Origin of the sequence: Pseudoalteromonas rubra (assembly GCF_000238295.3) — a bacterium.
GTDB classification, from domain to species: domain Bacteria; phylum Pseudomonadota; class Gammaproteobacteria; order Enterobacterales; family Alteromonadaceae; genus Pseudoalteromonas; species Pseudoalteromonas rubra.
In genome coordinates, this window is sequence record NZ_AHCD03000034.1 from 288,356 (window position 1) to 372,190 (window position 83,835).

90 protein-coding genes and 1 pseudogene (1 of these 91 running past the window's edge) are annotated in these 83,835 nt (G+C 47.2%); 52 read left to right on the forward strand and 39 right to left on the reverse strand.

Going from position 1 to position 83,835, the window contains the following annotated elements; translation table 11 throughout:
- The 25 genes from PRUB_RS10565 to PRUB_RS10685 all read left to right on the forward strand — a co-directional run.
- Positions 1–18, forward strand: partial view of an SIS domain-containing protein gene (locus PRUB_RS10565; protein ID WP_010385655.1) — the 3' end only. The gene continues 594 nt to the left of window position 1, outside the view; only the last 18 of its 612 coding nucleotides appear in the window; its start codon lies off the left edge, out of view; its stop codon occupies positions 16–18.
- A complete protein-coding gene (locus PRUB_RS10570; protein WP_010385652.1) occupies positions 11–1,000 on the forward strand; it encodes a GDP-mannose 4,6-dehydratase in 990 nt (329 codons plus the stop codon). Before PRUB_RS10565 ends, PRUB_RS10570 begins: the two co-directional genes overlap by 8 nt.
- Positions 978–1,670, forward strand: coding sequence for a class I SAM-dependent methyltransferase (locus PRUB_RS10575; RefSeq protein WP_242065235.1), 693 nt, complete (start codon positions 978–980; stop codon positions 1,668–1,670). The genes PRUB_RS10570 and PRUB_RS10575 overlap by 23 nt, the downstream gene beginning before the upstream one ends.
- Positions 1,671–1,722: 52 nt before the next feature.
- Entirely contained in the window at positions 1,723–2,724 is a 1,002-nt protein-coding gene (locus PRUB_RS10580; RefSeq protein WP_010385649.1) for a TylF/MycF/NovP-related O-methyltransferase, read from the forward strand.
- A 248-nt stretch (positions 2,725–2,972) separates the two neighbouring features.
- Positions 2,973–3,773: a transketolase gene (locus PRUB_RS10585; protein ID WP_052026477.1), complete on the forward strand. Its 801-nt coding sequence runs from the start codon at positions 2,973–2,975 to the stop codon at positions 3,771–3,773.
- Positions 3,770–4,690 carry a transketolase family protein gene (locus PRUB_RS10590; protein ID WP_010385647.1) on the forward strand — a complete coding sequence of 307 codons (921 nt, stop codon included), beginning with the start codon at positions 3,770–3,772 and terminating at the stop codon, positions 4,688–4,690. Before PRUB_RS10585 ends, PRUB_RS10590 begins: the two co-directional genes overlap by 4 nt.
- Complete coding sequence (locus tag PRUB_RS10595) at positions 4,687–5,295, forward strand: HAD family hydrolase (protein ID WP_010385646.1); 609 nt, start codon at positions 4,687–4,689, stop codon at positions 5,293–5,295. Before PRUB_RS10590 ends, PRUB_RS10595 begins: the two co-directional genes overlap by 4 nt.
- Positions 5,277–6,281: a phosphotransferase gene (locus tag PRUB_RS10600; RefSeq protein ID WP_010385645.1), complete on the forward strand. Its 1,005-nt coding sequence runs from the start codon at positions 5,277–5,279 to the stop codon at positions 6,279–6,281. Before PRUB_RS10595 ends, PRUB_RS10600 begins: the two co-directional genes overlap by 19 nt.
- On the forward strand, positions 6,282–7,319 hold the full coding sequence (locus PRUB_RS10605; protein ID WP_010385644.1) for a zinc-binding dehydrogenase: 1,038 nt from the start codon (positions 6,282–6,284) through the stop codon (positions 7,317–7,319).
- A gap of 17 nt (positions 7,320–7,336) precedes the next feature.
- Positions 7,337–8,302, forward strand: coding sequence for a radical SAM/SPASM domain-containing protein (locus PRUB_RS10610; protein WP_010385642.1), 966 nt, complete (start codon positions 7,337–7,339; stop codon positions 8,300–8,302).
- A 4-nt stretch (positions 8,303–8,306) separates the two neighbouring features.
- Positions 8,307–9,458 carry an FkbM family methyltransferase gene (locus PRUB_RS10615; RefSeq protein ID WP_010385641.1) on the forward strand — a complete coding sequence of 384 codons (1,152 nt, stop codon included), beginning with the start codon at positions 8,307–8,309 and terminating at the stop codon, positions 9,456–9,458.
- A gap of 3 nt (positions 9,459–9,461) precedes the next feature.
- Complete coding sequence (locus PRUB_RS10620) at positions 9,462–10,364, forward strand: class I SAM-dependent methyltransferase (protein WP_010385640.1); 903 nt, start codon at positions 9,462–9,464, stop codon at positions 10,362–10,364.
- Between the two features lie 4 nt (positions 10,365–10,368).
- Positions 10,369–11,646 (forward strand): hypothetical protein, encoded by a 1,278-nt coding sequence (locus PRUB_RS10625; RefSeq protein WP_010385639.1) that lies wholly within the window; start codon positions 10,369–10,371, stop codon positions 11,644–11,646.
- The gene (locus tag PRUB_RS10630; protein WP_010385638.1) at positions 11,646–12,425 is read left to right on the forward strand and encodes an AAC(3) family N-acetyltransferase; all 780 of its coding nucleotides are present in this window, start codon (positions 11,646–11,648) and stop codon (positions 12,423–12,425) included. The genes PRUB_RS10625 and PRUB_RS10630 overlap by 1 nt, the downstream gene beginning before the upstream one ends.
- Complete coding sequence (locus PRUB_RS10635; protein ID WP_010385637.1) at positions 12,422–12,955, forward strand: WbuC family cupin fold metalloprotein; 534 nt, start codon at positions 12,422–12,424, stop codon at positions 12,953–12,955. Before PRUB_RS10630 ends, PRUB_RS10635 begins: the two co-directional genes overlap by 4 nt.
- Positions 12,945–14,174 (forward strand): DegT/DnrJ/EryC1/StrS family aminotransferase, encoded by a 1,230-nt coding sequence (locus PRUB_RS10640; protein ID WP_010385636.1) that lies wholly within the window; start codon positions 12,945–12,947, stop codon positions 14,172–14,174. Before PRUB_RS10635 ends, PRUB_RS10640 begins: the two co-directional genes overlap by 11 nt.
- Before the next feature lie 11 nt (positions 14,175–14,185).
- On the forward strand, positions 14,186–14,740 hold the full coding sequence (locus tag PRUB_RS10645) for a class I SAM-dependent methyltransferase (RefSeq protein ID WP_242065236.1): 555 nt from the start codon (positions 14,186–14,188) through the stop codon (positions 14,738–14,740).
- A 4-nt stretch (positions 14,741–14,744) separates the two neighbouring features.
- A complete protein-coding gene (locus tag PRUB_RS10650) occupies positions 14,745–15,311 on the forward strand; it encodes a DegT/DnrJ/EryC1/StrS family aminotransferase (protein WP_242065237.1) in 567 nt (188 codons plus the stop codon).
- 11 nt (positions 15,312–15,322) lie between these two features.
- Complete coding sequence (locus tag PRUB_RS10655) at positions 15,323–16,609, forward strand: class I SAM-dependent methyltransferase (protein ID WP_010385635.1); 1,287 nt, start codon at positions 15,323–15,325, stop codon at positions 16,607–16,609.
- Positions 16,590–17,651, forward strand: coding sequence for a Gfo/Idh/MocA family protein (locus PRUB_RS10660; protein WP_010385633.1), 1,062 nt, complete (start codon positions 16,590–16,592; stop codon positions 17,649–17,651). Before PRUB_RS10655 ends, PRUB_RS10660 begins: the two co-directional genes overlap by 20 nt.
- Positions 17,630–18,514 carry an SDR family oxidoreductase gene (locus PRUB_RS10665; protein ID WP_010385632.1) on the forward strand — a complete coding sequence of 295 codons (885 nt, stop codon included), beginning with the start codon at positions 17,630–17,632 and terminating at the stop codon, positions 18,512–18,514. The genes PRUB_RS10660 and PRUB_RS10665 overlap by 22 nt, the downstream gene beginning before the upstream one ends.
- The gene (locus PRUB_RS10670) at positions 18,502–19,965 is read left to right on the forward strand and encodes a PfkB family carbohydrate kinase (protein ID WP_010385631.1); all 1,464 of its coding nucleotides are present in this window, start codon (positions 18,502–18,504) and stop codon (positions 19,963–19,965) included. The genes PRUB_RS10665 and PRUB_RS10670 overlap by 13 nt, the downstream gene beginning before the upstream one ends.
- A gap of 1 nt (position 19,966) precedes the next feature.
- Positions 19,967–20,710, forward strand: coding sequence for a nucleotidyltransferase family protein (locus PRUB_RS10675; protein ID WP_010385630.1), 744 nt, complete (start codon positions 19,967–19,969; stop codon positions 20,708–20,710).
- 31 nt (positions 20,711–20,741) lie between these two features.
- Positions 20,742–21,419 (forward strand): class I SAM-dependent methyltransferase, encoded by a 678-nt coding sequence (locus PRUB_RS10680; RefSeq protein ID WP_010385629.1) that lies wholly within the window; start codon positions 20,742–20,744, stop codon positions 21,417–21,419.
- A complete protein-coding gene (locus PRUB_RS10685) occupies positions 21,409–22,398 on the forward strand; it encodes a GNAT family N-acetyltransferase (protein WP_010385628.1) in 990 nt (329 codons plus the stop codon). Before PRUB_RS10680 ends, PRUB_RS10685 begins: the two co-directional genes overlap by 11 nt.
- Here the strand turns inward: PRUB_RS10685 and PRUB_RS10690 are convergent.
- From PRUB_RS10690 to PRUB_RS10870, 37 genes and pseudogenes are all read right to left on the reverse strand, one after another.
- A complete protein-coding gene (locus PRUB_RS10690) occupies positions 22,395–23,771 on the reverse strand; it encodes an FAD-dependent oxidoreductase (protein ID WP_010385627.1) in 1,377 nt (458 codons plus the stop codon). The two genes, PRUB_RS10685 and PRUB_RS10690, sit on opposite strands and share 4 nt — an antisense overlap.
- Before the next feature lie 2 nt (positions 23,772–23,773).
- A complete protein-coding gene (locus PRUB_RS10695) occupies positions 23,774–25,102 on the reverse strand; it encodes a DUF4910 domain-containing protein (protein ID WP_010385625.1) in 1,329 nt (442 codons plus the stop codon).
- Positions 25,103–25,107: 5 nt separating this feature from the next.
- Positions 25,108–27,189: a motility associated factor glycosyltransferase family protein gene (locus PRUB_RS10700; RefSeq protein ID WP_010385623.1), complete on the reverse strand. Its 2,082-nt coding sequence runs from the start codon at positions 27,187–27,189 to the stop codon at positions 25,108–25,110.
- Positions 27,190–27,207: 18 nt separating this feature from the next.
- Entirely contained in the window at positions 27,208–27,525 is a 318-nt protein-coding gene (locus PRUB_RS10705; protein WP_021032941.1) for a hypothetical protein, read from the reverse strand.
- Complete coding sequence (gene fliS, locus PRUB_RS10710; protein ID WP_010385621.1) at positions 27,494–27,922, reverse strand: flagellar export chaperone FliS; 429 nt, start codon at positions 27,920–27,922, stop codon at positions 27,494–27,496. The genes PRUB_RS10705 and fliS (PRUB_RS10710) overlap by 32 nt, the downstream gene beginning before the upstream one ends.
- A 9-nt stretch (positions 27,923–27,931) precedes the next feature.
- Positions 27,932–28,906, reverse strand: a pseudogene (fliD, locus tag PRUB_RS10715) (flagellar filament capping protein FliD); the annotation flags it as partial.
- A gap of 13 nt (positions 28,907–28,919) precedes the next feature.
- Positions 28,920–29,348, reverse strand: coding sequence for a flagellar export chaperone FliS (gene fliS / locus PRUB_RS10720; protein ID WP_010385621.1), 429 nt, complete (start codon positions 29,346–29,348; stop codon positions 28,920–28,922).
- A 9-nt stretch (positions 29,349–29,357) separates the two neighbouring features.
- Complete coding sequence (fliD, locus tag PRUB_RS10725) at positions 29,358–30,764, reverse strand: flagellar filament capping protein FliD (RefSeq protein ID WP_010385620.1); 1,407 nt, start codon at positions 30,762–30,764, stop codon at positions 29,358–29,360.
- Between the two features lie 24 nt (positions 30,765–30,788).
- Positions 30,789–31,220, reverse strand: coding sequence for a flagellar protein FlaG (locus PRUB_RS10730; RefSeq protein WP_010385619.1), 432 nt, complete (start codon positions 31,218–31,220; stop codon positions 30,789–30,791).
- 82 nt (positions 31,221–31,302) lie between these two features.
- Positions 31,303–32,265: a flagellin N-terminal helical domain-containing protein gene (locus PRUB_RS10735; protein WP_010385618.1), complete on the reverse strand. Its 963-nt coding sequence runs from the start codon at positions 32,263–32,265 to the stop codon at positions 31,303–31,305.
- A gap of 163 nt (positions 32,266–32,428) precedes the next feature.
- On the reverse strand, positions 32,429–33,394 hold the full coding sequence (locus PRUB_RS10740) for a flagellin N-terminal helical domain-containing protein (RefSeq protein WP_010385617.1): 966 nt from the start codon (positions 33,392–33,394) through the stop codon (positions 32,429–32,431).
- A 530-nt stretch (positions 33,395–33,924) separates the two neighbouring features.
- Positions 33,925–34,887: a flagellin N-terminal helical domain-containing protein gene (locus tag PRUB_RS10745; protein ID WP_010385616.1), complete on the reverse strand. Its 963-nt coding sequence runs from the start codon at positions 34,885–34,887 to the stop codon at positions 33,925–33,927.
- A gap of 379 nt (positions 34,888–35,266) precedes the next feature.
- Positions 35,267–36,502 (reverse strand): flagellar hook-associated protein FlgL, encoded by a 1,236-nt coding sequence (flgL, locus tag PRUB_RS10750; protein WP_010385614.1) that lies wholly within the window; start codon positions 36,500–36,502, stop codon positions 35,267–35,269.
- A 2-nt stretch (positions 36,503–36,504) separates the two neighbouring features.
- A complete protein-coding gene (gene flgK, locus PRUB_RS10755) occupies positions 36,505–38,517 on the reverse strand; it encodes a flagellar hook-associated protein FlgK (protein ID WP_010385612.1) in 2,013 nt (670 codons plus the stop codon).
- 1 nt (position 38,518) lies between these two features.
- The gene (flgJ, locus tag PRUB_RS10760) at positions 38,519–39,484 is read right to left on the reverse strand and encodes a flagellar assembly peptidoglycan hydrolase FlgJ (protein WP_010385610.1); all 966 of its coding nucleotides are present in this window, start codon (positions 39,482–39,484) and stop codon (positions 38,519–38,521) included.
- Between the two features lie 102 nt (positions 39,485–39,586).
- Complete coding sequence (locus PRUB_RS10765) at positions 39,587–40,681, reverse strand: flagellar basal body P-ring protein FlgI (RefSeq protein WP_010385608.1); 1,095 nt, start codon at positions 40,679–40,681, stop codon at positions 39,587–39,589.
- A gap of 11 nt (positions 40,682–40,692) precedes the next feature.
- Positions 40,693–41,382, reverse strand: a complete 690-nt coding sequence (gene flgH, locus PRUB_RS10770; protein ID WP_010385607.1) for a flagellar basal body L-ring protein FlgH — start codon at positions 41,380–41,382, stop codon at positions 40,693–40,695.
- Positions 41,383–41,397: 15 nt separating this feature from the next.
- Entirely contained in the window at positions 41,398–42,186 is a 789-nt protein-coding gene (gene flgG / locus PRUB_RS10775; protein WP_010385605.1) for a flagellar basal-body rod protein FlgG, read from the reverse strand.
- An 18-nt stretch (positions 42,187–42,204) separates the two neighbouring features.
- Entirely contained in the window at positions 42,205–42,969 is a 765-nt protein-coding gene (locus tag PRUB_RS10780) for a flagellar basal body rod protein FlgF (protein ID WP_010385603.1), read from the reverse strand.
- 116 nt (positions 42,970–43,085) lie between these two features.
- Positions 43,086–44,438 carry a flagellar hook protein FlgE gene (gene flgE / locus PRUB_RS10785; protein ID WP_021032942.1) on the reverse strand — a complete coding sequence of 451 codons (1,353 nt, stop codon included), beginning with the start codon at positions 44,436–44,438 and terminating at the stop codon, positions 43,086–43,088.
- A 37-nt stretch (positions 44,439–44,475) separates the two neighbouring features.
- Positions 44,476–45,153, reverse strand: a complete 678-nt coding sequence (locus PRUB_RS10790) for a flagellar hook assembly protein FlgD (protein ID WP_010385599.1) — start codon at positions 45,151–45,153, stop codon at positions 44,476–44,478.
- A 15-nt stretch (positions 45,154–45,168) separates the two neighbouring features.
- Positions 45,169–45,600: a flagellar basal body rod protein FlgC gene (flgC, locus tag PRUB_RS10795; RefSeq protein WP_010385597.1), complete on the reverse strand. Its 432-nt coding sequence runs from the start codon at positions 45,598–45,600 to the stop codon at positions 45,169–45,171.
- A gap of 2 nt (positions 45,601–45,602) precedes the next feature.
- Positions 45,603–46,013 (reverse strand): flagellar basal body rod protein FlgB, encoded by a 411-nt coding sequence (flgB, locus tag PRUB_RS10800; RefSeq protein ID WP_010385596.1) that lies wholly within the window; start codon positions 46,011–46,013, stop codon positions 45,603–45,605.
- Positions 46,014–47,743: 1,730 nt separating this feature from the next.
- Positions 47,744–47,947: a hypothetical protein gene (locus PRUB_RS10805; protein ID WP_010385594.1), complete on the reverse strand. Its 204-nt coding sequence runs from the start codon at positions 47,945–47,947 to the stop codon at positions 47,744–47,746.
- The gene (locus PRUB_RS10810) at positions 47,940–48,338 is read right to left on the reverse strand and encodes a Mor transcription activator family protein (protein WP_010385593.1); all 399 of its coding nucleotides are present in this window, start codon (positions 48,336–48,338) and stop codon (positions 47,940–47,942) included. Before PRUB_RS10810 ends, PRUB_RS10805 begins: the two co-directional genes overlap by 8 nt.
- Positions 48,331–48,975 carry a gp16 family protein gene (locus PRUB_RS10815; protein ID WP_010385592.1) on the reverse strand — a complete coding sequence of 215 codons (645 nt, stop codon included), beginning with the start codon at positions 48,973–48,975 and terminating at the stop codon, positions 48,331–48,333. The genes PRUB_RS10810 and PRUB_RS10815 overlap by 8 nt, the downstream gene beginning before the upstream one ends.
- Positions 48,976–48,983: 8 nt before the next feature.
- Positions 48,984–49,619, reverse strand: coding sequence for a DUF3164 family protein (locus PRUB_RS10820; RefSeq protein WP_010385591.1), 636 nt, complete (start codon positions 49,617–49,619; stop codon positions 48,984–48,986).
- Positions 49,612–49,830, reverse strand: coding sequence for a hypothetical protein (locus PRUB_RS10825; protein WP_010385590.1), 219 nt, complete (start codon positions 49,828–49,830; stop codon positions 49,612–49,614). Before PRUB_RS10825 ends, PRUB_RS10820 begins: the two co-directional genes overlap by 8 nt.
- 2 nt (positions 49,831–49,832) lie before the next feature.
- Positions 49,833–50,975 carry an ExeA family protein gene (locus PRUB_RS10830; protein WP_155946422.1) on the reverse strand — a complete coding sequence of 381 codons (1,143 nt, stop codon included), beginning with the start codon at positions 50,973–50,975 and terminating at the stop codon, positions 49,833–49,835.
- A gap of 4 nt (positions 50,976–50,979) precedes the next feature.
- On the reverse strand, positions 50,980–52,764 hold the full coding sequence (locus tag PRUB_RS10835) for a DDE-type integrase/transposase/recombinase (RefSeq protein ID WP_010385586.1): 1,785 nt from the start codon (positions 52,762–52,764) through the stop codon (positions 50,980–50,982).
- The gene (locus PRUB_RS10840) at positions 52,761–53,684 is read right to left on the reverse strand and encodes a hypothetical protein (protein ID WP_010385584.1); all 924 of its coding nucleotides are present in this window, start codon (positions 53,682–53,684) and stop codon (positions 52,761–52,763) included. The genes PRUB_RS10835 and PRUB_RS10840 overlap by 4 nt, the downstream gene beginning before the upstream one ends.
- A 5-nt stretch (positions 53,685–53,689) precedes the next feature.
- On the reverse strand, positions 53,690–53,998 hold the full coding sequence (locus PRUB_RS10845; RefSeq protein WP_010385582.1) for a MarR family transcriptional regulator: 309 nt from the start codon (positions 53,996–53,998) through the stop codon (positions 53,690–53,692).
- Positions 53,995–54,255 (reverse strand): hypothetical protein, encoded by a 261-nt coding sequence (locus PRUB_RS10850; protein WP_010385580.1) that lies wholly within the window; start codon positions 54,253–54,255, stop codon positions 53,995–53,997. The genes PRUB_RS10845 and PRUB_RS10850 overlap by 4 nt, the downstream gene beginning before the upstream one ends.
- Positions 54,252–54,425 (reverse strand): hypothetical protein, encoded by a 174-nt coding sequence (locus tag PRUB_RS10855; RefSeq protein ID WP_155946423.1) that lies wholly within the window; start codon positions 54,423–54,425, stop codon positions 54,252–54,254. Before PRUB_RS10855 ends, PRUB_RS10850 begins: the two co-directional genes overlap by 4 nt.
- Positions 54,426–54,434: 9 nt before the next feature.
- On the reverse strand, positions 54,435–54,920 hold the full coding sequence (locus PRUB_RS10860; RefSeq protein ID WP_010385578.1) for a hypothetical protein: 486 nt from the start codon (positions 54,918–54,920) through the stop codon (positions 54,435–54,437).
- Complete coding sequence (locus PRUB_RS10865; RefSeq protein ID WP_010385576.1) at positions 54,913–55,287, reverse strand: hypothetical protein; 375 nt, start codon at positions 55,285–55,287, stop codon at positions 54,913–54,915. Before PRUB_RS10865 ends, PRUB_RS10860 begins: the two co-directional genes overlap by 8 nt.
- A 56-nt stretch (positions 55,288–55,343) precedes the next feature.
- A complete protein-coding gene (locus tag PRUB_RS10870) occupies positions 55,344–55,631 on the reverse strand; it encodes a helix-turn-helix domain-containing protein (protein ID WP_010385574.1) in 288 nt (95 codons plus the stop codon).
- A gap of 131 nt (positions 55,632–55,762) precedes the next feature.
- Here PRUB_RS10870 and PRUB_RS10875 point away from each other — a divergent pair, with 131 nt between their 5' ends.
- Positions 55,763–56,161: a helix-turn-helix domain-containing protein gene (locus tag PRUB_RS10875; RefSeq protein ID WP_081694385.1), complete on the forward strand. Its 399-nt coding sequence runs from the start codon at positions 55,763–55,765 to the stop codon at positions 56,159–56,161.
- Between the two features lie 303 nt (positions 56,162–56,464).
- Here PRUB_RS10875 and PRUB_RS10880 read toward each other — a convergent pair whose 3' ends face one another.
- Positions 56,465–56,917, reverse strand: a complete 453-nt coding sequence (locus PRUB_RS10880) for a hypothetical protein (protein WP_242065238.1) — start codon at positions 56,915–56,917, stop codon at positions 56,465–56,467.
- Positions 56,918–56,998: 81 nt separating this feature from the next.
- Positions 56,999–57,277: a hypothetical protein gene (locus PRUB_RS10885; RefSeq protein ID WP_155946425.1), complete on the reverse strand. Its 279-nt coding sequence runs from the start codon at positions 57,275–57,277 to the stop codon at positions 56,999–57,001.
- A 461-nt stretch (positions 57,278–57,738) separates the two neighbouring features.
- Here PRUB_RS10885 and PRUB_RS10890 point away from each other — a divergent pair, with 461 nt between their 5' ends.
- The 26 genes from PRUB_RS10890 to PRUB_RS11015 all read left to right on the forward strand — a co-directional run bounded on the left by PRUB_RS10890 (position 57,739) and on the right by PRUB_RS11015 (position 83,171).
- Entirely contained in the window at positions 57,739–58,785 is a 1,047-nt protein-coding gene (locus PRUB_RS10890; RefSeq protein WP_010385568.1) for a nucleoid-associated protein, read from the forward strand.
- Positions 58,785–59,981 (forward strand): hypothetical protein, encoded by a 1,197-nt coding sequence (locus PRUB_RS10895; protein WP_010385567.1) that lies wholly within the window; start codon positions 58,785–58,787, stop codon positions 59,979–59,981. Before PRUB_RS10890 ends, PRUB_RS10895 begins: the two co-directional genes overlap by 1 nt.
- Positions 59,982–60,061: 80 nt before the next feature.
- Entirely contained in the window at positions 60,062–60,703 is a 642-nt protein-coding gene (locus tag PRUB_RS10900) for a glycoside hydrolase family 108 protein (protein ID WP_010385566.1), read from the forward strand.
- On the forward strand, positions 60,690–60,914 hold the full coding sequence (locus tag PRUB_RS10905) for a TraR/DksA C4-type zinc finger protein (RefSeq protein ID WP_010385565.1): 225 nt from the start codon (positions 60,690–60,692) through the stop codon (positions 60,912–60,914). The genes PRUB_RS10900 and PRUB_RS10905 overlap by 14 nt, the downstream gene beginning before the upstream one ends.
- Positions 60,914–61,225: a DUF2730 family protein gene (locus PRUB_RS10910; RefSeq protein ID WP_010385564.1), complete on the forward strand. Its 312-nt coding sequence runs from the start codon at positions 60,914–60,916 to the stop codon at positions 61,223–61,225. Before PRUB_RS10905 ends, PRUB_RS10910 begins: the two co-directional genes overlap by 1 nt.
- Positions 61,215–61,487 (forward strand): hypothetical protein, encoded by a 273-nt coding sequence (locus PRUB_RS10915; protein WP_010385563.1) that lies wholly within the window; start codon positions 61,215–61,217, stop codon positions 61,485–61,487. Before PRUB_RS10910 ends, PRUB_RS10915 begins: the two co-directional genes overlap by 11 nt.
- A gap of 4 nt (positions 61,488–61,491) precedes the next feature.
- Complete coding sequence (locus PRUB_RS10920) at positions 61,492–61,797, forward strand: VpaChn25_0724 family phage protein (protein ID WP_010385561.1); 306 nt, start codon at positions 61,492–61,494, stop codon at positions 61,795–61,797.
- The gene (locus PRUB_RS10925; protein ID WP_010385560.1) at positions 61,794–62,375 is read left to right on the forward strand and encodes a DUF3486 family protein; all 582 of its coding nucleotides are present in this window, start codon (positions 61,794–61,796) and stop codon (positions 62,373–62,375) included. The genes PRUB_RS10920 and PRUB_RS10925 overlap by 4 nt, the downstream gene beginning before the upstream one ends.
- Positions 62,376–62,377: 2 nt before the next feature.
- Positions 62,378–63,934 carry a terminase large subunit domain-containing protein gene (locus PRUB_RS10930; RefSeq protein ID WP_010385558.1) on the forward strand — a complete coding sequence of 519 codons (1,557 nt, stop codon included), beginning with the start codon at positions 62,378–62,380 and terminating at the stop codon, positions 63,932–63,934.
- An 8-nt stretch (positions 63,935–63,942) separates the two neighbouring features.
- A complete protein-coding gene (locus PRUB_RS10935; RefSeq protein ID WP_010385557.1) occupies positions 63,943–65,505 on the forward strand; it encodes a DUF935 domain-containing protein in 1,563 nt (520 codons plus the stop codon).
- The gene (locus tag PRUB_RS10940) at positions 65,498–66,838 is read left to right on the forward strand and encodes a phage head morphogenesis protein (protein ID WP_010385556.1); all 1,341 of its coding nucleotides are present in this window, start codon (positions 65,498–65,500) and stop codon (positions 66,836–66,838) included. The genes PRUB_RS10935 and PRUB_RS10940 overlap by 8 nt, the downstream gene beginning before the upstream one ends.
- 170 nt (positions 66,839–67,008) lie before the next feature.
- Entirely contained in the window at positions 67,009–67,464 is a 456-nt protein-coding gene (locus PRUB_RS10945; protein ID WP_010385555.1) for a phage virion morphogenesis protein, read from the forward strand.
- Positions 67,465–67,660: 196 nt separating this feature from the next.
- Entirely contained in the window at positions 67,661–68,548 is an 888-nt protein-coding gene (locus PRUB_RS10950) for a hypothetical protein (RefSeq protein WP_010385554.1), read from the forward strand.
- A gap of 24 nt (positions 68,549–68,572) precedes the next feature.
- The gene (locus tag PRUB_RS10955; protein WP_010385553.1) at positions 68,573–69,520 is read left to right on the forward strand and encodes a hypothetical protein; all 948 of its coding nucleotides are present in this window, start codon (positions 68,573–68,575) and stop codon (positions 69,518–69,520) included.
- 83 nt (positions 69,521–69,603) lie between these two features.
- Positions 69,604–70,722 carry a phage protease gene (locus tag PRUB_RS10960; protein WP_010385552.1) on the forward strand — a complete coding sequence of 373 codons (1,119 nt, stop codon included), beginning with the start codon at positions 69,604–69,606 and terminating at the stop codon, positions 70,720–70,722.
- The gene (locus tag PRUB_RS10965) at positions 70,722–71,630 is read left to right on the forward strand and encodes a Mu-like prophage major head subunit gpT family protein (protein ID WP_010385551.1); all 909 of its coding nucleotides are present in this window, start codon (positions 70,722–70,724) and stop codon (positions 71,628–71,630) included. The genes PRUB_RS10960 and PRUB_RS10965 overlap by 1 nt, the downstream gene beginning before the upstream one ends.
- 47 nt (positions 71,631–71,677) lie before the next feature.
- Complete coding sequence (locus PRUB_RS10970) at positions 71,678–72,100, forward strand: HI1506-related protein (RefSeq protein ID WP_010385550.1); 423 nt, start codon at positions 71,678–71,680, stop codon at positions 72,098–72,100.
- A 5-nt stretch (positions 72,101–72,105) separates the two neighbouring features.
- Positions 72,106–72,531 (forward strand): gp436 family protein, encoded by a 426-nt coding sequence (locus PRUB_RS10975; protein ID WP_010385548.1) that lies wholly within the window; start codon positions 72,106–72,108, stop codon positions 72,529–72,531.
- The gene (locus PRUB_RS10980) at positions 72,531–72,947 is read left to right on the forward strand and encodes a phage tail terminator protein (protein WP_010385547.1); all 417 of its coding nucleotides are present in this window, start codon (positions 72,531–72,533) and stop codon (positions 72,945–72,947) included. Before PRUB_RS10975 ends, PRUB_RS10980 begins: the two co-directional genes overlap by 1 nt.
- Positions 72,947–73,693, forward strand: a complete 747-nt coding sequence (locus PRUB_RS10985) for a phage tail tube protein (RefSeq protein ID WP_010385546.1) — start codon at positions 72,947–72,949, stop codon at positions 73,691–73,693. Before PRUB_RS10980 ends, PRUB_RS10985 begins: the two co-directional genes overlap by 1 nt.
- Before the next feature lie 64 nt (positions 73,694–73,757).
- Positions 73,758–77,399: a tape measure protein gene (locus tag PRUB_RS10990; protein WP_010385545.1), complete on the forward strand. Its 3,642-nt coding sequence runs from the start codon at positions 73,758–73,760 to the stop codon at positions 77,397–77,399.
- Positions 77,396–77,758 carry a hypothetical protein gene (locus tag PRUB_RS10995; RefSeq protein ID WP_010385544.1) on the forward strand — a complete coding sequence of 121 codons (363 nt, stop codon included), beginning with the start codon at positions 77,396–77,398 and terminating at the stop codon, positions 77,756–77,758. Before PRUB_RS10990 ends, PRUB_RS10995 begins: the two co-directional genes overlap by 4 nt.
- 2 nt (positions 77,759–77,760) lie before the next feature.
- Positions 77,761–79,836, forward strand: a complete 2,076-nt coding sequence (locus PRUB_RS11000) for a hypothetical protein (RefSeq protein ID WP_010385543.1) — start codon at positions 77,761–77,763, stop codon at positions 79,834–79,836.
- Positions 79,836–80,807, forward strand: a complete 972-nt coding sequence (locus PRUB_RS11005; RefSeq protein ID WP_010385542.1) for a hypothetical protein — start codon at positions 79,836–79,838, stop codon at positions 80,805–80,807. Before PRUB_RS11000 ends, PRUB_RS11005 begins: the two co-directional genes overlap by 1 nt.
- Positions 80,800–81,465, forward strand: coding sequence for a hypothetical protein (locus tag PRUB_RS11010; RefSeq protein WP_010385541.1), 666 nt, complete (start codon positions 80,800–80,802; stop codon positions 81,463–81,465). Before PRUB_RS11005 ends, PRUB_RS11010 begins: the two co-directional genes overlap by 8 nt.
- A gap of 728 nt (positions 81,466–82,193) precedes the next feature.
- Positions 82,194–83,171 carry a hypothetical protein gene (locus tag PRUB_RS11015; protein WP_155946426.1) on the forward strand — a complete coding sequence of 326 codons (978 nt, stop codon included), beginning with the start codon at positions 82,194–82,196 and terminating at the stop codon, positions 83,169–83,171.
- Positions 83,172–83,835 lie beyond the last annotated feature (664 nt).

The window sequence follows — 83,835 nt, forward strand, 5'->3', positions numbered from 1 at the left end:
GAGCTCAATCATGGCTAATGCGCCAATCCTTGTACTCGGTAGTAACTCCTTTTCGGGCGCATCGTTTTGCGCCCATTTACTAAAACAAGAACAGTCAGTGCTGGCTGTCAGCCGCTCAGCAGAACCCCATAACGCGCTGTTGCCCTACAAATGGCAGGCAAACCAGCCAGACTTTCATCAGCTCGACCTGAACCACCAGCAGGACGACATCATGGCGCTCATCAAACGCCATAAAGTCAGTACAGTCTATAACTTTGCAGCACAGAGCATGGTGGGACAAAGCTGGCAATATCCGGAACACTGGTTTATGACCAATGCAGTCTCGACCATCAAACTGCATAACCAACTCAAGGATCTGGATCACCTGGACAAGTACGTGCATATCTCTACGCCAGAAGTCTACGGTAGCTGCGAAGGCCTGGTGCAAGAGCACCGTAACTACCAACCCAGCACCCCTTATGCGGTGTCGCGTGCTGCGGCAGACATGAGCTTGCATACGTTTTTTGATGTCTACAAGTTCCCGGTATTATTTACCCGCGCAGCGAATGTGTATGGTGAAGGACAGCAACTCTATCGCATCATCCCAAGAACCATTTTGTTTGCCTTGTTAGGTAAGGTATTACCCCTGCACGGCGGCGGTCACTCTACCCGTTCATTTATTCATATCGATGATGTGTCAGATGCCACACTGAAAATAGGCAGTCACGGCACACTGGGCGAGACCTATCATATTTCGACCGAACGCATAATCACCATCCGCGCATTGGTTGAGCTTATCTGCGATATGCTGCAAGTCCCCTTTGAACAGGTCTGCGCTGTGACAGAAGACCGTCTCGGCAAAGATGCAGCTTACCTGCTCGACAGCAACAAGGTTCGCTCAGAACTCAACTGGCAGGATCAAGTCTCGCTGGAAAACGGCCTGGAGCGCACCATCGCCTGGGTGAAACAGTACCAGAGCGAACTTGGCACATTACCCCATGACTACATTCATAAAGCGTGAGATCCCCATGTCCGGACAAGAAATCGATTTATTAAGAAATTACCCTAAATCTAAGCGCGATACCAAAGGTCGCGCCAACGTGATCACCGAAGCGGACCGTGAAATTGCCAGACAATATGGCAAGGACTTCTTTGATGGCGATCGTACCTATGGTTATGGTGGCTTTAGTTACTTCCCCCGTTTCTGGCAACCCGTGGTACCGGATCTCAAAGCACACTTCGGCCTCGATGCAGGCTCCAGCTTGCTAGACGTGGGATGTGCAAAAGGCTTTATGCTGTACGACCTGCAACAGTTGATCCCAGGTATGACATTGCGCGGACTGGATATTTCAGAATACGCATTGGAACATGCCAAAGAAGAAGTCAAAGATCTGCTGACGCAAGGCAACGCCAAAGCGCTGCCCTACGAAGACGATAGCTTTGATGTGGTGATGTCAATCAACACAATTCACAACCTGGAAGAAAATGAATGTGCCATGGCACTGCGTGAAATTGAACGCGTCAGCCGTGGCAAGTCTTTCATTACCGTTGATGCTTATCGCAACGACGAAGAAAAAGAGCGCATGATGGAATGGGCTCTGACCGCCAAAACAATAATGCATGTGGATGACTGGAAGCAGTTCTTCCGCGACAACGGATATACTGGCGATTTTTATTGGTTTATTCCTTAACCGGAGCAAACCAAACTTGTGTGAATTACCCAATAAGCTGTAAGGACAAAAAATGGAAGTAGTAATATTTGGAGCAGGAAAAGGCGGAAGCAATACATATCAACTCTTAAAAACCCAGAGTGATATAAACGTAGTTGCTTTTTCCGATAACAATGAGTCTATTTGGTATACCGAGATGTTTGGTGTTGAGATTATGGCACCAGAGCAACTCCTAGGGCTGGACTTTGATAAAATAATCATTGCCAGTCAGTATAGAAAACAAATAAGACCACAGTTAGAGTCACTCGGTATTTCACCTGACAAAATTGAAGTTGCCCATCAAAACCTGATGGACGGAACCAGTGTAAACGATAATATTTTCCACGTTTACTCAGACCATAAAGAGCCAGATTACAAACCTTATGTGTCGCTCAGAGAAGAAACCTTTAGAACGCTTGCGAAATATACCGAACTGGTTATTTCGATTGGTATCAAAGGCGACATTGCAGAGTTTGGATGTGGTACCGGCCAGTCTAGTTACATGCTCAGCAAAACAATGCGCGACTGTAATAATTACTACGAAACAAATAGCAAACTGCATTTGTTCGATAGTTTTGAAGGACTGCCCGTTTCTAAAAGTGAAGTTGATTTGGAGTCTCCGCTAGTACAAGCGGGTGTATGGGGTGAATGTGCTTGTGCTTCAATCAGTGCGGACAAGCTGAGCGATACAATACGCTCACAGCTTGATTTTAACAACTTTCAAACTTACGAAGGTTGGTTTAACGAAACGCTACCTACCATTGCCGCTGGCACGCAATTTAGCTTAGTACACTTAGATTGTGATTTGTATGAGTCCACAATGCAAGTACTTGAGCACTTATTGGCCAACAATATGCTGTCAGCCGGTGCGGTATTAATGTTTGATGATTGGAGCTGTAACAACAATTCACCTTTGTATGGACAACAAAAAGCATGGACTGATATTTGTGATAAATACCAGATAGTGTTTAACGACAGAGAATACTATGGATTTGGTTCTCATGTGAAAGTGATTCACTCATACCAACCTAAGTAATCTCACTAAATTAGTGACGTTTTTCTTGAAGAGGAGAAGCAGTATGCAAACTGTATTATCTGACACAATGCCAACCAACGGGTACTTTGCGTTAGTATGGCCCGATTATCTGCGGATTAACAATCCAGATAAACGAGTCATGGCATTTTCCAGCTGCTTCGCCTCCTGTAAAAGACAAAGCGCTCACGATACGCCCAAGCCGACTTTGCAGTACTTTGAGCAATTAATAAGTAAGAAAGTAAATTAATATGACCCATTTAATTTCAGCTCAAATTCGCCATACTTTGTGCGATGTTTCAAACAAAACAAAAACCCCTCACCTGGGTAGCTGCCTGTCATGTGTAGATATTCTCACAGCCTTATATTGGAACGTGATGAACATATACCCTGATCAGCCAATGCATCCGGAGCGAGACTATTTTTTACTTGGTAAAGGCCATGCCGCCAGTGCTTTATATACAAGCTTGGCCTACCGTGGGTTCTTTCCTATTGAAGATTTATATCAGCACGGCAGCACAGGCAGTCGATTTGAGGAGCACCCGGGGATCCATGCCCCCGATGGTGTAGAAACAGTCTCAGGATCTCTGGGCCATGCGCTGTCTCTGGCAACAGGTATGGCACTCAGTAAACAGCTCCAGGGGGCCAATAACCATTTTTATGTGCTCATGGGCGACGGCGAAATCAATGAAGGTACGGTCTGGGAGGCGGCGATGTTTGCGGCCGGCAAGCGCTTAAGTAACCTGGTTGCCATTGTCGATTTTAACAAGTTACAAGGTACTGGTGAAAGTACCGACATCATGCACCTGGAGCCATTGGAAGAGAAATGGCGTGCATTCGGCTGGCATACAATGCGTGTCGACGGTCATGATCTCAGTGCGCTGGTACAGGCTTTGGAAGCCGCGAAATCCATCCAACAACCTGTATGCATTGTCGCGGATACTGTAAAAGGCAAAGGTGTGTCATTTATGGAAAACGACAATAACTGGCATTATCGTATTCCAACAGAAGAAGAAGTTGCGCACGCGAAACAGGAGCTGGGATTATCATGAGAAACGCATTTGCACGAGTCCTGACTGAGCTTGCCAAAGATGACAACAGCCTGCTGCTTTATTATGCAGATATCGGCAATCGGTTATTTAACCCGTTAAAAGAGTTTGCAGAAGACCGCACCATCAATGCCGGGATCGCCGAAGCCAATATGGCTTCTATGGCCGCAGGCAGCGCAATGATGGGCCACAAACCCTTTATTTATACTATCACCCCGTTTACCACGTCACGGAACTTTGAGCAGATCAAGATTGATATCGCCTATCAGAATCAACCTGTGATCATCGTCGGTACCGGCTCTGGCTTATCGTATGCCAACCTGGGCCCGACTCATCACTCGTTCGAAGACATTGCTTTGATGCGTGCCTTGCCAAATATGCACGTGATCTGCCCGGCTGATGCCTATGAACTAGAGCAACTGATGCCACAGCTAATCAAGCTCAATGCGCCCTGTTACTTCAGGATCGGTAAAAAGAACGAGCCAGCGGTACACGAGAGTAAACCTGCTCTTACCTTTGGCAAGGTGCATGTGATGTGCCCCGGTGAGCGTATTGCCGTACTCAGTAGCGGCACCATTATGCCACTGGCACAGGAATTAGTGCGCACCTTAAACGAACGTGGTGTGTCACCTGAGCTGGTGAGCTTCCACACCGTTAAGCCACTGGACCAGGATTACCTCAACGACGCAATGACACGTTTTGACCACGTGATCACACTCGAAGAGCACAATGTCAATGGTGGCTTCGGTAGTGCGGTTTTGGAATACTTTAGCGAACAGGCAAACTGGCCACGGGTACACCGTTTCGGAATCCCCGACCGCTTTATCGATCAGGTGCACTCTACCGCGGATGCCAGAGCGAAAGCAGGCCTGACTGTGACTGATATTATGAATACCTTATCAGAGCGAGGTGTAGTGTGATCATCGGTATTGATTTTGATAACACCATTGCCGACTACACCGGCGTGTTTTATCGCGTCGGCTGTGCGCTTGGTTGGTTACCTGAGTCGGTTGGCCAAAGTAAGAATGAGGTCAAACAATACTTTATCAGCCAGGATAACGAAGCCAGATGGACTGAGTTACAAGGCATCGTCTACGGCAAAGAAATTACTCAGGCACGGCCGTATCCAGGCGCATTCGATGCGATGCAGCGCTTGCAAGCTCAGGGTCACCAACTGGCCATAGTATCACATAAAACGAAATACCCGATTATCGGAGAACGGGTCGACTTTCATGAAGCGGCGACCCAGTGGCTCATCAGCCATAAGTTTATCGGTTCAATTGATGCACCTGTTTGTTCTGATGCTGTCTTCTTCAATGAGACCAAAGAGCAAAAGATCGCGCGAATTGCACAACTTGACTGCGCCGTATTTATCGATGATTTGCCCAGCATTCTGACTCACAGCGATTTTCCCGCCCAATGCCAGGGCGTTTTGTTTGCGCCAGACAAACACCCGAACTACGACGGCGCACATATCAACCAATGGCAAGCTCTGGATGCCTGGCTATGTTCTCAGTCGAACTAACACACTTTATTAGCCGCACTTTGGGTCGGGAAGACTGGCACTGCTCAGACTTGCCCCAGGGTGCAAATAATCAGGGCTACAAACTTAGTGCGGGCGGCAAAGCATATTTCCTGAAGCGCTTTGCACCAGGCGCACGAGCACTTAACAAACTTCACAATGAATATCAGTTTAGCTGTCAGTTGTCTGCAGCAGGTATCACTCAGATCGCTCGTCCCCTGAACTATTGCCCGGCAACACTTTCTGCCATTTATGAATTTATTGATGGCCAGGCTGTTGAACAAATCACACAGCATGACATCAGCGCTGCCTATGATTTTATTCAGGCCATTAATGGGCCAAATATTGCCCGTGCTGCACTGAATGAAGCGACAGACAGCCCAGCCCTTTTGGCAGACTTTGTTCATCTGATCACGAACCGTCTAACCCGATTTGAAGCGCACAGAGGCAATCAGGACCTGGATGCACTGCTGACACAGATAGAAACCCGCACCCAGCTCATTAGCGCGACACCTGGCATCGATTGGCAACAAGCATGCCCTAAAGATGTGGTTTCGCCTTCCGATTTTGGCTTTCACAACGCACTTAAAAGTGCAGGCCAAATGTACTTTATTGACTTTGAGTATGCGGGCACAGACAGCAGCTGGAAATTGCTTTGCGACTTCTTTGCTCAGCCAGCATTGCCTGTTGCACTCTCCTATTTGCCACAATTTTTGCAGTCGCCATTATTTAAGACGCAAGCATCAGAGCCTGCCACACTCAAAGCCATCTATGAGCTCACTTTGCTCAAGTGGTGCCTAATCATGCTCAATGAATTTTTACCCGATGTACAAATGCGCAGAGCGTTTTCCTGGAACATTTCTTGCTTAAAAGAAAAGGAAGCAAAACTGCAGCAAATGCAGTTACAGCAACTCAATAAGAGCAAACGCTATTTTGAACAAATTGACCATAAAATACATCAATTACAGAACCTACTTAGAGACAGTTAAATGAAAGCAGCTATATTATTCGAAACAGGTCAGCCCTTAAAAATTGTTGATGGCATTGCGCTTCCGGAATTAACCACAGGTCAGGTTCAGGTCAAAATCCTATACAGCGGCTTGTGTCATTCACAATTAATGGAAGTCAGCGGCGGCCGGGGTGAAGACAAGTACCTTCCTCATCTGCTCGGTCATGAGGGCGTAGGCATTGTCGAAAGCGTCGGAGAGGGAGTGTCTAAAGTACAACCCGGAGATAAAGTCGTAATAGGCTGGCTCAAAGGCGATGGCCTTGATGCACCTGGCGGAAAATACCCGCATGATGGTTACCTCATCAATTCAGGCAGCGCCACGACCCTGAGTGAAAAAAGCATCGTTGCCGAAAACCGAGTGGTGAAACTTCCTGCTGACTTTCCGGAAAAAATCGCGATCCTGTTTGGCTGTGCACTCCCTACAGGCATGGGTATTGTCTTTAACGAATTAAAGCCTGAATCAGAAAAACACATCGCCATTTTTGGCATGGGTGGGATCGGCATGAGTGCGTTACTTGCAGCAAAGCTCTTTTCTCCTACGAAGTTGATTGCCGTGGACGTCAGCCCGCAAAAACTTGAGATAGCCAAACAGCTTGGTGCCACACACACCATAGATGCCAGCAGCTGCGATCCGGTCTCTGAAATCATTAAACTGACAAACAACATCGGTGTTGATTACAGTATTGAAGCAGGTGGTACCACACGCACCATAGAGCAAGCTTTTGAGTCTGTGAAGGACAATGGAGGCCAGTGTATATTCGCCTCACACCCTCGTGCTGAAGAAAAGATAGCACTGGAACCACATGCATTCCACAGAGGTAAATCGATCCGAGGTAGCTGGGGTGGCGGCTCCAAGCCAGATGTTGATATTCCTAAGTTTATCAAACTATACCAGAATAATGAGGTCGACCTGGAAGCCTTGCTTAGTCGAGTGTATCGATTGGATGAAGTAAATGAAGCCCTGGAAGATCTGAAAAACAAAAAAATTATCCGGGCCGTGATCGAAATTGCCAGCTGATTACCGGGGAGGTCATTATGAGTACCAATAAACCGAAGCTAACCAAGTATCCGAAACGTGTTCTGATGGATCTGAGCTCGGACTGCAATCTGAAATGCCCGATGTGTGTCGTTCATGGTGATACCGATAATCCCAAAGTTAATGCCATCATAAAAAAACAAATGAAGGCAACGGACGCGAAGCAAATACTTGATGAGATAGTTGGTCATACAACCACCATCGGACCTGGATTGTGGAGTGAACCACTTATGGGTCGGGACATCATGATGCACCTGAGAAGTATGAAACGTCGCGGCTTTACGCTGTCTATGAATACCAATGCACTGCTGCTCAACAAAAAGACCGCAACCAATTTAGTGGAAATCGGCGTTGACAGCATTACCATCAGTATTGACTCGACAACGAACGAAACGTTGAGCAAAATTCGTGGCGTCGAAAAGCTTGAAAAGATCCAGGACCACGTCTTGCAATTACTAGCCATACGTGGCGACTCAGCAGTACCAAGAATAGGCGTCTCTTTCACAAAACAACCAGAAAATCAGCATGAAGAACAAGAATTCATAGAAAAGTGGACCGAAATAGCGGATTTTGTTCGGGTGGGTGAGATTTTCGAAAACGGTAAATTCCCCAATATTAAAATTAACCCTGAAGATAGAATTCCATGCGCAGAGTTGTATGAGACGATGACAATACACACCAATGGTGATGTCTCAATTTGTTGTCTGGACGGATTTAAAGACGTGGTGGTGGGTAATGCCGTGGAAGAAGGCGTTCAAAACGTATGGCAAGGCGACAAGTTAAACGAAATCCGCAAACACCATGAAAATGGTGACTGGAATAAAGTACCTTTTTGTGAAAACTGTGACCGCTGGGCTTCAAACAGCTTCACAGAGAGACAAGAAGGAAACTTACTCATTCGCCAATCCGCAGAATTCACTTTTTACAACCGAATCGACAGGCTAAACACTTGGAAAAGCAGGTAATTTGATGCAAGACTATTTAAACTTGGCACAATTCAGCCAATACCTGAAAAACAATGACATTGAGGCTATCAGAGCTGAACAAAGAAAAAACTGTGTCACTCTTAAACAACTACAGTCAGAACCCGTAGTAATTTTAGGTGCCGCAGACGAAGGCGTGAGATTATTAGAGATTTTAGACGCTATGGGGGCATCTGACTTAACCATAGTTGATATGAATCCAGCCAAAAAAGGACAATGCCTGTTGGATAAGTATCTGGTTCAGCCCTTTTCGGACCCAATCGTTTGCAATGCACACGTCATTCTCGCCACTCACAGAACGCTGAATGCCTATAAGCTTTGTCAGGAGTCAAAAGCACGCTCCGTTACCCCATTTTTGCATTTGCAAACGCTTTACCCTGACACCTTTGAACCCCATTTCTTTCATAAAAACATGCTGGAAATCCTCAAATCAGGTGTGGATGATATCACGCAGCTTGCTGATACCCTGGTTGATGAGACCTCAGTGCAGGTTTTAGAAGCCTGTTTAAACTATCGTATCTTTGGTGTACCAACCGTTTTCGACCCCATTGTCGATTGGCAATTATATGAGCCAAGAGCAATCGATCTCACGCCCTTTGCCGAAGTATACGTCGACTGCGGCTCTTATGATGGCGACAGTGTCTTGCTGCATTTGTCCAGATACACAGAGCGTGTTAAACAAGTGTTCGCTTTTGAACCGGATCCCTCGACATTCGAAAGACTGGTTGCTAACACCTCGGAGTCAGGCAAAGTCACATGTATCAACAAAGGCGTTGGTGACAAAGTCAGCACCTTGTATTTCTCTGCGAACAAAGAGCGGGCATCGCTGTTTACCGATGCAGGAGAAGTCGCCGTGGATATTACCAATTTAGATACAGAGCTCGCTAATGCAACCCCGACGCTAATCAAAATGAACATTGAAGCATTTGAGCCTCTTGCTCTGGCAGGCGCAGAAACGCTCATTGCAAAAGAGACGCCTGCGCTGGCAATTTCAGCGTACCACCAGCCCGAGCACATTTTCTCTTTGCAACAACAGGTTGAAGCGATTGCGCCGGGTGTCTACCAGTTTTATTTACGGCAGCACGATGGTGGGCTCGTAGAAACAGTGCTCTATGCACTTCCAAAAATTAAGGCATAAATTATGGGTATAAATCGACAAACTTTTCAACTAATGCTGTTGGAAAACCAGTTCAAAGAACTTGCGGGTGATTTTCTGTGTATTGGAAAACAAACGGTTAATGTTGAGTTGAATGATATTGTGCAGTTGATGGAAGACCATCAACTAGACACCAGCAAGGTAAAGTCTCTGATCTCTGATGAAAAATTTGATTCCGCTACACGTCATGGCAATCAATCACTGTATGATCACGACTTGCTCAGTGCCCTGTCGCCAAACCTCAACTACCATTGCCTGGATCGCTCTGATTATGAAGGGGCTGATATCATTCAAGATATGAATGAGCCGTTGAGCGCCGAGTTAGTGGGTAAATTTGATGCCATATACAACGGCAGCTGTATGGATAATATCTTTAACCCCGTCTCCTTTTTACAAAATACCACCCATTTGCTCAAGCCTGGTGGCAGGATCATACACATAGAGTGTGCCAGCTCGGTTGCCGGTGCTTACCTGATGTATTCGCCCGAATGGTTCTTCAGTTACTACTCAATCAATGAATTCCGCGATTGCAAGGTTTACGTGACAGTTGCAAGAGATGCATCTGATAGCGTCTATAAGTTTAAAACTGACTTATACGAATGGAAGCCTGATTTCACCAGAGGGGGAGCTTACAATTACATTGATGCCTGTAAATCTATCGATGGGTTAATGCATGTTATTGTTGTTGCTGAAAAAGGTGAAAACTCAACAGCAAATAAGAGCCCGATCCAAATGCAATACCTTGATGAAAATGCCGTGGATTGGCGTGTCAACTATCAAAAATTTGTACAATCCGCCAGACCTAAACTAAAGGCACCTATTCAAAAAGAGCAAGCCAGACTGCCGCTGGATAGTGATCACTTTATCTACTTAGGGAGTGGTTTCTAACAATATGGGTAAACAAAATGTCATTCTGTACGGCGTTAACAGTATTACAGAACAGCTGTTGGGGACTTTCCCCAACGCGACGCTTGTTACGACGCGAGGCGGTGAATTATCACAAAACAGAATGGCTGTCAGTATCAAGCAAATCCAGGCGTCAGGCATTGCGTCTTTTGACAAAGTGATTATCTGTTCGATGTTTGTTGACGATATTGCCAACACTTTGCTGGATGCGGGATTTCCGCTGGAAAAACTGTTCTTCTACAACATCGCAAGCTGTCAGATAGAAAGCTGTATTGACGCGGTATCTCCCCAAATCAATACGGATAGCACATTGTATGTTGTTTACGATACCAAACTGAACCTCCCCTGCTATGATGCGCTAAGCTTTACCGCAGTCGCTGAGGCAGAGCGCAAGCGCCTCGGCCTCAAGCACATACATTTTGTGATCATCCCAAAATATAGCACTGACGATAAACTGGCATTTTGCAGTAACTACCCGCTACAAGAACATACGTGGCGGATCAGAAATATTGTCAAACCAATATTTGAAAGCCTGGGGTCAGTAGTTGGGGTCACTGAGCTTACCTCGCGTCAGGAATCAAAACATATACTCGGCGATAAAAAATTCATTTTCCCGGATGATTTTCTGGCAACCGACACAGGTATTGCTTTTGGCCTGGCTAAACTGCAGCAGTACGACAACATTGAAACTAACATGCCAGAACTCAGTATCAGTGCGTTTGCCAAACAGCTAGTGAACAACCTGATACAAAGTTACGGTGCCGAGAACAAGAAGCTGCTGACCTTCACGTTTCGCAATACCCAGACTCATCCAGAGAGAAACTCAGATACTGCACCATGGCAAACGTTCATAGAAGAATTAGATTTCGACAAATACCTGCCAGTGGTGATGCGAGATACGATTGAATGTACTTCAAAGCCAATGTTTTCGGATAAAGTGATTGAGCTACCTGCCGCTTCAATCAATTTTGCGTTAAGGCTCGCGTTTTACGATGCAGCCTACATTAACTTTAGCGCCTCATCCGGGCCCAGTTTTGCTTACTACTTCATTCCTGGATGTTCTTCTATTCGATTCACGCCCGTGAGTGAAAGCCATTTTGCCACCAGCAAATCCAATGTGGAAAAAACCGGGATCAGCACCAGTAAGCGCGAGCAGTTTTTTGCACACAATGGCCTTCATCAGGTTATTTTGGAGCAGGAGACCTATGAGTCTATCTCCACTGCTTTTGACACTCAAATTAGCCGTTTGGAAGGAAGTAACTAGTGCAATTTTATGACTTTCTTACCCGGGCATTGCGCACTGGGGGAGTGACACAAAACGCTACTTTAATCGTGCATAGTGCTTTTAGGCCCCTGGCCCAACATCAGGTTGCCCCTGCTGCATTGTGTGAAACCCTGGTGGAACACTGCAAAACCGGCAACGTCATCATGCCAACCATGAGCTGGCGCACTGTCACACCGCAAAATCCGGTATTTGACTGGCACAAGACACGCTCACATACCGGTGTTATGACTGAGTTATTTCGTACTCAATTCGCCACTCACCGTAGCCTTCACCCTACCCATTCGGTAGCGGCAATAGGACGAGATGCCCACGAGATAACAGCCGCCCACCACCTGGATCCTGGCCCATGCTCTGTGCATAGTCCATACGGCATAATAGAAAACTCAGCGCTGCGCGAACAGTGCTACATATTGCACCTGGGTGTAGCTTTGGAGAGCTGCACCTATATCCACCATTTCGAAGAAATATTTGCGCCTGAAATCTATCTGACACAAAACCTGGAAAACTATACCCTGGTGGATAAATCAGGCAACCCGGTTGAGTATCGGCTACACAGACATACCAAGCGAGTGCGTGATTTTCATCAGTTTGGTTCACGGCTACAACGCTCTGATGGCATACATGTTTTCCACTTTGGTCAGTATGATGTCACGCTGGTAAATGTCAGTGTGTTGTCACACGTCGTCAAGCAGGCATTTGCATCCTCTTTGCACGCAACCCTTGCGCCATACTCATATATGGAGCGGTCAACAATATGAGTCACCTCGCTGAATTCAATACATCGCCTCACTTAGCGATTGACCAGGAAAAAATTAAAGAACTATTGCTTAAGGCGCAATCATCGGGCAGCAATCACTATCGACTTTGTCTGCATCAGGATACTAACAGCCTCATTCAGGAAATGATCATTGTGGTATTGAAAGGTGCATTATTTCCGGTGCATAAACATCCACCCGGCAAGAGTGAGTCGATCCATTTAATTGACGGTGAGCTTAGCACTTTCCTGTTTGATGATGATGGCACCGTAATCGACATCATGCATCTTAGCTCTAACAGTAAAAATCCAAACCGATCACTGATCCAGCGTATCAATGGAGATATTTGGCATCTGCCACTTTGCACAAGTCAGTACGCCATCTACCATGAAATATATGCTGGCCCTTATGACAAAGAGCAAGATGTGGCGATTCCACCATGGTCACCTCAACCACAAGAGCCGGCTGCTTTGAAGCAATTCTATCAAGCATTGCAAGATACCTATTTAGAAAATAAGAACGATGAAACGTAATAAACAAATACTAGCCATTCATGGGGGTGAGAAACTGATCACCCAGGGAATGCCAAAGCGTGTCGCTTTTGGTGAGGCAGAGGTGAGCGCGTTAAATGAAGCGGTCAGCTATTACTCTAACTCCGATGTTGACCCGGGCTACTTTGGCCCATTTGAAAATAGCTACTGTGAAAAATTCAGCGAGTATATGGGCGGTGGCTTTACGGCTGCTGTAGCAACGGGTACAGGCGCCTTATTCGTGGCACTTGCTGCATTAGAGCTGCCTGAAGGTAGCCATATCGTCATGTCGCCAATTACAGATCCCGGCTCCTTGAATGCGGCAATTTTGAACGGCTATAAGGTATCTCTGGCAGACACTGAACCAGGCAGTTTGAATACCTCATGGGCTCAGATTGAACAAGTCATCACACCCGAAACAAGCGCCATTTTGCTCGTCCATTGCGCAGGCATTGCCGCAGATATCGAACTGATTGCTGAACAAGCAAAAGCAAGGGGTATCAAGTTACTGGAGGATTGCTCACAATCTCCCGGCGCACACTGCAAAGGGAAAAAACTCGGCACATTTGGCGATATTGCAGCACTGTCAACCATGTACAGAAAAAGTCTGGCTTCCGGGGGAAGTGGCGGGCTTATTTATACCCAAGATAAAAGCTTGTACTATAAAGTCCTTGCCCACGGCGACAGAGGGAAAGATTTTGCCAGTGAAGATTATCAGGAACGCAATGCAGAAACGTACATGTTCCCCGCCCTTAACTGGAACACCAACGAGCTCTCTTGTGCCATCGGCATCGCCTCATTGATGAGGTTAGATGACACCATCAAAAAAAGAGCGCTATTCTGCTCACGGATGATAGAGCTCATCAATTCCACGCAACTGTGCACAGCGGAGGCGTTTATCGATGGCACCTCGCCTTTTTTCCTGACGGTGTATTTAAACACAGATGATCATACTCTGGACAAAGACGCATTCTGTAATGCGCTGCTCGGGGAAGGGGTTGAGCTGAACCCACACTACCGTTTTGTGGTATCCCAGTGGCCCTGGGCGAAAAAACACCTGGTATCGGACAAAAAAACACCTAACGCTATTGCAGCAAGAGATGCCTCTTTTAATCTCTATCTAAATGAAAATTATACAATCGAAACAGCGCAAATCATTTATGAAGCGTTCCTAAAAGTAGAAGCCTACTTTTTAGATTCAATGAAAGCTGATTTAAAATAATGAGAACCCTTATGAACCAAAGTCAGAGTGAATTGGCAAAGCAGTATTTTCATCACAGAAATGACTGTCGATTATGCCTCAGCGAAAACGTGGTCAAAGCTATCCCTTTCAAGCCAACACCGATTGCTGAAAAGTACAGTGACTCACAACAAAAAGACACCTGCCCACTGTTCCCTGTTGATCTCTATATCTGTCAGGATTGCGGCCATGTGCAAATATTAGATGTGATTGCACCTGAGTACCTGTGGGCTGATTACACTTACCATTCAGGTCAGACTCAGGGGATCATCGATCACTTTAAAGACGTTTCAGAGCTGATCCTCGACAAATATGGCCCGCTTCCTCAGCCCTTCGTGCTGGATGTAGGCAGCAATGACGGGACCTTCTTAAAGTGCTTTAAAGAAAAAGGCTTCAAAGTACTAGGCATCGATCCGGCCAGCGATATTGCAGCCCAGGCTACCCGCAATGGGATTGAAACAATTGCGGACTTAATGACTGCCGAAAACGGCCAAAAAATTGTTGCTCAGCACGGTCAGGCTTCTTTAGTAACCGCTTTTAACGTGTAAAAGCTTGTACTATAAAGTCCTTGCCCACGGCGACAGAGGGAAAGATTTTGCCAGTGAAGATTATCAGGAACGCAATGCAGAAACGTACATGTTCCCCGCCCTTAACTGGAACACCAACGAGCTCTCTTGTGCCATCGGCATCGCCTCATTGATGAGGTTAGATGACACCATCAAAAAAAGAGCGCTATTCTGCTCACGGATGATAGAGCTCATCAATTCCACGCAACTGTGCACAGCGGAGGCGTTTATCGATGGCACCTCGCCTTTTTTCCTGACGGTGTATTTAAACACAGATGATCATACTCTGGACAAAGACGCATTCTGTAATGCGCTGCTCGGGGAAGGGGTTGAGCTGAACCCACACTACCGTTTTGTGGTATCCCAGTGGCCCTGGGCGAAAAAACACCTGGTATCGGACAAAAAAACACCTAACGCTATTGCAGCAAGAGATGCCTCTTTTAATCTCTATCTAAATGAAAATTATACAATCGAAACAGCGCAAATCATTTATGAAGCGTTCCTAAAAGTAGAAGCCTACTTTTTAGATTCAATGAAAGCTGATTTAAAATAATGAGAACCCTTATGAACCAAAGTCAGAGTGAATTGGCAAAGCAGTATTTTCATCACAGAAATGACTGTCGATTATGCCTCAGCGAAAACGTGGTCAAAGCTATCCCTTTCAAGCCAACACCGATTGCTGAAAAGTACAGTGACTCACAACAAAAAGACACCTGCCCACTGTTCCCTGTTGATCTCTATATCTGTCAGGATTGCGGCCATGTGCAAATATTAGATGTGATTGCACCTGAGTACCTGTGGGCTGATTACACTTACCATTCAGGTCAGACTCAGGGGATCATCGATCACTTTAAAGACGTTTCAGAGCTGATCCTCGACAAATATGGCCCGCTTCCTCAGCCCTTCGTGCTGGATGTAGGCAGCAATGACGGGACCTTCTTAAAGTGCTTTAAAGAAAAAGGCTTCAAAGTACTAGGCATCGATCCGGCCAGCGATATTGCAGCCCAGGCTACCCGCAATGGGATTGAAACAATTGCGGACTTAATGACTGCCGAAAACGGCCAAAAAATTGTTGCTCAGCACGGTCAGGCTTCTTTAGTAACCGCTTTTAACGTGTTTGCACATGCGGACGAAATGCGTGACCTGCTCAAAGGAATTGCAACAACCCTGGCAGCCGATGGGTTATTTGTGTTTGAAGTATCCTATCTCAAAGACATCATAGATAAGATGCTTATTGGTACCATCTTCCATGAACATTTATGCAACCATTCTCTTAAACCTATGATCAACTTTCTTGCCGCAGAAGGGCTGGAAGTGATCCATGTTGAGCATGTGTCGATCCAGGGTGGTTCCATTATCGGATTCGCTCAGCATAAATCAGGCCCTCGCCCAACTCAGCCTTCTGTTGCTGAGATGGTCAAACAAGAGGACGCCAGTGACTTGCACAGCATGACCACAATGAATGCATTCGTTGCGCGCTTTGACACCATGAAAGAGCAAGCCAAGGCCCTGATTGCCAAGCACCAACCTGGTGTCATCGCAGCTTATGGTGCGGCACGCAGTGGCCCTATGCTGTTAACTCAATATGACATTGGTGCTGACATCACAGAAATTTATGATGACCACGCACAAAAAGTTGGACGCTACTCACCCGGCGACAGTATTCTCGTTGAGCCAACCGCAAAGCTCATGGACACAATGCCAAAATTAACCGTGATACTGGCCTGGATCCATGCCAAAGCCATTGTCAGAAAGCACCTGGATTATCTCGAACAAGGCGGTGCATTTTTAACCTTAACACCCCAGGTCGTACTCATCACGAAAGAGAACTATGCAGACTTCATCCGCTAAAATAAAACTGGGCTTCATTGGCGCCGGTTTCATCGGCCAGGTTGCGCATATTGAGAACTATGCTCAGCTGACTGACTGTGAACTACACGGAATAGCGGATCTGCGCCCAGAATTGCTGGTACAAGTTGCCAGCAAGTTTGGTTTTAATCACACCTATGCCGATCACCATGCGCTGCTTGAGGACGATGACATTGATGCCGTTGTGGTCGTAACAGCACGTGCTCACACCGTAGAAGTGGTCAGAGATTGTCTGCTCGCCGGGAAACATGTGTTCAGTGAAAAGCCCATGGCTGGTAACAGTAAAGATGCCAGCGCATTGGTCGAACTGGCCAAAGCCCGAGGGCTCGTTTACTGCGTGGGTTACATGAAACGCTTTGATGGCGGTGTAATAAAAGCAAAAGCCGTTTTTTCACAGCTGATCGACACTAAAGAATTAGGCGAATTACTGCAGGTCAACGCCCACTGCTACATGGGTGATAGCTATTGCAAAGCTGGTGGCTATATTCACTCTCAGCAGCCACGACCGCAAATGCCTGATGAGGCCGACTTTGCACCTGACTGGCTCACTAAAGAACATCGTCCGCTGTTCGCGCGCTATGTCAACGTACACTCACACTTGTTGAATTTACTCAGGTATTTTCTAGACTGTGACTTGGGCGTCGAGTACTTTAACTTTGTATCGGCAAAAGCCCATGTGTGTGTTATGCGGACTGACCGCCAGCTCGTGACTTTGCATACGGGTGAAGTAGACCAAAAAGACTGGCAGGAACAGTGCACATTTGTGTTTGAACATGGTCAGTTGCAGCTTACTTTGCCACCCGCTCTGCTACGTAATGTCCCTGCCCGGGTCGAATTGCAGCGCAACGGTGAGATCAGCGAAAAAACCCAGTATCAGGTTCCCTGGTCCTGGGCATTTAAAGAGCAAGCTCAGGCGTTTCTTGATGCATTGCAACAGCATAACCTTAGCAGCCCAATCGCTGCTAGTGAGGCACTATCCGACATTCAACTTGCAGAGGCAATATGGCAAAAGATCAACAATTAACGCCAATTATATTTGGTGCCAGCGGGTTACTGGGCAGCCACTTGTTTAGCCACTTCATAAAGACACGGCCGAATTCAATTGGCACCTATGCCCGTAATCCACAACCAGGCATGCAACAGTTTCAGCTTCAGGAAAACACGCTGGCTGATCTGACACTGAGTTCGTCGTGTCACTATATAGCCATCATTTGCGCTTCACTCACCAACATTGGCGCAATTAACGCGGATCCCCAAAAAGCAGCCAAAGTGAATGTTGACGCAACACTTGCCCTGATCAACGAACTCCATGAACAGCAGATCCCGATTATCTTTGTCTCTTCTGACAATGTTTTTACCGGTGATCAGGGAGGCTATACCGATGATAGCTTAGCCCCTGCCGTTTCTGAGTATGGCAAGCAAAAACGCCGTGTAGAGACAGCTTTGATGTCACTCACTGAAGGTCAGGCCACTGTCATACGGCTGGCAAAAATCATTGGCAGCCCAGGCGCTGACGGAACGATCCTCAATGATATCGCAGGCCAGATAAACTCAGGGGATCCGGTCAAAGCCGCCACGGATTTGATTTTCAATCCGACTGACGTCAAAGATATTGTCCGTGCTGTCGACTTCCTGGTAGAGCAAAACGTTAAAGGTGTGTTTAACTTTTGCAACCCAGAATCCTTCAGTCGCTATGACCTGGCTAAAATGATAGCCACTGCACTACAAAGTGATACACCGCTTCAGCAAATCCGTTTTTCAGAGCTGGACCCAAGTGGTAAGCGCCCCCTGAACACAACCATGATAAACTCTGCACGCTTCTCTGAATTCAACTTCACATCTGTGCAAAGCTGTATTGAAACCGGTATCGGGCAATGGAAAAAATAACTCATAAGCCAAAACGCGTGTTAGTACAGGGCAATTTTGATGTGCTCCATCCGGGTCACATCAGATTGCTCAATTTCGCCCGGGATTGCGGTGATGAGCTCATTGTCGCAATCAATACTGATTCAGCAATGGCCGTAAAAAGCCGGGTAAAAGAAAAACACCGTTTGGAAATTGTGCAGTCGCTTGAATGTGTTGACGAGGCTTTTCTGACCGATCAGCCGCCGGAGCAGGTCGTAGAGCAACACCAACCGGCCATTGTAGTTAAAGGGAAAGAGTTTGAAACCCGGCACAATGCCGAGTTGAGCGCGCTGCAGCAATATGGTGGTAAACTGGTGTTCGGCTCTGGTGAATTTGAGACCAATGCTGACCATTATATTCGCCGCACCACCTCAGTTGGACGAAACTTTGACTACCAGGAAGCCAAGCAATTTGCACAACGTCATGGCATCACACAATCCGACTTAGTCAGCCTGTTTGAAAGTATGCGGGCCTTACGGGTACTCGTGATTGGAGAGGTCATTGTCGATGAGTACGTGCAAGGTACAGCCGTCGGATTATCTCAGGAAGACCCCACCATAGTGATGACACCTAACCGTAAAGACAGGTTTCTGGGTGGGGCAGCCATCACTGCCGGGCATATCAAAGCACTGGGTGCCAAAGAGGTGACACTGGCTTCGGTGCTGGGTGAGGATAATACGGCCTTCTACGCCACTGAGAATATCTCAGGTTATCAGGTCGAGCCCTTGTTCTTTACCGACACAAGCCGCCCTACCCCACTAAAAACCAGATATCGGGCAGGTAACAAAACACTGCTGCGTGTTAATCAGGTCAGGCAGCACAAAATTGCCCGTGAATTACAGGAACAAATTTACAATGCCATAGAGCAAAAGCTGGATTCGACAGATCTGCTGGTCTTTTCCGATTTTAATTATGGTGTATTACCTCAACCGCTTGTTGAACGCTTAAGTACGGCGTGTCAGCAGCGTAACATTCGTATGGTCGCGGACAGCCAGACCTCCTCTCAGGTGGGTGACATTTCACGGTATTGTGGAATGGACCTGCTAACGCCGACAGAGAGAGAAGTGCGTGTTGCACTGAATAATACCGATGATGGCCTGGTGGTCCTGGCGCAAAAACTGATCGAGAAAACACAAAGTCAGAATCTGGTGATTACGCTGGCTGAGGAAGGGATACTGGTGCATAAACCCGATCTGCCCTTGCAAAAGTGGGAAAATGATCGCCTGCCAGCACTGAACCCAAACGCCGTTGACCCTGCGGGCGCTGGCGACTGCCTGCTGGCAGCCAGCTCTTTAGCACTGGTTGCAGGTGCCAACATATGGCAAGCCTGCTATCTGGGGAGTCTGGCAGCCGCTTGTCAGGTTGCATCTCTGGGCAACACCCCGTTGTCCTGTCAAATACTGGAAAAAGCCGTCAAGGACTCATTTAGTTAATATGAAAGCCATTTTACTCGCTGCTGGTCTTGGTACCCGCCTTCAGCCAATTACCAACACACTGCCAAAGTGCCTGGTTCCCATTAATGATGTGCCCCTGCTTGGCTTGTGGATAAACAAGCTAGTTCAACTAGGGGTAGAAGAGATCCTGATCAATACACACTATTTCAGTGAGCAGGTTGAAGCCTATGTGGCTGCGCACCCTGACAATGCCCGCATCACATTAAGTTATGAAACTGAACTGTTGGGTACCGCCGGGACGCTGGTCGCTAACCGAAGATTCTGGCAGGACGAAACGTGCCTGGTGATCCATGCTGATAACTATTGTCAAAGCTCGCTACAAGGCATGCTTGAAGCACATCACCAGCGCCAGGCAAACACCGATGCAACTTTGTTACTGTTTGAAACACCAACACCGCAAAGCTGCGGCATTGTGCAGCTGGACGAATATCAGGTCATCCAGGAGTTTCATGAGAAAGTCGCAAACCCACCCGGAAATCTTGCCAGTGGTGCCCTGTTTATATTTGGACCCGCGGTGTACGAGCGGTACTTTTCAGACCTAAAACCCAATCAGCATTACGAGCTGAGTATCGATATAGTGCCGAATATGGTTGGCAAACTGCAAGGCTGGCGAGTAGACGACCACTATATTGATATTGGTACTCCACAAAGCTACGCACACGCGCAAAACCTAGCCAAACAGACTGCGCATCACACCTGTAATACTGGCTCAAACCTTGCTTAATCACAGCATAGTTACTTCGAAGGATTTACATATGTCATTTTGTCAAAACTGGGATCAACTCTACCGCAGCAATCAGCACATGTCCGTGTGGCCATGGAGTGAAGTTGTCAGTGGTGCGTTGCGTAATACCCGCCTGAGAGACGGCGATGAAACATTTACTATTCTGGAAGTAGGATGTGGTGCTGGCGCAAATTTTCCATTTTTCTTGAGTTATTGCCCAAACGTGTATGGCATTGATGGCAGTGACTTTATCATCGGAGAACTAAAAAAGCGGTTCAGTGACATTGCTGATAACTTATATGTCGGCGACTTTACACAACCCTGGCCTTTTGAGGCACAATTTGACTTAATTGTTGACCGGGGCGCATCTGTGCATAATCCGGCCAGCAGTATTCAACGCTATCTTGACCAAGCGTATGACCGACTCAAACCCGGTGGTGTCATACTGATCACAGACTGGTTCAGCACTGAGCATTCTGACTACGCCAAAGCACCAGAGTCGGTCGATCACTATACCAAAACCGGTTACACCTGGGGCCCGTTTGCTGATGTCGGCAATGTTAACTTTTTCGACGCTGAGCTGATCCACCAGCTCGTCGCTAAGTTTGATATTGTCTCGCTCAGTCACGGTCAATCCAGTGAATATGGCAGTGATGGCGTCCACGCAGCGTGGAGTATGGTATTAAAAAAGCCCGCTCATGAAGAATAAGTTTAGCCTTGAGCCGTGTGAGCTGGACCAAAACTGGGACAGCTTCATTGCAACTTCACCCCATGGTACCCCGTTTGTTCACAGCCAATTTATCGCTTTACTGGACGTTAAGTACCACGCTTATTACTGCTGTAAGGGCAAAGAGAAAATTGCCGCGGTGTTGCTGATCGTGGATGAGCATGAACAACGCGTCGTCGGTCATCATGACGTGATCCATGACGGGATTATGCATCGCAATATAGATCACCTGAATCGCGCCCAGCGTCATTCGGAGTTATTTGCTGCGCAAGAGTACATTGCTGAGTACCTTGCTGAGCGCTATGCTCAGGTAACCCTGAAGCTACATCCGGCCATCCAAGACATTCGCGCATTCTTATGGGTTAACTACCACAACGATGGCCCTAAATATGCTGTCACGCCTCGCTACACGTCCGTGCTTGAGTTAGATGAGTTTGCCGCGCCTTTGTCAGCACTTGAGCACTCAGACAACTATAACAATAGTTCGGTATCAAGGCGACAGGAGATCCGCTACGGTATTAAGAAACAGGTGACGCTCAGTGAGTCGTACGACTTTACACTATTTGCCCATTATTACGGCCTCACCATGGCACGCCAGGGCATTGAAATTAGCCCAGCTCAACTGGATACGCTCGCGGTGAGAATCAAAAGCCTGGCACAACAGGGCCTGCTCTGTATGTATCAGGCACACACCAGTAACCAAGAAATAGGCAGCTTTGCGACCTACTTACTCCAGGGGGATACGGCCTATTATTTTTATGGTGCAAATCACCCTGAAATGCGAGACAGCCATACTGGCACCGCGGTGTTATGGCAGGCTTTTCCGCTACTCGCCCAAAAAGGCGTGTCAAAGTTAGACTTAGAGGGGATCAACAGTCCACAGCGGGGGTGGTTCAAATTGAGCTTTGGTGGTAACGTCGAACCGTATTTTCACATCCGACTGGACAAACCCGACGCTTAATTTGCGTCGGTTGCCCGCATAATTGACTCGTACGCCTCAACCAATACTTCTGCCTGACGCCAGCACTTACCACTAAAACGACCCGAGACAACGACGTTATCAACGCATCCTGTCAAGGTCTCATAGTTCTGCTGATTGACAGCCTGGAATTCTGTTGTCGGTACGGGGAAGGTGTTGTTAATGACCTGAGTCTGCCCACTGACACATTGCGCGTGCGGATCGACGATGCCCATAGATTTTAGCTGTTCGATGATCTCAGATTCTGAAAAGGACGCCACCTCATCAGGACTGCATAGTATTTCTGCGGATAAATGATGGTGTTGATTTTGCCCGGTTAGATTAGGATACAAAGTCAGTCGAAAAATAGCGCTGTTCGCATCCCAGACCCACAAATAATGTGACTTGTTATCCAGCAAAGGCCGATCAAAGTTGAGGTGGAAAATAAGTGCGGTACGCAAGGTCACCTGACCTCTGGCTGGCGTCAGTCCCATCGCACCCAGTGCGATAAAAGGAGGCGCGCTCCAGAATAGAAAATCGCATGCCAAAGTGCGCGCACTATTCGCCAGGGTCAGACTCGTTACCTTGTTGTTCTGGTGAACTATCTGTGCAACGCGTTCTGATGTGATGATTTCAACACCAGCCTGCTCTACACGTTTTTGTAGCTGCGTGACCCAGTAACCAATCCCCTCTCCGGTCGTCGGGTAATAGTAAGTTACCTCACTCAGGTTATCCTGTGCTTTGCGCTGTTGAAAATCAGATTCTCGCTGATACCCCAGCTTGGCATCGAAGGCCGGTAGCTGCTTAAGGGTTGCAGCGACATCGGCTGGCAACGCCAGAATGCGGGTAAAGCCAAATAACCCTGCTGCCATAGTCAGGCGCTTCAGGGGAGCATCCTGACCATAGAGTTTGCGTAATATCGGCACGACAATGCTTTCTGTGAACACAATTCCCAAAGAATTGGCACAATACTCATAAATCAAGCCAGACTGTGGCAAGTCGGTATGATTGATAAGCTCGCCGCAGCCCTTCTGGTAGATATCTTGTGGGAGTTTTGACGCATCCGGAAATGGGCTATTCAAGTCCCAGCTACCAGCAAAGTAGTTCCCTGAGCACAACCTGGCAATTTTATGCCAGCTGTCAGTATCCGCATCGGCAAACAAAATGTCATCCAGCTCCGCAACACCTGTCGCGTTGGGAATGTGTGAGCCCATATCATAGGCAGCGCCAGAGCTGTCTTTAACAGAGCAAAACAACCCCCCCACAGTGTCGGCCTGTTCAATCAGTACCACCTGATCAAATCGTTGTTTTAAAAGCACAGCCGCAACCATGCCACAAATGCCACCGCCTACTACAACTGCCTGATTATTTGCCATAACTACGCCTCCAACTGACTCTGGGGTGGCAACATTTTTAACAAACCATGCGCCTCCAGTTTACTGATTGCACCTGCAAATTCCGTGACAGATTGATTGTACTTACCTGCGATGTCTATGGTGTCATGTTGCCCATCGCTGTAACACAGCAGCATCTTAATATGATTCAGCTCATCCAGCTGACGAGTTCGCTCTTCACTGAAAAAGCTCAACGTCGGGTACAATCCCCGACTACCCAGATTAGGCTCACCATAGGGGTGGGTATTTTCAAAGCGCGCACTTTGCTCAAACGCCAGGAAAATCTTTTCAAGCTTATCAATGCTATCCAGCAGTGGTTTGATCCCCATATACGATTTATTATCCAATGAGGTGTGATATTCCTTATAACCAGTATGAAAACTGCGGCTCACACAGCATACAGGGAACTGGAAACCGGGCGCATTATACTGGCGCTCATCAGAGCCACTGAGCGGGCTAAAAGGGATATTGCTGTGGCCATCGCCTTGCTCACTCAAGTGATAAAGCAATTTATCCAGCAGCCCATTGTCATTACGACTATGTTTAAACACCAACTCCTGAGGCTCGCCCCCTAAGCAATTTAACACTAACCCGGACACCAGGTGCTGACGAAAATGATCCTGCATCAGATGCAGCACACCCAGGCTCCCTATGGTTTCCGGGTGCAGCATAAAACGATATGTATAGCGACGATTAGGCCACTGTTTTATCCTGTGATATAGACCCAGTAATACCAGTGGCCCACTCAGTTCATTGTTCGCCATTGAGGGATGACACAGGTAGGAGCTAAGTAACACCTCCTGCTTTGACTGCCCTTCAAGAACGGTTTGAGCTATATCCAGGTGTCCGTCTACAAAGCGGCTCTTGATCACCGCACGATATTGACCCGGTTTGAGCTGATCACGACGTATCTGGCTAAGACAAAACCCCCAGCGCTTTTTATAGTAACTGGTGACATAAGGGACGGCTTCGGGTAACTCAGGTAAGCTGTATAAATGAGATTGCAGCTCTTCCAGAGACAGTGTGACATCCACCGGCTCTGAGTAATTAACCACTTCCAGGTTAAGCCTGTGCATATCCGCCACACGCTCACCATCCGGCCCTAACAGATACGCTTCATCGCAGTGCCACTCTTGCGGCACCTGCCAGTCAAACAGTGCGGTGCCTGTAGGGATCGACAAGCGCTCCAGAGGCAGGTATCGACCAAAAATATCGTAGCTTTGCCTCAGCCCGGGACCGGTGATCGATCTGAGAATAGGAAACAGCTCATCGTAAAGGTCATTATAAAACGCTTCTGTTTCTTGATACGACACTTGAGTTACTCCAGTCCCAGATCACACTTCTCAGTGTAATGATCACAAAAATGTGTATAGATTTCTTTGATATAGTTCATCCAAAGCTGATTTAATCGTTGATATTGTTCAAGACAAAATGCTTCGTCTTCATAGGTATATAACAGCGTTATCAACGGGCAATGATAATACAGCAACGACCCTCGAATTACGTGAAATAAGTGGCCCCATTTCGACTGCTTGTAAGCGTACAAATAGCGCGCTTGACGTCTGAGTTGATCAGCAGCTTCTTGGCGACTTGTAACAGGCTCTGCGGCAATACTGCAAATATGCTCGGTCAGTTCTTTTAGCCCATCCAGCGCAATGGCCTCTTCGCTAACATCGTCAAGCGGGAATGTACTAAAGCACTCTGCTTTTATCTGCTCCACCGTGGTTTCAATATCATATTGACCTTCAATATCGAGCAGATCTTCTGCATGTACTGCCATAGCCTTATCAATTTTTGCACCGCTCCCCACATTGAGGCATGTAGTTACATCATAATATCTCAGCAATTTTTCCAGCTGAGCATGGGCTATCATAAACAGGTCATTCGACAGAACATGACCACCAAAATTGCCTGGTAACGAATGTCCTTCTATCTCGAGGTGGTAAAAGCCTTCCCCCTCGGTGTCGTCATTTCGTGCCCGGTAGATGCTGTCTTTGCTGTGATGTGCACCACCCGGCGCCTTGCCATTATCCACTCCAAACAGATACACGTTACGAAATCCCAGATATAACACGAACGATAACGCTGCATTTGCAACGACCGGGTTACTATATGGGATCTTAGGTAAGGTCTGAGAAAGATGTTGTAAGGCCAATATATCTAGCAGAGACGTGCCTGCTTCTGAGCCTTTTGCGGCAATGCCAGACCATTTATATCTATGGTTTGTATCAGGGTATAGCGTGCTCAGACCAACCAAATTAGTATTGGCATACACCTCCGGTGGCACTATTTCACCAAAGATCTTGTAGTTGGAATAAGGCCGCTCGACAAGTACGTGGAAATCAACCGGGATCCCCTTTTTGTACAGGGTCGCAATAGAGGTGCCCGCAGCAATAATAATGGCCTTTTTGTGATTGCGCTTGATAAACGCCTCAGCTTCGTCCAGTGACGGCCCATTACCAATGATAAATACAGGCGTATCCTTGTTCAGGTCTTGCGCTTCTTTGGTCAGCCAGGCAGCCTGATTACGGATATGATGGATACCATGTGCCAGGCCTGTCACGGCGTCATTATAAAAGCCATGTCCAAACTGAAAGCGAAAATAATCCTTAATCCACTGTTTTATCAGTGTATTAAGCTCTTTTCCTGGAGTATGTTGATAGCAAAAGCTACGCACCAGGGCAAATGCCCCTACGTCTTCGGCTACTTTCTCTACGTCCTGAATAAATAAACTGTGATCTATCCCTAAATGGAAGAATAAACACCCGCCCTGTTCATCGATATCGGCAATAACCTGGAACCAGTCAGTACAAAACAGGCTGGCAAAAAACTGCTCAAAATCAGGTTCAATCAGAAAGATGTAATCGAACTGGGTTCGCTCAAGCAACAATGGCACATGATAGCCCAGACCAATGCCGAAAATAATGGCACTGGGAAAATGCTCAGGCATGGTGCTGAGCGGGGCAGCCCCTTGTTCGCGGATATCGATCATGAGCTTCGTCAGTTCAGTCATGTAGCGAACATGCAAACGCTCATCTTCCTGATGCTCGCCGTACCCAGTATAATCGGTCAGGCTCAAAACTGGCTTACGAAGCTGCCGTTCAACCTGCTCTGTGGTTTGCTCTATCGGCGACTGAGAATAAATGGGCGCATCGCTGTCTTTGGGGACGAAGTTACCATGACCTGACGTGGTCACGTGGAGACAAAACTCCTCTCGAACACTGTGATTGTTAATGGCCTTAGCAATATCTGGATAGTATTTCTCAAAACTTTGCAGGTTTTTGCTGAAACGCAGGTTAGCTTCTTCTGCGAATTTCGCCTCGCGAGCCTGGTGCGCTGTTGTTTCGGAGAGTTTTTCGCTGAGGGACTCTAGTTGTTGTGATATGGGGTCTTTGTTCATACATCAGCCAATGTCGTATTAAGTACTTTTATACGCTTTGATCTTTTTTTGGTTACCAACAAACTGCGACAGCTCTTTTGCGACTGTCGTTTTATTTTGCTGGAGTGTTGCGGTGAGTGTCTGGATATGGTTAAAAAGCGCCAACGCTGCCTGCTGAATTGTTTCTGATTCAGCTAGCATATCGTTTGTTAATGTTGAGCGGAGTTGTTCGTCAAACTGTTTAAAAAGGCGCTGCGCCTCCTCAAGCTCGCCGGCCTGGCAAGCCGCATCTACCGCTTCTAAAGATGCTTCTATATCCGAAAAGTTAACCGACATTAGCATCAGCGCCATTGTCATTCAATGTCTGCTGACGAACGTCGACAGGGATAGCATCCCAGGCTGATTTAATTTCCTTTAACAGATTTGACACTTCGTCAATAATCGCCGGATCATTCTGAATGCTGGCATCCAGTAGCCGGTCTATCATGTAAGAATACAAAGCGTATAAATTCTCGGTTACTTCTCCGCCTACTTCAAAATCCAGGCAGCCACGAAGTGCTTCTAAAATCGCAGAGGCTTTTGAAATATGCTCTGCTTTTGCTTCCAGGTGGCGCTTTTCAATTGAGACTTTGGCAAGTACCATTTTCTCTACTGCGCCAGCCATTAGCATTTGAATAATTTCGTACCGATCAGCACCTGCTACACGCGTTTTCAGTGCTTCTTTCTGATAATTTTTAACTCTTGCGTTGTACATAATGGCTCCTTACTTAGACTTGGTGAACCCTGGCAAATTCGCGAGCTGAGCGCCCAAATAAGATTGCGTTTGCTGCATCTGGGCAATCAATACATCCAGCCCCGCATACTGCTTTCGTAATCTCTCTTCTAAAGACGCCATGCGAAATTCGTGATTCTCCACATCGTCTTCTAAATCACTGAGCTGGCCGTTCAAACCATCTTCTCGATCTTTAATCAAACCGCTCGAGCTTGCATAATTGTCAAGCAACGACTCTAGCTGCTTGGCGACACCATTATCTCCTGCAAACGCTGTGCCAATATCATCGAAGTTACTGTCCATTGCATCATTAAGACTACGTACTAACGACGATTTTTCAAGGTAACCATCATTGTCTACCCCTAAACCGATATCGAATATAGTTTCAAATGGACCCGCATCGGTTAGGTTAGTGGATAAGGTAGTAATCAACTGGTCACTAAGCGTCCGCATCGATGAATCGCCGTTTAGCGGTTTACCAATCCGAGTCTGAAAACCGATGTTACCAATCAGGTTGTTATAGTTCGAAATAAACTCATCAATCAGCGTATTCACTGAGTCTCTGTCGTAGTCAACATTCAAACTTGCTGTGTCATAGCCATCGGTATCATTCCCTTCGCTTTTCGCTAGGGCCTTGATGGTCATGTCCTGAACCGCATCTTTAAAGGTGTTGGTATCACTTTGTACTTCAAGACCATCTATCGTAATAATCGCATTACGTGCGTCCTCATCGGGATCAATCGTCATCCCACCTGGTGTACCAATGGACACGGCATCCAGCTCGGCATTGTCATTAGTAATGGTCAAACTGTTGTCTTCACCAGTAACGTTGGAGGTGAATACCAATTTAGAACCGGTAGTGGTCCCTGTATTTACAATATTGGCCGTCACACCAAAATTTGAATCTGACGCATTTATCGCATCTCGCAGTTCACCCAGCGTCATGCCCGCTTCTAAAGATGCTTCTATATCCGAAAAGTTAACCGACATTAGCATCAGCGCCATTGTCATTCAATGTCTGCTGACGAACGTCGACAGGGATAGCATCCCAGGCTGATTTAATTTCCTTTAACAGATTTGACACTTCGTCAATAATCGCCGGATCATTCTGAATGCTGGCATCCAGTAGCCGGTCTATCATGTAAGAATACAAAGCGTATAAATTCTCGGTTACTTCTCCGCCTACTTCAAAATCCAGGCAGCCACGAAGTGCTTCTAAAATCGCAGAGGCTTTTGAAATATGCTCTGCTTTTGCTTCCAGGTGGCGCTTTTCAATTGAGACTTTGGCAAGTACCATTTTCTCTACTGCGCCAGCCATTAGCATTTGAATAATTTCGTACCGATCAGCACCTGCTACACGCGTTTTCAGTGCTTCTTTCTGATAATTTTTAACTCTTGCGTTGTACATAATGGCTCCTTACTTAGACTTGGTGAACCCTGGCAAATTCGCGAGCTGAGCGCCCAAATAAGATTGCGTTTGCTGCATCTGGGCAATCAATACATCCAGCCCCGCATACTGCTTTCGTAATCTCTCTTCTAAAGACGCCATGCGAAATTCGTGATTCTCCACATCGTCTTCTAAATCACTGAGCTGGCCGTTCAAACCATCTTCTCGATCTTTAATCAAACCGCTCGAGCTTGCATAATTGTCAAGCAACGACTCTAGCTGCTTGGCGACACCATTATCTCCTGCAAACGCTGTGCCAATATCATCGAAGTTACTGTCCATTGCATCATTAAGACTACGTACTAACGACGATTTTTCAAGGTAACCATCATTGTCTACCCCTAAACCGATATCGAATATAGTTTCAAATGGACCCGCATCGGTTAGGTTAGTGGATAAGGTAGTAATCAACTGGTCACTAAGCGTCCGCATCGATGAATCGCCGTTTAGCGGTTTACCAATCCGAGTCTGAAAACCGATGTTACCAATCAGGTTGTTATAGTTCGAAATAAACTCATCAATCAGCGTATTCACTGAGTCTCTGTCGTAGTCAACATTCAAACTTGCTGTGTCATAGCCATCGGTATCATTCCCTTCGCTTTTCGCTAGGGCCTTGATGGTCATGTCCTGAACCGCATCTTTAAAGGTGTTGGTATCACTTTGTACTTCAAGACCATCTATCGTAATAATCGCATTACGTGCGTCCTCATCGGGATCAATCGTCATCCCACCTGGTGTACCAATGGACACGGCATCCAGCTCGGCATTGTCATTAGTAATGGTCAAACTGTTGTCTTCACCAGTAACGTTGGAGGTGAATACCAATTTAGAACCGGTAGTGGTCCCTGTATTTACAATATTGGCCGTCACACCAAAATTTGAATCTGACGCATTTATCGCATCTCGCAGTTCACCCAGCGTCATGCCCGCAGTCACATCCAGCGTGAAGCTATTATCGACTCCGGCACCAAACGTTAACGTCCCTCCGGTGGCACTCACGACATCGTCAATTGACGTGTAAGCACCATCAGCCGAAACGGCACGGCTCCCCTGTGCCAATTGTTTGACGGCAATATCGAAGTTACCCACTGAGATATCTGAGGTCGGTGTCACGCTAATGATATCGCCAGATGTAGGTTGAGTGATATTAGCGACCCTTTTACCAAAGTTTTCAGGGTCAGCTAACTTTTTAACTGTGTCGTTGAGCTTGGAGATAGCAGACTTAACCTCGCCCAAGGCAGAGAGCTCGACTTTCAAAGACTCTTCTTTCTTGACGAAGGCCTGCATCTTGGGAATATTTTCGGCATCAACCGATGCTTTAATAATACTCTCCAAGTCCAGACCTGAGCCGACGCCTGCAGACGTTATAAGTGGCATTTGCTACCTCCAATTCACTTTCATTTATGCTGTCCTGTCAAACAGCAAACCTTTTCCTGATACTTTATCGGCAAATTCCTCCAAAGCCTTAGCAACTTCGCGAAATTCCTCTGAGGGAATTTCCCTGATCACTTCATCATTGCCTTTGTCGATGACTCTGATGAAAGGCGGATTACCTTTATCATCAAACTCGAACGACAAATTGGTTGCCGTGACCGGTATAAAGTCATTCAGCTTTGCCAGATCAGATTTCACCTGGGCGAATAATTTGTCCTGTGCATCAGGATCAGCTTCTTCCTTTTGCTTATCCTGAGCCCGCACTGAGGGGTTATCAACCAACTTGGTTAACTTCTCCACAGCCCGGAGCGTCTCAGCACTTTCCTCAGGCTTAATTTGACCAGGAGTGAGCACCGCATTATTCGAACCAAGCCCTAATGTTGCCTGAATCTCTTTCACAATACACCTCCAATCTCTAGTCTAACTGTAAGTATACGCCAAGTTTCGCGATTTCTCATGCAAACTTGACGTTACACTATTCTTAGCCTAAGAGCGACAGGGCGACCTGAGGACGCTGGTTAGCCTGACTCAGGATTGAACTACTTGCCTGTTGCAGGATCTGCATTTTGGTCAAACTCGCCGTTTCTGCAGCAAAGTCGGTGTCCTGAATACGAGAACGTGCAGCTGTCAGGTTTTCCGCAACATTTGACTGGTTACGAATCGTTGACTGGAATCGGTTTTGCACCGCACCCAGCTCCGCACGTTTTTTATCCACAACCGCAATCAGATTGTCCATACCAGCCAGTACTGCCTGTGCATTGGCCTGTGAAGACACCGAAATACCCGCCTCAGTGAACACATCGGAGAACACTTTAGCGTCCGCAGCTGCGCCTACCGTCGTACTGATGGTCTCGGTGGTGGTACTCAATGCCACTCCGGTTACACCACTGGCAATTCCCGCAATACCAGACAGGGTAAACCCACCGTTAGCTTGCAGGTCGTTGGTTGTAGCGGCAACGTTCTGCATACTAAAGCCGATGGTTTGCACCGCGTCGGCACCTACCTGGAAGTTCGCGTCGTATGTACCGTCAAGCAGGTTCTGGCCACCAAAGGTGGTGTCAGCTGCAACGCGGTTTACTTCCTCTGAAAGAGAGCGAATTTCTTCTTGCAGTGCCAGTCTGTCTTCATCGGTGTTTGAACCGTTAGATGCCTGTTGCGCAAGTGTTCTGATCCGTTGGAACATCTGAGTGGTTTCGTCCAGCGCACCTTCTGCGGTTTGCGCCAGTGAGATACCATCGTTCGCGTTTCGGATACCTTGATTCAGACCATTGATTTGACCGTTAAGACGGTTGGTGATTTGCATACCTGCAGCATCGTCTTTTGCACTGTTAATGCGCAAACCCGATGATAAGCGTTGGAAAGACGTATCTAACGCTCCTGAGGATTTATTTAATTGCCGCTGTGCGTTCAATGAACTCACATTGGTATTTACATATAAAGCCATAATAGCCTCCGCTTTATCAATATAACTCGCTGAGACGGGATACCCCTACCCTGCCAGCAGCGATGATTTAGAGTCCTAGATTTATAGTTCTCTAAATCCGCTATCGACTGATAAAGCGAAAGCTTTAGCCTTATTTGCAAATTATTTTATTTTTTTTGTGTTATTAACCCTGTAACAGGCTCAGAGCCGCCTGCGGACGCTGGTTTGCCTGACCTAGTATAGTCTGGCTGGCCTGCTGTAGGATCTGATTTTTAGTTAGTTTAGCTGTTTCCATCGCAAAGTCCGCATCTTTGATCCGAGATTTTGCAGCAGCCAGGTTCTCTGAAATATTGGCCTGGTTTCGGATTGTCGACTGGAATCGGTTTTGTACCGCACCCAGCTCAGCCCGCTTTTTATCTACAACCGCAATCAGAGCATCCATACCTGCCATAACAGCCTGAGCATTGGCCTGCGATGACACTGATATACCAGCTGCTGTGTAGACGTTTGAAAACACTTTGGCATCCGCTTCAGTACCAATATTTGTACTGATGGTTGCTGTCGTCGCACTCAGTGCAGCGCCTGACACTCCACTGGCAACACCCGCTACACCTGACAGGGTAAAACCACCATTATCAGCCATAGAGTTAGTTGTGGCACCCACATACTGCATACTAAAGCCAATGGTTTGTACCGCATCGGCACCTACCTGGAAATTAGCTGAGTACGAGCCGTCTAGCAGGTTTTGACCACCAAACGTGGTATCACTGGCAACCCGGTTTACTTCTGCCGCCAGCTGACGAATTTCTTCCTGAATTGCCAGACGGTCCTCATCCGTGTTCGAGCCGTTCGCTGCTTGTTGCGACAAAGTCCGGATCCGCTGGAACATAGAGGTAATTTCATCCATTGCCCCTTCCGCTGTCTGAGCAAGTGAAATACCATCGTTAGCATTTCGATTACCCTGATTAAGACCCAGGATCTGCGACTGTAATCGGTCTGAGATTTGCAGACCTGCAGCATCGTCTGCCGCACTGTTGATCCGCAGACCAGAAGATAGGCGTTTGAATGACGTATCCAGCTCAACACCGGAATTTTGTAGTTGTCGTTGCGCATTAATGGAACTGACATTGGTATTTACAAATAAAGCCATGATTCACTCTCTCTATACAAATGCTCAGCATTGAGCTGTTCATTGGCGTACAAGGAGGCAATTGTTATCACTGGCCGGGGCTCAGTGAAGGGGCAATCCAATGCCGCTTGTACAAACTAAATTTCTTCTGGAATGAATAAAGCAAGGTGTGTGCCAATAAATTTTGACAAAGTGAATATCGTGCCAGGGAGTCGTAATATCGTGAACTGAACTATACTCTTTATATAGCTAACATCACTGTAATGCCTGTAAGGAAGGGCCTTTCAGATGTATTGAACGGTGTTATACCTCAAACCATCCCACGTATATGAATAATAAATATAAAGAAAAAGAGGCCTGGCAGCCTCTTTTTTTGAAGTTTGAGAGTGGGTGTCAATATTTTTTCATAATATTGGCACGGAAAGTGCTAATATTAACGTGTTCATTGTTTTGATGAACTGTAATTGGATTTAAGCTCCTCCGCTTTATCATCCAATTGGGTGCCCTGGCTAATACCCCATCAAGTCCGGGCACCTGTTTTCCTACCTAACTTATCCCAGTAGACTTAGTGCAGCCTGAGGACGCTGGTTAGCCTGACTTAGGATTGTCTGGCTCGCCTGTTGCAGAATCTGCATTTTAGTCAAGCTTGCAGTTTCCTGAGCAAAGTCAGTATCTTTGATACGTGATTTCGCAGCTGACAGGTTCTCAGAAATGTTTGACTGGTTACGAATCGTTGACTGGAAGCGGTTTTGTACCGCACCTAGCTCTGCACGTTTCTTATCAACAACCGCAATCAGGTTGTCCATACCAGCTAATACTGCCTGCGCATTTGCCTGAGATGATACCGAGATACCTGATTCAGTAAATACGTTAGAGAAAACCTTCGCATCTGCCTCAGTACCAATGTTTGTACTGATGGTTTCTGTTGTCGCACTTAGCGCAACACCGGTTACACCACTTGCAATGCCTGCAATACCAGACAGTGTGAAGCCACCATTTGCCTGCATATCGTTGGTTGTACCGGCAACATTTTGCATGCTGAAGCCGATGGTTTGTACTGCGTCAGCACCAACCTGGAAGTTTGCAGAGTAAGTACCATCCAGAAGGTTCTGACCACCGAAGGTTGTATCTGCTGCCACCCGGTTCACTTCTGAAGACAGTGAGCGGATTTCTTCCTGGATTGCCAAACGGTCTTCGTCTGTGTTTGAACCGTTTGATGCCTGTTGTGCCAGGGTACGAATACGCTGGAACATTGAGGTAACTTCGTCCATCGCACCTTCAGCGGTTTGCGCTAGCGAGATACCGTCATTTGCGTTTCGGTTACCTTGGTTTAAACCGTTGATTTGTGAAGTCAAACGGTCTGAAATTTGTAGACCTGCTGCATCGTCAGCAGCGCTGTTGATACGGAAGCCCGATGATAAACGCTTGAAGGAAACATCCAGCGAGTTGCCTGAATTGTTTAATTGTCTTTGAGCATTCAATGAACTTACGTTAGTATTTACATAAAGTGCCATGGTGATTCTCCCACTATAATCTGAGTGCTTACTCTTTGAGTGCTTACTCTGTAAGTGCCCACTCTCAAACTTCTAAAACTTTCTCTCATAGCCTTCGAGGTTTGTTTTCACTCTCCGGCTTGGTTACTTAAGTTATCGGGCAGTGGGAAAAATACTTTAGAAAATTTTCTAAAAAAATTTCATCCTTTTGTTTTTATTTGAAATTTACTTTCTAAAGCGGCAGAGAATGGGAAATAAATTGCCACCCCAAAATCCCCAGAGAATTCTGATACAGAGCAGCAAAGTATATAAAAGTTAGTAAGTTAGAATCTAAACTGGATAAAAAAGAAGTAAAATGGAAGCGACAGGGATAACTCCCAAAAGCCGCTTCCAGGACGGATTACCTGATGTAGTCGAGTAGAGATAGATTAGACAATCGGCCAAAGGTGGCCTGCGATGCCTGAAGTGCGGTTTCATGTTTGGTCAAATCGGTAATGGCTTCGGCCATATCCAGCTCAACTAGCTCTGCTTTTGCAATTTTGTTGTTAATGTCCAGGTCTGCATTCGCATCTGTAATACGCGTTGCGGTATTGAGCCTGCCTCCCAAACCAGACTGAGTCTGTGAAACGCGGTTTTTTGCGTTATCTATACCAATCATCGAATCAGCCAATACCTGACGATAATCTTTTTCACTGAGTGTCGTGTCATTCAATGCCGTAACCAGGTCATCCAGCATATTGAGCACGTTGTCTTTTTGGGGAGCTTCAAGGTCAAAATCAATCTGCGCAGGGGCATTACCTGTAAAGCTAAACTCCATGCCTTCAACCTCAATGTGATTTTCTTCATAGCTACCGGTTGCTAATACCGTTGCACCTTGCTGCAAGCTATAGGTATTAGGCGTACCCGCCGCAAGTACAAGGCTAAATGTATTCGAGCCGGCAGGGGCTGTTGGATCCGGGTTATAATTGGCTTTATGAAACTCATCAAATGGACCTTGTTTGGTCACATACACATCCGAGCTCACCACGCCCCCCGACACAGTCGCGGTATTAGACGCGACATTTAGTCGCGTTGGTACGCTTTCAAAGACATCGAACCCGTTATCACTGGATTTAATTTCAACGCCTTCTGCAACCTTAATTTTATGCTGTCCCTGATCACCATTGTATTGGTAACGCTGCTGCGTGCTGTTATAGGAATAGGCTTCGGTATTATCCTGATAACCGGAAAAAATATATCGGCCATCTTCCGTTTTCGCATTCATCAAATCGTGCACTGCCGTTTGGATAGCGCTTAGCTCTTCTGATAATGAAGCCCGGTCGACATCAACCAAAGAGCCATTACCAGCCTGAACGGTCAGGGTCAAAGCACGCGTTAATGAATCTTTAATGTTATCCAGCACACCCTCTTGTGTATCCAGACGACCTTTAAGCATGGTCAGATTTTTTGTGTACTGCTCATTGGTCTGGATCCTATCTGTGTACAATAAGGCTCGTGCCATTGCTGAAGGATCATCTGATGCAGTCAGCACGCGTTTTTGCGTATTAACCTGCTGCATCGCTTTATTCACATCTTGCTGACTATCGAGAATTGAGTTCAGATTATTCTGATACATCATATTTTGAGATAAACGCATAATTACCTCGCCGCACTTAATAAGGTTTCAAACACAGTTCTGGCTGCTGTAAGAACTTGTGCCGCTGCTGAGTAAGATTGTTGAAAACGAAGCAAATTTGCTGCTTCTTCGTCTAAATTCACGCCCGCCATAGACTCATACCAGGCTTCAGATTGGGCTGCCAACGCTTCATACGCCGCACCATTGGTTTTGGCCTGATTGGCCACTACACCTATTTCCGTCACTAGACCGGCATACGCTTCATTAAAGGTTTTCAGGTTATCTGCGGTTGCAGTCGTCACCACGTTCTGACGCACCAGCTCCGCGCTTTGTAACTTACTAAGCTCGAGGCCATTACGGTTATCATCAAAGCCGCCAGTATTAAACTCAATGGTGAATGTGTCACCCGTCGCTGGCGTCCCTTCAATATTAAAATCGAAGCCATAGCTGGCATACGCACCACCCGCCTGGGCAAGCAAATTTTCAGCTGGCGGTGTAATGGTAAAAGTATTAGTACCATTGCCATCGACAATCTGATATTCATTGGCGTTTGCCGTTTTAGTCAGAGTAATTGTGCCATTGGTCAAACCCGGTGGTGCCGCTGTAAAGTTGCTCGTAGTAGGATCTGTGTCGGTGACAGAGCCTACAGAGATGTTTGCCGTACTCACATTACTGGCCGCAGTCTCCGTCCGTATTGGTGAAGCCAGTGCTAAACTTTCAGGTCTATCAGTTGCAAGTTGTAAATTCCCCGCAGTTCCCGAGTTAAGCTTAACCAGGAAGCTATCGCCCACATTGGCGGTCCCTGTCAGGTTCATTTGCAAACCAAACATGTCGACACCTGCCGCAACGGAGTTTGAATCTATCACCCCACCAATCACGTTTGCCGTTACAGGCGTTCCCTGAACATTGCCCTTACTGTCTACCGCTGCAATTTCGACGGTGTTTGCTGCGGTATAAGTGACTCTGAAATCCGTCGCCGGGACTTCTTTTCCTTTACCGGGCTCAACCGTAGCCGTTAACTGTGCGGTACTGGTATTGCTTTCATACGGGTATCCGCCAACCGTTGGTAGCGTGAATATGTTCCCGCCAAGATTACCATCTAGGTCCATACCCAATTGGTTTTGTTGGTTAAAAGCATCAGCAAGCGATAGTCCAATTTGACCGAGCTGCGTCTGTGCTGGCACCAGTATGTCATCACGAAATGCCATCAGGCCGCCAATCTTCCCTCTGAGACTGACATGATCCACCTCTAACGCCACAGCAGCACCATCAGTGACATCCAACGTCAGTGTTTTATGGTTCGGATCGGGGTCGCCATCCATTGAGAAGAGATTAAAACTGCCATTTTCCATGACCAGAGACTGCCCGGAGCCAAGAAAAACGAGTTTTTCACCATTCCTGCCATCCAGGGTTTCGATATCTACCAATTCAGCCAGATCTCTGATGGCCTGATCTCGTTGATTAAGCAAGGAGCTGCCACTGCCATCGCTGTTATTACCATTGAGCGCCGCAACTTGGGTGTTCATGTCACTGATCTTCTGGATCAGGTTATTAGCCTCATCAGAATAAATCGACAGTTGCTCATTTACGATATTGCTCTGATCAAACACGATACCGGATAACCGGTCCATCTGATCTATTAAATTCTGGGCATCCGTCAAAAACAGGGAGCGCGCAACCGTTGAAGAAGGCAAGTTCATCGCTTCTTGCATATTATTAAACAACGAGTTGATGCTCTGATTCAGGTTATTAGACTCTTCACCAAACAAGGTATCAACCCGGGTGGCTTCCGTCACAAACTGTTCGTAATAAGCCTCACTCGAAAGATCCCGGTTAAGCTGCTTCTGAGCAAACTCATTAAGCAAGCGCACGGTTTCGCCACGTCCCACCTGGTTGTTGACCATAGTGGTGTGTTCAGTTCGCTCACGGACATAGCCTTTGGTATTCAGGTTTGCGATGTTTTTACTGGTCGTCTGGAGTAATTCAGAGCTGGCCCTGACCCCGGAAGTACCAATATTCATAAGATTAAATGACATCTTAATTTACTCCCTGATGCACTGACGCTGACAACATGGACTGAAATTCTCCTCTGTCCAACACACGTTTAATTTTTTCTGCATAATCTGGATCGGTTGCATACCCTGCCTGTTGTAGGGCATCCAGGTACTGGTCCGGATTGTCTGTCTTAGTTAAGGCCTCTTGATAACGAGGATTGGACTGCAGGAAATCGACATAATCATTGATGCTATCTTTCAGCGAATCATACGCTCTGAAGTTCGCTTGCTTTTTCACTGGCAAACCTTGCTCAAACTCCAGCGTCATTTTACTGGCACTGTCGCCCTGCCAGCGCTTATCGGCTTTTATGTTAAACAGGTTTAAACTGCTTTCACCGTCCTGGCGGGCAATGATGTGCTTGCCCCAGCCTGTTTCCAGTGCAGCCTGAGCAACCATCACAGCTGGATTCAAACCAATCTTGGCAGCTGCTGACTTAGCATGCTCCCAGAGCTGACTAACAAATGACTCAGGATCATCGAATTGCACCTCTTTGGATGCACTTTCGGCCACTTCAGGCTGTTGCTCTGCTTTGCGCTGTCCGGCTTCACCATTCGCTATTCGATCGCTTTGCAGCTCCGCGCCGGTACGCAGTACAGAGCTGGGCATATACCCATCCCGATTAGGCGACAATTGCTGCACAATCAGATCAGCAAGACCCAGACTCCCCTCGCTGGAGAGTTGCATAGACATCTGCTGATCATGCATGTCACGATAAAATTTGACGCTGCTGGAATTAAACGGACTATCTTTATCCTCCAGAACTTCATTGGCCTTTCGCATGCTGGACAGCATCATCTGAGTGAAAATTGACTCGAACTGCTGAGCCGCTTTGCGCAACGCTTCTTCAGAGGCATTGGCGTCTCCGGTACTTTTTAGTGCGTCCTGTCTTAACGAGTTCAGATCAGTTAAGTCATAGAAACTTTGGTTGCGAGTCGGATCAGTATTCATTGCTCGAAATCACATCAATATACATAACCAATTACAATGCAATTATTGAGCCAAAAAAAAGCCCCGTAAAATGGGGCTAACTAATTGATTATAAAAGAAGCATTAAATGACGACTAATTGACCATGTATTGCACCGGCTTCTTTCAATGCCTCCAGTATCGCCATCAAATCGCCAGGGGCTGCACCCACAGCATTGATTGCTCGGACCAAATCGTCCAGGCTCGAGCCGGGGTCAAATACAAACGCCCGCGAATCGTCCTGGTCAACATCGACAATGCTTTGACGCGTCACTACGGTTTCACCTTCTGTCAAAGGCTGCGGCTGAGACACATTCATTTGTTCAGCAATGGTCACCGTCAATCCACCATGCGTAATCGCAGCTGGCTGCAGTTTCACTTCTTTGCCAATAACAATGGTACCTGTGCGTGAGTTGACGATAATCTTGGCTGAAGTATCTGCCGGCGTGAACTCCAGGTTCTCCAGAGTCGACAGGTAAGCAACACGCTGAGAGGGGTCGCGAGGTGCAATGACTCGTACAGAAGCAGCATCCATAGCGTGCGCACTTTGTGGGCCAACCAGATCATTAATAGTATCGGCCAAACGCTTAGCGGTTGTAAAATCGGGCCGATTTAGGTTAAAAGTAATGTGATCTCCCTGAGTGAATGGGCTTCTGACTGCGCGTTCAACTGTGCCACCATTTGGAATACGACCAACCGTCGGTGTGTTAATGACGACCCGGCTGCCGTCTAGCCCCTCGGCACCCAAGCCACCGACAATCATGCTGCCCTGAGCAATCGCATACACATTGCCATCCACACCTTTTAGGAAAGTTTGTAGTAAAGTTCCGCCACGCAAACTGCCCGCACTACCAATAGATGACACAGTGACGTCAATAGTTTGACCAGGCTTCACAAAAGCTGGTAACTCTGCATGAACAGCCACTGCTGCCACATTCTTAATTTTCGGCTTAAGGTTTGCAGGCATGGTAATACCAAAGCTGTTTAACATGCCCTTGAAGCTTTGCTCTGTAAAGCGAGTTTGCTCCCCTGTACCGGGTAAGCCCACTACCAGACCATAACCAACCAATTGGTTTGAACGAACTCCCTCAACCATGGTCACGTCTTTGATACGCTCTGCTTGCGCAAACTGGCTGCCGATAAGTGCCATAGTTAGCACGAGCACATTAAGTAATTTCATAGTTTGCTTCCTCAAAATGGCATAATGGCGCTCATAAAGAACTTAGTCAGCCAACCTGCACTCTGCACTTCCTGCGTATCGCCTTTACCTGAGTATTGAATACGTGCATTGGCAATACGATTTGACTCTACCGTATTATCAGCATTCACATCCTGCGGTCTGACAAGCCCTTCGAGACGAATAAACTCTTCTCCAGTATTCAGTGTCAGCCATTTTTCACCTCGGATCACCAGATTACCATTTGGCAGAACCCGCATCACGTTGACTGAGATGTTACCAATCAGGCTGTTCGACTGGTTAGCCTGCGCATCGCCCTGGAATGAAGAATTAGAACCTGCATCCAACTGAATACTTTTGTTCCCCCAGTTGACTGCCGCGCCGCCTAATCCCAGTATAGGGTCGATTTCCACTTCACTGTCTTTATCCAGCTTAGAATTGGCCGCTTTTGAAGCTTGAGTCGACTCTCGTAGCACTACCGTAATGATATCTCCGGTGCGAAGCGCCTTTTTATCTGAGTACAGATCGTTGGCATAAGCGTTGAACAGCGATCCTGTTGGCACGACTGGCGCCGCTTCTGCTTCCGGATACATGGGCGCGTAGTAAGGATCGTCCCGCTTAACATCTTTATTTTGCGTTGTTGTACAGCCACTGAGTGCTATACAGCCTGCCGCTAACAGGCCAAGTGTACGTAACTTGTCCATACTACCCCCAATCTTTTAAAGCTGCTGATTAATGTAACTAAGCATCTCATCAACTGACTTAATTACTTTCGAGTTCATCTCGTAAACCCGCTGTGTTTCAATCAGATTGACCAGCTCTTCGGTGACATTAACATTTGAAGTTTCCAACGCCCCCTGAACAATAGAACCAAGTCCTTCAACACCCGGATTTCCCTGCACTGGCGCACCGCTGACGGCAGTTTCGGTGTAAAGGTTCTGACCAATTGGTTCAAGACCAGACGGGTTAATAAAATCGCTTATGACCAGCTGACCGATTACTGTATTGGCTGCTTCCCCCTGGATACTGACAGAAACCTCACCATCCTGAGAGATAGTGATGGAATTTGCATTATCCGGAACGTTCATTTCAGGTTGCACCGGAAAGCCTGCGCCAGAGGTAACAATTCGCCCCTCTTCATCAGTGGTAAACTGGCCATTTCGCGTGTACGCAATGGTGCCGTCAGGCATCTGAATTTCGAAGAATCCCGGTCCCTGAACCATCCAGTCCAGCGAGTTCTCTGTGCTCAGCATATTGCCTTGCGAAAAGTTTTTCTGGTTTGCTACCACCTTGGCACCCGCACCCAGCATCAAGCCCGATGGGAGCTCGGTATCCTGAGAAGAACGGCCGCCTGGTTGGTTAATATTTTGATAGAGTAAGTCTTCAAATATTGCGCGGCTTTTCTTGTAGCCAACGGTACTGGCATTCGCCAGGTTATTTGAAATCACCGAAATATCAGTTTGCTGGGCATCTAGGCCGGTTTTACTGATCCATAATGCTGGGTTCATAATCTATACCTCACTCTCTTAAACGATACGCAGGAGCGAAGTGTGTCGCTCGTCAATTTCTTCAGCTGTTTTCATCAGCTTCATCTGCATTTCAAACTGGCGCTGAAGATTTACCATGTCTACCATTTCGTGAACCGGGTTCACGTTAGACATTTCTAAATAGCCACTCATGACTTTGGCGGTAGGAGAAATTTCACAAAATCCACATACACCGTCTTCGAGCAACTCCTCTTTTGGTCTGAACAAACCATCATTGCCTTTTTCAAGTTTGCTATTGTCTGCGCTAATAATTTTTAACCGGTCGACCACTTCTAAAAAGTTGGCTGGTGCTCCCTGAGGACGCACCTGAATCGAGCCATCATCACTGAACACAACTTTTTCTACTGGCAGTGGCAATATGATGGGCCCACCTTCGCCAATAATTTGACGACCATGGCTGGTAACCAATGCCCCGTCTGCGGTGATGTTCAGTGTGCCAACTTTCGTATAAGCCTCATCTCCTGCAGCGTCTACAACGCTTATCCAGGATTTCTCATCTACCGCAATATCCAGGTCCCGACCAGTTTCAGTAATGGCCCCACCTGTCATCATGGTGCCCGGGCGCTCCTGCATCGCAAACACTCGGGTCGGTAGCCCTTCGCCAAATGCCTGCATTGAACGAGCCTGAGCAAAATCAGCCTTAAACCCGGTAGTATTGGCGTTAGCCAGGTTATTTGCCTTCAGCCCGACACCAACCAGGTTTTGTTTGGCGCCTGACATAGCGACATACAGCATTTTATCCATGGGAACGACCTAAAAATTGTTCAATCTATACTGAATAAAGCAATATAGATGCCAAGATGATCGTCAAGAAAATGAAAAGGCCGCTAAATGCGGCCTTAAGAGGTGATTGGATTTGATTATCGGATCTGCAGGATATTCTGCTGAAGTGTTGAGTTGACTTCCAGTGCCCGCGAGTTCGCCTGGAAGTTTCGCTGTGCACTGATCAGGTCTACCAGCTCGTTTGTTAAGTTAACATTGGACTGCTCCAATGCTGAGGAGTTGATTGAACCCAATGTTCCGGAACCAGGCTCCCCCGCAATAGGCTCACCTGATGTTAAACTCTTTTTCCATCCAGTATTACCCACTTGCTGCAAGCCCTGCGAGTTAGAGAAACGTACCATAGCAACCTGACCCAAATACGTGGAGTCACCATTACTATATGACGCAACAATCTTACCATCAGTGCCGATGTCAATCCCCGCCAGTCGGCCCGTTGTGGCACCATCCTGTTCAAGCGCTTTAACCTCAAAACGGCTAGCGAACTGAGTAGGCAGTTTGTTTGAGGTGTTTGCCTCGTCACGCCAGTTCATTTCCACGTTACTTGGGAATGTTGCGCCGTTTGTTAACAGGTTTGATAAACCAGCACCTGCGCCCGCTGGGATTGCAAACGAGTTAAAGGTTGTGCCAGTGTTAGCCACCTGAGGGTCACCTGTCGTGGCCGGCAAACCATTTTGGTCAAATTGGAACTCAGTGATTGGCTCAAGTGGTGCACCAGAGGCACCTGAGGTATTAAACTGTGTCCCATCCAGTGTTGCATACACCTGCCACTCATTGGGGTTGGTAGCTGGATCTTCTTTTACAAAGTAAAGTTGCAAAATATGAGGCTCACCCAAACTATCGTAAATTGTCGTTGAAGTTGAACTGTTATAAGTTGCACTCTCTGTTGGGTCGAATGCCAGCGTAGGTGCCGAGGCACGTGAATCCAGGTTGAAAGATGAGTACACACTGGTGGTTGCGCGTGGCGAACCAGATGCATCAGGAATTTGCAGTGCTGATGATGTACTCAAACTGATTGAAGTCGTATCACCAGTACTTGGGTCAACAGGGAAGCCCTGTAAAAAATTACCCTGTGCATCAACGATGAAATTGTCTTTATTGAGTTTAAAGGCACCTGCACGGGAGTAAGTGAAGTCCTGAGCGCCCAACTCTTCACTCATCGCAAAGTAACCTTCACCCGTAATCGCCAGGTCCAGCGAGTTCTGAGTAAAGTTCAGAGACCCCTGGTGAAACTGCTGCGCAACCATAGTGGTTTGCACACCATCACCATTTTTTGTCTTACCAGCGCTAAAAACGGAAGATGCATACACAGATGCAAATTCAGCACGCGATTCCTTAAAGCCCGTCGTATTAACGTTAGCGATATTATTAGCTGTGGTATCCAGGTCTTTCTGAGCCGCAGCTAAACCAGTTAATGCAATATTGAAACTCATACTCTCACCTCTTGCGATTAAGGTTAAATCTTTTTAATTAGGCTAATTCCGCGACGTCAGTAAGCCGCACGGCACCCGCTTTAGTGTTGATAACGATGCCGCTTGCACCATTGACATTGACGCTTTCAATGTTTCTGAACGTCGCTGTAGGCAAGGCGGTAAACTTACCATTTACGGAACCCTCAGCCTTTATTGTGTAATCTCCGGGCGGTAACACATCACCATCGGTGTTTTTACCATCCCAATCAAAGCGAACTGCACCAGCATTTTGATCTTTGAGATCTATGGTTCTAACCAGCTCGTTTTTGTCGTTAAGGATACTGACCGTCAGTTGCTCTACTGGCTCGGTCACAATGATCGAACCACGCGACTGCATGTCCGGGCCGTGCTCAATTGTGTCTGATTCCAGTAGCGCTTTCTTACCGATCAAAGTCGACGCCTGCAAAGCAGAATTCGAGGTCATAGAATCAGCCAATGATTCAAACTTCGTGTTTAGGTCAGAAATACCCTCAGCCATGGTGAAGTTTGTCATTTGTGCAATCATCTGATCATTATCAGCCGGCTTACTCGGGTCCTGATAAGATAACTGCTGAGTCAATAACGCAAAGAAATCCTCCTGCTTCAACTCGTCATTCTTTTCTGTCGGAACCTGTTTGTCAGGCCAACGCAATGAATCGACATAGGTCGAGGTTGCTGAATTGACTTCGTTACTCATTGGCTATACTCCCACTTAGCGCTGACCAAGTTGCAAGGTTTTGCTAAGCATCTGCTTAGCGGCATCCGCTACCTGAACATTCGTTTGGTACGAACGCGATGCAGAGATCATGTTTGTCATCTCTTCAACCACATTCACATTTGGCTTATAGATGTACCCGTCTTTGTCAGCACTTGGATGGTTGGGGTTGTACTCAACCTGCAGTGGTTTATCGCTTTCTACGATCCCCAGTACTTTCACTCCAACCGAAGACCCCATGGTATTCGGGTGAGCTGCCGCAGCCTTGTTTAACTCGGCAGCGAAAACTGGGTGCCTAGCTCTATACACCTTATCCTGACTAGAACTGACGCTGTTTGCATTGGAAATATTACTGGCGGTCGTGTTCAAACGGACGTTCTGGGCGCTCATGCCTGAACCCGCTATATCAAAAACATTATATAAACTCATGATTAGCCACCTTGACCACTCAGGGCTTTCTTCAGCCCTTTAAATTTACCAGATAAAAAATTCAAACTAGCTTGGTACTCTAATGCATTTTGTACATACAAGTTTCGTTCCACTTGTATATCCACAGAGTTACCATCACCTGTATCTGCTTGATTTGGCGTACGATATTGTTCAATACCATTGTTTAACTGAGTCCCACCACTAAGATGCTTCTCATTGGTTCTGACCATCTTATTGCCGCTTAGCTGTGCCGATTTTGCCGCTTTAAAAGCCTGGCCAAAGTCGATATCCTTAGCTTTATATCCAGGGGTATCTGCATTGGCTATATTACTTGCTAAAATTTCAGCACGCTGAGAGCGGATCAGCATAGTGTGAGGATGAACCCCCAACGCTTTATCAAAACTAATTGCCATAACCCGACTCCAAAAAATTGACTTGATGAGATAAAAGCAAGAATGAGGCCAATATTTGAGTGGCGGAAAATTGCCGCATTGCCGATACAACCAGTACACGATATCTAGTAAGAGACTAAACCACAGCGCTGGCTAATTTCTTTATATTAATCATATAGTTTTAAATCTACTTTAGAGCCAAACCTAAAGGGTAAAACCGGCTACAGCTCTACGATATATGATACCGTAAGAGAAAGTTGTGGGATTTGCGGTTGAGGAAAGTACAACCTTTGAACGCCAGAAACCAGACATTACGCTGAATACCAACAAGCAGTATCAGATGTTTTTTTCACCTCTATCTAAGCTCAACAGTCCAGGCGATAATGAGACCCAAGTTGGCTCATTAAGTAGTGAGCTAGAAGGTTCATTTACACTTTAAACCGGCCAGAGATACGAATTATTGCATCTTCTCATTTTATAAAACGACGTACTCTTGCCGCCCCTCAATGTTTTTAACCAATAAGCCTCAGGGGTACAGAGAGCTTATAATGACGATTTCGTTGCCAAATAGCAGCTCACGCAGCTAGAAACCAGCGAAGGCCCATAGAGTGCGACTCTGTAATACCAATTTGCTGAATTAAGTGTTCTATTTTGAGGCGAGAAAATAGAGTTGATAACACCGCTCCTGTGTCCTGCTAGCGCTGAAACACCTACATCCATGTAGACGAGGCAAAAATTTGTGAACCTATGTCTAAGGTATAAGGTTCTAAATGAGAAATTTTTGACGCCGTTAGCGTCATATTTACTCTTTTAAATAGAACAAGTATTAAGTGAAATTGGTATAAGATAGCGCCTGGGGTTGTATCGCATATGTGAAGAGTGCTCGATATTGCCAGCCTTGCTCATAGTGAAATTCAGGTGTATTGATAAAAAGCATTGCCAAAAGTGAAAACCACCTGTACATTTTTTAAACACGCCACTAACTATACTTTGCAAGGAAAAACAATGAAGCTGAAACTTAATAAAAAGCAGGTCAAAAGTTTATCTGCAGACTTAAAAACAGTACCAGAACTTGTAACACCTCAGATCTGTGGTGCTTTGCCGCCTCCTAGTCATTTCTGTGACAGTAAGAATTGCACCCCCACTTCTATGCTTCCATGCATGACTTACTACTGTATTTAACTGCTCGCTACCATTAGAGACTCAGAAACAGCCTCAGGCAAAACGCGCACAAGTGTTGCGAATTCAACCGCGTGGATTGAATGACCCAGCACTTGAGTGATTGCCAGGTCGACGTGTCATTCATATCCACCGTTTGGCCTGTCAGCAGTTCCCGCATCAAGTGTAGGATGAAGATAGTGTGGACTGCGAAATTGGAAAGTTGTTGCGGTCTCTTCAGAAAAAGCTCATCCCATAGGATCAGCCTACAACCCTTTTCAGTGGTCTTATCAGGTCTATTCAGCCTACAACCCTTTTCAGTGGTCTTATCAGGTCTATTCAGCCTAGCACTAACTCCTTCGCTAACCAGCAGCCACTGCGTCGTCATCCCGCACTCGATGCAGGATCTTGTTAAACCCCTTTCTCAGTGTTGCCTGATGATCCAATGTACGAAAACTAACTACGGTATTGTGCGAAAACTCCGGGAATATCCGAGACGTTACGGGATTGAGTGGGACAATATATTAAAAACGTTTTCATTATTTGAAAATCAGCGGCGGTCATAATTTCTCGCCGCTTTTGCCTTAATATGGCTAGTTTATTGTTGGTACTGTCTGGGCTTTTAGAGCTTCAGGATGGTTTTGATAGGCCTGTTGAGTTTCCAGGGCTGCGTCAATTAAATGTTGAAGTGCAACGTTCACATCATCAAAGGATTCACACCTACATTGATTTAAGTAACCGGCTATGGATTCTGGTGCAATTGCAGCCATGGCTTTTTCTTTAGCTACTTTATTCATACATCCCCCATTGATCGCTTGGCCCTTGGCCTTTGCTACTGTCGAACAGGTCTCCCTGAACTTCGTCTTTCTTCAGCTTATCCATAGTGCGTACAATCTCGTATACCCACTGGACCGAATAACCATATTTCTTTGCCAGTTCTACGTGGTTGTCTCCAGTAAATTCGCTCCAGATTCTGTTGTGCTTTAAAATCGTGTCCAGAGATATGCCCTTGCACACATAAACGTTCTCGCCACCAAATGTGTGGCGCACCCGGTCTACGGCTTCGCGGCCTATCTCTCCAGCCTTCTCCGGACCAACAACATCAGCAACACCACGAGTAACGACCTCAAAAATAGCCAGTAGCATACCTATACCGCGTTCACTGCCTTTGCCGAACTGTTCAGCCATTGGTTGCCTCCTCATAGCGGCCCAGCATCACGCCAATAAAGGCAAGCGCGGCTTCGAGCTGCTCAACATTGCACTTGCTAAAACTGCCGTGACCATAAACTGTGCTTTGAGCCTCGTATTGTTCCTGGTCGCTCAGTGGCAACGCGCGTAGATCTGGCACCAGGTCTTTCAGCTCACTACTCATTTCACGTTGATACCAACCTTTAAGCTGCTCAATAAGAGTGTGTAGCATGGTTGGCTGGAGCCACTCCAGGCGCTCAACCGCTACGCCCTTATTCAACCGCTTTGCTTGCGATATACTCCAGTTCAACAGTGCCTGTTCTGATCCGTCTCTCAGATAGCCACGGCTTTTCATGGCAATCCAGGTCTGGCGCAACTTATCGAGTGGCGTTTTTTGATCCTTATCGCGGGTAATCGGAGAATTGCGCCCCTTACCGGCACGCTTTTTAGTTATCACCTTAAAGCCTTTGCTTTTCATGTAATCCAGAACGGTGTTCAGCTCACCAACATGCATTTTTGAGCAGCTGTCTTTACCGGTGCAATACACCAGGATTTCACGGTAAAAGCCGTCATCCCATTGCAGCTTGCCTTTGCCCACGTGGATTAACTGGATCAGCCTTGATTTACTCAGTTTCATAACGCCTCCTATAACGACTTACTTACCAGCGGGATCTGTATCCACCCGCCCTGGGCATTTCGCTCGTAAAAGCGAACATAAGTCTTAGTGCTCGATAAAATGATTGCATCGTCAAGAGCTCGCATTGCGGCGCTCCAGTCGTCACTGTCACTGGCCATACGGTACTTGCGTAGTGCCATTATTCGGGCTTTGTTATAGTTGCCCTCGCTGTTCGTTGAAAACGCATCCTGTGTTACTTGCTGCAATAAAGTATCGTCGCCCAATGTAGCTAGCTTTTCGTTTATCACACGATCAATCAGCTCCTTTGCTACATTAATTTCAGGCCCAAAAGTGATCTGGTCAGCCACACCTACTTCAACTTTTCGGCGGGTGTCATAGCTAGTAAGTGTTACATTACCTTTCACACCACCCAGCTCTGTGTTGTAGTTTGCAGCCAGCTCAGCAATAAAAGTGTTTACGTCTTTGAACACACGACTTTTGAATTCACCATGTAACTCAGACAACGCTTTCGCTTCAGCAATAAAACTATCCACCAGATCGTTTTTCAGCACATCCTGTTCAGGGACCTTATCCATCGGCACTTCAAACCCTCTGGCATTAAGCAAAAATGTTCGTTCTTCTTTATTAGGGGTTACTTCACTCATGGTTATTCCTTACATCTGATCTTAGAACTTGTTCGCGCTGGCCAAACACGTTTTGCCACTGGTCAACCTGCACATCATGGTGCTTGGCCAGTAGCTGTTGCATCTGGTTGTCATCGCTCAATACGGTCTGAGCCTCTACCTTGGGGAGCGTAACCGTGTGGGTAAATGTGACCATTGCCACACCTGTGATCTGTACTTGTACATGCTCCATAACTACACCTTATGAACCAGTTTTTCGGTGATCTTGCTCTCACCAATTTGCGCCGCCAGGTTCATCACCTTAGCTGTCCAGGTATTAATACTGAGCGGATATGACCGGTCTAAATCGGTATCGTCCAGGGCTATTCCCTGGCGAACCCGTGCATGGCATTTACCACGTAAAGCGCTGATCGCATCTTCCGTAAACACTGCATCGGCATCTAATCCCACTCGGGCAAACTTGTGACGCAAATAAGCTGGCACATGTACACCCAGCGGCTGCATTTGGATCTGGTTACAGCGCCAGGTAAATTCGCGCACATTCTGCCCGGATAGCTTCTTGCGTAATTCCGACTGGCCAATCAGTACAATGCCCATTACGCGGCGAAACCCATGGGTCAGCTCCCAGATACGCTTAAGCAACTTAATTACATCGGCACTCAGGTCGTGCGCTTCATCTATCACCATCAGGTGCAAGTGGCCGTTGTTAGAGCTTTCAATTAATGCGTCCTCAATTGCAGCGTCCCGCTCTTCAGCACTGGGACGGTGCTTTATTTGTAACGCGCGGCAAATAGCAGTTGAGATGGATTCAGCGGTAATTTTTCGCCGGTCCAGCCTGGCTGGCTGGATCAGAATGACATCCGGGTGGTCTTGCTGGATCTGATGAATAAAACGGCGGCGAATAATCGTCTTACCGCTGCCACACTCACCACACAACGCGATCATGCTGCCTGCACTGGCCGCACTGAGCATGTCTTCCAGTATCACGCGGTGCGACTCCACTAAAAACACATCCTCTTCACTGTTAATCTCATTTTCAAACGGGTCTCTGCGCATTTTAAAAAACTGTTTGGCTGCAACGGTTAACATTTCTGGCTCCGGTTCTTCATAGTCAACTTCAGGGTTTTGCGGTTTGGGCTCGTACCAGGTAAACAGCTCAGTTAGCTGCTCCGGATTGGCTCCTGCATCTCGCAAAATGTCAGTGATTGCAGCCTCAATGGCTGCCTTATCGCATGTTTTTGGCCATTCAGCCTGCGTAGTTACACGGCTTAAACTGGCTTTACTAAAACTGTGTCCTCTTTCTTTTATTTGTTTCACTATGTGGGCTTGCTTAACTCCCAGTACTTCAATCACATGGCTAAGCTTTGTAATTCTCAAATCACTATCTCGCTATCTTCAGCACCGGCGCTTGTGCTACGCCCAGTTGCAGTTGTTCCACTACGTTATTAACTTCCGATTCAACAACACTCTTGGTAGCCAGCCAGTCAATCTCGGCTGGTCGTAACTGACGGCCCAGTCGGCTGGCAACCGCAATTCGCAAATCTATTTCGTCAATGACCCGTCCTTTATTCTTGGGAGCCTCCGCTATCTGAGCAGCAACCGCGCTATCTGGAGTAATGGATTCACCTGTTGGCGTGATCCGGGTTTCATGCACCACTTCTTTCAAGTAGGAGTGCGCATTCAACTGACCATCAAACGGCACAGCCTTATCCTTTTTGGCTTTCTGTATTTGCTCGTCATTCATACCAGGATAGGCAAGGCGATCAGCATCTTTTGTTGCTGTTTCGGTTGGGGTGTCTACATGCTGGTCGTAGTTTTCACCAATAACAGGGGCGTCCATTCGAAAGCCCACGGCATCAAACTCAACGGGCTCAATCTGGTGATAAACAGTTTCGTCCAGTGGTGTTTTAATACCCACGAGTAAATCCGGTGAGTTGCCCACAATGATCGGGCTAACTTCCACGGTGATCCCGTTACTGATGTACTCAACTTCACTCAAGTCATAGGTCATCTGGCACTTAGTAACCGGATGGCGATAAGTCACCGTTAAATCACCTTTAACCTTGCGGGTTTCGGTGTCTTTGGTAAGCAACAAGCGGCATGTCTGCTCGCCTGGCAACGCGCGCAGCCTGTGGCGATACTCCGGCTGATAGATCATCAGCCATACATCAAGGCGGGAGCGCTTGTGCCGGGAGTGCAGGCAGTTTTGGCCCTTAATTTTGTTGGCATTAAATGCACGCTGCCATGCCAACACGCTTTCATTAAGCTCCTCGACACTGTTAACAGGCTCCAGTAAAATACGGCTTTCAAACTGGGTTTCCACCAGGTCATTGCCATTTTCCACCGAGCCTTTGGCACGCGGACTGCCTGCTTTGTGCTCTATCGGGGTTACTTTCAACGCTTTCAGTACATTCTTGATAGCGCCAGAGGTATTCGCACTGCCTTTGTCCCACAGCAGTTGCTCACACGGCCCCATAATTTCCGAGTTATCTTGCTGCCGCCAGCACCACATCAAAAAATCAAATAGATTAGCCTGGTTCTCGCCTGCGGCTTCATAGTATTTAACCCTTACAGCACCGCTAAAATGGTCTGTCATTACGTAACGCCATACGCGCAGGTGCTTAATTTTTTCTATGTTTTCAGGCTTGTTTGCATAAAAGTCGCCATCATTCATAAACTTTTGCCGTACACCTTTGCGCCGCCCTGGCGGGTAGTACAACAAACAGTATGAGGGGTCCACCTGGTGCACATGGTTTGGGCCCAGGCTGCGTAATTGCTTGTGTGGCTTGGCTTTATCCAGCTGTTTTATACTGGCCTGGCGCTTAGCCAGTACCCGGCTTATCTGGCTAGGGCTCAGGCAGTCGTAGCCATTCTCAGCCAAAATGCTGGCTGCCACGGGCACGTTCATTACTCGCTTGCCATTTTCACGAACCGACAAATTCAGTATCGACACCATCAAATCAATGGCTTCTTTACTCATGGCCGTTGTACCAGCATCCCGCCGCTTGGCTTTACCGCTGTCAAACCCCGCTTTTTTCAATCGCCGGTATAATGCGTCCTTGCTAACAGCCAGTGCACCACAGGCCTCCTTCAAAATATCGCCTTTTTGCCCGTGTCTGGCGTTCTTCAGCTTCTCGCCCCAATACACTATGGTTAAGTCACTCATACCAGCACCTCTTCGGCACCGTCAAAGCCCAGTTCCTGCAACCATTCACCACTGGGTTTTACTTCGTCCAGGTGGCCCAGGCTGCTCTGTAACTGGTTCCAAACATGCGCCAATTCCTGCAACAGCTGCTTGGTGTCTGAGTAAAACGCCGACGTCGCCACATGCCGGGTTTGCTCGTCCAGCTCCATAGTTTCTAGCTGCTCATTCAATACAAGCAACTGGCTAAACCCTTCCAGGATCTGCGTATTCGCCTTAGCATTTACTTCAAAAAAGTCTTTAACATCGCCTTTCCATTTTTCAGGCGAAAACTTTCTCTGGTGCAGCAGCTCCTTTAATTGCTGGTTCTCCCTCACATTTTCATTATTCAATTTGCGGTTTGCATCCAGCATCAAATCATTTGCCAGCACTTCCTGGCGCAAATCATCTACCTCTTTTTGATGCTTGGCTTTGAGGTCATCAATCAGCTGCTTAACAGCATCTTTATCACCCGCTTCAACGGCTTCAGACTCAATCACTAGCGCCTGGTCGTCTTCAGGCAACTGGCGCAAGACGCGTAAGTCGTTGTAGCCCAATTTCATGTTTTGGGCAGCTTCAAAAAACTCTTCCCCAAACTGCTGAAGGTTTACAAGTCGCCGATCTATATTCTGGCAATCAGTATTCAGAATATGTTTGCAGCACTCTTCCCAAGTCGTCACTGTGACGACTTTTCCATTTTCATCATGGTACGTTAAGCCCTTGTAACTCTTGGAATCTTTAATTTGCTGTACTATCTTCAATTCCGTCACGGTGACGAGTTTTCCGATAAAATTAAATGCCTGGATCTGGCCCAGTTGCAGCAAAGCGTCCTGCTTAGACGCCAGAATTTCTTTGCCTTCAATCAGGGCTTTTTCCTGTTCGGGTGTAATGTGTGTATCTGTCATCGTTATTACCCCAGTACTCTGTAATTAATCGCTTCTTGCTGTAGCTCACGCAGTGCGTTAGTAAAATTGTGATCTACCGTATTACTAAGCTGTACCAGCGCCTTACTAAGCCGCCAGCGTTTATCATTTTTTGGCAGCCGCTCGGCAAACCCGGCCTTTACCAGGTTGGCCAGTATTCGCGTTACATCAGCGTTGCTGGTCTCCAGCGCCGCTGCCAATTGCTTTGGCTCTATACCCTCAACTTCATTGCCAGCCATCAGGGTCAGCGCCTTTAATGTACGCTGCACCTGGGGCGAGATATATTGGTCACTCATACTGCTTTCCTGGGTCCCCAGCGCTTAACTGGCTGATGAAATGCTGCAACACACTCAGGGCACACCACATCGAGATCAAAATGCTCGCTGCGTACATGTCGCCAGCCAACGTAGGTGGCAGCTTGCTGCCACATTTTGGCCGTTGCACCGCTCTGGCACGCGTGTTCATAACTGCGGCAGCACTGGCAGTAAATCAGCGGGCGTGAATCCATGACATCTATGTGTGCAATGTCTACGGGGGTTGTTAGTAAACTCATGATCTGTACTCCTGAACAGCGGCGCTTGCGGCCATGGCTTTTAGCTGGTCCATCGTCATTAAGTGCACGGTTTTTGGCCCCTGCGGCGTAGCCTGCTTACCCAGCCAGGCAATGGATTTTTGACTGCGATGCTGGTTTTTAGGCAGATCGGTGTCTTTGAGTGTCATCATTTGGCTCCGTTAATTCAGTAGGTCGAGGGATTGCTGTGGTTCGTCGAGCTGTTCAGCTTCGAGCTTGTGATAGGCCAGATCCTGCATCAGCAGCACAATCTGTTCAGCAACATGCTGCGCGTTGCCATTGCCTGCTTCCAGCTGCATCGTCATACCGATCACCTGGTTAGCAAACTGGTTTAGATGGCTCAGCGTTGGCATGCTGGGCTTTTTACCCTTGGGCATATCAACCACCAGCTTATCCAGACTGTGTGCCATGTACTGCAATGGGTATTCACGCCCAGTTGCGGCCATATAGGGGATCAACAAACTGGCAGGCATATCGCCATTACCCAGATACTTGTACAACATATCGGGGCTTACACCGGTTCTGTCTGCAATGCGTGGTACGCTCATATTCCGTGTAGCCTGCGCGTGCTCCTTACACAGCTGCAAGGCTTCCGGCAAACTGCGCGCTACAACCCGGCTCCATTGGCGGCGTTTAGGCTTAGTCATAATCGCCTCCATTTTGCAATGCTGTAGCAGGGGTTTTGCCGTTCCAAAAATTCAGTTTTTTTGGAACTTCACTTTGTCCCACCTGGCTGGCTAGTATTTGATCATCGCCAGTACAGAGGATCAAACCATGCAAACCAGCTTTTATAACCATCAGTTTAATAACTTGCTTGAGTGGCTGTGTGTAGACGACAAACCGGTTCAATATATTAAACCTGTGAGCGCACGGGCATTGCGAACTCTGCTCCTGGCGCTTGGCCAGTACAGGCATATTGAACGTCGGGTGTATGTAAACAGGCTCTACCAACAACAAAACGCGGCTTTGTTGGCGCTGATAGCTTTGTGCTATGTAAAACGTGATCAGCTTCATTGTGTGGCTCCTGTAAGGTCGGTAACTCAGTTACTGATTAGTTGGTTACTCAGCCCTTACGAGGCCAGTAGCTGTTGAACGGCCTGCACCTGATCCTGACGGCGGTGCTTACGGGGAGAAACATAGTGCGGACAATCAGAAAATACTTCTCCGACGGGCTTGCCCAGAACTTTGGCTATTGCCTCTGCAATGCGCAAAGACTGGGTTTGACGACTGATCACGCCAGAGACGGCTGTGAGCGAAACACCAATGGCTTCAGCCATAACACTAAGCGAATAGCCCTTTTTAGAGAGCGCTTGCTTAATTTGATCTGCGCTCATAGGTTTAATTTCATGTGCTTTCATAGTACATTACCGTTTTGGTTGACCCTTACATTGTGATTTTGGCGAATCGTTGGAATGTAGGGGTTTGGTTTAAGTTGAGATAAGTATAGGTTTAATTTATTAAACCTGTCAAACTTTATCGGTTTAATAAATTGAACTATTTAAAACTCGAACGAGAGCGATTGGGTCTTAGTCAGCGCGAAGTGTATGATTTTATACACGCGTCTAAAGGCACTTATATTCGTTGGGAAAGTGGGAAATCAATTCCATCAGATAAGCTCGCAGAGCTTGCTGGACTTGGCTTTGATATTAGCTATGTAGTTACAGGAAAAAGAGGAAGCTCAGAAAATACTGGCGTTTCCACTGAGGATCTTGAGAAAGCAATTACTACGTTTTTGTTCAATACTGGTGAGTTGGGTCTATTAACGAAGTCGGATTCAGTTGAAGTTGAAGCTTTAGTCAATATGGCTATGTTTACAATTTCAAAGGTATCAAATATTGAACTAGACGACATCAAAAGTGAGCCGTCCGATCAGTCTAATGCTTCTTAGTATAGTGAAGTAAATCTACAACGTTATGCTGTGAGCCATTGCATTTTCTTGCAGCAATACCTTCAGCCAAAAACAAATTGAAACGCTCGTTCCATTCCATCAGAGCTTCATACTTTAGTGTTACATCTGAAATACTCTCAATAGATTCTCTTTCTCGGATAAAATCGTTCAATTGACTCCGATTCTCTGAATTGTTCTCCCGAGGTTCAAATGCAACCCTGTCAGCACCTCTCAATACAGAAGCTTTGAGTAGCAAGATACTGATCCAGGCAACGAGAAACGATAAATATAATATACTCCCCATTACGAAGCCTCGCCTCTTCTAGCTACTGTATTTCGGACATGTTTATATAGAGCTTTGCACAGCGGAAGTGTAAGTATGAGAGTTATAACTACATTCCCTGTATTTATAGCGATTTGATAAGCACTTTCAAAGATACGTGTTTGCATCACTACAGCATCAAAATAGTAGACGATTTGTACCAAACCTAAGAAAGCATAGGCGATCATCACGCTCATGGCTTCAAACTCTACTTTTGCCTTCAACTGCACATGAAATGCGTAGATAAGTGTAATACTTATGGCATCTATTGTTGCCCAGCTTCCAAACCAAAAAATGAATCCTGCTTCCTTGGATAAGGCAAACAAATAACTTTCGATTCTGAGGTTTATGAATTGGGTAATTAACCAAGTCACGGCTGTAATATAGTAAGACCTGGAACCAAGCCTTTTACTAAACATTAAGATTGGTGCCACGAGCGATAGGCACCAGATCCATGTGTTTATGTTATGTAATTCATCAACATAATTGGCAAACATCAAAATACCACCAGAGTACTAACCACCGGAACTACCTAAATCAGTGACTTTGATTGCTCTTCTGTAAGGCTTGGTAGGGTCATTACCGCTTCCATTTCCTCCTGAAATCCGAGCAGCTTCAAATTCACATAGAAGGTTTTTACCTCTGTCATCACTATTTGTATAACGCGAGGTTTGTTTAACTTTGCTTGCTTGGGTGGGATCCCCACCTCGGTCACCTCCCCCCGTCACAGCACCATAAACACTACCGAGCAACTTCGAAGGAATTGCTTTGTAAGATAACGTTCTTAATTTCATGTATTTACTCCTTTTGAAAAAGTAAACACAGCTTAGCAGGAATGAAAGCAATGACTTTTAAACTGGTTTAAGAATCATTAAAAAATAAATGGGAGGCAACTCGCAAATCCCTGGCTGCTAGTGCTGGCTACAATTCCATTAACCTAAAGGTAACATAAACCTTTTTCTAAAGTATACCCTCAACGTTAACTTTTTAGGTAAATTTATTGAGTATTTCTGAGATGTTACTAGGTTTTTAAATGCTCTTTTTATTAACCAATCAAACTGCTAGAGCGTAGTTCTAAAACCTGATTTGTTAACAACTTGATGACTTATAAATATTTTTGAGTTATCTAAAGAACTTGCTATGATATTTTTCATAGCAAAATCCCCCCTGATTTTGACTTAGTTAAAATAAGCAAGGACATGCTTCTCCTCTTTATCAACGAAGCTGCTCCAACGAGACTCTCAACAGGTACTACATGGCAATAAAACACGTAATAATTCACGTAGTAAAACGTGATAAAGATGGCGAAAGGCTAACCAAGCAACTTCGAGATCATGAAAACAACACCGACGGGCTTACAAAGCAACTTACTGATGGATTACTGGAGTTATTTTCTAACGCGCACCTCAACATAGGCGAATTTGGCGTAGATGGAGATAACAATGCAACTCCTGTATTTGAGCAGAAATTGCGTGACTTCTACGATGACGATTGCAATTGTAGCAATTTTGTAGATTTGACGCAGGCACTTGCAAATCGTTATGAAGCTATTATTGTTGGTGACCAGCTTCATTCTGTTAAAGGTGGTTATCTGATTTTTTATCAGTACGAAAGGAATCATGATGATTGGTTAGGTGTGGCAGTGGTTAAAAAAACCGAAGGCATAGACGTATCAGTCGACCTTGATGTAGTAGCAAGTGAAATACTGGAACTCAATAAGCTACACCTTGGTGCAGCTATCAACCTGACACAATGGAAAGACGCTCTAACCTCTAGATATATAAGATTTAAAACAGGTCGAGCGACAGAGCTTAGGGAATATTTCGAAAAGTTTATAGGTTGTCAACGCGATAAAGAAGCAGCGAAAAGAGAAACCAAACAACTAAAAAAGGCTATTCAAGACTTTGCCAAAAATACTTGCGGCATGAATGATGATGTTGCTTCTCAAAAAGTGACGCAGGCACATGATTACGTAAAGGAAAGACAGAAAGCAGGTGAACCAGTGAAACTTAGCCATGTTTCTAACCACGTATTCCCTGATAGAGCTGATGAATTTGCGCAGCAAGCTAGGCAGGAATATGACCTTCCTGAAGATTTGGCTATCGACTCAACAGAGCTAAAACGGTATAAAAAGCTCTCTGGTTCTGGAAAAGGTATTTCCATCAGCTTTGATAGAGAAAAGCTAAATACCGTTGTAAAATATGATTTAGAGCGGAAGCAGCTAACTTTCAATGAGATCCCTAACTCATTACGTGAAGCAATTGAAAAAGAGCTTTTAGAAGAAAATAACGTAGAAGACTAATGCAACCACACATTACCGAGGTTTATGCCAGGGTGTTTTCAGCACTCAAAGATAGAAAAGCAAGCCATGACGAATTTACAGGCTTTCTTTCTATTACTCCTGAGCTGGAAAAAGACCTTGTGTTTCTTTGTGATGAAGGCATAACCTCGGGCTCTTATGATTTCACCAAAGATGGTAAGCCTAGAGGAAGCGCTAACTTAGGCACGCTAATACCCGCCAACTTTCAAGACTGTGTGTTTGAAGTCGAACTGTCTAAGACTTATATTAAACCGGATTCAGTTGTTTGTGCTAGCTGGTCTGATTTACTAAAAGATGAAACGAAGGTAAAAAAACCAGTAAAGCATATTTTTTTCACAGATTCATCTATTTTACTGTCACCCGGTAGTACGGATGCACAATACATAAATTACCTGAAACTTAGTGAAGCGTACAAATTTATAAAAGAACTGGCCGAATCAACAGAGGGGGGAGACAAGACGATTTTTTATGAGCGCCCTCTTAGTTTCGAATTTACTCTCACAGAATCAGATCTTACTCACCCGATCGACCTTGATGCGCTAGAAAAGCTCATGAAGAAAGATTTGCACCAAGAGGCGATTGCTTGCTTGATATGTAAAGAGCTAGTCAGCTTTTTAAAGGACATCGATATAAAGCAAAGATTTAGCTATCTAATCCAGCACATGAGCTCCTTGGTTTCTAATGTTCTTTTAAGCTATCAAAGTTACGTGGAAAGCTACACGTTTGACAAGGTAAGGAAGGAGTACCTTGAAAAAAAGACAGAATACATCAGCGACATTCATGAAGTTTTCAATACTATGGCTACCAAATTGCTATCACTCCCAGCTGGTATTTGGTTTGCAACAACCCAAATAAATCAAATGCCAACAGGTGGGCTTGAAAGTATGCCATTTGCAAAAAATCTAACGGTCCTTATCACTGTTGCTTTACTTGTAATTTTGTTGGTTGTTAGCCTGATTGATCAGTTCGAAGTCTTAAAAGTTCATAAATCGGAGTATTCTGAGGTATTTGATGAACTTAAAGGTAGCTTTGAAGAGGAGGCCACAAAAATTCAAGAAGCCAAAGATAGAATTGATAGTGCATATACCAAAGTCTGCATAAAACTTGGTTTCGCGATATTTGCAGCACTCGTTTTATTTGGCCTCACCCTGTTTCTATTCTGTAAAGCCTACGCGTAGAATTTATTAATCTAGTTTAAAATACATCCAACTAGCCTCGGGGCACTCTGTCACAAACACCTTGTTTGCCGGAGTGCACAATGCAATTTCCTAACCTTGAAAAAGTAAAGCAGCAGCCAGACGTAGCCGCCGCTTTATCAAACTACTCACCTAAGTTCACAGACTGCATACTGACTATTTTGCACCACGAAGGGGCTTTTCGTCGTGACGGAGGTCTGAACAACCATGCCAGTGATCGTGGTGGCCTTACTAAATATGGAATTAGCCAAAAAGCCTATCCTCGCCTGGACATACGAAACCTGGATCTAACCAAAGCAGTGCGCCTTTATTACCGAGATTACTGGGAGCCGATGCAATGCGACCATGTGCCCACAGGACTGGCATTAATGCTGCTGGACGGTGCAGTTCAGCATGGTGTTGATGGTATGACCCGTATGGTACAAGGCACTGTAAGCGCAGCTATTGATGGCCTATTTGGCTCACTGACCTTAAAAGCTGTACTGGGAAAAATGCCAAGCCAGCTTATCACTGGACTACTGGCAGAGCGCAGCCGGTTGTACTTCGGCATTTGCCAGGATGACCCGACGCAACGGATCAATCTAAACGGCTGGTTCAATCGCCTGGCCCAGGTAACTGAACGCTGCTTTACCACACTGGCCAGCGATTACCTTAGCACACTAACTAGCCGTGCATATGGAGGACCAGAGCATGGACATAGCTGATAAAGCACAAGTGATCCGTGATCAGGAATTAGAACGCGCCCTCAACGAAAACCGAGCTCACTTTGTGGGAGAGGATTTGGACTTTCTGCACTGCCTGGAATGCGGCGCAGAAATTCCACCTGAGCGCCGAGCAGCCATCCACCGCTGCAAATTGTGCATTGACTGCCAGACCAGGCAAGAAGCCCAAGCCAGACACTATAGGAAATCCTGATGGAATTTTTAATTGAATGGTGGAAGCAAATGGTCGCCGCTGGTGTGGTTATCGTAGGCGCAGGTTCCATAGCCTGGTTAAGAGCAACGTTCGTGAGTCGAGTAAAGCACGATGAACTTGAGCAACGGATAAGCGCCGTAGAACGTCGCGTTGAAGATATGCCCAGCGTTGAGGACTTTCACGGACTAGAAAAAAGTTTACTGGAAGTGGGCGGCAAAATCGACGCGCTATCTCCACAACTTGGTGACCTTAAACGAGTTACCGATTTACTAATGGAAAACGAACTACGAGGAACCAGAAATGCCGAATGATCTGAATTTGGATTTAACACCAACCGAAACCGGGCGCATGGATTACGACGCGACGAAAGTTATTTATCAGCTACAGGAGTGGCATGCCAGCCGTGTAGACCAGCTAAACACGGTTGTTCAATCACCAAAAAGCACAAGCATTCAAATTGGTGATATCGAACTGACAACCGCCAGAGAAACAGGTGCTTTCAAAGCCGGTGTTAGTTTAGCGCTTACTTTGCTTGGCACCTTGCCCATTCACGTTAAAGAGCCTGAGGACTAACATCATGCCAATTGCACAAGTACAAGCCGAACATCAGCGGCTAACCATTCTCATTGCTCTGAATGAGTCCCCGGACTACGGAGCCAATACCAGCATGTTATCTGACGTATTAGCTCAGTTTGCTTTGGGCTGTAGCCAGGACCAGTTGAAGACGTTGCTTAACTGGCTTGAGCAAAATGGCTATGTCTCTTTGGAAAGACTCACTGAAAACACTTGGATTGCCAAAATCACACGTTCAGGCATTGATGTTGCCGAAGGTGTGAGCGTTGTTCCTGGCATCAAACGTCCCGGCCCCCGGAGCCACCCATGACGGAGACTGTACGCAGGGGTAAGCCCAGCAAAATTGATGAGTTACCGGACGAAATCAAAAAGAAGCTGGATGAAATGCTACGCGACAGCGGCAATAGTCAGGCTGATATCTTAATTGCTATTAACGGCCTTATTCTGGAAGCTGGATTAGATGAAGAAGCGACAATCAGCCGATCGGGCCTGAGCAGGCATGCACAAAAACATGAGGCCATTGCAAAGCACTTGCGCGAGACACGCGCTGCAACGGTTGCACTAACCGCAGAGCTGGGAGACAAGCCAACCGGCGAAGTAACCAAGCTGATACTTGAAATGGCCAGGACTCAGCTTTTTAAAGCAATGCAGCAGCAAATGTTGAACCCTGAGTCTGATGCTGCGGTTGACCTGGACACCATCAAAGAAGCCATGTTGGCTGTCCAAAGGCTCGAATCTGCCGCGGATCGCAATCACAAGCGCGAACAGGAGATCCGCAAAGCATTTGCTGAAGAGGCTGCGGCCAAAGCTGAAGAATCGGCGGTTAAGGCCGGTATGACGGCGGAATCAGTATCTGAAATCAAGAAGTCAATTTTGGGGATTGTCTAGTGATGCAAACAAATAGCATGGTTGAACAGGTATCCGCTGAGCTGTCTTTATTCAATCCTGACGAAGTTTTACTGGGATACCAGAAGCGATGGATTGCCGATGAATCGGTGCTCAAAATAGCGGAGAAAAGCAGGCGGACCGGTTTGACCTGGGCAGAGGCTGCCGATGCGGTTTTATGCGCAGCTACGGCCCGCAGTGACAACGGCTGTAACCACTTTTATGTGGGTTCTAACAAAGAGATGGCAAGAGAGTTTATTGACGCAGCAGCCATGTGGGCCAAGTCATTTAACAAGGCCGCATCTCAGGTCAGTGAAGAAGTGCTGAGAGATGAAGACAAGGAGATCTTGACGTTCGTTATTTACTTCAGATCGGGGTTTAAGATCCAGGCGCTAAGTTCAAACCCTTCGAACTTACGGGGTATGCAAGGCAATGTGACCATTGACGAGGCGGCGTTTCACGAGCGCTTAGCCGAGGTGCTAAAAGCAGCCCTAGCACTGACTATGTGGGGGTCTAAAGTAAGGCTGATCTCAACGCATAATGGCGTAGACAATTTATTCAATGAACTCATTAAAGACAGCCGCGCTGGCAAAAAACGCTACTCCGTACACACCATCACTATTTTAGATGCCTGCCGCGAAGGTCTTTACCAGCGTATTTGCCAGATTAAGAAAAAGCCCTGGAGCCAGGAACAGGAAGACCAGTGGATTGAGGATTTACTGAATGACACGGCCAGCGAAGCGGATGCACGAGAAGAGTATTTTTGTGAGCCCAAACAAGGTGGCGGTAACTACGTGCCCCGCGCACTGATTGAAATGGCCATGAGCAAAGACATACCCATTGTGTGCTACATTGCCGCAGACGACTTTATGTCCAGGAGCGAACTGGCACAACGCGCAGAAATAGATGCATTTTGCCAGGAACAGTTAGACCCCTTGCTAACGAAGCTGGATACCAGCCTGAACCATAGCTTTGGTGAAGACTTTGCCCGCCGAGGAGACTTAACCGTATTCGTACCGCTTGAAATATCCCGAGACCTGTCGAAACGTGTGCCATTTTTAGTTGAACTGACCAACCTGACTTACGACATGCAGCGGGCTGTGATGCTGCACCTGACCACCAGATTGCCCCGCCTTCAGGGGCTGGCGTTTGACGCCACCGGTAATGGCGGGTATCTCGCGGAAGCAGCAGCACTGCACTTTGGCACCGAAATGGTCGACCAGGTGATGCTGAATGAACCCTGGTATCGCGAGTGGATGCCAAAACTTAAAGCAGAGTTTGAAGACCGCAATATCACCATCCCTAAACACCAGGACGTACTGGACGATCTGCAAAAGATCTCTGTTCGCAACGGCACGCCAAAAATTGATAAAGGCAGCGATAAGGGCAGCGATGGCAGGCAAAGACACGGTGACTTTGCTGTGGGTCTGGCTATGGCCATTCGTGCCGCCTGGATGGAAGGCAGCGCAATTGAGTTTACCCCGCTGCCCGACAAACACAGTTCAAACAACGATTCAATTTACGACGACCTTGGTGCATACCAGGGCGCTGGCTGCTGGTAGGAGTATGTATGGCCATAGTTGATATAAACGGCGATCCGCTAACACTTGAGCGCCTTGAAGGCTCACAGATTGAGGATAACAGCCAGATTGGCATGTTGCTTAAGCAGTATGCAACACACCCAAGCCAGGGCTTAACCCCAGCCAAACTCGCGACCCTTTTGGCCGAAAGTGAGCAAGGTAACTTAGCGGCCATGGCAGACCTAGCCAAAGACATGGAAGACAAAGACGCACACTTATTGTGTGAGATTGGCAAACGCCGCCGGGCGCTACTTGGCCTTAACTGGCAGGTTAAGCCTCCCAGGAACCCGAGCAAGGCAGAAGAACAAGATGCTGACCGCCTGAGCGAGATTTTAGAAGACGCCACCTGGTTTACTGATCTTATTTACGACCTAAGCGACGGAATTTTAAAAGGGTTTGCCGCAACAGAACTGCAGTGGGAATATATTGAATCGCAACATGTGATCACTGGCTATGAATTCATTGATCAGAACGTGTTTACCACCCCTCATGGTGATCACAATAACCTACGCCTTAACAACGGCACGCAAGACGGTGAAGCCCTGAACGCGTTTGGCTGGGCATTACATAAGCACCGTTCTAAGTCGGGCTATGTACACAGGGCCGGACTCGCCACGGTACTGGCATGGCCATTTCTATTTAAGAACTACTCAATCAGGGATTTGGCTGAGTTCCTAGAAATTTACGGCTTACCATTACGACTGGGTAAGTACCCCAGCGGCGCAAGTCAGGATGAAAAAAACACTCTGCTAAAGGCGGTGCTGTCGATTGGGCACAATGCAGGCGGGATCATCCCCAGAGGTATGGACATAGAATTTCAGAACGCGGCCCAGGGCCAGTCTGATCCATTTGAGGCCATGATACGCTGGTGTGAGCAGAGCCAGAGTAAAGCCATTTTAGGTGGTACGCTCACCAGCCAGGCAGATGGCAAGTCCAGCACCAATGCGCTGGGTAACATTCACATGGAGGCCCGTAAGGATTTGACTGAATCTGATGCCCGGCAGCTGGAACAAACGCTCACACGCGATGTGCTATACCCCATGCACGCACTGAGCAGCAAAAGCTACTCCGGCAACAGACGCATGCCCAGAGTGGTACTTGAGACTACGGAGTCTGAAGACATTGCCAAGCTGGCTCCCGCAATTCAGGTGCTGGTTGAAACAGGTGTAAAAATCCCAGAGAACTGGGCGAACGATAAGCTTCAAATCCCGGTGCCAGACAAAGATGAGCCTATTCTACGCCCGGTGTCAGCTCAGCCTGCCGGGTTACCAGCAGCGGCCCTGAGTACATCAGTCGCAGCACTCACCACAGCATTTAAAGACCGCACCGCGCAACAAGAGCTGGACACTGCACTGGATGCCATCACCAGTGGCAATATGCGCGAGGAATACAAGGCTACGCTTCAGCCGCTCCTGGATAAACTCAACCAGAGCGAGGAACTGGCCGCCATTGAGCTGGCAGAGCTATACCCCACACTGGACCAGGACAGCCTGACCGAGATGTTAACCAGGCTGTTTTTTGTCAGCGAACTGTGGGGCATGATCAATGAGTAAGCGCGCGTCATTATCTATCGCATTCGACAAATCACCAGCGGATGCCGTTGCCTATTTTCGTTCTAAGGGTTATCAAATTTCGGACGAATGGCACGATATGCTGTTGGATGCACACGCACGAGCTTTTACCGTAGCCCGTGCCAGCTCTATGGATGTATTAGAAGCGATCCGGAAAAAGGTGGATGCCGCTATAGCGGGTGGCCTGACGCCTAAGCAGTTTCGAGATGAGTTAACCCCTGAGCTGCAAAAGCTCGGTTGGTGGGGCAAAACCAAAAACGATCAAGGCGATGATGTTCAACTGGGCAGCCCCTACAGATTGAACACCATTTACCGCACCAATGTACAAACCGCCTACATGGCCGGGCGCTATCGCCGCCTGCTGGCCCGCGCCAAAACCCACCCGTACTGGCAGTATGTGGCCATTGACGACGGGCAAACACGGCCAGAGCATACACGCCTCAATGGCCGGGTGTTTAGATATGACGATCCTATCTGGCAAACCATATTCCCACCCAACGGCTGGGGTTGTCGTTGTCGCGTTCGGGCACTGACAGAGGCACAAGTTAAAGCGCGCGGTTTGACCGTCGAAGATGGCAGCAACTATGTGCAGCCGTTTGTAGCCGAGATTACCAGCCGCGAATCTGGCGAGGTTAAGAACGTACCGCACGCCCGCGTAAATCTGCCCGATGGTGACGTGATGACACCAGATTTAGGCTGGGCCTATTCACCTGGTCAAAGCACCTTCGGTACAGATATGGCTGTTGCTCAAAAGCTGGGGAAAGTCGAAGATGCGGAGCTTAGAGCTGAAACTATCCAGGCGTTGAATAATAGTGATGCCAGGCACAAGGCGTTTGAAGGCTGGGTAAGCCGAAGCATCGAGCGCGTAAACCGCTATCATACAGCACGCCAGGCTAACGACATCGAGGGACTGCGTGCAAATGGCCCCCGACCACAGCACAAGACCGTGCTTTCATTTTTAGATGATCGGATTAACCAACAACTGTTGGACCAGAACATAGATCCTGCTCGTGTATTAGTACTCTCTGAACGGGCACTCGCACACGCGCACAGTGAAAAACATTTGGCAAGTAATACAGCACTCAACCTAGAAGAATACCAGCGACTTAGCGACTGGATTAATGACCAGGCAACTCAGGTATTGTGGGAGCCAGCAAAGCGTGAGGTGTTGTACATAGTTAACCAGGGCACACAGTCCATTAAGGTTGTTGTACGCTTTGACAATGACCAGGATACTTTTATCAATGTGTTTAAAGTACCAAGTTTCGCGATTGAGCAAGGAATTGCGGGTGGTCTTTATCAGGTTTGGCGGTAGGGTGAGACTCGAACTCACATCATGTACGCATCGCATACAACCGTTACCCGTTGGAAACACTACCACCAATACTGATTATTAATCAGCCAGAATAAAAAAGCCAGCATAACGCTGGCCATATCAAGGGATGATGCCAAGGCATCCATTAAACCCTAGACCATGAGGTGAGCATGTCAAAAATATCTGTATTAACCCAGGGCAACGCCGCCCAGGTACTGGCCGAGATAGCCGACAAGTTTAACGACCTGAGCGACCCCATGAACGAAATAGCCGCAATCATGGAGGGTGCAGCAGAAGACGCGTTTGCTGAAGAGCGCAGCCCAGTAACCGGCGAGCCTTGGCCCACCCTCAGTGAAAACTATCTGAAGAACAACCCCAAACGCGTTGGCGGTCAAATGCTCCAGGTCAGCGCGGGCGGCCTGGCTGCCAGCATTGCCGCAGACAGTGGCAAACTCTGGGCAGAGATTGGCAGTAACAAACCTTATGCCGCCATCCACAACTTCGGTGGCCTGCCCGACATGGCTCCAGGACCGGCCGCTATTCCCCAACGTGAATACCTGGGCGTAAGCCAGGAAGATGAAGGCGACATTCTCGCAGTGCTGGAGTCATTTTTGCTCGAAAACTAAAAACGCCGTCAGCGCCCTGTGACGCGCTTTGAGCATCTCAGTGGCTACCGTTGGGTGTTACAACAGCAGATAAGCGCTTTAAACCCGTTTCGAAACGTTTCTAACCCACATAGATCAACTTTAAGTTGCTTTTTAATTGCAATATCACTCACACCATTTGTAATCTAAGAACTAAGACATAGTTCAAGGACCCAAAATGAATAATGTAATTTACTCTCCCTCATGTACACCCAAGAATGATATTGGCAATACCTTCTCTGCCACAAAGTTGGAAAACCTTCAGCCATCAAAGTTAGCAGCAATGAAAGGCTACTTGTTTTGCCCTGGATGTTTCGTACAAGCTGGCTTTGTATCCAGAGGTAAAAATGGGAGCTCTCCTCATTTCAGGTCGATACACCAACTGGTAAACGGCAAAACGTGCCCTGAGAAAAGTAATGAAGTGGAACGAATTGATGGAGATAAGCCACGCCCAGTTGACGAGTTACGTAATGAAGAAAATATATTCGTAATTGATTTCAACTTTGGCACTACAGATGGAGAAATTAAACCTAATAAACCAATAGATACAGATGATATCCCTCCAAGACTAAGGGGCAATTACAGAAAATTTGGTGAGTCCGGCTCTGTTGGTAAGAGCGAATGGTCACGGCGCTTAAGCACAATGTTGCGCGCGGTATTTGATAACCCAGACTTTCTGAAAGAAGCAAACAAGATAAAAGTCTTTGGCAAGTTGCAAACTATGTCTGAAGTTTTTTTCCATGCCAGCCGAGTTGTTAACAATCTTAACCATAACAGGCCCCCTGCCTTTTACTACGGTATGATTGTAGATGCGATAGATGAAGGAGGGACGGTTTGGCTTAATATTGGCCACAGCAAGGACGAGCTATCCATACCAATCGACAAAAAAATATTCCAGGTACTGATGAAACGGTACGCTATCAGCCCAGCAGAAGAAGGTCAGTTCAAAGATATTGTTGGGTGCCAGTTTCTGTTATATGGGTGGTACAATACCTCTAAACAGAAACCGCACTACTTATCACTATATGAGAAAGCGAGCGCTTATATTGCGTTACGCCAAAGCTAATCCGTCATCTCACAGGGTTTCACTATGACAACAGACACATCAGAATCAAAACTTGAAAAGTACTTCATGGTTGGTATAGCCGTGTTTTGCGCGCTAGTTTTTGCTGGGCTATGCCTATACTACGCGTTCCGCTTTACTAACTTCTTCCCATACGCCCCTCCAATTGACGAAGCATCTATTAGCAAGTTAAGAGGTGATTTTGGTGTGATGGGTGATTTCTTTGGCGGGATCCTGAACCCAATACTAGCCTTCAGCACCGTCCTGCTATTGGTAATATCTTTGCGCGTTCAAATAAAAGAGCTTCGTGCGACCACCAGAGAAATAGCAGCGGCAACAGAAGCGCATAAAGACCAAGTAGAAATTGCACAGCTACAGCTTGAAGAGAGCCGGGCTAACCTGCAAGTAGCGCAGGAGCAGCTTAGACTATCTAAAGAGAGGGAAAAGAATGCTCGTGATGAATTAGAAGCATCACAATTACAAAAAAGCACCGAAGCCAAAAAGCTGGCGAAAATTGAATCTTCATCAGAACTTATAGGAACTTTAGATGGTTACTTCAATCATCTAGAAAAACTCTACTCGCGACCTATAAGGCCTAGTGGGCGTCAAGATGGATTGCAATCGCTTCAGAGCTGTAGACCTCAAGATAAAATGGGTTTCTATAAGCTTATATTTACCGAAAGTGACTATGAAGGTTTAAGGAGTTCCTACTCTGAATTACCAATCATATTCATAAACATGACTGACTGTTTAACTAAAATCCACCAACTGGGTATTGTTTCACATCATACTGTCCAGTACTACTACACTCAATTGGATGTTATGTGTTATCAGGAGTTGGTTTACTTCAAAATGTATAGCGATGAAAACACTCTCAGGATCCTTAATGAAAAAAAAGGAAAAATTGCTAGCATCTTAGTTGATTCATATACATCTGAGATTTTGAATATAAACTCTGGCAGCCAAGTTACGTAACTCTTTTATTAATCTAGTTTAAAATACTCCCTCAGACCCAACCGACATACTGGCATCAAGTTTAATGAAGCGTGCCAGTATGTATGCCATACCCCAACCTTGACAATAAAAACCTAGGGTTAGCTGTTTGCAGCCTGGTTAGTACACCAGGTGCGGATGGTATTAGCCCTCGTGTATTAATCATCCCTGATGGCCAGTTCTCTAGTCAGGATGGCCGCCCGCACGATGTGCCAGGCGGAAAATGGTTGATGGACGAAACCGCCTTTGGCTACCTGACACACTCCGCATCACTGCGCCCAAATGATTATTTGTTCGACTACGACCACCAAACCATGTTCAAAGCGCAAAATGGTAAGCCCGCCCCGGCATCAGGCTGGTTCGGCTCCGATGGCCTTGAATATGTACCTGATGAAGGCGTATACGCACTGAATGTACGCTGGACACCCGCCGCATATAAACAGCTACTAGACAAAGAATATCGCTATGTCAGCCCGGTGTTTGTATATGACAGCGAGACTGGCCGCCCCATCGCTTTGCTACATGTTGCCTTAACCAATGACCCAGCCGTGTTGGGTATGGACGAGGTAGCCGTTTTAAACACCCATCTAAATACACTCTTAGGAGCACCAACAATGAATGAAGCGCAAAAGCTACTCAAGGCGCTGGGAATTACTGTGGACGGTGATGTTACCGGTGACCACATTGCCCAAGGCACGAGCAAGATAGAAACACTCCAGCAGCAGTCATCAAAAGCCGCAGAAAAAGACACGCAAATTGCAGCCCTGAACACACAGCTTCAGCAGGCTCAGGCAGCGAAACCGGCAGCGGTTGATCTCTCAAAATTTGTGCCTGTCGAAACATACAACGCCTTGCTGACTAACTTTGCGGCGCTAAACACACAGCATCAGGGAGTCAGTATCGAAAGTACGATCGATAAAGCCAAAGCAGATGGCCGGGTGATAGAAGCGGAAGTGGATTACCTCAAGCAGCTGGGTGATCAGCAAGGGCTTGCAGCCCTTAACACCATCCTGGACGCCCGCTCACCCATTGCCGCATTGACCACTCAGCAAACCACTCAGATCAAATTGCCTGACGGTAAAAAAACGGGGGTTGCAGCTTTGAGCACCGAAGACAAATACGCAGCTGACCAACTCGGTATCAGCTACAAAGATTACGCAAAATTGAAAGAGGATGACCAATAATGGCCATTGTTACTCCTGCACTTATTACATCACTGTTTACCGGCTTCAAAAAGAACTTTGAAGATGGTAAGTCGGAAGCTGACCCACAATACATGAAGATAGCGACTGTCATTACATCAACAACTAAATCCAACACCTATGGGTGGCTGGGGAAATTCCCAAGCCTCAAAAAGTGGGTTGGCCCGCGTACGATTGAGAATATGAAGGCGCATGCCTATACGATCATTAATGAGGATTATGAATCCACGGTAGGGGTAGACAAAAACGACATCGAAGACGATGAACTCGGTATCTACGCACCAATTTTTAAAGAAATGGGTTCTGCGGCTGCGATCCATCCGGATGAGTCTTGCTTCCCTCTATTGCCATTGGGATTCTCCAATCTATGTTATGACGGCCAAAATTATTTTGATACAGATCACCCCGTCGCAGAAAAAGCAGATGGCACCGGAACAATCACTTCAGTAGCAAACATGACCGAAGATCCAGGCTATACAGGTGAGCCATGGTTTGTTCTGGATACATCAAAAGCCATCAAGCCGATCATCTTTCAGGAACGTAAAAAGCCCCAGCTCGTATCCATGAACAAGGTCGATGATGAAGCCGTCTTTATGAGTAAACAGTTTCGTTATGGCGTTGACTGTCGCGATGCTGCCGGTTTCGGGTTCTGGCAAATGGCGTATGCCAACAAACGGGCATTAACTCCTGACAACCTGTGGGACAGCATCAGCAAAATGCGTGAGTTTAAAGCGGATGGTGGCAGAAAGCTGGGTATTAAACCCACATTGCTTGTGGTTCCAGCAGGTATGGAAAAGCAAGCCACACGGATGCTAGAACGCGAGTTAGATTCCAATAGCTCCAACGAACTCAAAGGTCGCCTCGAATTATTGGTGGCTGACTACCTATAAACCCCATGGCCCGGCACGGGTCATTACTCAACAGGACGGAAAATGAAATGGCTAATCAACCTATTCAGCATGTGTGTATCGTCTCTCAGCAACCGGATGGCTATCGCCGCGCTGGCATTACCCTCACGCGAGGAGAGAACAAACACCAGGTCACAGAGTCACAGCTTGAAGCACTTAAAGCAGACTCACGCCTCACGGTGCAAATTGTGTCGGCGGATGAAGGTGCAAATGCGACACCACACCTGGAGCCAGGAAGTATGGGCAGCACTATAAAACTGGACCTGAGCAACGCCCCTGACGAACTGGCTCACATCATTGCTGCTATCCACGAGCTAAAGCCATCCAAAAAGCCCACTTTGGATGAATTAGCGTTTGAAGTGGATGGCGTTGACGGTGAGCAAAAGCCGACTGCTCAGCAGCGTGATGATGCCTGGTCCTGGTATCAAGCCCATATTGTAAGCGCGGAGTAATACGCATGTACGCAACCGCCGACGATATGAAAACTCGGTTTAACGACCAGGATTTAATCCTACTGACCGAACGTGAGAACAGCGCACCAGGTGAAGTTGATATGGTGGTATTAACTCAGTCGCTAGTAGACGCCAGCGCTGAAATAAATGCCTACCTGTCTGGCCGCTATACGCTCCCGCTGAGCACAGTGCCTACGGCACTGGTAAGAGTATGTTGCGATATCGCTCGCTACTTTTTAAGTGGTGATGGCGCACCGGAGCACATTCAGCAGCGTTACCAGGACGCCATCAAGTTCTTGCAGTCCGTTAACCAGGGCAAAGTGTCTTTGGGAATTGATAGCCAGGGCGACAAAGCTACAACCAACGACACAGCACATATCGAGTCGGCGGGTAGCGTATTCGCGCGCAACAAGTCAACGGGGTTCATCTGATGTTCGAGATTGACCAGGACTACCTGGCAGCGGGCCCATTGCTGGACACAGCACTAAGCGCGGTGGAAGACATTCGACATGTGCAGCATGTGAATGACCTGGCAGAGATAGACAAACCCGCACACACACCGTGCCTGTTCTATGTCTATTACGGCGACCAACTGGCGGAAACGGCCCATGCTGGTGCAAATGTTCAGCTAAAGCAAACTTGGCTGGTCATCCTAGCCGAACGCAAAGGCAGTAAATCTGCTGGCCAGAACCTGGCGGCAACCATTCGCGCGGTGGCAGGCAAAATGACCGGCCCAGCTGGTCCCTGGCAACGCGTAAACACCCCAATCAAACCGAGATACACAAGTGGCCATGCGTTTTATCCGCTGGCCTTTACCTGTCAAATGAGATTTAAAGGAGCACTGTAATGAGTGGCTTATTAGTAGCGGGCAATTTCTTTATTGACCGATTAAATTCACAAGGCCAGAGCCTGGGTATTTTTGGCCCTATCAACATGACCAAACTAACAGTAAAAACGGATGCAGATACCGTTACCAGAACATCAAAGAAAAAGCAGAGCTACGGGCAAGCACTGGATGATGTGAAAATCGCTAAACCTGCGGAAGTCGCGTGCGAGTTTGACGACCAGCCAGCCGAGCTGCTGGCTCTGGCACTTATGGGTAAAGTGACGGCGCTAAACGAAGGCAGCGGCACCGTAACAGATGAAGCCAAAACCTTACCCGCGAACCAAGGCTGGCTGGAACTGGGCCATAAGAACCTGGCCACCGATGGATTAGTTGTAAAGCAAGGTGCCACACAGCTGGCACTCGGGGCCGATTTTGAAGTCAATTATGCACTCGGCATGATCCGTTCAGTTGAAGGTGGTGCAGTGGCAGCCGGTGGCAGCATTACAGTGACCTACCAGCACAACGCCCGAAGCGGCAAAACCATTGAAGGCGGCATGGAATCGCAGGTCCGGGCCCGTATTTTTGGTGAAGGCACAAACCTGGCAAATGGCAAAGCCATCGAGCTGGAGATTTTCGATGCTTCAATGATGCCTGATAAAGAGATCGACTTTGCGGCCAGTGAATTTGTCAGCGGCGGACTCTCCGGCACCGCCAAGCTTCCTCAGGGGAAAACGTCCCCGTTCACGTACACCGAGTTAGACGCATAGTTCCCATTGGGGCCTCGGCCCCTTTTTCACTATTTAAAAAACCTTTTAAGACTGAGTAAATGGCATGGCAGATAAAACACTACAGTTAGCACTCAGAGTTGTAGCTGAAGCAACCGGCAAACAAAATATCGAACAGCTCGTAACTGAGTTGCGACATATCGAACAAACCGCTGAAGCCGCTGCCCCGGCCACTGAGCAGCTAGCCAGCCAGTTTGATAACGCCGCCACCTCAGCAACAAAAACCAGTGCTACAGCCGGTGATTTAGCCAACGAGTTGGATAAACTCGGTGATCAACAGGACGCAATCCGCAGTTTTGAACAATCCAGAACCGAGCTGGACCAACAGGCCATTGCAACCGCAGCAGCCACCCAGGCACTTGAAGAGTTTCGGCGCGAAACTAAAAGTGCCAGTCAACCTACCGACGAGCTGAGTCGTAAGGTTGAGCAGGCAGAAAAATCGCTGGCTGAGATGCGTGACGAGCTGACCAGGCAAACAACAAAACATGCGGCGCTACAGCAGGAGCTGCGACGCTCCGGCATAGATGTTAATAACCTCAGGGTCGCCAAGCGCGAGCTGGGTGCCCAGTTTAATAAAGCAGGTAAGTCGGTAGACCAATTCACTCAGGACTTACGCCAGGGAAATGCAGCCCAACAGGCACACGCCGCCAGCTTGAGCAATGTGGCGGGCAAAGTAGCAGCATTGGCCACTGCTTATTTTGGGTTAGATCAGGTTGGCCAGGCCGTACGTTCGGTTTTCGAAACTGGCGACAAATTCGAAAAGCTTCAGGTGCAGATGAATGGCCTGATGGGCAGTATTTCCCAGGGCGACCAGGCAACCAAATGGATTGCGCAATTTACTAAAAATACCCCATTGCAACTGGGCGAAGTTAGCCAGGCGTTTGTGAAACTAAAGGCGTTTGGGCTCGACCCTATGGATGGCACGCTACAGGCCATCACAGATAGCGCATTAAAACTGGGTGGCGGCTATCAGGAGGTCGAGGGGATCAGCCTGGCACTGGGCCAAGCCTGGGCCAAGCAAAAGTTACAAGGAGAAGAGATCCTCCAGCTGGTCGAACGTGGTGTGCCAGTCTGGGATATGCTGCAAAACGTCACTGGTCAAAACGTTGAAGAGCTACAAAAATTAGCCAGCGCAGGAAAGCTCGGCCGTGACGTTATAAAACAACTTATCGACGAAATGGGCCGCACCAGCGCCGGAAGTGCCGCTGCACAAATGGCCCTGTTCAGTGGCCAGGTTTCCAATGCAAAAGATAACATTGAGCAATTCTATAATCTGATTGCTCAGTCCGGCGCTATGGACTGGCTCAAAGCGCAGCTCACAGAATTAAACACCCAGTTTGCCGAGATGGCCGCTGACGGCCGATTACAGGAATGGGCGCAGTCAGCCAGTGATGCCATCGTCAACGCAGGCACGGTCATCAAAAACACCATCACCACACTCTACGAATTTCGGGAGGAAATCGGTTTTGTGGCCAAAGCCTGGCTGGCATTAAAGATAGGCTCATATTTCAGTAACGTAGTGTCGGGCGCTGTTGCCGCCACCCGCGCATTCACCACATATAAAACAGCCATTACGTCTGCGACCGTTGCCACACAGGCCGCTACGGTCGCAACCACTAAATGGAGAAATGCACTCGGCTTTATTGTTCGTGGTGGTCTTTATACAGCACTCATAAATGAGCTGGTTAATGTGGGTGTTGAGTACAACAACCTCCTGACCATTGAGGCCCAAGTAGAAAAAAGCCGACGCGCCGCGCAGCTGACAGCCGCAGAACTGGCAGCGGAATACCAGTCCATCAGTGAGAAAACGGGTGTACTGGTTACGAATATGGAAGAGCTTGAAGCGGCCCTGGGTAACGGAACCATTGCCTGGAATGAGCAGCTGGGCATTTATGAAGGTGTAGCCAAAAAACAACAAGAACTGGCCGAAGCAGCACAACAATCAGCGGAGGCCGAACGCCAGCGCGCTGAGTTTTTACGGCTTACCGTGCCTGAAGCACTCAAGGTGATTGAGACGCTGGAGTCTCAGAGCCAGAGCCTGAACGGCGTGCGTGATGGCGTTGACGGCTTTATACAATCACTCGAATCCGCGCGCACTGCACTACAGGAGGCGGGAGACGAATATTCACAACAAATAGTCCTCATTGATGAGTTAAAGGGCAGATTTGAAGAACACAATAAAAGCCTAGAGCGACAAGCCTATTTATCTAATAACCTGAGCGAAGCCTATAAAAAGCTGGGCCTGGAAAGCAGTGAAGCACTCAAAAAGTCGGCCACCGAATTACAGGGTGCGTTTGAACTGATCCAGCAAAGTAATGAACCAATAGCGCTGCAACAGGCTGCATTTTTAAAATGGGCTGATTCGGCAGTCAAGGCTGCCGAAGCTACTGGTGAGGTTGTGCCAGCCAGCGTTAAAGCTGCGGCTGCGGCCCTTGGCCTGACCAAAGAGCTGGAAAAACTGATTGAAAAAGCCAATCAGCTCAAACCGGCTACCGACGGCAACAGCGAAGCCGTAGAGCGTTATACCAACGCTCTGAATAAAACACGCGCGGCTATGGAGAATAACAAAAAAATCCTGGAAAGCTCGACCGCAACGGCCAAGCAAAAAGAAGCTGCTCAAACCGCACTAAATAAGCAGGCAGGCATTGCCATCCAGCAAGAAACGGACCTGGCCAAAGTGCGAGAGCTGGAAACCATGAAAGCCAGGGAACTGATGGTTGAACAGCGCAAGCTAGAGCAGGAATTGGCGCAGCTCAACCAGCAATACAAGACCGGTGCGATAAATGCCCAGGATTACCAGGATAAACAAGACCGGGTGAATGGTGTTCTGAAGGTCGTAAATAATCTGCTGGGTGATGTGAAAAACGCCCAGGATGCCGCCACCAATGCAACTCAGAAAGGCACTCAATCAACCCTAGCCGCAACCCAAGCTAATCAGCAGCACGTTGATAGCCTACGCGCCCAACAAAATGCACTTACAGAGGTAGGAAAAAGTGCGACCCTGGCCGCAGGTGAACTGGAAAGTTACTGGAAAGTCAGCGCCAGGTCGTCCGCAAGTGCGTCTAATTCAGGCAGCTATCGAGACGACCGGCCAACGGTTGAAACCATCGTTGATTACAACGAGCAGAACCCCAATGCTTATAACTTCAGTAGCCGGGAAGTTAAAGCTGAGGAAGCCCGCCGGGACAGCGCACAGCTAAGAGACCAACAATATGCCCGCTTTGAGCGTGATATTAAAAACGCCAAATCACGCAATCAGCTCAATGAAATTTACAACAAAATATTTAACCAGCTAAATCACCTGGAACAAGAACAGCGTATAGCCCTGGGCGAACTGATTAAACAGCAAAAAGAGGCATTAAACAAAGCTCCGGCCCAAAGTTCAACAACGCCGCAAGCGTCCCCGCAAAATGCTGCGCCCGCATCAGTTGAAGCTCCTTCGTCAATACGCTACAGCCGGATTTACCAATCTCCAGAGAGCTTCAGCCAGACTAACCGTACCCAATCATCTGGCAGTGGCGATTTAGCTACGGCCGTTAATAACCTGGTGAAGCTGCTTACCAACCAGAACAGCGGCAAGACCATCAAACTCGACCTCGCTTTACCAGGAGGCAACCAGGCAGAAATCAGCGCCACTGTCACCGAGCAGGTTTTGAATGAATTAGAGCAATTGAGCTTAGTACAATGATTGAGATTAACGGAACACTGTTAGAGCAGTTCGTTTGGACTGACGAATTTAATTATCTGGCTGTTACGGAGCAGTCGGAACGCGCGCTCAATGGCGCAACACACACAGAGAAAACAGCCATCCCCGTTGGCCGACCCATTACGCTCCAGAGCGACTTAGAAAGCGCCACTATATACAAGGCGCTTTTCGAACATGCCAAGGGCACACTAACTGACTTTCCTATCTCCATACGTGGCACGGATTACCAGGTAATGTGGGACCACAGCCAGCAACCAGTCACCGGCACCCCGGTTGCTCTGTTCTCTGACGCCGAGTCCGAGCATTTTCAAGACGTAATCCTCAAACTAAAAACGGTGTAATAATGCTAAGAACTGACCTTAAAATATTTCTGCCAGAACGGCTAGGCAACGAACCCAATGCCGGTGGCCACCGAACAAACACGCCCCTGACCAACGGCAAATTAAACGAAGTATTTACTTCTATCAGCGACGTAGACTATGCACGCAGCGCATTTGAATTAGTCAAACTCTACCCGGCAGTTGCAACCGGTGATGACAGCCGGTTACAGGATGCCAGGATATTTCTGAGTGACCAACCGACTGATCCACTCTTAACAACTTTACTTGTTCAGTCCAGTCAGTTGCAGGATACCAGCCTATTATCGGGAATGATGGATATGTTGGCCGCTGCTAAGTTCCACGGGCTGGCATCTGCAACTAGTGCAATTACCGCTGAGAGCCAGGAAATTAAAGTTGATAGGGTACACGCGAACCTGGCTCCAACTACATCACGCCGTATCGACCACACAGGTGTAAAACCACCCGTTGAAACATCCGGGTATAAAATTGTTCGCCAGCAAAGTTATGGCCGCCTTTACAACATCAGCATTGATGTGCCAGATCTGGTTTCAGGACGTCCATATTTTTATGGTACTTATCAGAAGTACGATTATGACTTACGTAAGTACATTACCGCGACATTAACGCAAGATCAGTTTGTAATAAATGGCACCACCATCACCAATAAAACCATATTAAGTAGTCCAATAAAGTATGGTGAATTCTTCAACCTGCATTATCTCCCGGCCGAGTTTTACCGGTTTCACGATTTTGTTTTAGATGGCTCTACGTTAACGCTCGGACCCGGTGAACGAGTCGAGCCTAAAACGGTTTGGATTAAAATCCCAGACAGCTACGGCACAATCATAGACAACGGTAAAGGGGAGCTAATCATCTCCGGTCGCCTGGTTGCAACGATTGACTATGACACGGGTGTACTCAACGCAATGGAGCCCATTGAATTTGATGCGGCAGGACGCAATCTAGGGGCGATTATTCGAACTAAGCCGATTACTATTCGAACCTTACAGTTCGCTCTGGACCAAAGCGCAATACCTGAGACTTTGTATATACGCTGTAAAAGTACTCAAGGCACTGACCTGAGTGCATCATGTGACGCGCAGGGAGTCATAACTGGCGAAGGCATAACCGGGTCACTGGGTGCCACCTCTTTGGTAACTCTATCATTTAATGTTGATGTACTACCAGATAGTGTTAGCTACGATTATGCGGATTTAATCTATGAGCCCGTGCCAACACCGCCAGGCGGGATTGACCGTTCAAAATTGCCGGGCAATGGCATAGTACCAATATTCCACGCTAACAACCTTGTCAGCATTCAGAGTCGAGAGCGGACATCACACCCTAACCTGAGTAATGGGCAGGTTATCAATGCCATTGTTGACGCTGACTGGGTAGACATCCTGGATGGTAACGGCGCAAGCCTGTACTCCGCAGACGATAGCAACTATAGCTACGACCGCCAGAATGGAACAGTAACTATAAAGCCGGGCATCACAGTGTTTTCGCCGCCTTACATCATTACCACCATACAGTCTGAGCTGGCCATGGTGGCGGATATAGACGCAACCACACTGCAAACACTCATCCCGATTAAACGCACATACCCAGCGGGCTCGACCATATCCAGTGTATACATGCTGGAGGACCTGCAAGCCAAAAGCGTGGACGAAAGAACCCTAGCGGCATGGCAAAACAATTACGAGGATTCCGGCACACCGGCATCTAACAGCATTAACACAACCCAATATCCTGTTGAGCTCACCAATATCGGTTGTATCAGTCAGCGCTGGGCCATTGTGTTTACCAGTGATGGATATGATGTAATTGGCGAGTATGTGGGCAAAATTTACTCTGGCGTCACTGCCGAAGACTGTGCGCCAATTAACCCGTTTACGGCATCGCCGTATTTCATTCTGCGCAAAGAAGCTATTGGGAATGGTTTGAACCCTGGGGAGGCGTTTCTATTCACCACCCAATCAGCTGCAAGGCCAGTCATGACCACACGGTCAGTGTCACCCGGCCATTCGAATATCGAACAAGATAGTTCAACAATTGCGTTTTGGGGGAGTGTGTAATGCCAAAATCAGTGAGTATATACCGTTGGGATGATGAGGGTGCCCCCCAGTTCTCTACCGGAAAGTACAGTGAAATCATATCCATATTAGATGCATGTCTAGTCCAGGGTTATGGAACAAAGCCGGGTTTAGGTTGGACAAAACTATTCAATGAAACAGCCGCGTGTGGTTATTCCAATGCTACTGGTGGGTGTGCTGTTTTTAGCAGTAATACAGGGCTTGATGATAATAAAGGTGTCTATGTCCAGGCAGCGCAAAGTGCAACAAGTAGCGCAAATATTGTAAGAGGCGGCTGGAAACAAAGCATCAAAGTTTTTCCTGACCACAATATCAACTGGATGATATTAGGCACAGATACCGCTGTGTATGTTTTTTTTGGCTATGTTGCTCAGTATGCACTTTCATCCCAGAAATATGTTGCTTCCTGTTTTATTGGCAACCTGTCGAACGCCCTAACGAGCGATGCAGGAAAGTTTATTGCTGTCTGTTCTTTTGTGGATGAAGATTTGAGCCTTGAAACATCATCAAGCATTGGTCTCCGAGTGGGGCGGAATATCGAATATCTGAACGATATGCCCAGAAGCAGTCTGAAAGGGATTAAGGTGTACGATACAGATGCCGCTGGAGAGTTTTCCTTTTACGAACCAAACACATCCTTCCTACCCGTTACTGGCGACTCAAAAAACAATTTGGGCCCAATTTCAAGTAACTATCTCGTCGGTGTAACGCTGACAGCCATTGAGCATGAAACAGCAAAAGACCGTCACGGAGAGCTCGTTACCGCAAGCGCTACAAGGCCAGCGTGCAGGGGCGCATTTCCAGGTCTTTATAGTACTTTTTGCGCGCATCCAAATGACGTATTTTGGCCCTCGTTTGTCAATTATGGTGGACAAAAACATCTAGTCTTGAGGGTCACTTCAACAAATAGAGCATCTAAATTGGTACTGTCTACGGAGGTTTGGGATGACTAACAACCTGTTCTCAGGAAATACTGAGCCTTCAGGGTATCTGAGCTATTCCGGTAATAGTGTTACTTTTGTAGAACTGGCGAACGTTGCTACATCTCTCCCAATTCTTGTTGAGCCAGGAAAAATTTACCGTGTAACGCCTGATGGAGGGACCGCAAGCCGGTTTCGTCTCAGGGAAAATTTAGAAGGTGGCGCGTCACGTGCAAATGCTTCCGTTGCGGACGGAAATTGGACTGAGCATTTCTACGTTGCTGGGGCGGATGTTGTAACTGTCGAGATTTATTATAAAAACACAACGGACACTGCGACTGGTTTAGTCTTTGTTGAGGCTGAGGCGAAACCCATAGAGGCAACAGGGTTTGTAGGCAGCATAGGAGCGCCAAACCTCATTCCTGCATTCGCGGCTCGATTAGAGTTAGATTTGGATAAAAAGGCTGAAAGGGTCATATTGTTTGACAGGCAGTCTGGTGAAATGTTGGATCACTTCTTCGTTAAGCCAATGAGTTCAGCGTCTGTTGATGGCTATCTTGTCAACGTTACGCTGCCCGTAAAGTATTCTTTAGGTCCATCTGTAACCTGTGTGCTCTTCGATGACAATTTGGATTATTCAGGGGCTGTGATGGATGGGATCCAATGTGACGTAACAGACCTATCATCATGACTTCATTGGTATTGCGTTTAAATGCCAGGTATCAGGGGCCGCGCTCAGCTGTTAAAGTCAGATTTGTTAGCGACCTTGAACTGACGCTGATAGGCAATTATATTGAGAGCGGATGGGCGGCAATCAGTGACATAGCGCATGAGGCTGAGTTAATTACAAATACAACAGGCTCTGTTGCACAAGTCTGTCAAACAAATCATGCGCGCCAGCGTTGTATAGAGCAGCATTTTGACACTCAATATCTAAGCGCAATAAATACAGGGCTGCTTTGCACTGCATTCTATTCAAAGACATTGATTATGGCTGAGCACTGCACCTCGCCGTACACAAGAGCCCTTGAGGAAAAGCAATACTTTATAAGCGCCTATTCTGTGGCTGATACTGTGCGTCAAACAGTTTCGAATTCTTATATAAGTAAAGGCCAGTACACGCTAATACACACCAACATCACCTGGACACCTGCACAATTAAGAGGTGCCAGCGCTCTAGTGCGCTACGGCCCATCGCAGTCAACATACATTTGTAGATTCACAGCACACCCGAAAAACGGGTATGTGAAGCTCAGTTTTGTTAACCAGTCCGCAAACCTAAAAACAAAAATACGCTTCTCTCCCCCTTCACATACATGCTACTGGACGCTTCCAGGTGGCACTGTACGTTCGGGTGATGACCTCCCGACAATCGACCGAAAAATACCCATTGAGCCTCAGATACAAAGGGCATACATAATGCAACCTACAATTACCTGTAAACGTTTATCCGATAATCAGGATATTCTCATCACTGCACTCAGCCACTCGTTTGAGCGTGGCCAGTTTGCTGCAACTGGGTCAATTAAGTTTTGCAGCCGAATCGACATGGAGCGCGCGTTAGGCCAGGAACTGCTAGTCACCATTAATGGCTATGAATACGTGGTGATATGCGAGCAACCAAGTACAAGTAGTAAATTTGGTTCTGTCAGTTTCAGCGCGTCGATACGTGGCCGATTTGCAATGCTATCTGCACCGTATGCGCGCGAAATAAATTACACAAACCCGACAGCCAAGACACTGGCTGGTGTTATGTCCGACGTACTGACAAATTCAGGTTGGTCTTTAGACAATCAGATGGTTGATTACGCGATCCCCAAAGGCGCATTCAGTTACAGAGGGCTCACGCCTGCCGGGGCGCTGCTACGAATAGCGCAAAGTGTCGGCGGAATTCTAGATTTCGATGGCATAACAAAAACGGTATCCGTAATTCCGGAGTGGCCTGTCTCACCCTGGGACACAGACAACGCAGTGTGTGACATCATCCTAAATGACTCACTCATATTGGAGAACAACACCAGACAAACGGTTAATCTGGAACACACTGCTGTTTTTGTACGCGGTGAGCAACAAGGTGTGGCGTGTAAGATCAAGCGCTCGGGGACGTTGGGCGATCAATATGCCCATGACGTGGTGGATTCCCTGATAACGGATAAGCAGGCTGCCCGTCAACGCGGCACCTGCGAACTCGCTAGGAGCGGCAACAAGCAAATATCCGAGATCCGCACAAAGTTAACAGCTGAACTACCACCCATCAGACCAGGTATGCTGATCGGTATTCGATATTCCGATTCTCTTTATAAGGCAACCTGTGACAGTGCCAGCATAAGTGCCTCAATCAATACACAAGGTGCAATTACTGTTAACCAAAGCATCAGGGTGGTAGCAAATGTCTAATCTATTAAGTCGCCTAGGCGCAGTCTTGGGCAGTACACGCCGCAGTATTGTAAAGGTTATCCAGGTGAATACGGATGGTACAACTCTCGTCCAACACAGCGATGGAACACAGAGCACAGTCCTGGGCGATAGTGTCGTTAGTGGGAGTGCATACATCGAGAATGATCGCATCACAGGCCCAGCGCCGGACCTACCGTATAGTGAGATTGAGGTGTGATTATTTGAAAAGTTGTTTAACTATTTTAAAAATTGATTTTTCGCAGTTTTCGCGCAATTGGCGCTAAGTTTTCGCGCGCGGCATCAGCCTGAACCTGAAGAAAACCTCGGCGTTGTTCATCAGAAGAGATACCTTGATATGTGGTTACATAGATGCACAGGGCGAAAATAACTTAATTCGTCGCTTGGCAGTGATTGTCAGATCGATGTGCCATTCATACCACTGTGTCGCGTGTGAGTAGTTACCGCATCAAGTACGGGATGACGGTGGTGTGGGCTTTGTGATCGGGTAGTTATACAACTTTTTTAAATCACACATAGCAAAAAACCCGCTGCATTGCTGCAAAGGGTTTGACGTACATGGAAGTACGAATGTCGATGATATTCATGGATGAATTAAGTGCAAAGTACAATGACAGCGAGCAACGCGAGTACATTTACTTTGCGC

Excerpts from the sequence above, each read along its gene's own strand:
- PRUB_RS10570 (WP_010385652.1), top strand. The coding sequence starts at position 11 with ATGGCTAATGCGCCAATCCTTGTACTCGGTAGTAACTCCTTTTCGGGC.
- PRUB_RS10575 (WP_242065235.1), top strand. The coding sequence starts at position 978 with ATGACTACATTCATAAAGCGTGAGATCCCCATGTCCGGACAAGAAATC.
- PRUB_RS10580 (WP_010385649.1), top strand. The coding sequence starts at position 1,723 with ATGGAAGTAGTAATATTTGGAGCAGGAAAAGGCGGAAGCAATACATAT.
- PRUB_RS10585 (WP_052026477.1), top strand. The coding sequence starts at position 2,973 with ATGACCCATTTAATTTCAGCTCAAATTCGCCATACTTTGTGCGATGTT.
- PRUB_RS10590 (WP_010385647.1), top strand. The coding sequence starts at position 3,770 with ATGAGAAACGCATTTGCACGAGTCCTGACTGAGCTTGCCAAAGATGAC.
- PRUB_RS10600 (WP_010385645.1), top strand. The coding sequence starts at position 5,277 with ATGTTCTCAGTCGAACTAACACACTTTATTAGCCGCACTTTGGGTCGG.
- PRUB_RS10605 (WP_010385644.1), top strand. The coding sequence starts at position 6,282 with ATGAAAGCAGCTATATTATTCGAAACAGGTCAGCCCTTAAAAATTGTT.
- PRUB_RS10610 (WP_010385642.1), top strand. The coding sequence starts at position 7,337 with ATGAGTACCAATAAACCGAAGCTAACCAAGTATCCGAAACGTGTTCTG.
- PRUB_RS10615 (WP_010385641.1), top strand. The coding sequence starts at position 8,307 with ATGCAAGACTATTTAAACTTGGCACAATTCAGCCAATACCTGAAAAAC.
- PRUB_RS10620 (WP_010385640.1), top strand. The coding sequence starts at position 9,462 with ATGGGTATAAATCGACAAACTTTTCAACTAATGCTGTTGGAAAACCAG.
- PRUB_RS10625 (WP_010385639.1), top strand. The coding sequence starts at position 10,369 with ATGGGTAAACAAAATGTCATTCTGTACGGCGTTAACAGTATTACAGAA.
- PRUB_RS10635 (WP_010385637.1), top strand. The coding sequence starts at position 12,422 with ATGAGTCACCTCGCTGAATTCAATACATCGCCTCACTTAGCGATTGAC.
- PRUB_RS10640 (WP_010385636.1), top strand. The coding sequence starts at position 12,945 with ATGAAACGTAATAAACAAATACTAGCCATTCATGGGGGTGAGAAACTG.
- PRUB_RS10645 (WP_242065236.1), top strand. The coding sequence starts at position 14,186 with ATGAACCAAAGTCAGAGTGAATTGGCAAAGCAGTATTTTCATCACAGA.
- PRUB_RS10655 (WP_010385635.1), top strand. The coding sequence starts at position 15,323 with ATGAACCAAAGTCAGAGTGAATTGGCAAAGCAGTATTTTCATCACAGA.
- PRUB_RS10660 (WP_010385633.1), top strand. The coding sequence starts at position 16,590 with ATGCAGACTTCATCCGCTAAAATAAAACTGGGCTTCATTGGCGCCGGT.
- PRUB_RS10665 (WP_010385632.1), top strand. The coding sequence starts at position 17,630 with ATGGCAAAAGATCAACAATTAACGCCAATTATATTTGGTGCCAGCGGG.
- PRUB_RS10670 (WP_010385631.1), top strand. The coding sequence starts at position 18,502 with ATGGAAAAAATAACTCATAAGCCAAAACGCGTGTTAGTACAGGGCAAT.
- PRUB_RS10675 (WP_010385630.1), top strand. The coding sequence starts at position 19,967 with ATGAAAGCCATTTTACTCGCTGCTGGTCTTGGTACCCGCCTTCAGCCA.
- PRUB_RS10680 (WP_010385629.1), top strand. The coding sequence starts at position 20,742 with ATGTCATTTTGTCAAAACTGGGATCAACTCTACCGCAGCAATCAGCAC.
- PRUB_RS10685 (WP_010385628.1), top strand. The coding sequence starts at position 21,409 with ATGAAGAATAAGTTTAGCCTTGAGCCGTGTGAGCTGGACCAAAACTGG.
- PRUB_RS10690 (WP_010385627.1), bottom strand. The coding sequence starts at position 23,771 with ATGGCAAATAATCAGGCAGTTGTAGTAGGCGGTGGCATTTGTGGCATG.
- PRUB_RS10700 (WP_010385623.1), bottom strand. The coding sequence starts at position 27,189 with ATGAACAAAGACCCCATATCACAACAACTAGAGTCCCTCAGCGAAAAA.
- PRUB_RS10705 (WP_021032941.1), bottom strand. The coding sequence starts at position 27,525 with ATGACAATGGCGCTGATGCTAATGTCGGTTAACTTTTCGGATATAGAA.
- fliS (WP_010385621.1), bottom strand. The coding sequence starts at position 27,922 with ATGTACAACGCAAGAGTTAAAAATTATCAGAAAGAAGCACTGAAAACG.
- fliS (WP_010385621.1), bottom strand. The coding sequence starts at position 29,348 with ATGTACAACGCAAGAGTTAAAAATTATCAGAAAGAAGCACTGAAAACG.
- fliD (WP_010385620.1), bottom strand. The coding sequence starts at position 30,764 with ATGCCACTTATAACGTCTGCAGGCGTCGGCTCAGGTCTGGACTTGGAG.
- PRUB_RS10735 (WP_010385618.1), bottom strand. The coding sequence starts at position 32,265 with ATGGCTTTATATGTAAATACCAATGTGAGTTCATTGAACGCACAGCGG.
- PRUB_RS10740 (WP_010385617.1), bottom strand. The coding sequence starts at position 33,394 with ATGGCTTTATTTGTAAATACCAATGTCAGTTCCATTAATGCGCAACGA.
- PRUB_RS10745 (WP_010385616.1), bottom strand. The coding sequence starts at position 34,887 with ATGGCACTTTATGTAAATACTAACGTAAGTTCATTGAATGCTCAAAGA.
- flgL (WP_010385614.1), bottom strand. The coding sequence starts at position 36,502 with ATGCGTTTATCTCAAAATATGATGTATCAGAATAATCTGAACTCAATT.
- flgK (WP_010385612.1), bottom strand. The coding sequence starts at position 38,517 with ATGTCATTTAATCTTATGAATATTGGTACTTCCGGGGTCAGGGCCAGC.
- flgJ (WP_010385610.1), bottom strand. The coding sequence starts at position 39,484 with ATGAATACTGATCCGACTCGCAACCAAAGTTTCTATGACTTAACTGAT.
- PRUB_RS10765 (WP_010385608.1), bottom strand. The coding sequence starts at position 40,681 with ATGAAATTACTTAATGTGCTCGTGCTAACTATGGCACTTATCGGCAGC.
- flgH (WP_010385607.1), bottom strand. The coding sequence starts at position 41,382 with ATGGACAAGTTACGTACACTTGGCCTGTTAGCGGCAGGCTGTATAGCA.
- flgG (WP_010385605.1), bottom strand. The coding sequence starts at position 42,186 with ATGAACCCAGCATTATGGATCAGTAAAACCGGCCTAGATGCCCAGCAA.
- PRUB_RS10780 (WP_010385603.1), bottom strand. The coding sequence starts at position 42,969 with ATGGATAAAATGCTGTATGTCGCTATGTCAGGCGCCAAACAAAACCTG.
- flgE (WP_021032942.1), bottom strand. The coding sequence starts at position 44,438 with ATGAGTTTCAATATTGCATTAACTGGTTTAGCTGCGGCTCAGAAAGAC.
- PRUB_RS10790 (WP_010385599.1), bottom strand. The coding sequence starts at position 45,153 with ATGAGTAACGAAGTCAATTCAGCAACCTCGACCTATGTCGATTCATTG.
- flgC (WP_010385597.1), bottom strand. The coding sequence starts at position 45,600 with ATGAGTTTATATAATGTTTTTGATATAGCGGGTTCAGGCATGAGCGCC.
- flgB (WP_010385596.1), bottom strand. The coding sequence starts at position 46,013 with ATGGCAATTAGTTTTGATAAAGCGTTGGGGGTTCATCCTCACACTATG.
- PRUB_RS10805 (WP_010385594.1), bottom strand. The coding sequence starts at position 47,947 with ATGAATAAAGTAGCTAAAGAAAAAGCCATGGCTGCAATTGCACCAGAA.
- PRUB_RS10810 (WP_010385593.1), bottom strand. The coding sequence starts at position 48,338 with ATGGCTGAACAGTTCGGCAAAGGCAGTGAACGCGGTATAGGTATGCTA.
- PRUB_RS10815 (WP_010385592.1), bottom strand. The coding sequence starts at position 48,975 with ATGAAACTGAGTAAATCAAGGCTGATCCAGTTAATCCACGTGGGCAAA.
- PRUB_RS10820 (WP_010385591.1), bottom strand. The coding sequence starts at position 49,619 with ATGAGTGAAGTAACCCCTAATAAAGAAGAACGAACATTTTTGCTTAAT.
- PRUB_RS10825 (WP_010385590.1), bottom strand. The coding sequence starts at position 49,830 with ATGGAGCATGTACAAGTACAGATCACAGGTGTGGCAATGGTCACATTT.
- PRUB_RS10835 (WP_010385586.1), bottom strand. The coding sequence starts at position 52,764 with ATGAGTGACTTAACCATAGTGTATTGGGGCGAGAAGCTGAAGAACGCC.
- PRUB_RS10840 (WP_010385584.1), bottom strand. The coding sequence starts at position 53,684 with ATGACAGATACACACATTACACCCGAACAGGAAAAAGCCCTGATTGAA.
- PRUB_RS10845 (WP_010385582.1), bottom strand. The coding sequence starts at position 53,998 with ATGAGTGACCAATATATCTCGCCCCAGGTGCAGCGTACATTAAAGGCG.
- PRUB_RS10850 (WP_010385580.1), bottom strand. The coding sequence starts at position 54,255 with ATGAGTTTACTAACAACCCCCGTAGACATTGCACACATAGATGTCATG.
- PRUB_RS10855 (WP_155946423.1), bottom strand. The coding sequence starts at position 54,425 with ATGATGACACTCAAAGACACCGATCTGCCTAAAAACCAGCATCGCAGT.
- PRUB_RS10860 (WP_010385578.1), bottom strand. The coding sequence starts at position 54,920 with ATGACTAAGCCTAAACGCCGCCAATGGAGCCGGGTTGTAGCGCGCAGT.
- PRUB_RS10865 (WP_010385576.1), bottom strand. The coding sequence starts at position 55,287 with ATGAAGCTGATCACGTTTTACATAGCACAAAGCTATCAGCGCCAACAA.
- PRUB_RS10870 (WP_010385574.1), bottom strand. The coding sequence starts at position 55,631 with ATGAAAGCACATGAAATTAAACCTATGAGCGCAGATCAAATTAAGCAA.
- PRUB_RS10885 (WP_155946425.1), bottom strand. The coding sequence starts at position 57,277 with ATGAAATTAAGAACGTTATCTTACAAAGCAATTCCTTCGAAGTTGCTC.
- PRUB_RS10890 (WP_010385568.1), top strand. The coding sequence starts at position 57,739 with ATGGCAATAAAACACGTAATAATTCACGTAGTAAAACGTGATAAAGAT.
- PRUB_RS10895 (WP_010385567.1), top strand. The coding sequence starts at position 58,785 with ATGCAACCACACATTACCGAGGTTTATGCCAGGGTGTTTTCAGCACTC.
- PRUB_RS10900 (WP_010385566.1), top strand. The coding sequence starts at position 60,062 with ATGCAATTTCCTAACCTTGAAAAAGTAAAGCAGCAGCCAGACGTAGCC.
- PRUB_RS10905 (WP_010385565.1), top strand. The coding sequence starts at position 60,690 with ATGGACATAGCTGATAAAGCACAAGTGATCCGTGATCAGGAATTAGAA.
- PRUB_RS10910 (WP_010385564.1), top strand. The coding sequence starts at position 60,914 with ATGGAATTTTTAATTGAATGGTGGAAGCAAATGGTCGCCGCTGGTGTG.
- PRUB_RS10915 (WP_010385563.1), top strand. The coding sequence starts at position 61,215 with ATGCCGAATGATCTGAATTTGGATTTAACACCAACCGAAACCGGGCGC.
- PRUB_RS10920 (WP_010385561.1), top strand. The coding sequence starts at position 61,492 with ATGCCAATTGCACAAGTACAAGCCGAACATCAGCGGCTAACCATTCTC.
- PRUB_RS10925 (WP_010385560.1), top strand. The coding sequence starts at position 61,794 with ATGACGGAGACTGTACGCAGGGGTAAGCCCAGCAAAATTGATGAGTTA.
- PRUB_RS10930 (WP_010385558.1), top strand. The coding sequence starts at position 62,378 with ATGCAAACAAATAGCATGGTTGAACAGGTATCCGCTGAGCTGTCTTTA.
- PRUB_RS10935 (WP_010385557.1), top strand. The coding sequence starts at position 63,943 with ATGGCCATAGTTGATATAAACGGCGATCCGCTAACACTTGAGCGCCTT.
- PRUB_RS10940 (WP_010385556.1), top strand. The coding sequence starts at position 65,498 with ATGAGTAAGCGCGCGTCATTATCTATCGCATTCGACAAATCACCAGCG.
- PRUB_RS10945 (WP_010385555.1), top strand. The coding sequence starts at position 67,009 with ATGTCAAAAATATCTGTATTAACCCAGGGCAACGCCGCCCAGGTACTG.
- PRUB_RS10950 (WP_010385554.1), top strand. The coding sequence starts at position 67,661 with ATGAATAATGTAATTTACTCTCCCTCATGTACACCCAAGAATGATATT.
- PRUB_RS10955 (WP_010385553.1), top strand. The coding sequence starts at position 68,573 with ATGACAACAGACACATCAGAATCAAAACTTGAAAAGTACTTCATGGTT.
- PRUB_RS10960 (WP_010385552.1), top strand. The coding sequence starts at position 69,604 with ATGCCATACCCCAACCTTGACAATAAAAACCTAGGGTTAGCTGTTTGC.
- PRUB_RS10965 (WP_010385551.1), top strand. The coding sequence starts at position 70,722 with ATGGCCATTGTTACTCCTGCACTTATTACATCACTGTTTACCGGCTTC.
- PRUB_RS10970 (WP_010385550.1), top strand. The coding sequence starts at position 71,678 with ATGGCTAATCAACCTATTCAGCATGTGTGTATCGTCTCTCAGCAACCG.
- PRUB_RS10975 (WP_010385548.1), top strand. The coding sequence starts at position 72,106 with ATGTACGCAACCGCCGACGATATGAAAACTCGGTTTAACGACCAGGAT.
- PRUB_RS10980 (WP_010385547.1), top strand. The coding sequence starts at position 72,531 with ATGTTCGAGATTGACCAGGACTACCTGGCAGCGGGCCCATTGCTGGAC.
- PRUB_RS10985 (WP_010385546.1), top strand. The coding sequence starts at position 72,947 with ATGAGTGGCTTATTAGTAGCGGGCAATTTCTTTATTGACCGATTAAAT.
- PRUB_RS10990 (WP_010385545.1), top strand. The coding sequence starts at position 73,758 with ATGGCAGATAAAACACTACAGTTAGCACTCAGAGTTGTAGCTGAAGCA.
- PRUB_RS10995 (WP_010385544.1), top strand. The coding sequence starts at position 77,396 with ATGATTGAGATTAACGGAACACTGTTAGAGCAGTTCGTTTGGACTGAC.
- PRUB_RS11000 (WP_010385543.1), top strand. The coding sequence starts at position 77,761 with ATGCTAAGAACTGACCTTAAAATATTTCTGCCAGAACGGCTAGGCAAC.
- PRUB_RS11005 (WP_010385542.1), top strand. The coding sequence starts at position 79,836 with ATGCCAAAATCAGTGAGTATATACCGTTGGGATGATGAGGGTGCCCCC.
- PRUB_RS11010 (WP_010385541.1), top strand. The coding sequence starts at position 80,800 with ATGACTAACAACCTGTTCTCAGGAAATACTGAGCCTTCAGGGTATCTG.
- PRUB_RS11015 (WP_155946426.1), top strand. The coding sequence starts at position 82,194 with ATGCAACCTACAATTACCTGTAAACGTTTATCCGATAATCAGGATATT.